Raw genomic sequence first — 115,343 nt, 5'->3', positions numbered from 1 at the left:
CGATATCGTGTACATCACCTTTTACCGTCGCTAACAAGATCTTACCGTTTGTTTGTCCCACCTGCTTTTCTGCATTGATGTAGGGCTCCAGATGCGCTACTGCTTGCTTCATCACTCGGGCAGATTTTACGACCTGAGGAAGGAACATTTTACCTTCACCAAACAAGTCTCCGACGACGTTCATCCCATCCATTAGTGGGCCTTCAATCACCTCTAATGGCTTTGAAGCATTGACACGAGCCTCTTCGGTATCATCAACGATAAACTCGGTTATTCCTTTCACTAACGCGTGTTCTAAACGCTTTTCAACAGGCCAAGTTCTCCACTCAAGTGCAGAGGCATCCTCCTCTTTACCTACCCCTTTGCCTGCGTATTCCGCCGCGATATCTAACAACCTCTCAGTGGCATCATCGCGACGGTTAAGAACGACATCTTCCACAGCCTCACGCAGCGTTTCAGGCACGTTATCGTAGATTTCTAACTGACCCGCATTCACGATCCCCATATCCATACCATTTTTAAAACAGTGATAGAGGAACACCGCGTGAATCGCTTCACGCACATAGTTATTCCCTCGAAAAGAGAACGAGACGTTAGAAACCCCACCCGAGATCATCGCGTGTGGTAAATCACGTTTGATATCGCCAACGGCTTCAATGAAATCCACCGCGTAGTTATTATGCTCCTCGATACCCGTAGCAATGGCAAAAATGTTCGGGTCAAAGATGATGTCTTCTGGTGGAAAGCCCACTTCATCAACGAGAATTCGGTAAGCGTTGGTACAAATTTCCACTTTGCGCTCACGTGTATCTGCTTGCCCTATCTCATCAAACGCCATCACAATCACAGCCGCACCATAACGGCGAATCAACTTAGCTTGTTCAACGAATTTCTCTTTGCCTTCTTTGAGAGAGATCGAGTTAACAATGCCTTTGCCTTGGATGCACTTAAGACCGGCTTCAATAACCTCCCACTTGGAAGAGTCGACCATGATTGGTACTTTTGAGATTTCAGGTTCTGACGCACAAAGGTTTAAAAATCGAACCATACAAGCTTGTGCATCCAACATGCCTTCATCCATGTTGATATCGATAATTTGAGCGCCATTTTCAACTTGTTGACGAGCCACATCGAGCGCTTCATCGTACAGTTCTTCTTTAATCAAGCGCTTAAAACGCGCAGAGCCAGTTACATTCGTACGCTCACCGACATTGATGAATAAAGAGTCTTTATCAATGGCGAGCGGCTCTAAGCCAGACAAGCGACAAGCAACGGGAAGGTCAGGCAATTGACGAGGGGCGACATTTTCAACCGCGAGTGCCATTTGGCGAATGTGCTCTGGAGTTGTGCCACAACACCCACCAATCAAGTTTAAAAAGCCACTTTGAGCCCACTCTTGAACATGCTTAGCCATATCTTCTGGCGATAAATCGTATTCGCCGAATGCATTCGGAAGCCCGGCATTTGGGTGAGCGGAAACAAAAGATTCTGATATACGCGAAAGCTCTTCAACATAAGGACGAAGCTCATCTGGGCCCAGCGCACAGTTCAAACCAAACGAAATCGGTTTAACATGACGTAATGAGTTGTAAAACGCTTCTGTAGTTTGACCTGATAATGTTCTACCGGAAGCATCAGTAATAGTCCCCGAGATCATCACAGGTAACTCAATACCCATCTCTTCAAACACACTTTCAACAGCAAATGAACAAGCCTTAGCGTTAAGAGTATCGAAGATGGTCTCGATAAGAATAAGGTCAGAACCACCTTTAATCAGCGCTCGAGTCGATTCAGAGTAAGCCTCAACTAACTCGTCGAAAGAAACATTTCGATATCCAGGGTCGTTTACATCAGGAGAGATAGAACAAGTGCGGTTCGTCGGCCCTAAAACCCCTGCGACATAACGCGGTTTATCGGGTGTTTTTGCGGTCCATTCGTCTGCAACTTCACGTGCAAGCTTGGCAGCAGCAAAGTTAATTTCTTCACTTAGGCTTTCCATCTCGTAGTCAGCCATCGCAATGGTTGTTGCGTTAAACGTGTTGGTTTCGAGAATATCTGCACCCGCTTCTAAATATGCAGCGTGAATTTCCTTGATAAGTTGAGGCTGACTTAGAACCAACAGGTCGTTGTTACCTTTTAGATCACAATGCCAATCCGCAAAGCGCGTTCCTCGATAGTCTTGCTCTTCAAGTTTGTATCCCTGAATCATGGTTCCCATACCACCATCAATCAAAAGAATACGTTGCTTCAATTGAGCTTCAATCTGTTGTCTTACGTTACTTCCCACAGTACAGCCTCATTCCTTTAGTTATCTTTCCATCCTATCACACAAACTTCAGGAGTCTAGACGTCTAAACGTGGAATTAATGATTGTTTTATCTCCTTCTTAACTTACAAAATAATCGCGAAAAAATGTTTGCTATTTAAGCAGCATCAGTCGAGAATCCCATTCATAAAATGTTACAAATAGAGAGCTCTATGTCGGTCTATCATACTTTATGTTTTCTATCCGCAGCTGCGATGCTAATTGCTTTTGTAAACAGCAAGATAGGAAAGATGCAAACCACCATTGCGATTACCGCAGGTTCAATGGTGCTTTCACTTCTAATCTTAATTGCGGGCCAAAACAACTGGTTCCACCTCACCGAAATTGCGACAGAAACGGTCACAAGGATCAACTTTGAAGATTTCTTGCTCAAGGGCATTCTTGGCTTCTTACTATTTGCAGGTGGATTAGGCATCAAACTCCCGAACCTTAAAGATCAAAAATGGGAAATTACCGTTTTGGCTCTCGGAGCCACCCTATTTTCCACTTTCTTTATCGGGTTTGCGCTCTACGGATTCTGTCAGTTAATTGGCATCCAATTTGATTTGGTCTACTGCTTACTATTTGGTGCTCTAATATCGCCAACTGACCCAATCGCTGTATTGGCTATAGTTAAAAAGCTCGATGCTCCCAAACGTATCTCCACCCAGATTGAAGGAGAGTCGCTCTTCAATGACGGCTTCGGTTTGGTTATCTTTGTCACTCTATTTACGATTGCATTTGGTACTGAGGCACCAACTGTAGGTAGTGTCACCTTACTCTTCATCCAAGAAGCTATCGGTGGTATCACTTATGGTTTCGTACTCGGTTTGCTATTCCACTACTTAATCAGTGCCACCGATGATCACTCAATGGAGTTATTACTTACCATTGGTGTCCCAACGGCAGGTTACGCATTTGCTGAATACATCCATGTATCAGGACCATTAGCGATGGTTGTATCTGGTATTATGATTGGCAACTGGACACGTTTTATTGGCTTTTCGAAAGAGAGTGAAGACCACCTTGACCACTTTTGGGAGCTCGTCGATGAGTTCTTGAATGGCGTGTTATTCCTACTGATTGGTATGTCGATGCTGCTATTTGAATTCCACAAAGAAGACTGGATCATGATGGCTATATCAGTCCCTCTTGTACTAGCAGCTCGCTATCTAAGCGTATTTCTCTCGTACATTGGCTTTAAACGTTACAGAAAATATAATCCATGGTCAGTGCGTATTTTGACGTGGGGCGGTTTACGCGGAGGCCTGGCACTAGCGATGGCACTTTCTATTCCATCAGGTATTTGGGTGATTCAAGATAAGTTAATCGATGTAAAAGAGATTATTCTTGTAATGACCTACTCCGTCGTTGTTTTCTCTATCCTCATTCAAGGCTCAACAATCACCCCAATGATTGAAAAAGCAAAAGATGAAGAGAAGAAAATGGAAGAGAACAACCAAGCAATACCACTCCGGAGCATACGGAGCCAGTGGACTCTTAAAGACACGTAACTTAATAGATGAAAAAGCAGCTATCTAGCTGCTTTTTTCATATCTAATCTTCGGACTCCCCTTCAAGAACAAAACGCTTGTTACTCTTTGATATACAGTTAAATATCCGAATAATCGTCACGCTACGGTTTCATACATACTAACTATTGCCGATAGATAGTATCCATAGAGGGAGTCTTTTAGTTTAAGCATTTTCATCATCACTTCCTTTGGCAATACAGGCTCCCTGTAAACACCACAGCTAAACTTCCACAACACTTAACAATGGGCGACTTTTTATTTATATAGAGAAAGAAGCATTGAGGATGATTGCGAATCACTATCCAAACGGACTAGACCCCCACCAAACTAAGGTCTGAGCTGGCACTCAGATTGCTCAAAAAAGCCTTAACAGAAGTTTAGAGTCCTCATACTTGATCTCAGCGACACTGAACTTATATTCAAAGTTGTTCTGTTTTCGAGATAGAAACAAAGCGACACCTCGAACAACTAGGTTCATAGCTAGATATTTCTAATATGTTATAGAGGAATCTTTGGTAAGCATGTGCTGGTACTCAAAGCTAGAGCTCGAGACTGGCACCACCTCACTCATGACAGGGCTTAGAAAGCATAGCGAGAGAAGAGCCTGCCTCTCGATGCAAGGTTTCAATATGGAAATGCGGTTAAGGGAAGTCGGGTAACCAAAACGAAAAAAGCCCCAGTCTTTCGACTGGGGCTTAATATAAGTGGCGGAGTGGACGGGACTCGAACCCGCGACCCCCGGCGTGACAGGCCGGTATTCTAACCAACTGAACTACCACTCCGCAGTGGTATCACTCGCTTGTAATCAGCAAGTGTCCATAATTTAAAGCCTGGCGATGTCCTACTCTCACATGGGGAAGCCCCACACTACCATCGGCGCTATTTCGTTTCACTTCTGAGTTCGGCATGGAAATCAGGTGGGTCCAAAACGCTATGGTCGCCAAGCAAATTCTTTAATCTGGAAAGCTGTTTCTTAATTCTCGTTACTACACATTCAATGTTCTTTCATTGAGTCCATCAAAACCCCTTGGGTGTTGTATGGTTAAGCCTCACGGGCAATTAGTACAGGTTAGCTCAACGCCTCACAACGCTTACACACCCTGCCTATCAACGTCGTAGTCTACGACAACCCTTTAGGATACTTAAAGTATCAGGGAGAACTCATCTCAAGGCTCGCTTCCCGCTTAGATGCTTTCAGCGGTTATCGATCCCGAACTTAGCTACCGGGCAATGCGTCTGGCGACACAACCCGAACACCAGAGGTTCGTCCACTCCGGTCCTCTCGTACTAGGAGCAGCCCCTTTCAATTCTCCAACGCCCACGGCAGATAGGGACCGAACTGTCTCACGACGTTCTAAACCCAGCTCGCGTACCACTTTAAATGGCGAACAGCCATACCCTTGGGACCGACTTCAGCCCCAGGATGTGATGAGCCGACATCGAGGTGCCAAACACCGCCGTCGATATGAACTCTTGGGCGGTATCAGCCTGTTATCCCCGGAGTACCTTTTATCCGTTGAGCGATGGCCCTTCCATTCAGAACCACCGGATCACTATGACCTGCTTTCGCACCTGCTCGAATTGTCATTCTCGCAGTCAAGCGGGCTTATGCCATTGCACTAACCTCACGATGTCCAACCGTGATTAGCCCACCTTCGTGCTCCTCCGTTACGCTTTGGGAGGAGACCGCCCCAGTCAAACTACCCACCAGGCACTGTCCGCAACCCCGATAAGGGGTCGACGTTAGAACATCAACACTACAAGGGTGGTATTTCAAGGACGGCTCCACGCAATCTAGCGACTGCGCTTCAAAGCCTCCCACCTATCCTACACATGTAGGGTCAATGTTCAGTGCCAAGCTGTAGTAAAGGTTCACGGGGTCTTTCCGTCTAGCCGCGGGTACACTGCATCTTCACAGCGATTTCAATTTCACTGAGTCTCGGGTGGAGACAGCGTGGCCATCATTACGCCATTCGTGCAGGTCGGAACTTACCCGACAAGGAATTTCGCTACCTTAGGACCGTTATAGTTACGGCCGCCGTTTACCGGGGCTTCGATCAAGAGCTTCGACCGAAGTCTAACCCCATCAATTAACCTTCCGGCACCGGGCAGGCGTCACACCGTATACGTCATCTTGCGATTTTGCACAGTGCTGTGTTTTTAATAAACAGTTGCAGCCACCTGGTATCTGCGACTCTCAATAGCTCCATCCGCGAGGGACTTCACCGTCGAGAGCGTACCTTCTCCCGAAGTTACGGTACCATTTTGCCTAGTTCCTTCACCCGAGTTCTCTCAAGCGCCTTGGTATTCTCTACCCGACCACCTGTGTCGGTTTGGGGTACGATTCCTTACAATCTGAAGCTTAGAGGCTTTTCCTGGAAGCATGGCATCAATGACTTCACATCCGTAGATGCTCGACGTCGTGTCTCAGCCTTAAAGAGAGCCGGATTTACCTAACTCTCAAGCCTACGCACTTGAACCTGGACAACCGTCGCCAGGCCCACCTAGCCTTCTCCGTCCCCCCATCGCAATTGTAAGAAGTACGGGAATATTAACCCGTTTCCCATCGACTACGCCTTTCGGCCTCGCCTTAGGGGTCGACTTACCCTGCCCCGATTAACGTTGGACAGGAACCCTTGGTCTTCCGGCGAGGAGGTTTTTCACCCCCTTTATCGTTACTCATGTCAGCATTCGCACTTCTGATACGTCCAGCATGCGTTACCACACACCTTCAACCGCTTACAGAACGCTCCCCTACCCAATGCACTAAAGTGCATTGCCGCAGCTTCGGTTTACTACTTAGCCCCGTTACATCTTCCGCGCAGGCCGACTCGACCAGTGAGCTATTACGCTTTCTTTAAATGATGGCTGCTTCTAAGCCAACATCCTGGCTGTCTGAGCCTTCCCACATCGTTTCCCACTTAGTAGTAATTTGGGACCTTAGCTGGCGGTCTGGGTTGTTTCCCTCTCCACGACGGACGTTAGCACCCGCCGTGTGTCTCCCGGATAGTACTTACTGGTATTCGGAGTTTGCAAAGGGTTGGTAAGTCGGGATGACCCCCTAGCCTTAACAGTGCTCTACCCCCAGTAGTATTCGTCCGAGGCGCTACCTAAATAGCTTTCGGGGAGAACCAGCTATCTCCAGGTTTGATTGGCCTTTCACCCCTAGCCACAAGTCATCCGCTAATTTTTCAACATTAGTCGGTTCGGTCCTCCAGTTGATGTTACTCAACCTTCAACCTGCCCATGGCTAGATCACCTGGTTTCGGGTCTATATCCAGAGACTGAACGCCCAGTTAAGACTCGGTTTCCCTACGGCTCCCCTAGATGGTTAACCTTGCCACTGAATATAAGTCGCTGACCCATTATACAAAAGGTACGCAGTCACAGGACAAGCCTGCTCCTACTGCTTGTACGTACACGGTTTCAGGTTCTATTTCACTCCCCTCACAGGGGTTCTTTTCGCCTTTCCCTCACGGTACTGGTTCACTATCGGTCAGTCAGTAGTATTTAGCCTTGGAGGATGGTCCCCCCATATTCAGACAGGATATCACGTGTCCCGCCCTACTCGATTTCACTGAATATGCGTCGTCAGTTACGGGGCTATCACCCTGTATCGCCAAGCTTTCCAGCTTGTTCACCTAACGCCTATAAAGCTTAAGGGCTAGTCCAATTTCGCTCGCCGCTACTTTCGGAATCTCGGTTGATTTCTTTTCCTCGGGGTACTTAGATGTTTCAGTTCCCCCGGTTCGCCTCGTTATGCTATGTATTCACATAACGATACTTACTTATGTAAGTGGGTTTCCCCATTCGGAAATCCCAGACTCAAGTGGCTTTTACTGCCTAATCTGGGCTTATCGCAAGTTAATACGTCCTTCATCGCCTCTGACTGCCAAGGCATCCACCGTGTACGCTTAGTCACTTAACCATACAACCCGAAGGAGTTTCGAGTTGATGTTCAAATCACCAAAGTTGTCTCTCATTATTTGAATGAGCGAGAGACATATCGATTTTGCCGGACTCAAATTCCAAGAACACTTGAATGTGTTATTAGTTGTATTCATAAATGAATACTTTGAGAACTTTACAAACAACAATAAATTGTTGTTTTGTCAGCTTTCCAAATTGTTAAAGAGCTAATTACTTCAAAGAAGTAACCATTTTTAAAAGCACTCATTGAATGCCCTTAAAGATGGTATCCCGTAGGGGAGTCGAACCCCTGTTACCGCCGTGAAAGGGCGGTGTCCTAGGCCTCTAGACGAACGGGACACAGAAGTATGTGGTGGAGCTAATCGGGATCGAACCGATGACCTCTTCGCTGCCAGCGAAGCGCTCTCCCAGCTGAGCTATAGCCCCACATAAATTGCTTCAGCATTTTACGCAGAACCAATTTTGCTCTGAAATCTAAACCGTATCAATCTGTGTGAACACTCATCGCAATAATCATCGTATAAGGAGGTGATCCAGCGCCAGGTTCCCCTAGCGCTACCTTGTTACGACTTCACCCCAGTCATGAACCACAAAGTGGTAAGCGTCCCCCCGAAGGTTAAACTACCTACTTCTTTTGCAGCCCACTCCCATGGTGTGACGGGCGGTGTGTACAAGGCCCGGGAACGTATTCACCGTGGCATTCTGATCCACGATTACTAGCGATTCCGACTTCATGGAGTCGAGTTGCAGACTCCAATCCGGACTACGACGCACTTTTTGGGATTCGCTCACTCTCGCAAGTTGGCCGCCCTCTGTATGCGCCATTGTAGCACGTGTGTAGCCCTACTCGTAAGGGCCATGATGACTTGACGTCGTCCCCACCTTCCTCCGGTTTATCACCGGCAGTCTCCCTGGAGTTCCCGACATTACTCGCTGGCAAACAAGGATAAGGGTTGCGCTCGTTGCGGGACTTAACCCAACATTTCACAACACGAGCTGACGACAGCCATGCAGCACCTGTCTCAGAGTTCCCGAAGGCACCAATCCATCTCTGGAAAGTTCTCTGGATGTCAAGAGTAGGTAAGGTTCTTCGCGTTGCATCGAATTAAACCACATGCTCCACCGCTTGTGCGGGCCCCCGTCAATTCATTTGAGTTTTAATCTTGCGACCGTACTCCCCAGGCGGTCTACTTAACGCGTTAGCTCCGAAAGCCACGGCTCAAGGCCACAACCTCCAAGTAGACATCGTTTACGGCGTGGACTACCAGGGTATCTAATCCTGTTTGCTCCCCACGCTTTCGCATCTGAGTGTCAGTATCTGTCCAGGGGGCCGCCTTCGCCACCGGTATTCCTTCAGATCTCTACGCATTTCACCGCTACACCTGAAATTCTACCCCCCTCTACAGTACTCTAGTCTGCCAGTTTCAAATGCTATTCCGAGGTTGAGCCCCGGGCTTTCACATCTGACTTAACAAACCACCTGCATGCGCTTTACGCCCAGTAATTCCGATTAACGCTCGCACCCTCCGTATTACCGCGGCTGCTGGCACGGAGTTAGCCGGTGCTTCTTCTGCAGCTAACGTCAAATGAATACGCTATTAACGCATCCACCTTCCTCACTGCTGAAAGTACTTTACAACCCGAAGGCCTTCTTCATACACGCGGCATGGCTGCATCAGGCTTGCGCCCATTGTGCAATATTCCCCACTGCTGCCTCCCGTAGGAGTCTGGACCGTGTCTCAGTTCCAGTGTGGCTGATCATCCTCTCAGACCAGCTAGGGATCGTCGCCTTGGTGAGCCCTTACCTCACCAACTAGCTAATCCCACCTAGGCATATCCTGACGCGAGAGGCCCGAAGGTCCCCCTCTTTGGCCCGTAGGCATCATGCGGTATTAGCCATCGTTTCCAATGGTTATCCCCCACATCAGGGCAATTTCCTAGGCATTACTCACCCGTCCGCCGCTCGACGCCGTTATCGTTCCCCGAAGGTTCAGATAACTCGTTTCCGCTCGACTTGCATGTGTTAGGCCTGCCGCCAGCGTTCAATCTGAGCCATGATCAAACTCTTCAATTTAAGATTTTGTTCGGCTCAATGAATACTGAACATTCCTTTGCTAATAAATAGCTAAAGTAATGTTTGAATTGACTGTGCTGAGTCCGAAGACTCAATGGTCACTTCGTATCATTGAAACCTAAATTGTTTCCGAGGAAACTATTTGGATTATCATCAACGAGTGCCCACACAGATTGATAGGTCTATATTGTTAAAGAGCTTGGCTTTCAGTGCCTTAGCACGTAAGCGAGGTGCGTATAATACGCTTTCCACTTTGAAAGTCAACATAAAACTCTAAAAAGATTAGAACCTTATGGTGACTTGCTTAAATCTTAAGCAAGTGCAAAATAAAGCCTGGCGATGTCCTACTCTCACATGGGGAAGCCCCACACTACCATCGGCGCTATTTCGTTTCACTTCTGAGTTCGGCATGGAAATCAGGTGGGTCCAAAACGCTATGGTCGCCAAGCAAATTCTTTAATCTGGAAAGCTGTTTCTTAATTCTCGTTACTACACATTCAATGTTCTTTCATTGAGTCCATCAAAACCCCTTGGGTGTTGTATGGTTAAGCCTCACGGGCAATTAGTACAGGTTAGCTCAACGCCTCACAACGCTTACACACCCTGCCTATCAACGTCGTAGTCTACGACAACCCTTTAGGATACTTAAAGTATCAGGGAGAACTCATCTCAAGGCTCGCTTCCCGCTTAGATGCTTTCAGCGGTTATCGATCCCGAACTTAGCTACCGGGCAATGCGTCTGGCGACACAACCCGAACACCAGAGGTTCGTCCACTCCGGTCCTCTCGTACTAGGAGCAGCCCCTTTCAATTCTCCAACGCCCACGGCAGATAGGGACCGAACTGTCTCACGACGTTCTAAACCCAGCTCGCGTACCACTTTAAATGGCGAACAGCCATACCCTTGGGACCGACTTCAGCCCCAGGATGTGATGAGCCGACATCGAGGTGCCAAACACCGCCGTCGATATGAACTCTTGGGCGGTATCAGCCTGTTATCCCCGGAGTACCTTTTATCCGTTGAGCGATGGCCCTTCCATTCAGAACCACCGGATCACTATGACCTGCTTTCGCACCTGCTCGAATTGTCATTCTCGCAGTCAAGCGGGCTTATGCCATTGCACTAACCTCACGATGTCCAACCGTGATTAGCCCACCTTCGTGCTCCTCCGTTACGCTTTGGGAGGAGACCGCCCCAGTCAAACTACCCACCAGGCACTGTCCGCAACCCCGATAAGGGGTCGACGTTAGAACATCAACACTACAAGGGTGGTATTTCAAGGACGGCTCCACGCAATCTAGCGACTGCGCTTCAAAGCCTCCCACCTATCCTACACATGTAGGGTCAATGTTCAGTGCCAAGCTGTAGTAAAGGTTCACGGGGTCTTTCCGTCTAGCCGCGGGTACACTGCATCTTCACAGCGATTTCAATTTCACTGAGTCTCGGGTGGAGACAGCGTGGCCATCATTACGCCATTCGTGCAGGTCGGAACTTACCCGACAAGGAATTTCGCTACCTTAGGACCGTTATAGTTACGGCCGCCGTTTACCGGGGCTTCGATCAAGAGCTTCGACCGAAGTCTAACCCCATCAATTAACCTTCCGGCACCGGGCAGGCGTCACACCGTATACGTCATCTTGCGATTTTGCACAGTGCTGTGTTTTTAATAAACAGTTGCAGCCACCTGGTATCTGCGACTCTCAATAGCTCCATCCGCGAGGGACTTCACCGTCGAGAGCGTACCTTCTCCCGAAGTTACGGTACCATTTTGCCTAGTTCCTTCACCCGAGTTCTCTCAAGCGCCTTGGTATTCTCTACCCGACCACCTGTGTCGGTTTGGGGTACGATTCCTTACAATCTGAAGCTTAGAGGCTTTTCCTGGAAGCATGGCATCAATGACTTCACATCCGTAGATGCTCGACGTCGTGTCTCAGCCTTAAAGAGAGCCGGATTTACCTAACTCTCAAGCCTACGCACTTGAACCTGGACAACCGTCGCCAGGCCCACCTAGCCTTCTCCGTCCCCCCATCGCAATTGTAAGAAGTACGGGAATATTAACCCGTTTCCCATCGACTACGCCTTTCGGCCTCGCCTTAGGGGTCGACTTACCCTGCCCCGATTAACGTTGGACAGGAACCCTTGGTCTTCCGGCGAGGAGGTTTTTCACCCCCTTTATCGTTACTCATGTCAGCATTCGCACTTCTGATACGTCCAGCATGCGTTACCACACACCTTCAACCGCTTACAGAACGCTCCCCTACCCAATGCACTAAAGTGCATTGCCGCAGCTTCGGTTTACTACTTAGCCCCGTTACATCTTCCGCGCAGGCCGACTCGACCAGTGAGCTATTACGCTTTCTTTAAATGATGGCTGCTTCTAAGCCAACATCCTGGCTGTCTGAGCCTTCCCACATCGTTTCCCACTTAGTAGTAATTTGGGACCTTAGCTGGCGGTCTGGGTTGTTTCCCTCTCCACGACGGACGTTAGCACCCGCCGTGTGTCTCCCGGATAGTACTTACTGGTATTCGGAGTTTGCAAAGGGTTGGTAAGTCGGGATGACCCCCTAGCCTTAACAGTGCTCTACCCCCAGTAGTATTCGTCCGAGGCGCTACCTAAATAGCTTTCGGGGAGAACCAGCTATCTCCAGGTTTGATTGGCCTTTCACCCCTAGCCACAAGTCATCCGCTAATTTTTCAACATTAGTCGGTTCGGTCCTCCAGTTGATGTTACTCAACCTTCAACCTGCCCATGGCTAGATCACCTGGTTTCGGGTCTATATCCAGAGACTGAACGCCCAGTTAAGACTCGGTTTCCCTACGGCTCCCCTAGATGGTTAACCTTGCCACTGAATATAAGTCGCTGACCCATTATACAAAAGGTACGCAGTCACAGGACAAAGCCTGCTCCTACTGCTTGTACGTACACGGTTTCAGGTTCTATTTCACTCCCCTCACAGGGGTTCTTTTCGCCTTTCCCTCACGGTACTGGTTCACTATCGGTCAGTCAGTAGTATTTAGCCTTGGAGGATGGTCCCCCCATATTCAGACAGGATATCACGTGTCCCGCCCTACTCGATTTCACTGAATATGCGTCGTCAGTTACGGGGCTATCACCCTGTATCGCCAAGCTTTCCAGCTTGTTCACCTAACGCCTATAAAGCTTAAGGGCTAGTCCAATTTCGCTCGCCGCTACTTTCGGAATCTCGGTTGATTTCTTTTCCTCGGGGTACTTAGATGTTTCAGTTCCCCCGGTTCGCCTCGTTATGCTATGTATTCACATAACGATACTTACTTATGTAAGTGGGTTTCCCCATTCGGAAATCCCAGACTCAAGTGGTTTTTACTACCTAATCTGGGCTTATCGCAAGTTAATACGTCCTTCATCGCCTCTGACTGCCAAGGCATCCACCGTGTACGCTTAGTCACTTAACCATACAACCCGAAGGAGTTTCGAGTTGATGTTAAACAACCAAAGTTGTCTCTCATTATTTGAATGAGTGAGAGACATTCGATTTTGCCGGACTCAAATTCCAAGAACACTTGAATGTGTTTTTAGTTGTATTCCATAAGGAATACTTTGAGAACTTTACAAACAACAATAAATTGTTGTTTTGTCAGCTTTCCAAATTGTTAAAGAGCTAATCACTTCTAATGAAGTAACCATTTTTAAAAGCACTCATTGAATGCCCTTAAAGATGGTATCCCGTAGGGGAGTCGAACCCCTGTTACCGCCGTGAAAGGGCGGTGTCCTAGGCCTCTAGACGAACGGGACACTAAGTGAACATCTTGGGGGATGTTCTATCTCTTAAACTTCATAAACCGTATCAATCTGTGTGAACACTCATCGCAATAATCATCGTATAAGGAGGTGATCCAGCGCCAGGTTCCCCTAGCGCTACCTTGTTACGACTTCACCCCAGTCATGAACCACAAAGTGGTAAGCGTCCCCCCGAAGGTTAAACTACCTACTTCTTTTGCAGCCCACTCCCATGGTGTGACGGGCGGTGTGTACAAGGCCCGGGAACGTATTCACCGTGGCATTCTGATCCACGATTACTAGCGATTCCGACTTCATGGAGTCGAGTTGCAGACTCCAATCCGGACTACGACGCACTTTTTGGGATTCGCTCACTCTCGCAAGTTGGCCGCCCTCTGTATGCGCCATTGTAGCACGTGTGTAGCCCTACTCGTAAGGGCCATGATGACTTGACGTCGTCCCCACCTTCCTCCGGTTTATCACCGGCAGTCTCCCTGGAGTTCCCGACATTACTCGCTGGCAAACAAGGATAAGGGTTGCGCTCGTTGCGGGACTTAACCCAACATTTCACAACACGAGCTGACGACAGCCATGCAGCACCTGTCTCAGAGTTCCCGAAGGCACCAATCCATCTCTGGAAAGTTCTCTGGATGTCAAGAGTAGGTAAGGTTCTTCGCGTTGCATCGAATTAAACCACATGCTCCACCGCTTGTGCGGGCCCCCGTCAATTCATTTGAGTTTTAATCTTGCGACCGTACTCCCCAGGCGGTCTACTTAACGCGTTAGCTCCGAAAGCCACGGCTCAAGGCCACAACCTCCAAGTAGACATCGTTTACGGCGTGGACTACCAGGGTATCTAATCCTGTTTGCTCCCCACGCTTTCGCATCTGAGTGTCAGTATCTGTCCAGGGGGCCGCCTTCGCCACCGGTATTCCTTCAGATCTCTACGCATTTCACCGCTACACCTGAAATTCTACCCCCCTCTACAGTACTCTAGTCTGCCAGTTTCAAATGCTATTCCGAGGTTGAGCCCCGGGCTTTCACATCTGACTTAACAAACCACCTGCATGCGCTTTACGCCCAGTAATTCCGATTAACGCTCGCACCCTCCGTATTACCGCGGCTGCTGGCACGGAGTTAGCCGGTGCTTCTTCTGCAGCTAACGTCAAATGAATACGCTATTAACGCATCCACCTTCCTCACTGCTGAAAGTACTTTACAACCCGAAGGCCTTCTTCATACACGCGGCATGGCTGCATCAGGCTTGCGCCCATTGTGCAATATTCCCCACTGCTGCCTCCCGTAGGAGTCTGGACCGTGTCTCAGTTCCAGTGTGGCTGATCATCCTCTCAGACCAGCTAGGGATCGTCGCCTTGGTGAGCCCTTACCTCACCAACTAGCTAATCCCACCTAGGCATATCCTGACGCGAGAGGCCCGAAGGTCCCCCTCTTTGGCCCGTAGGCATCATGCGGTATTAGCCATCGTTTCCAATGGTTATCCCCCACATCAGGGCAATTTCCTAGGCATTACTCACCCGTCCGCCGCTCGACGCCGTTATCGTTCCCCGAAGGTTCAGATAACTCGTTTCCGCTCGACTTGCATGTGTTAGGCCTGCCGCCAGCGTTCAATCTGAGCCATGATCAAACTCTTCAATTTAAGATTTTGTTCGGCTCAATGAATACTGAACATTACATAACGTAATGTTTGAATTGACTGTGCTCTTATTGGTTTTCACTTTAGAAAAGTAAAACAAAACAGCTCAAGGCTGCTTCCCAATTCGAATGGCCACTTCGTTTCATTGAAACCTAATTTGAAACCGAAGTTTCTAATTGGATTATCATCAACGAGTGCCCACACAGATTGATAGGTCTATATTGTTAAAGAGCAACTCTTCTTTGTGATTGACATCACTTCGGAAGAGGCGGCCATTCTAGCGAGATAATTTATTGTGTCAAACACTTTTTCAAATTATTTCGTTTTTCTTTTCAGCCTTGCCGACTTTGCTTAAACCCTTGTGAGCCCTTGCCCTGTCGACGAGGAGGCATTATAGAGATCGCGCTCACATTGGCAAGCGTTATTTTTCAAAAATTGCAAAAATAATGGTTAAGCGATGAGTTTTCGATCAAAGCTTTATTTATTCAACTTTACCCCAAGAACTCGCACAACTTATCCACAGAGTTATTCTATAAAGCGTGTTTTTCAGGTGCTATAAATAAAGAAAGCTGCTTTATTGCAGCTTTCTTTATTTACTCTAAACTCGATTTAAAGGTCATTATGGTTATATGCCGGACCCATCTTGTTCTGAACCATCATCTTCATGTAAACCACACTCTCGTTTTAAACCAAAGAATCGAGTTTCTTCCTCTGACATTCCCGGCTCCCATTTACGAGTGGTATGAGTATCACCAACTGAAAGGTAACCTTCATCCCACAATGGGTGGTATTTAAGGCCGTGTTGTTCTAAGTAGTAATGAACGTCTTTGTTAGTCCAGTCAATTACTGGCAAAAACTTAAACACACCGTTCTGAATTGATAGTATCGGTAAACCTGCTCGTGATTTACTTTGCTCTCGACGTAGTCCAGAGAACCACGTTCCAACATTAAGCTCTTTTAGCGCTCGACGCATTGGCTCCACTTTATTGAGCTTGTTGTATTTTTCAATTCCCTCTACACCCTGCTCCCATAACTTTCCATATCGAGCCTCTTGCCAATTCGCACTTTCTTTCGCTCGATAAACTTTTAAGTTTAGGTTGAGAGCATCTGTCAGCTCATCAATGAATTGATAGGTTTCAGCAAACAGGTATCCTGTATCGGTTAGAATGACGGGGATATCCGCTTTGACTTGAGTCACTAAATGAAGCATAACCGCGGCTTGAATACCAAAACTAGAAGAAACCGCAAACTCGCCCTCTAGATTTTCTAAAGCCCACTTTACTCTATCTTGTGCCGAAAGCTTTTCGAGCTCGACATTAATTTGAGCAAGACGGAGGATTTGCTCCGTCTTTGTTAATGTCAATAACTCTGTAAGCTCAAGCCTGGATGCTACAGAATCAAGCATGAAAGTCCCTCTTTGATACGAGCACTTCTTGGATAATACCAGCACGAATTGTGAAATCGCCGAAGGCTTCGCCTTCTTCACGCTCTTTCGACCATCGAGCCACCAGCAGATCAATCTCTTCTAAGATTTGCTTATCCGTGATGTTCTCTTTGTACATTTTTGGTACTCGAGTACCAGCACGGTTACCACCTAAATGTAGGTTGTAACGACCTGGCGCTTTACCAACTAAACCAATTTCAGCCAACATGGCGCGACCACAACCGTTTGGACATCCAGTTACACGCAAAATGATGTTGTCATTTTCTGGTAGGTTGTGCTTTTCCAAAATCCCCTCCACATCAGTAACAAACTGAGGAAGAAAACGCTCTGCCTCTGCCATTGCTAACGGACACGTTGGAAAGGCAACACACGCCATTGAATTTTTGCGCTGCTCACTGATATTGTCATCCATCAAGCCATGTTCACGAGCGATCTTTTCGATCTTCGCTTTTTCGCTTTTAGGTACCCCCGCAACAATTAAGTTCTGGTTGGCAGTCATACGGAAATCGCCTTTATGGATTTTGGCAATTTCAGCAACACCCGTCTTAAGTGGTTTACCTGGAAAGTCTAATAAGCGACCGTTTTCGATGAAAAGCGCTAAATGATATTTACCATCAATTCCTTCTACCCAACCAATACGGTCACCACGCTCAGTAAACTCGTACGGGCGGCTTGCTTCAAACTGAATGCCTGCTCGCTTTTCGACTTCGGCTTTAAAGACATCAGTACCTACACGGTCAAGTGTGTATTTGGTTTTGGCATTCTTACGGTTTGAGCGATTCCCCCAATCACGCTGAGTGGTAACCACCGCCGCTGCAACATCAAGCGTTTTCTCTAATGGGATGAAACCTAAGTCGTCAGCGCGGCGCGGATAAGTTGACGTATCACCATGTGTCATCGCTAGGCCGCCGCCAACTAAAACGTTAAAGCCTACCAACTTGCCGTTATCCGCAATTGCTACGAAGTTAAGATCATTGGCGTGCACGTCTACGTCATTTTGCGGTGGGATAACCACTGTGGTTTTAAACTTACGTGGTAAGTAGTTCTTGCCTAGAATCGGTTCGTCTTCTTCAGTGCTTTCTACTTTCTCACCGTCCAGCCAAATCTCTGCATAAGCGCGCGTCTTTGGTAATAGATGCTCACTGATCTTCTTCGCCCATTCGTAAGCTTCTTGGTGTAACTCTGACTCCACTGGGTTAGTGGTACACAACACGTTACGGTTTACATCACCCGCGGTTGCAATCGAATCAATGCCAATACTGTTGAGCGTTTGATGCATCAACTTAATATTCGGTTTTAATACCCCATGAAACTGGAACGTTTGGCGAGTCGTCAGACGAATACTTCCATATAAAGAGTGCTCCGTTGCGAACTTGTCGATCGCTAACCATTGCGTTGGCGTGATGATGCCTCCAGGCATACGAGCACGAAGCATCACATTATGTAATGGTTCCAGTTTTTGCTTTGTGCGTTCATTACGGATATCACGATCGTCTTGTTGATACATACCGTGGAAACGAATTAACTGGAAGTTGTCGGCAGTAAAGCCACCAGTAATACGGTCCTGTAAATCTTGCTCAATGGTGCCACGTAATAGGTTGCTTTCTTGCTTCAGGCGCTCGTTATCAGATAGCGGCCCTAGCTCTTCGCCTAATACAATCTGCTTGTTATTTTCAGTAGAAAAAGTCATTAGTACACATCCCTCTGATAACGTTTCGCTTTACGTAGGTCATTAATAAATTGTTCTGCATCGTCACGCGGCATCTTGCCTTCTTGTTCAGCAACGATAACCAGTGCGTCGTGCACATCTTTTGCCATACGCGTTGCATCACCGCAGACATAGATATAAGCGCCTTCTTGGATCCACTGCCACACTTGAGCTGCGTTTTCTAAGATGCGATGTTGTACGTAAACTTTTTCTACTTGGTCACGACTAAAAGCAACATCCAATCGGCTTAGTACTCCTGACTTGAGGTACTTTTGCCATTCAACTTGGTATAAGAAGTCTTGAGTGAAAGTACGATCACCAAAGAACAACCAGTTTTTGCCTTCAGCATCGCGGTTTTCACGTTCCTGAATAAAGCTACGGAATGGTGCGATCCCTGTGCCTGGACCAACCATGATAATTGGAGTGCTATCATCTTCCGGCAGTTTAAAGTTGTTGTTATGCTCAACAAATACTTTAACTTCATCTCCCTCTTCGAGACGCTGTGCTAAGAAGCTCGACGCACCACCATATCGTTTTTCGTCGTTTTGTTCGTACTCAACCAAAGCAACCGTTAGGTGTACTTCTTCATCGACCTCTTCTTGGCTTGATGCAATAGAGTAAAGGCGAGGAGTAAGACGACGAAGCAAACTAATCAACTCATCTGCGGTTAACTTGGTTTTCTTCTCTGCCAATAGATCAACAATTTGAGTATTTGCAGAGTACTCGCGAAGTTTATCTTTATCGTCAACCAGCTTTTGTAGCTTCTTGCTACCGGATAACTCGGCAAACTTTGTAATGAGCTGAGGGTTAGATGTTGTGATTTCATATTTACTCACGAGAGCACTATGGATTGACAAGCTTTCGCCATCAACATCAACGGTTTCAACCCCAGACAAACCGACCTTACCAAGAATGGCATTAGCAAGTTCTGAACTATTTTCAAACCACACACCTAGCGCATCACCAGGCTGATACGTTAACCCCGAACCTTCCAAGTCAATTTCTATATGACGAACATCCTTTCCAGAATCACGACCCGTGATTTTTTGACTGGTCAGTAACGTCGCTGTGTATGGGTTTTGTTTATTGTAAGAAGAGTGCGCAGTCGCCGCCTGACCCACAGGAAGTTGAACCACATCCGCTTCAGTGCCAGAAGAAAGCGTATCTTTTACCTTACCTAACGCATTCTTACGCCATTCAGCTGCTGGTGCTTCATAATCCACATCGCAATCAAGACGATCGATAAATGGGGTCGCACCTAACTTTGATAGGTAAGCGTCGAAGTCTTTACCGGTTTGGCAGAAGAATTCGTAGCTCGAGTCACCCAGAGCAATAACGCCATATTGAAGGTTTGACAGCTTAGGAGCTTTCTTAGATTGCAAAAACTCGTGTAGCTCTATAGCGTTATCTGGTGCTTCGCCTTCGCCGTTCGTCGATGCCACAATAATGACATGCGTTTCTTTGGCTAAGTTTTTACCTTTGTAATCACTTGCATCAAAAAGTTCGACAGCAATTCCTTCTGCTTTTGCTTCCTGTTCTAGAGCTTCAGCAACGCCTTTAGCGTTGCCAGTTTGGGAAGCAAAAATAATACTCAACTTACCTGCAGGCTTCGCTGATACGGCTGCCGTCGCTTGTGCAATTGGCGTTACCGCTGTATTTGGTTGATTTTGAGCTAATCCCCAAAAATACCCACTGACCCAAGCAAGTTGCTGTGAAGACAACTCAGAGACAGTTTGTTGGAGTGAGCTAATTTGTTGGTCATTCAGAGGGCTTGCGATTGGAGGATTTCCTCCTTGCCCATTATTATCTTCAGACACATTCTTGTGAGAATACTCATTCTTTTGAAAAGACATTATCACGACATCCCTATTCATTGCGTGATGATAGAGTACCCACTCTCCTTAATAACAAGAAAGAATAGAAGTGAATGTTTTATAACTTTTTGGAAGTAAGAACGGCTTACTTTTTGCTCATCGATCTTCAATGCGGACTTGTTGAAAGCCTACTGCCATTGCCGATTTTGACGCTGCATCCAAATCTTCATAAAGACATTCTTCACCATGACTGTCCGTCAGAAAAACAAAACCACCGCGCGCATGTCTGAACTCCACAACCCAGCCACCCTCTTGGATTGCAGGTTCAATAATCGCTTCGACAAGCTGGTTTTCACGGAATAGATGTCTTAGTTCGTTTATTGTCATCGCTATCCCTGCTTTAACTTTCACATTGCTCCTAGGTAAGCATGGTCTAAGTCAGCAAAATAGGCAGAAAATTCGATTGAATATAATGAAGTGATATAAAAAAACGCCGCTTATAAAGCGACGTTTTAAAAAATCGAGTATCTAATCTGGCTGCATTTAGAATGCGTATTCTGCACTCACAAAAAAGCCGTTAGCAAAAATAAACTCTTTCCCTAGATCCGACATGAATTTCTCGGACTCCAAATCAATCACGCGGTAACCACCACGAAAAGCCAGTTGAGCTTTTTCGAGCGGTACATGGTATTGAACACCTGCCATGAAATCAGTACTTTTGATACCTTTGTTGTCACCAAAGTTTATCTCACCAATCACATCAAAATTTGTGTCCGGAACTTGAATCTCTGCGTAACCGTACCAAGCCCAAATCAGCTCATCAAACTCTTCTATACGCTTGTTTGAGCCAGCATCAATGTATTTAGTGTCACTTAAATTACTGAATGTAACACCCGCATCAAAATGCAATAAATCATGCTCCAGAATTTGGTAGTACATGGTGAAATCAAGCTTATTGAACCCCATATAATCAGCATCAATGCTCGAGTAACGAAGACGCGCATTAGGAACGTATTTCACATCATGCTCAATCGCCGCGTAAAATGCGCCTGTTGTGCTGCTATCTCGTCTTACTTCATTTACTTTAGTGTCAGCAGCCCAGATCTCTGCGCCGACTTTCGTCGATACAGAATATTCTGCAAAAACAGGAAAAGATACTGCCAACGATAATGCTGTTAAAGCGATGGTCGCTTTATTTGTCATGTAGTGTGTACTCCGAGATAGCTGATGTTCACGTTGAAGACGTGAGAGGAAATATACCATACTCTCACGTCTCTCTATCAACTAAATCATGTCACTCGTTATTTATAGCGGGGCTGGGCAACGTAATTCTTGAAGAACCAAACACCCAATGCAATCACGATTAACCATGGCAATAGTTTGAGTACCGCTCCGACCATTCCCAGTAAAAACATCACAACTAACGCGATACCGGTTGCTGCGAATACGGTCATCATTGTGATACCGGTAACCAATAGGGTCGCCGCAAAGACTAAAATAAAGATTAGCTCCAACATAATCACTTCTCCATTTGTTTTTAATAAACAGAGCAGTTTCCATACCAACTTACCAAGATGACGATAACACAATGATTTTTATTCAAAAATAAAGCCAGAGACATTTCTGCACTCTGGCTTACTTGTTCTTTAGTTGGTAATTTTAGCCAACCACTGGTTAATTTTACACATTCAATTCTTTTGGAATCTTCGCTAACGCGTCTTGCAGCACTTCTAAACCAGAACCCGGCTTGTGCGCATTTTCACTGATATGACGACGCCATTGACGAGCACCTGGCATGCTTTGGAATAAACCTAACATATGACGGGTAATATGACCAAGGTACGCACCTTTCGCTAATTGCGCTTCAATGTATGGGTACATTTCTTCAACAATTTCGCTGCGTTTCTTCACTGGAGCATTAGAGCCAAATAACTCTTGATCTACCGATGCCAGTAGATATGGGCTTTGGTAAGCCTCACGACCAATCATCACACCATCAAGATGCTGAAGATGTGCTTTGGCTTCTTCTAGTGACTTTACACCACCGTTAATAGCAATGGTTAAGTGAGAAAAATCTTGCTTCAATTGGTAAGCTCGTGGGTAATCCAATGGTGGGATCTCACGGTTTTCTTTCGGACTAAGACCACTTAACCAAGCTTTACGCGCGTGGATAGTGAACTGCTCACAGCCCCCCTTTTCTGAGACAATAGAAACAAAATCCGTTAGGAACTCGTAAGAATCTTGATCATCAATACCAATACGAGTCTTGACTGTCACAGGAATATCAACCACGTCCTTCATTGCAGCGACACAATCCGCAACCAACTGTGGTTCTGCCATTAGGCAAGCACCAAAGCGACCGTTTTGTACACGGTCAGACGGGCAACCCACATTGAGGTTAACCTCATCGTAGCCACGCTCTTGAGCCAGTTTAGCGCACTTTGCCAAGTCTCCTGGATTTGAACCACCCAACTGAAGGGCCAACGGATGCTCTTCTTCGTTGTAAGCCAGGAAATCTCCTTTTCCATGAATGATCGCACCTGTCGTCACCATTTCAGTGTACAGCAGGGTTTCTTTGGTCATTAAGCGATGGAAGTAGCGACAATGACGATCGGTCCAGTCGAGCATTGGTGCTACGGAGAGCCTGCAAGAATGAGTCATGATATAAACACCCGTTTTTATGTTGCCAAGGTCGAGCGCAGCAGTACGCTCAAAAAATAAGTCGGGTATTGTATACCCAAGCACCTCTAGGTGCTAGTTTCAGCGAGAATGATTTGGTTGGCTGGCTAGCCAAATGCTTAAGAATATGCAGCAGTAATACGAATTCGTCACTCGTTGATTCATTCTGTGATGACTATTCCGACTTCACACCACCACTGACTTGCTTTAATTCATGATTTTCGTTCTGATAGTGGGTAAAATGAAGCATTTCTAAACGAACTTCGTATAGAAATGATTTATCATAGAGCACGTCCGATAGTTATGGTGAAAGGTTTGAACCCAACAATCATTGAACAAATTGAAAGTATCTGCGCAGAGCGTGGAGTACGATTGACTCCGCAACGCCGACGCGTATTTGAACTCATTTGTTCTAATCGCCGCGCCTCAAGTGCGTATGAGCTATTGGAGCAACTAAAAGAGAGTGAGCCTCAGGCTAAGCCTCCCACTGTTTATCGAGCATTAGATTTTCTCCTAGAGCAAGGCTTCATCCACCGAGTGGAATCGACAAATAGCTTTATTACTTGTTGTTCTTTCAATACTCAGCAGCACTTTTTCCAATTACTAATTTGCGATAAATGTGGTGATGTCGTTGAACTCGAAGATGAGACGCTGATATCCTTGTTAGCCGAAAACGCCGAGAAGCATGGATTCAAACTGACCAACCAAGTTATTGAAACTCATGGTGAATGCCAGGCCTGTTCCTCCGAGACGAAAGAAAAAGTATAGAAGAACGTTATGCGCGCTGAATTTGTAAACCCGTTTTTAGCTTCTTTAATGAACGTGCTAAAAACCATGGCTTCTCTTGAGCTGAAGCCACAAAAACCGCGAATCAAAAAAGATGAGATCGCACGAGGTGACGTTTCTGGTCTGATTGGCATGGTAGGTCCACAAACTCGTGGTTCAATGTCGATTACCTTTGATGAAGCGCTAGCTCTAGAAATCATGCAGAACATGCTTGGTGAGCGTCCAAATGGACTCAATGAAGAGGTCACCGATATGGTGGGTGAGATCACCAACATGGTTACTGGTGGTGCGAAACGCATTCTGGCGGAAAGTGGTTTTGATTTTGATATGGCAACACCGGTAGTGGTTTCTGGCCGAGGCCATACGATTCGCCACAAGTGTGAGGGCTCAATCATCATCATGCCTTTCTCTTCCCAATGGGGAAATGCCTTTATCGAAATTTGCTTCGAATAAAAGAGAAAAAATAGGTTGGCACTGGCCAACCTATTTTGTTTTTGCCTCAGGCAATAAAAAAGGTCAGCATTTGCTGACCTTTTCTTTATCTATTCAAACCAAACATTAAGCTTTGAACGCTTTAAATGCGTTGATTAGACCATTTGTTGAGCTGTCATGCGAGCTGATTTGAGACTCGTCTGCAAGCTCAGGTAGGATTTGGTTAGCCAGTTGTTTACCTAGTTCCACGCCCCATTGGTCAAAGCTGAAGATATTCCAGATAACACCTTGTACGAAAATTTTGTGTTCGTACATTGCGATCAAGTTACCTAGCGTACGAGGCGTGATTTGCTTCACTAGGATAGAGTTTGTTGGACGGTTACCTTCAAACACTTTGAATGGCGCGATCGCGGCCACTTCTTCAGCGTTCTTACCTGCTTTCACCAACTCTTCTTTCACGCTTTCTTCACTCTTACCAAACGCTAGTGCTTCAGTTTGCGCAAAGAAGTTGGACATCAGTTTTTGGTGATGATCGCTAGCTGGGTTGTGGCTGATTGCAGGTGCAATGAAGTCACATGGGATCAGCTTAGTGCCTTGGTGAATCAGTTGGTAGAACGCGTGCTGACCGTTGGTACCTGGTTCACCCCAAATAATAGGGCCCGTTTGGTAAGTCACAGCATTGCCTTCACGGTCAACGTATTTACCGTTTGATTCCATGTTACCTTGTTGGAAGTACGCCGCGAAACGGTGCATGTACTGATCGTAAGGTAAGATAGCTTCTGATTCCGCACCGTGGAAGTTGTTGTACCAAATACCGATCAGAGCAAGGATCACAGGGATGTTGCTTTCTAGGTCCGTTGATACGAAGTGCTTGTCCATCTCGTGAGCACCTTCAAGCAGCTCAACGAAGTTGTCGTAACCTACCGCTAATGCGATTGATAGACCGATTGCAGACCATAGTGAGTAACGGCCACCAACCCAGTCCCAGAATTCGAACATGTTCGCGGTATCAATACCGAACTCAGACACGGCTGTCGCGTTCGTTGAAAGCGCAGCAAAATGCTTAGCCACGTGCGCTTGATCACCCGCAGACTCTAGGAACCAATCACGAGCAGTGTGCGCGTTAGTCATGGTTTCTTGCGTTGTGAACGTCTTAGACGCGATCAAGAATAGCGTCGTTTCTGGGTTAACTTTCTTCAACGTTTCAACGATGTGAGTACCATCAACGTTAGATACGAAGTGAAGGTTTAGATGATTTTTGTATGGTGCTAGAGCTTCCGTCACCATGTAAGGACCAAGGTCAGAACCACCGATACCGATGTTCACGATATCTGTAATTGCTTTACCTGTGTAACCTTTCCACTCACCGCCGATAACGCGTTCAGTGAATGATTTCATTTTTTCTAGAACCGCGTTCACTGCTGGCATTACGTCTTCGCCGTCTACCATTACTGGTGTATTCGCGCGGTTACGTAGTGCAGTGTGAAGAACAGCGCGACCTTCTGTTTGGTTGATCGCTTCGCCACTGAACATCGCTTCAACTGCAGATTTCAGCTCAGTCTCGTTCGCAAGAGCGAACAGGTGCTTCAGAGTTTCCTCATTGATGAGGTTCTTTGAGTAATCGACTAGGATGTCTGAGCCGAAACGTGCAGAGTATTTGTCGAAACGCGCTGCGTCTTGAGCAAATAACTCTTTAAGATCCATATCTTGTGCAGATTCGAAATGCGCAGTTAGCGCTTTCCAAGCTTGTGTTTGCGTTGGATTGATATTTTTCAACATGGTCTTTATCCCGATGTTACAGTAGGTTCCATTCCTTACAGTCTAGCGAAAACTGTGGAATCCCCGATTTAGCAAATAGAATATTAATTAGATGTTTGGGCGAATTGCCACAAAACAAGTCTTTGTAATTTTTTTTCAGGTGCCAATTATGACTGAGAGTATTTACACTCACATTGAGTTAGGTCACGTTCCCTGCCCTGAAAATGAACAATTCATTTACGATGACAAGAATCATATCACTTACTAATGACAGGCTCTAATTGGAATAGGATAGACGCCAATTTATAAATTTCCAAAGGAACACGTATGTGGGCACAAAAAACACTGCAATTAAAAGCGAGAAGCCGCGGTTTTCACCTAATAACTGATGAAATTGAACAACAATTACCACAAATAAACGAGCTTTCAGTAGGTTTATTACACCTATTTATTCAACATACCTCCGCCAGTTTGACCTTAAACGAGAATGCTGATCCAACCGTGCGTATGGATATGGAAGCGCACTTCAATAAGTTTGTGCCAGAGCGTGCTCCTTATTATCAGCATACCTATGAAGGTGATGACGACATGCCAGCACACATTAAAGCATCCCTACTTGGCAGTAGTGTGACGATACCAATCCAAAATGGTCGATTAGCTTTAGGAACATGGCAGGGCATTTACTTGGGTGAGCACCGAGACTTTGGCGGCGGCCGCCGCGTTATTGCTACGATTAACGGTGAGTAGATAAAACAAAGGCTAACCTTAGGTTAGCCTTTCGCTGTTTATTTTGAGTACTCCATCTCGACGCGAGGCGTTAGCTTAGTCACGAGTTCATACGCAATGGTACCAATGTGACCCGCCACTTCTTCTACTGGGAGCTCTTTCCCCCAAAGAATCGCTTCGTCGCTGACTTTATCCGTTGCATCTGGTCCCAAATCGACCGTCAGCATATCCATAGAAACTCGACCTGCGATAGGTACTTTACGACCATTTACCCAAACCGGAGTGCCGTTCGGAGCACTTCTTGGGTAACCGTCGCCATACCCTACTGCGATGACACCGACTTTTGTATCTCGCTTACTGGTCCACATACCGCCGTAGCCAACACTTTCGCCCTTCTTAACTTTACGTACCGCAATAAGATGGGATTTAAGTGTCATCACGGGTTGATACCCCAGATCTTGTGCGGTCTTGTCATCAAATGGCGATACACCATACATGATGATGCCCGGACGAACCCAATCCAAATGGCTTTGAGGCCATGCCAACAACCCCGCAGAGGCCGCAAGTGAACGCTCCCCCTGACAACCAGAGGTCAACGACTTAAACAACTCAATCTGTTGGGGAGTAATATGGCTATCCAGCTCATCTGCACAACCAAAGTGACTCATGTAACGTAACGGCTTGGCTACGTTTGGACACTCTTTCAACCGCGTGACAAACTCATCATATTGCTCAGGGCGAACGCCAAGACGGTGCATCCCACTGTCAATCTTAAGCCACACGACAACCGGAGTTTCAAGGTCGGCTTGCTCCAAAGCGATAAGCTGCTCTTCACAATGCACCACGGTTTGGATGTTGTTCGTCACAAGAACAGGTAAGTCACCTGGAGAGTAAAAACCTTCTAGCAATAGAATCGGCTTTACCACGCCACAAGCGCGCAGTTGCAACGCTTCTTCAATGCGCGCAACACCAAAGGCATCCGCATGGTTGGCATGTTTTGCAACGTGACGTAATCCGTGACCATAACCATTGGCCTTCACTACAGCCATCACTTTACTTTGGGGCGCTTGCGCTTTCACGCGCTGTAAGTTGTGCTGCAACGCAGACAAATCAATGCACGCCTTGGCCGCTTTCATATAGCTCATGGGGTTACTCATCATCAATATCGAATGCAGGACCCGCGTAGTTGTCAAAGCGCGAGTGTTGACCTTGGAAGGTGAGACGTACAGAGCCGATAGGGCCGTTACGTTGCTTACCAATGATGATTTCTGCCGTGCCTTTGTACGGGCTATCTGGGTGATACACCTCGTCACGGTAGATGAACATGATCAAGTCGGCATCCTGCTCGATAGAGCCCGACTCACGCAAGTCCGAGTTTACTGGGCGTTTATCTGAACGTTGCTCTAGGGAACGGTTAAGCTGAGACAGCGCCACGACGGGCACATTCAGCTCTTTTGCCAGCGCTTTCAGAGAGCGCGATATCTCCGCAATTTCCAGCGTACGGTTATCAGAGAGTGCAGGCACGCGCATAAGCTGAAGGTAGTCGACCATGATCATCGACAGACCGCCATGTTCACGTGCGATACGGCGAGCGCGTGAACGCACTTCGGTCGGAGTTAGACCGGAGCTGTCATCAATGTACATGTTTTTCTTCTGCATCAAGATACCCATAGTAGAAGAAATACGCGCCCAGTCTTCGTCATCCAACTGACCCGTACGGATCTTGGTTTGGTCAACGCGAGACAAAGAGGCCAACATACGCATCATCAACTGCTCGGCCGGCATCTCTAGCGAGAAAATAAGCACAGGTTTATCTTGTTGCATGGCCGCATTTTCACACAAGTTCATCGCAAAGGTCGTTTTACCCATCGATGGACGCGCCGCGACAATCACCAAATCAGAACCTTGCAAACCTGCGGTTTTCTTATTGAGGTCAGTGAAACCTGTGTCGACACCCGTTACACCATCTTGCGGTGTTTTATATAACAACTCGATACGTTCTAACGTCTTTTCGAGGATGTTATCAACATTTTGTGGCCCTTCGTTTTCACTGGTTCGTGACTCAGCGATGGCGAAAACTTTACTCTCCGCCATATCAATCAGATCTTCCGAACTTCGACCTTGAGGATCGTAACCCGCATCCGCAATCTCATTCGCGACACCGATCAAACCACGGACGATCGCACGTTCGGCAACAATATCAGCGTACGCATTAATGTTAGCGGCGCTTGGCGTGTTTTTCGCCAAATCTGCAAGGTAAGCAAAACCGCCCACATCTTCTAATTGCTCGTGACGCTCCAGGTATTCCGATAAAGTAATAAGATCGAGAGGCTTGCCCGCTTCAAGAATGGTTTTTACACCTTCAAAAATTAGGCGATGCGGACGACTATAGAAATCACTGCTTACAACACGTTCGGCAACGGTGTCCCAACGTTCATTGTCCAGTAAAAGACCACCAATTACTGATTGCTCGGCTTCTAGTGAGTGAGGTGGCACTTTGATTGCGTCGACCTGACTGTCTGAAGGTTTGCGATTTCTGTTTTCCGCCATGACTTTGCTCGATAACTACTATTGACCCACGATTATAACCTTAACCTAACTGAGATGCTTCCCCGAAGCGACAATTACTTGTTAAGAAATCCACATGCGAACCGCACAAGTAATAGCCTGGTTCTTCCGCCCAGCTCTAATAAAAATTAACCTACCATTGACCCAACAAAATATCTGTATCAGTATCATGCCCCTCCTTTTTAATTACGTTCGAGGTTGATGTGTCCCGATACTGGTTACTTAGCTTTAGCCTACTATGCGCTAGTGCATCGTATGCTGACGAATCAGTACAGCCAGAGCAAAATATTGATGTGCCCGACCCATTAAAAACCGAGGTGGAGTTCGGCTATCAAGCTCACACAGGTAACACGGACTCTCGTTCCCTGAATGCTCGTTTGAGTGCTGAATATACGTCAGGTCGACACCGTTCTAATGGTGAATGGAAGTACTACAACTTGTACAAAGACGGTGAAGAAGACAAACGCTCATCCACCTACGCCCTACAGAGTGACTACAAGTTAGGTCCTAAAACGTATTTGTATGGCAGCTTTAAAGGGGTGGATTCTCGTTACAGTGCCTATTTTAAAGACTACACCTTATCAGGTGGTTTGGGTTACCAGTTTTCCTACACTGAAAACTTCATTTTAGAGGTAGAAGTCGGTCCTGGTTTTCGTTATCAAGAACCAAATTTAGATGAGATAGATGATGACGACATTGTCTTTCCCGATATCGTTCGAGAAGGCATTTTTCGAGGGAATATCAATACGACTTGGCACGCACTAGATAACCTGAGTTTCGCGGCTGATATTACGTTGGTAACAGGTAAAAGTAATACACGGGCCGATAGTGAGCTCAGCGTGACCAATGATATTACTGAAGATATTGCACTGAAACTGGCACACTCTCGTCAGTATCACGATAAAGTGCCTGAAGGCTTAAGCAAAGCGGATAGCGTATTTTCCGTTAATTTACTCTTCGCTTTTTAACCTGTTTTTTCTCCCAGTTTTAGAAATAAAAAAAGCACCTCCGAAGAGGTGCTTTTTAGTATTTCGTCTTGATACTGAATTACTCAGCAGCAACAACTTGTAGGTTCACAGTTGCGAAAACTTCAGAGTGAAGTTGAACGCTGATCTCGAACTCACCAGTTGTACGTAGAGCACCTTCAGGAAGGCGAACTTCGCTCTTAGCAACTTCAACGCCTGCAGCTGTGATAGCGTCAGCGATGTCACGAGTACCGATAGAACCGAATAGTTTGCCTTCGTCACCAGCTTTAGAAGCGATAACTACAGCTTCTAGAGCGTTAACTTTCTCTGCGCGAGCTTCTGCAGCAGCTAGTTGCTCAGCAACTTTAGCTTCTAGTTCAGCACGACGAGCTTCAAACATTTCAACGTTAGCTTTAGTTGCCATAACTGCTTTACCTTGTGGGATAAGGAAGTTACGAGCGTAGCCAGATTTAACGTTTGCAGTATCGCCAAGACCACCTAGGTTACCAATTTTATCAAGTAGAATAACTTGCATTGCTTAATCCTCTTTCTTAATAAAATGAACCGATTACTGATGCTTGTCAGTGTACGGTAGTAGAGCTAGGTAGCGTGAACGCTTGATAGCACGTGCTAGTTGACGCTGGTACTTAGCGCTTGTACCAGTGATACGGCTAGGTACGATTTTACCAGCTTCAGTGATGTAGTTTTTAAGAGTTGCTACGTCTTTGTAATCAATCTCTTGTACGCCTTCTGCAGTGAAACGGCAGAATTTACGACGACGGAAGAAACGAGCCATGGGCTATCTCCTGATCTTAAATTTGAGTAATGTTGTCGGCGTGTAACACTAATTTTCCCACGCCATTTCGGCCGGTTTGATAAGTGACAAAACCACTTACCTTAATGTTACTGCCTTGAACTAAATTCTGAGTTAGTGCTTGTGACCCAAGCCCGCTGACGACTACCGGCATACGACAATAAACTTGTCGAGGTAAGTCAGCTTCGATAATAGTAGAGCGATGCTCCAGCCAAAACCGACAGTGTTCAATGCCACCAGGGCTTTTACTACGAATGGGCGGTTTGGCTATGGTGCCGCTCAGCTCCATTCGATTGGCCATAAGAAAACTTACTCAGCAGCTTCTGACTTAGCTTCAGGCTTAGCTTCAGAACGCTCTTCACGACGTGGAGCACGCTCTTCTTTTTGCTTAAGCATGATAGATTGCTCAGTGATCGCTGCTTTAGTACGCATGATCATGTTACGCAGAACTGCATCGTTGAAACGGAAAGCAGTTTCTAGCTCATCAATTACAGCTTGGTCAGCTTCAACGTTCATAAGAACGTAGTGAGCTTTGTGAAGCTTGTTGATTGGGTAAGCCAGTTGACGACGGCCCCAGTCTTCTAGACGGTGGATTTTACCGCCAGCTTCAGTGATTGAACCAGTGTAACGCTCGATCATGCCAGCAACTTGCTCGCTTTGATCTGGGTGCACCATGAATACGATTTCGTAATGACGCATTGGTTGCTCCTTACGGATTATTCAGCTTCCACAAATGGCTCAGTCGTCCAGAGGAAGCAAGGAACTAAAGATAATTGACTGAGTTTAAGGAGCACGAATAGTACAGAAAGGGCGCAAAATAGGCAAGTGATTATTTGCTCAACGCAGGGGATATTTTATTTCATCCAACGCTAGAAATAACAAAGGCTGCCAATAAAGTGACAGCCTTTAAAATCAGGGCATTATCGCGCGTATATCAGGACTTATTTTACTTCAGCCAGTTCCGTGCGCATTTGGTCGATCACTTGTTTGTAATCTGGCTGACCGAAAATCGCCGAGCCTGCAACAAACATGTCTGCGCCCGCTTCTGCGATTTCACGAATGTTGTCAACCTTCACACCGCCATCAATTTCTAAACGGATATCGCGACCAGACTCATCGATCATCTTACGAACGGCACGCAGTTTATCTAGTGTGTGAGGAATGAATGATTGACCACCAAAGCCAGGATTAACCGACATCAGTAGAATCATGTCGACTTTGTCCATGATGAACTCAAGGCTCGCAAGTGGCGTTGCTGGGTTTAGTACCACACCAGCCTGACAGCCGTGCTCTTTAATTAACTGCAGTGTACGGTCTACATGATCGGAAGCTTCCACATGGAATGTAATCATCGACGCACCCGCTTTTGCGAAATCAGGAATAATGCGGTCAACCGGTTTCACCATTAGGTGAACATCGATTGGCGCTGTGATGCCGTAATCGCGTAGTGCTTTACATACAGGTGCACCAAAAGTCAGGTTTGGTACATAGTGGTTATCCATAACGTCGAAATGCACCACATCCGCACCCGCTGCGAGTACTTTCTCGACATCTTCACCGAGACGAGCAAAATCTGCCGATAAAATGGATGGAGCAATAAGAAAATCTTTCATACCTGACCTCAGTAGTAATGAGCAAACAATCTGCGCGCAATTCTACCGAAGCCAGTGGGGAGATCCACTATTTAGATTTAATAGTGTGAGAACTAAGAGCTTGGTTTGTCCATCTCAGGGGCATGAAAAAGCGCAAGCAGCTCATCGACTTTATTACGACCACTGCCATTGCGGCTAATGGTGCGCTTCACTTTTACTACATTGAGATCTGCACCGTGATACAACCGACGCGTCAGCGTAGTGTCGTGGTTGGAAATCAGAACCGGAATACCACGCTCAGTCGCGGTTCTTTCAGCAATGTCGGCTAATGCAGCCTGATCATCCAACGTGAAACCATTACCTGCGTATGAGGTGAAATTTGCCGTGTTTGAAAGCGGTGCATAAGGAGGGTCGCAATACACCACACTCCCCTTACGTGCTCGACGAAAAGTTTCTGGATAACCTTCACAAACGAACGTGGCTTTCTTGGCTTTTTCGGCAAAAAACTCCAATTCCGCCTCTGGGAAGTAAGGCTTTTTATATGAACCGAACGGAACGTTAAAACCGCCTTTTTTGTTGTAACGGCATAGACCATTAAAACCAAAGCGGTTCATGTACAAAAACGCTAAAGAGCGGTACATCACGTCATCGGTTTTATTAAACTCAGCGCGAATGTGTAAGTAGGCTTCTTTACGGTTATTCTCGGCAACAAACCAACGCTTCGCTTCAGAGATGTACTCTTCAGGGCGTTCTTTCAGTAGGTTGTACAGATTGATCAGATCTGGATTGATATCTGCCAGTAGGTAATGGTCATAGTCGGTATTCAGAAAAACTGAGCCCGCGCCAACAAAAGGTTCAACTAGCTTTCGAGCCGGCGGTAAATGACGTTGGATGTCTTCAACCAGTCCGTATTTTCCTCCTGCCCATTTAAGAAAGGCTCGTTGCTTTTTCATCTACTGCTCTATCTATCGACCAAAAATTAAGGCTGCGGAATGTAACATATTTTTCAGCGAAGCTCAGGTTTATTTCACGCGATCAATTTCGCGATGAACCTGACGGAGTGATTTTGCCCAAGGACTCACCGACTTAACCGAATCAGGCAAGCTTGCAACGGCATCGCGAGCCATTTGAATTGTCGGATAATCTTGGTATGTGATGATATACCACTCGGTGTCATTGCGAACGGTAGGATAAATTCGTACTTGATTATTCAGCTGATGCTCATCGAGGAAGGCTTGTACATCCTCCATTGACGTCATAGCAGCAAGCTGCAGTGTATAGGCTCTTGGTGATAGTGCTTTTAATTCTTCGCGAGCAAATGAAAACTTAACCACAGGCTGCTTCGCACCGTCTTCTCCTGACTGAGCAGAAGTTTGCGTCATACCTTGATTTGGTTTTACGACTTTAATCAAAGGAGAGTCAGTTTCATCAGCAGTTTCTGCTTTATCAGTACCTACGATATCATCAATCGCTTTTGTGTCTGCTGAATCAGCTTTACCTTCAAGCAATGCATCGACCACATTCGACTCAATCACCACTCTCTGTTGATTGTCATCACTGCCAACGCTCGCCACTTCTTCCGTTACTGCTGGCGGTAATGAATCAGAATCATCAATCGCGCCAGAGCCATCAAGACCACTGCTAGTGTCATCAGTCACAGATTGTAGTGAAGACTGCGCAGCACTGATTCCTGAACCTTCAAAAGTTGGAATAGCCGTTTGCTCTAAACTACCAGCAATTTGCTGCGCTTTATCATCAGGGCTTGGTTGATTATACATCCACCAATAGCCACCAGCAGCAAGCAACAGTAATGCTAATACCACTAACGCAATATTCAGCGGTGAACCGACAATCGAGCGGATAATGATCCTTTTTTCCACTTTCATCTCTCCTAACGCCATGATGTCACCCGGTACTGGGTCAACTTTTTTAAATGCATCTCGAACCCGCTTCTCCGCCTCATCATCAACATAGCGCGCAACAAGTGATTCAAAGAAACGACGGGCTTCCACTTCGGACAACATATCAATATCAAGCTCAACAGGCTTTATCTCTTGTCCGTAACTGAGACGTGACAGCAATCCTTCTAAGCGCCCAGACTGCGTAAATAATAAGACATTGATGGTCCAATTCGGCTTATGATGCGCCTCTAAAACCAGCATCCAAAGCTCAGAAACGAGCGTCTCACTTAATAAATGCGCATCATCAACCACAATCGCGATATCACAAGGCTCATCACCCAATAGTCTTTCGAGGCTATCAAGTAAAGGCTCTTGCTGATTAAACAATGCGTCCGAAACCAGTTGACTCAAAATAAGGATGCGGCGCTGCACATCATCTTGATTAGAATGACAAAGTAACAAACATTGATTCTTGTTACTGGCACCCACTTCAAGGTATCGCTGCGCTAACCAAGATTTTCCATAACCATCATGACCATTAATCGCAATGAAGTTGGAACCAAAATTAGTCAGCAATCCTAACCTATCAAGCAACTCGATTTGAGAATCTAATTCCAGAACGTGAGCAACACTCATCTAATAACCTTAATACACTACAAGAATGACGCCCAAAGGCGCCATTACAAGGTTAAATATCGCGACCGAAGTCTATCGCCTGTTTGAGTACGTCTTGTGTCGTATCAGCAATGACCTCGGCACTACCAATGCCTGTAGGTAGAACTAATCTTAATTGACCAGAGAGGACTTTTTTATCTCGCATCATATGTTTGAGGAAGTCATCGAAGCTCATACTTTCTGGAGTATGAACAGGCAGTTTGGCACGACGTAAAATCGCAACAATACGCTCAAATTGCTCTGCTGAGATAAGACCGCGCAGATGCGAAGTTTTGGCCGCCATAACCGTGCCAGCAGAAACCGCTTCACCATGCAGCCAATTGCCGTAGCCAAGCTCAGCTTCAATCGCATGACCAAAGGTGTGACCTAAGTTGAGCAGAGCGCGGATGCCCGATTCTTTCTCATCCTGAGCCACCACTTCCGCTTTTATTTCACAGCAACGTGCAATGGCATAAGTTAGCGCTTCTTCATCCAACGCGTACAAGCGTTCAAGGTTTTCTTCCAACCATACAAAAAAGTCTGCATCGTAAATGATGCCGTACTTAATGACTTCTGCAATACCTGCTGCGAATTCACGCTCAGGCAACGTCGATAAACAGTTGGTATCGATGATCACGGCTTTAGGTTGGTAAAACGCACCTATCATGTTCTTACCCAACGGATGGTTAACCGCGGTTTTTCCACCCACCGAAGAGTCCACTTGAGATAGTAATGTCGTTGGTATTTGAATAAAGTCGACCCCACGCTGGTAACAGGCAGAAGCAAAACCCACAAGGTCGCCAATAACGCCACCACCTAACGCGATGATCACAACATCACGAGCGTAATTCCCCTCGAGGAGGAAGTTCATCACTTGGTTAAACACATCCAAGTTTTTGTACTGTTCGCCGTCAGGCAATTCTAACAAGGATGTACTACAACCGAGCTGCTCGAGTTGCTTTAAAATTTTGTCTGCATACAAAGGCGCCACTGTGACATTACTGATCACAACAACTTTTTGTTTTGCATTTTTGTTTGAGAGAACTTGAGAGAGGTACGCCGGGTCCTCAAATAACCCGGCGCCAATAGAGATTGGGTAGCTACGCTCAGCTAGGTTGACCGTAATCCGTTCCATCGGTTTGCTCCAATTAAAAAAAAGATAAAAACTTATCTCTCTTCTAGCATTTTTACGATCTGGTTGGCTACCACTTTTGCACTCTGATCGTCAGTGCGAACAGTGTAATCCGCTACTTCTTCATACAGAGGATTACGTTCTTCAGCTAATTGCTCCAATACTTCGCGAGGGTTGTCCGTTTGAAGTAGAGGACGCTTCTTGTCACGGTTTGTGCGCGCAAGTTGCTTTTCAATCGTCGTTTCTAAGTAAACAACAACACCACGTGCCGAAAGACGATTACGGTTTTCTTTGCTCTTAACAGAGCCACCGCCAGTCGCAAGCACGATGCCTTGCTCTTGTGTTAGGTCTTCAAGTACCGCTTCTTCACGCTTGCGGAAGCCTTCTTCACCTTCTACATCAAAAACCCAAGAGATGTCTGCACCAGTGCGTTCTTCGATCACTGTATCGGAGTCAACAAACTCCATATGCAGTTGCTGTGCTAGATGTCTACCAATTGTACTTTTGCCGGCGCCCATTGGGCCAACAAGGAAAATATTACGTTTCTCAGCCATGTTTAGCAGTAATTTACAACATTGATTCAATAAGATCGCCACAAGAAAACACAGCTAAATCGCTGTTCTACAAGGCTTGTGGCACCAGTTCCTCACAGATAATTCGTGATAAGACCCGAAATTATCCAAGCATGGTGCCACTATTGCAACTTTATTTTTGATTTAATCAGTTTTTCACGAGGTAGAACTACTGAATCACCACCTTAGGGGTGACGAAAATTAACAGCTCACTTTTGCCAACATTTTCATAACTTCGACGGAAAAGCGCACCTAATAGTGGCAGATCGCCTAACAAAGGCACTTTGTCCACCGAGTTAGTAATGCTGTGCTGGAAAATACCACCAAGAACGACGGTTTCACCGTTATTTACTAACACTTGCGTCCCGATACGTTGAGTATCAATCGCAACGGCTTCACCAGTACCTGTTTTCACGACTTGTCCAGGTCTATCTTGCGTAACGCTTAAGTCCAACACAAGGCGGTTATCCGGTGTAATTTGTGGCGTCACCTTCAAACTCAATACTGCTTTTTTGAACGTTACCGTCGTAGCACCACTTGATGAGGACTCTAGATAAGGTATCTCGGTACCTTGCTCAATATAGGCAGGCTTCTTATTGGTAGTGATCAAACGTGGGCTTGAGATAATCTCAGCTTTGGACTCTTGTTGCAGCGCAGAAAGCTCGAGGTCTAACAAGGTGTCTGAGCCTAATTTTGCAACCTGAAAAGCAATGCTGGTCGCGTTTGGACTGGTTGCAGCTAAGTTTACGTTTAGAAAGTCATCGATACCTACTCCATCACCGTCACCACCGTCTTCTCCTTCACCACCACCGTTATATAAACCGATCGTGGCAAGATTGTTTTCGATAGAGCCACCAACCGTGTTATTGCCATTAATAGAGGTAAAGCCCCAGCGAATTCCCAACTCGTCCATGTTGCCTTCATTGATGGTCACAATACGCGCTTCAATTTGAACCTGCTTCACCGGGATATCCAAAGATTCAATAATTTCTCGAATCACTTCAATGTTTTCAGGTAGCTCACGAATCAATAACGAGTTAGTCCGCTCATCAATGGTCATACTGCCTCGCTCAGACAACATACTGATGTTCCCTTCTCCGTTGATCATCTCTGCAATATCTGATGCTTTAGCGAAGTTTACCTTGATGATTTCAGACGAAAGCTCTCCCATCGTTTGTTCTAGCTGCTGCTTTTCGAGTTGCTGTTTTTCGCGCAGATCAAGCTCATCTGTTGGAGCAACCAGAATCACGTTGCCATCAACACGCTTATCTAACCCCTTAACTTGCAAAATAATATCCAACACTTGCTGCCACGGAACACCATCAAGACGAAGTGTGAGGTTACCTTCTACGGAGTCTGAGACAACCAAGTTGAACTGGTTGTAGTCAGCAATCAGCTGTAACACGTTACGTACAGGAATATCTTGGAAGTTAATTGAAATGAGCTTGCCTTCTTTTTCTAGAATGCTTTTATCCGGGGCTTTCTCATTGGGTTTGATCTTAGCCACTTTGATTTCCAAGAATCGCCCCGTTAAACGGTAATCATGCGTATATTCTTCATTAATGTGCGCAACCAAGCGCGTAGTTGAGGTATCGCGAAACACCTCTACGCTTTCAACCACAGTCGAGAAATCTTTTACGTCTAGGAGATACAGTTGCTCGTCTTTTACCGAAGTATTAAGCAAATCGATACTTAACCCTTCCTGTACGCGTTTGACATCAACAATCGCGGCAGGTGACGCCAGTTCAACGACAATAACGGCGTCTTTATCTTTATTAGTGCGAAAATCGATACTCTTTAAGGCATTAGACGATACTTCTTCTGCTGCCACTAAAGGGGCTAAAAATACAAACAACCATAAGGAGAAGAGCCCAGTTAGTATCCTTGGTGTACGTGTTAATCCTTGTCTCATTTTCATTACTCAATATCAAAAATAAATGGGGCTATCTCAAAGCCAACTTAACTTTACGCTTCTGCCAACACCCTAAGCCGTCGGGCAACGTTTCATTAATTAACAAATAGGAATGGCTGACGTGGGTCACTTTGCCATTGTTGCGTCCGAGGTATTGCCCCGGCTTCACTTTATAAACGGTGCCGTTGGGTGCCTGAACGAGACCAGAAACCGTATTACCCATGCCCATAACTCCTTTCAAACGTAATTGGCTTAATGGGAATTTTTCTAATTTGCCAGTGCGCCTTCTTGAAGGCGGTTGCCAGCAATCTTTTCTTGCAACGGGCTGAGTGGCGATCGTGGCTTCTTTTGGTAACTCAAAGGGCGCACGCTGTACTTCAGGTGCGTACGTGACGGCAACATACTTATCTGCAGGCTTAAGTTTCTCGACATCTCGACGCGCCTGACTCTCAACCCCTCGAATAAAATCCGTTAATGACTCATCATTCGCCTGACATCCAAGTAGCAGAGACCCCATCAGCACCAACAACAAATGCTTACTTGTCATTGTTCGTCTCCTCTGGCTTAAACTGATAGGTATTGGCTCGTACCCTAAAGTGCAGAGTTTCACTTTCTTGGCTGACACGCTGCCAAGTCACATCTTTGAACGTGATGATTCGAGGTAGCGTTGCTATCGCCTGAGAAAAATGTCCAATGTCATGAAAATCACCCGTTAACTCAATGTTTAAAGGAAGACGATAGAGGAAATGCTCTGATTGCTTCTCACCCCAGTCGATACGGGTAAAGGTCAACTTATTGTCGATACCGAGTTCATTCACCGAAGCGAGCATCGTAGCCAACTCTTTTTGCGCGGGCAGTTGTTGTAGTAATAACTCGTAACGCGTGGTGAGTTCATCCAATTGAGATTGAAGCTGAGGCAATGCAGCTACTTTGTTCGCTTTGATCTTCAGTGCTACCTTGAGCGTCTGCTCCTGCTGGACCAAGTTATTCAATTGCTCTTCTTTTGGCTTAAGGTAAAACCAATAGCCAAAACCTTGAATTAGGAAAATCAGCAGCGCGATAACCACAAGCTGAGGCAACAATGGCCACTCTGCCATTTCATCTATTTCGAGATCCTGCCAATCAACCATGCTGGGCCTCCGCTTTCTTCTCCGGCACTTTGAACATGAAAGACACTTTGAACGTTTGGAACTCTTTTCCAAAACGCGCTTTTCCGTGAACGATGGAGTGCATTTCTACATCATTCAACTTGGCCGAACGCTCCATGTTGTCCAGCATCGTGGCAAGTTTTGGAGTGCTATCAGAGATCCCCGAGATCTCAATTTCCAGATCATTCATTTTGATCTTGTCGACATATACACCTTCAGGAATGACGGCTGGCATCAAGTTCATAAACTCGGTCGTTTTGTTTCTACCGTTTTGTAACCCTTCAACCACTTTTAAACGTTCGAGGATTTTGCTGTGCTCTTGCTCGGCGATTTTCATTGCTTCAATACGCTGGTCGAGCTCAGCAATGTAGTGAGTAAGGTAATCAAGCCGCTCCTGCTGCTGATCTTGTTGGTACTCAAAAAACTTTCCAATACCCCATTGAATACCAATGGCGACCAACATGCCTAACGCGACCAAGCTAATGAAACGACGTCGGTGCTCTTCTCTTTGGTTCTCTCGCCAAGGAAGTAAATTAATGCGATAAAGCACGCGCACCTCCTAGCCAATGAATGCCACGAATCGCGAGTCCTGCGGCTGTAGAGAAATGCTGCCAATCCGCGGCACGACGTTTACGTTTGGACACCTTCATCTCAAATAGCCCTAGCGGGTTTAGCAATTCACACTCTAGTGACAGTTGCTGAGATAACTCTTCCGCGAGCATTGGTGTCGAAGCTCCTTCCCCTGATAACCAGATACCTTTGATATTTTGCGAGCCATTAATTGAGGTGTAGAGCTGCATCTGACGTTTCACCCGTTCCACGATTTGGCGATTAAACAGCTCTGTTTTCTCCTGAGCATCATCGGACATCAAATCATTTTGAACAGGGCTGTTTGCTCCGCGTGTGCCGCAAGCAAACTCTTTGTGAAACAGCTCACCTTGTTCGGTAAACATGGTAAAGGAGCTCGATGAGGTGCCAATATCGAGTAAGCAGTACTTATTTTTGTCAGGAAAGCGATCGGCGGTGAGCTTCCAGATATGACCAAGACTTTGTGAATGCACGTCCACTAAAACGGGTTTTAGTCCGGATTTTTGTAATGCATCCACGCGACTATCGACCACATCTTTTCTTGTCGCAAACACTTGATAGTTATCAGTCCCACGCAACCCATCTTCGGCACGAAGACGGACGAAGTCTAAACTCAGCTCTTCGACAGGGAATGGCGATTGATGAGAAAATGCCTGAATCACAGCAAACTCAACTTCGCTATCTTCAAGGTTTTGTTCTATTTGCAATTTTTTACTGATCACCGAATTATCAGGCACTGAAATTGCGACCTTTTTAGCACCAAAAGGCAGTTCTTTTTTAATCAGCTTTAGGGTCTTTACAATTTCTTGATGATTTATAGTGTTATTTTCAGCGACAATACCTTCCTTTAGTAATATTTCTTTGTAACCCAACAGAGCGTAATTGTTGCCTGTGGGTTTAAGTACTACGGCTTTGAGGCTGTTATGGCCTATATCGATGCCGGTAACGATTAGCTTATCCATCTCTTACTCTCGCTCCGAAATTTCTTCGTGCAAAGGTTGTTATTAGCACCCAAATAAGAGTTAATATCTCTATGTGCTAAATTTTTGACCTAAGAGTACAAGGGTTTGCCGTTACACAGCCTCAACCAATCAGGGATTCTCCGGTGAAGTTCATAAAGCGTTTATTATTTTTAACATTGATTTGCATAATTCTTGGAGTCACCACAATATTTGGCTTCTATCAGTACGTGAAGCCTGAATTGCCAGATGTTGCAACTCTAAAAGACGTTGAATTACAAACACCTATGCAGGTGTTTAGTCAAGACGGGAAGCTGATCGCACAGTTCGGTGAAAAGCGTCGTATTCCTGTTACTTATGATGAAATTCCTCAAGACTTAATTCATGCGCTAATCGCCACCGAAGATAGCCGTTTTTACGAACACCCAGGTATCGATCCTATCGGCATCACTCGTGCAGCCGTTGTAGTTGCGATCTCAGGTTCAGCCAAGCAGGGCGCAAGTACCATTACGCAACAGCTAGCGCGTAACTTCTTCTTATCTAATGAGAAGAAGATCATGCGTAAGATTAAAGAGATTTTCATTGCTATCCACATTGAGCAGCTTCTGAGTAAGCAAGAAATCATGGAACTTTATGTCAATAAAATCTTCCTTGGTTACCGCTCATATGGTTTTGGTGCGGCCGCTCAAGTTTACTTTGGTAAGAGCCTTGATGAATTGACGTTAAGCGAACTTGCGACACTCGCAGGGATGCCAAAAGCGCCATCAACGATGAACCCAATTTACTCTCTTGAGCGTGCGACAAAACGCCGTAACGTCGTGTTAATGCGAATGCTTGATGAAAAATACATCACGCAAGAACAGTATGACGAAGCACGCAACGAACCTATCGTGGCGCGTTACCACAGTGCTGAAATTGAACTTTCCGCTCCTTATGTGGCGGAACTAGCTCGTGCATGGGCCGTGAAAGAGTACGGTGAAGAAGAAGCCTATACCTCTGGCTTGAATATCTACATGACGGTGGACTCTAAACTGCAAGATGCCGCGAATACATCCGTGGTAAATAATCTGCTGTCATACGATGAACGTCACGGCTACCGCGGTGCGGAGAAAGTGCTTTGGAAAGAAGGTGAAACCGCTTGGAACAGCGAGCAAATAGAAAAGCACCTTAAGAAGCAGCCAACTTATGGTGACCTTTACCCTGCCGTCGTGACAAAAGTCGATGATAAAACTGCGCAAGTTTGGGTTAAAAACCATGAAGAGCAGACCATTCCTTGGACTGGAATGCATTGGGCACGTAAATACATCACCGAAAACCGCCAAGGTTCAACACCAAAATCAGCGCATGATGTGCTAGCGACGGGTCAACAAGTTTGGGTTCGCGAAGTGAGCGAAACCAATGAAGATGACAACACGACACAAAGCTGGAAACTGAGCCAAGTGCCAACAGCGAACACCGCGTTTGTCGCGATGAACCCGGAAAATGGTGCGATATTGTCGTTAGTAGGTGGCTTTAACTTTGTTCATAGTAAGTTTAACCGTGCCACTATGTCAGTGCGTCAGGTTGGCTCAAGTATCAAACCATTTATCTACTCAGCCGCAATTGACAAGGGACTTACCTTGGCCACTCTGATCAACGATGCGCCGATTAACAAATGGGACGCAGGTTCTGGTTCGGCTTGGCGACCTAAAAACTCACCACCAACCTATGGCGGTCCAACTCGCCTTCGCCTCGGCTTAGCTCAGTCAAAGAACGTGATGGCAGTGCGTACGCTGCGTGAAGTAGGCCTTGATGAAACTCGTCAGTACCTTACTCGTTTTGGTTTTGATATTAACCAAGTACCACGTTCAGAGACCATCGCGCTCGGTGCTGGTAGCTTAACACCAATGAAAGTGGCACAAGGCTACTCTGTATTTGCGAACGGAGGTTATTACGTCGAACCGTTCTACGTAGAACGCGTGGAAGATGCATTCGGTGAAGTGCTGTTTAAAGCGAATCCAAAGAGCGTTTGTCATAAGGATTGCCCACAAATGAGCGCTCAGCCAGACAATCGCTATGCCGATGAGTTTGGCGAACAAGACGTCGCGATTGATGGTTTGGCAACAGACAACGCACTGGAAAATGATGAACCTCAATATGCTCCACAAGTTATCTCTGAGCAAAACGCATTCTTGATGCGTGAGATGATGTACAGCAACATTTGGGGTGGTGGTAACTGGCGTGAAGGTACGGGGTGGAACGGTACTGGCTGGCGTGCACAAAAACTAGGGCGTCGTGATATCGGTGGTAAAACGGGTACAACGAATGACTCCAAAGATGCTTGGTACAACGGCTATGGTCCTGGTGTTGTTGCCATTGCTTGGGTTGGTTTTGATGATCACTCACGCGCCCTTGGTCGCACAACGGTTAATAGCAACCTAGGCAAAGGCCAAATTTCTGGTGCAGAATCGGGTGCGAAAACCGCAGAACCCGCTTGGATTGACTTTATGCGCGTTGCACTAGAAGAAACACCTGAGCAAGGTAAAAATATTCCAGATAACATCATTCGTGTTCGTATTGATCGCAACACTGGCATGCTAACGCACAAAGTAGACAGCACATCAATGTTCGAATACTTTGAAAAAGGCACTGAGCCTACCGAATACGCTGGAGACCGTTTGGAAGACAGTATTTATTCTTCCGGCTCTGGCGCAGAAGAGCTGTTCTAAATCACTAAAGCAAAAGGGAGAGCATTCGCTCTCCCTTTTTTATGTCGGCTTTTACGCCGCGGCGTTCAATGAAGGATAGGAAGCCAATACTTCTTTAATCTTCGCCGCCAAAGCTTCAAACCTTGCACGCAGTGGTGAGCCTGGGCGATATACAAGCACTATATTGCGCGAAGGCGTAGGGTTAACGGCTGGTACATAGCACACGCCATCTTTTTGCTTCTCATTAGGGATAGAAAGCTGAGGCAATAACGTAATCCCTGCACCAGCAGCGACCATATTCCGCAGTGTCTCCAAACTGGTTGCCTTAAAGCGTTCGTCGTCTTTCGCTCCGGCAGCAAAACAGAAACCTAACGCTTGATCACGCAGACAGTGACCGTCTCCTAGCGCTAAAACGGTTTTACCATTCAACTCCAACATATCAACATGGTCGAGAGAGGCCCACTCATGATCACATGGCACCGCAACGCTTAACGGCTCGTTATACACTTCGATTTCTTTAAAAGGTGCCGTTTCATCAACCGAAGCCAAGACCAAGCAGTCCAATTTACCTTCTTCTAATTGACGCACCAACTGATGTGTTTGAGCTTCGTGCAGGAACAGCTCCAGTTCAGGAAATGCTTCTTTTATCTGCGGCAGAATTTTGGGTAGTAGATACGGACCTACCGTCGGGATGAAACCGATATGCATAGGCCCAGTCATTGCTCCGCTCTGACCACTCGCCATATCTTTAAAAGTTTTCACTTCACTTAAGATACGCTTAGCTTGCTCCACCAACTGCAACCCTGAATCGGTAAACAAAACACGACGGCTGCTTCGCTCTAAAAGCGTGGTACCGAGTTCATCCTCTAGCTTACGAATTTGTCCACTCAATGTTGGTTGGCTAACAAAACATGCTTCTGCCGCTTTGCGAAAGTGCTTATGTTCCGCAAGTGCAACTAAGTACTCAAAATCTCGAATATTCATAACTCACAATTCGCTTCTTTTAACAATAGCTAATACCTATCAAAACCATAACACCAAACGATTAGAGCTATCAAAGGATTTTTACAATAATGGGCTCAACAGAACGAAACAGAGCAAAGAAAAACGCTAAGCTCTATACGCATAATTTAAAATAGTTAAAGGAAATCATTATGTTTGTATCTAAAGAAGGTCAACAAGTCCCTCAAGTTACTTTTCCAGTTCGTCAAGGTGACTCTTGGATGAATGTAACGACTGATGAGCTATTTAAAGGTAAGACCGTTATCGTATTTAGCTTACCGGGTGCATTTACTCCAACCTGTTCATCAAGCCATCTACCTCGTTACAACGAATTGTTCCCTGTATTTAAAGAGCACGGAGTGGATGAGATTATTTGTGTCTCAGTCAATGATACGTTCGTGATGAATGCATGGAAACAAGACCAAGAAGCAGAAAACATCACCTTCATTCCTGACGGTAATGGTGAGTTCACCGATGGCATGGGCATGTTAGTGGATAAAAACGACATCGGCTTTGGTAAACGCTCATGGCGTTACAGCATGCTAGTAAAAGATGGCGTAGTGGAAAAAATGTTCATTGAGCCAAACGAACCAGGCGACCCATTCAAGGTGTCAGACGCAGATACGATGCTGAACTACATAGCGCCTGACTACAAAACGCAAGAATCCATCACAGTGTTCACTAAACCAGGCTGCCCTTTCTGTATGAAAGCGAAACAAAACCTGATTGACCACGGTCTTCAATATGAAGAAGTGATTCTGGGTAAAGACGCAACGACAGTTAGTCTACGAGCTATATCTGGTCGCACGACTGTTCCACAAGTCTTTATCGGTGGCAAGCACATCGGCGGTAGCGAAGAGCTAGAAGCGTATCTAGGCTAAGCTGTCCATAGCCTACACCCTCGGTCTCCGGTGCCTTTGGCTCGGAGGCCAACCCTAACTCACTTCTTCTACTAGTCTAGATAAGTAGTCGTCTACCGATAAGGTGACTCCTTATACAGATTCAACGACCCAATTCACTCTCCAAGCTCAATGTAGCTAGCTTGGCTTAAAAACAAAAAGCGAGAGTTCACGATGAAACAAGTTAATGTCGACGTAGCGATTATTGGTGGTGGTACTGCTGGTCTTGGCGCTTATCGAGCAGCAAAAGCTCATACTAATAGCGTAGTAATGATTGAAGACGGCCCTTACGGAACAACCTGTGCTCGCGTCGGTTGCATGCCCTCTAAGCTGTTGATTGCGGCCGCAGAAAGTGCCCACCAAATCGAAAAAGCGCCTGGATTTGGGATCCATCCGCAAGGTGAAATACGCATTAACGGACAAGAAGTCATGGATCGTGTAAAACGCGAACGTGATCGTTTTGTTGGCTTTGTGCTTGAAAGCGTCGATGATATTCCCGCAGAAGACAAGTTATCAGGTTACGCGAAGTTTGCCGATGATCATACACTTATCATAGATGACCATACTCAGGTCACCGCAAAACGGATTGTGATCGCGACGGGCTCTCGTCCTGCCTATCCAGCAGCTTGGAATGAGTTGGGTGACCGTCTCGTAATTAATGATGATGTCTTTGATTGGGATGATTTGCCTGAGTCCGTTGCGGTATTTGGCCCCGGAGTGATCGGACTTGAACTCGGTCAAGCATTGCACCGCCTAGGGGTGAAAGTGAAGCTCTTTGGTCTTGGTGGTCAAGTTGGTCCACTGACAGATCCAGAGGTGATGTCTTACGCAGATAAAACTTTTAAAGAAGAGTTCTATCTTGATGCCGATGTAAAAGTAGAAAGCATGAAGCGCATACCATCATCGAATGCAGCAGGCGCTGACAAAGTTGAGATCCAATTCATTAACCACGACGGTGAATTAGAAACCTTTATTGTTGATTACGTTTTAGCAGCCACTGGACGACGTCCAAACGTAGATAAGCTGGCGATCGAGAACACCAATATTGCCCTCGATGAACGCGGTGTACCAACCGCAGATCACTACACATTGCAAACCTCCGTTGAGAGTATTTTTATTGCGGGTGATGCAAGTAACCAAGTTCCATTGCTGCACGAGGCCGCTGACCAAGGTCGCATTGCTGGTGATAATGCTGGTCGTTTCCCGAATATTCGTGCAGGTCTGCGTCGTTCGCCAATTTCAGCTGTATTCTCCGAGCCGCAAATAGCTATGGTCGGTGAAACTTTCAAACAACTGGAAACTCGCTTAGGAAGCTGTGGTTGTTTTGTTACTGGTGAAGTCTCGTTTGAGAATCAAGGACGTTCGCGTGTCATGCTACGAAACAAAGGGATGTTACATGTCTATGGCGAGCAAGGAACTGGACGCTTTTTAGGTGCAGAGATGATGGGGCCGAACGCAGAACACCTCGCGCATCTTTTGGCTTGGGCACACCAAAATAGAATGACGGTTTCTGAGATGCTAGATATGCCCTTCTATCATCCAGTGATCGAAGAGGGTGTCCGCACCGCTCTACGTGATTTGAATGCAAAACTACACTTAGGGCCAGAAATGGTGAAACATTGCCTTGACTGTGGGCCTGGTTGCTAACGCTTTCATGCTCAATCGAGCCAGTCTTTACATACCAAACAAAACAGAAAGCCTCGTGATTAACGAGGCTTTCTGTTGACTACTTTGAGGCGATTACATAAGTACTACACTGCCATCATTGCGTAACGACTTACCATGATGATCGCGACTACACCGATCGTAAAAAAGCCACCAGCGATACTCAGCGCAAATTTCAATTCTGTCGACATGATTATTTTTCCTATTAAAGACTGACAGCGCACCATACATCAATCACGTGCCACATAAGCTCTACAAAGCTAACTTTCCATTTTTGGTTGTGTTCCTGCGCTCTAAGCTGCGACAAAAAACGCTTTCTCTCTTTGTGTTGGGTATATAATCTGAAGCAACACTGATGCCTTGGAAAACACTATGACTTGTCGCCGTTGCGAGGAACATTGGTTTTGGAAAAAGCTTGGGCGTTGCCAACGATGCTTGGATCAGTTAACGGTGCTTTCGGTACTGTGCTGGATTGTGTGGTGGTTTGCGTTCAAAGATGATCCACAAAGCATCGAGTCGATCGCTTTGATCTTTGCTGGTTTCGCTTTCAATATTTTATTGTTTTTGCACTTATGGATGCGTTTTGTCATCTTGCCGTGGCAACGTCGGCGAGGACGAAAAGAGACGGATAAAAAAGAGTAAAGTGGCAGATAGAAAAAAGCCCCAAAACCAATATCAGTTCTGGGGCCCTCTTAGATTCTTCTAAGAAAAAGCAGTGGTACTTTAATAGACCGAGCTTCCTCTCAAAGGTTCCAAATTTTTTCGATTTTTTTAGCAAATACTGATGTAAGTGAATCAGAAAATAACTATGTCATTGAATGCTAATAAAATCACTCCGAAATTTCAGCTCATGCCACATGCGATTTTTGGATCACTTGCTCCATTAAATTGATCTCTAGCGCCACTTCATCACACGCGTGCTGACGTGGACACTGATCGCAATCTTTCAAGACTTTTTCTGGCAACAGCGACTTCGATGTTGGTAAGAAGCTCTGCTTCATAAAGAACTCTGGCGTTCGAGTGAGGACAAAGACCTTCTTGATCGCCATTTGACGTGCTTTCTCAACCAAGTGATTTACGATTGCACTACCCTGCCCTTGACCTTGCCAGCCTGCTTCGATACCAAGAGAGCGGATTTCAGCCAACCCTGAGTCATACACATATAGAGAAGCGCAACCTGTCACTTCACCATGATGCTCAGCCACCGCGAAGGAGCCAATATCTCTCACGAGCTCATTACGAGAGCGGGGTAGATTCTCACCGAGGTTCGCCCAATAAGCCACCATGCCCTCTAGTGTTTCAATGTCCGTCAAACGTGCAGGACGCACTTTCACTGCCGAGCTGTCACGCTGGCTCAGACGTTTATCCGCTTGCTCTACCGCATAAGCGACTTGGTGAGGCGAAACGCCACCCAGCGCACAACGTTTTTCCAAACAAGACTCTATCGTCAGAATGTCATACACATCATCTTCAATCACCTCAGAGAAGGCTTTTAGCTCTTGCAGAGACAATTCTTCCAGCGCACAGCCTTTGTCAATTGCCCCTACCACCGCTACGCCCACAATATGGTGCGCCTCACGGAATGGGATGCCTTTCGCCACTAAGTAATCAGCTAACTCAGTCGCATTCGCATACCCTTGCTTCGCAGCTTCAAGCGTACGCTCACCATTCACTTTAATGCCATCAAAACACAGCGCTGCCATTTCCATGCAATCATTCCATGTGTCTAACGCATCAAACAACCCTTCTTTATCTTCTTGCATGTCTTTGTTGTACGCCAATGGTAAGGCTTTCACTGTCATCATCATGCTCGATAATGCGCCATAGACACGCCCTGTCTTACCACGGATCAACTCAAGTGCATCCGGATTTTTCTTCTGTGGCATCAATGACGAACCAGACGTCACCGTATCCGCTAACTCAATAAAGTTAGACTCCCCTGAGTTGTAGAAGATCATATCTTCTGCAAGACGAGAAAGGTGTAACATAGAAATCGAGGCCACCGACATCAGTTCCATCACATGATCACGATCCGAAACCGAATCGAGTGAATTACGCGTAGCGCGGTGGAAACCAAGGTTATGAGCTAATTGTTCACGATCAATCGGATAAGCCGTGCCAGCTAAAGCACCCGAGCCAAGTGGACAAGTGTCGAGGCGCTGTAAGGCATCATTCAGACGAGAGTAGTCACGCTCGAACATTTCAACATAAGCCAAACACCAGTGAGCAAAGGTGACAGGTTGAGCGCGCTGAAGATGAGTATAGCCAGGCAATACAGTGCCTTGGTGCTGCTTAGCAACATGAACCATTTGTGCTTGCAGACGATCTAAAGCAATCAACAGTTGCTGGCCTTGCTGACGACACCAAAGTTTTAGGTCTGTCGCTACTTGGTCATTACGAGAACGCCCAGTGTGGAGTTTTTTACCTAAATCTCCCACTTTACTAATCAGCTGCTGTTCAACCCACGAGTGGATATCTTCTGCATCTGAGCGAAGAATTTGATGAGGATCTTCCATCACTTCTAACTTCAGCTCGTTTAAAGCAAGTTCCAGCTTTTGCTGTTCTTCTGCCGATAGAACATCTACAGAAAGCAGAGCTTTAGACCATGCGATTGAACCTACGATGTCTTGCTCAGCCAATCGGTAGTCAAAACGCAACGAATCGTTAAACTCTTTAAATCTAGTGTCTGCCGCTTGGGTAAATCTTCCGCCCCATAATGCCATTGCGTTTCTCCTGATGACTATTGCTTACTCTAACGTTCTCGAATGAGTAGTAACCAATTTGATGGTCATTTGCTCACTTTTTCTTATGGGTCAACGTTACGGCAATTTCGACAAAAAATAAAGTATAAATTCAATATTTTTACATATATATTCAAGCAGAGTGCATTTGCATCTTTGTACTCATAGACGTAAGCCAACAAAAAAGACCTGCTATCCAATAGCAGGTCTTTACTCAATCCGAGATGTGGAGAGATTATTTCTTCTGGCTGTTCAACGCACGGATACGGCTTGATAGCGAGTAAAGACGGATGAAACCACCCGCATGACTTTGGTCGTAAACCTCATCTTCACCAAAAGTCGCGAACTCTTCTGAGTACAAGCTGTTGTCAGAACGTTTTTGCGTTACCGTGGCTTGGCCTTTGTAGAGCTTAACAACCACTTCGCCATTCACGTCTTGCGCTAACTCTTCAGAAGCGGCAAGGATCGACTTACATAGCGGCGTAAACCAACGGCCATCGTATACAAGGTGAGACGCTTTTAGACCTAGCTCCTCACGGAATTCGAATGATGATTTGTCTAGCACGAGCTGTTCAACGGCACGCAGAGCTTCCATCATGATGGTGCCTCCCGGTGTTTCGTAGCAGCCACGAGATTTCATTCCTACTAGACGGTTTTCAACGATATCGATACGACCAACACCGTGCTTCGCACCTTTTTCGTTTAGGTAAACCAGTGCGTTGTATGGTGTCATCGCTTCGCCATCAACTTCGACCACCTCACCTTTTTCTACTTTCAGCGTGACGTATTCCGCTTCGTTTGGTGCTTGCTCTGGGTCTACAGTCCATACCCAGCAATCTTCGTTTGGTGCGTTCCACGTATCTTCTAGGACGCCACCTTCAGTGGAAATGTGCCATGCATTTGCATCACGTGAGTAGATCTTAGTAAGAGACGCTGAACAAGGAATGTTACGCTCAGCTAGGTAATCTAAACATTCTTCACGGCTCACTAGGTCCCATTCACGCCAAGGTGCAATCACTTGTAGATCTGGTGCTAGTGCTGCGAATGCGCCTTCGAAACGAACTTGGTCATTACCTTTACCTGTACAGCCGTGACACAATGCGTCCGCGCCCACTTTACGTGCGACTTCAACCTGTGCTTTAGCAATAATTGGACGCGCCATTGATGTACCCAGCAGGTACTTACCTTCGTAGTACGCGCCGGTTTTTAGCGTTGGGTAAATGTAATCCGCCACCATCTCTTCTTTCAGATCAGCGATGTAACACTCAGAAGCACCTGAGGCTTTTGCTTTCTCTTCAATACCTTCTAGCTCTTCTGCGCCTTGACCAACATCGGCAACGAAAGCAACGACTTCACAATCGTAGTTCTCTTTTAGCCACGGGATAATTACTGAGGTATCTAGACCGCCTGAGTATGCGACTACCACTTTATTTACGTTCACTTTGCTCATCTTTCTTCTCCAAACTTAACTGGCGCTGCGCTCGGCGGTCAGTGCCAACTACTACTTCCTAATATTGAATTCTTTTGCTGATGCTTATTGAGGCAAAAATTGCGTTCCAATACTTTCACCAGCGAATAGCTGTACTAATTTTTCTGGGTAACGCCAGGTCGCGACTTCGATAGGGCGACCAAGATCATTGGCCGCCTCCAAAGCAGCTTTAACTTTGACGATCATGCCGTCTGTGATCACATGTCCATCGATCAACATGTTCGCTTGTTGTTCCGACAGGGTTTTGATCAAATGGCCTTTACCATCTAATACACCACTCACGTCTGATAGCAGGACCAACTCCGCATCTAATGCGCCCGCAACCGCGACTGCGGCTTGGTCAGCATTCACATTCATCATCTGGCCATCTGTGGTTAAGCCAATTGAACTGATGATCGGCAGTGCGCCTGTGTTTAATACCGCTTGTAATAGCGTTGAATCACCCGGTGATGCTTTACCTACCGCGCCCAACTCAGGGTCAAGTTCTTCAACAAGACACAAACCACCATCCGCAAGGCTAAGACCTACTGCATTGAGTCCATCTGCGATGGCTTGACCTTGAAGTAGCTTATTCGCTGTGCCTGCAAGCGCGCCTGCAATCACCGGAATTTGATCGTAAGGCGTTACGCGTAAACCATTTTTCTTTACGGTTTCAAGCTGAAGCTTTGCCATCAACTCATCAACTAGGTAGCCACCGCCATGAACGATGGCGATTTGTCGCTGTGCCGATTTTTGGTAAGCCGCAATGGCACCAAACAGTTGGCTTAAGGTTTGAGTGCAAGATAGAGCAGCACCGCCTAGCTTAATGACTAAAGGAGCTTGATTGGTTTGCGTCATCGCATTTCCCTCTTTCAACGACTACAGCAACGCTGTCAGTTCTGGGTAACCATAATGAATATTGAGACATTGCATCGCTTGACTTGATGCACCTTTGAGTAGGTTGTCGATGGCTGAAATCACAATGATATGTTCGCCTTGTACCTTCCAGCCGATATCGCAGAAAGGGGTATTTTCGACATCCTGAATACGTGGAATACCATCGCCTTTTAAACGCACGGCTGGCTTTCCTAGATAAGCTTGTTCAAATGCTTGAGCGACTTGTTGCTCTGTAACGCCTGATGCTAGCTTCATGGTGATCGTGGCAAGAATGCCGCGTTTAAAGTTGCCTAGGTGCGGAGTAAAAATCACATCGCAACCTAAGTGCTGAGCAATTTCTGGTTGGTGACGATGAGTAAATACACCATAAGGTTGCAAGCTCACTTCACAGAAACTGTTCACCATAGAAGCTTTACGCCCAGCTCCGGACACACCGCTGGTCGCGTTAATGACAGGCCATTGATTGGTATCCACTAATGCATTTTCGAGTAGAGGTTTGATGGCTAACTGCGAAGCAGTCGGGTAGCAACCTGCTACAGCAACTAAGGGAGCAGTTTTAATTGATTCCTGGTTCCACTCTGCTAAGCCGTATGCAGCTTTATCTAGCCAGTTATTATGTTGATGCTCGAAGCCATAAAAAGTGTTGTAAAAACCTTCACTTTGGACGCGGAATGCCCCCGATAAATCGAATACCTGACAGCCTGCCTCCAAGAAAGTTGGGGCTAGATCGTGGCTCACCTCATGAGCCGTTGCTAAAAACACCACATCCGATTCTTGAGCGATTTGCAGTGGATCCGTTAGTGGCGAGACCGGCATATCAATGATGCCTGCTAACTTACCGTGCAGCTGCGCAATATTCTTTCCTGCATCAACACTGTTGGCGGAAACATATAAACCTGATAGCGTGAGTTGTGGGTGTTTATTAACCATTAACGCTAACTCTGCGCCGGTGTAACCGCTGGCTCCAATAATCGTGGTTTTTAGCATTGTGTGACATCCATATACTTAAAGGCTCAAATGACTATTCATATTTAATTTTTGCTTTATTTTGATTTTTTATTCATTAAATATGATTTAATATGTGTTTTACATTTTTGTGGTCTGTCTGTCAACAGGAGATTTGAAGAATCCATGCAATTACCAACTTTTCTAGAGGTCTATGAAGGACTCATCAGCACCTCTTCTATCAGCTCCACGGATCCGAGCTGGGATCAGGGCAATGCAAAAGTCATCGAAAAACTCGCATCTTGGTTTAAAGATCTGGGTTTTAGCGTTGAAGTGATCGAAGTCGAGCCAGGCAAGCACAATATGATCGCACGTATGGGAGAGGGTGAAGGCGGCCTTTTACTTGCTGGCCATAGTGATACCGTGCCATTCGATCAAGGGCGATGGAATTTTGATCCACATAAGCTGACTGAAAAAGACAACCGCTTTTACGGTTTAGGCACGGCAGACATGAAGGGCTTTTTTGCCTTTATTTACGAAGCCGTCAAAAAAGTCGACTGGAGTAAGCAAACCAAGCCGCTATACGTATTAGCCACTTGTGACGAAGAAACCACCATGTTGGGTGCACGACATTTCACCGTAAACGCCCCTTTTAAGCCGGATTACTGCATTATTGGTGAGCCCACCAGCCTCGTTCCTATTCGCGGCCACAAAGGTCATGTGGCGAATGCAATTCGGGTCACGGGTAAGTCAGGCCATTCATCCGATCCTGCCTTAGGCGTTAACGCGATTGAGATCATGCATGAAGTGATGTTTGCCATGATGCAACTGCGCGATAAATTGGTGAAAGAATACCACCATCCGGGTTTTGCCATTCCAAGCCCTACCCTAAACCTTGGACACATTCACGGTGGTGACAGCGCTAACCGTATTTGTGGTTGCTGTGAGCTGCACTATGATGTTCGCCCACTACCAGGGATCAGCCTGGATGGCCTAGAAAATATGCTGCGCGGAGCATTAAAAGAAGTCGAAGCAAAGTGGCCTGGACGCTTGGAGATAATTCCCTTACATGAACCAATTCCGGGTTACGAATGCCAACATGACCACCCATTTATCGGTGGTGTTGAAGAGATCTGCCAAACCAGTTCAGAAACCGTGAACTACTGTACTGAGGCGCCCTTCTTACAACAGCTCTGTCCAACCTTAGTTCTCGGCCCCGGTTCAATTGACCAAGCGCACCAACCGGATGAGTTTCTCTCATTTGATTTTATCGATCCCACAATTGATGTGCTTTCAAAGGCAATGGTCAAGTATTGCTGTTAATACACGAATAAACTCAAAAGTCAGTGCAGCTCGATTGAGCTGCATCTTTTTATCTTCACAATTTAGCGCTAGCCTTAACACTTCTTTAACTTGTTATTTTGTAATTAATTTTCACTTCTTATTCTACAGCTGCCGTAAATTTGCTCTAAATCAGGAGACAGCGGAATAATTGCAAACTTAGTCTGCTTTATTTGACTATAACTGGTGCTTTTCGCTAGATTGGAGTCTTAACAAGGACAATGGATGTAGTTTTTTTACGAGGCAGGACGACAATGAACGAGAAATACGCCGCACTCAAAAGTAATGTGCGCATGTTAGGCCACTTATTGGGTAACACCATTCGCGATGCCCATGGCGAAGAAATCTTCGAGAAAGTGGAAACCATTCGTAAATTATCCAAATCAGCTCAAGCAGGAAATCAAGCAGACAGGGACAGCTTGATCGAAGAAATCAAACATTTACCTGATGAGCAACTAACGCCCGTTACCCGTGCGTTTAACCAATTTCTAAATCTCACCAATATTGCTGAGCAATACCACACGATTTCACGCCACTGTGAAGAACACATTTGTGAACCAGACGCGATTAACTCGCTGTTTTCTAAACTGGTACAAAACGATGTGAGCAAACTGGACACTGCGCAAGCGGTTCGTGATCTGAATATTGAATTGGTCTTGACGGCTCACCCAACGGAAATCACGCGTCGCACGATGATCAACAAGTTGGTCAAGATCAACGAGTGCTTATCAAAGTTGGAACTGAGTGATCTTTCTTCTAAAGAGCGCAAGAAAACCGAGCGTCGTTTAGAGCAACTGATCGCGCAAAGCTGGCATTCAGACGTAATTCGACAACAGCGCCCTACTCCGCTGGATGAAGCAAAATGGGGTTTTGCAGTCGTTGAAAACTCACTATGGGAAGCGGTGCCAGACTTCTTACGTGAAATGAATGATCGTCTGAAGTCTTACCTAGGTGAAGGTTTACCAATTGATGCGCGCCCTGTGCACTTCTCTTCTTGGATGGGGGGTGACCGCGACGGTAACCCGTTCGTCACTCATAGCGTGACGCGTGAAGTATTGCTTCTGTCTCGTTGGAAAGCCGCAGATCTTTATCTCAATGACATCAACGAGTTGATCAGTGAACTGTCTATGACGGTTTCAAACGATCAAGTTCGTGAACTTGCTGGCGAAGATCAGCACGAACCATATCGTGCAATCCTGAAACAACTTCGCTCACTATTGAACGAAACCAAAGATATTCTCGATGCTAAAATCCATGGTCAAAAACTGGCCGTTAAAGCTCCGTTGCAAAAAGTCGAGCAACTTTGGGAACCTCTGTATGCCTGTTACCAGTCGCTAAATGAATGTGGCATGGGTGTGATCGCAAATGGCTCTCTACTGGATACATTGCGCCGCGTAAAAGCATTTGGTATTCATCTTGTTCGCCTTGATATCCGCCAAGAGAGCACGCGTCATTCAGACGTATTGTCTGAATTAACCCGCTACTTAGGCATTGGTGATTACGAGCAATGGAGCGAGCAAGATAAGATTGCTTTCCTAACCAACGAACTCGCATCTAAACGTCCTCTTCTGCCTCGTGATTGGGAACCATCAGAACCTGTCAAAGAGGTTTTGGACACCTGTAAGATTATTGCAGCACAACCGCGTGAAGCATTCGGTGCCTACGTTATTTCTATGGCACGCACTGCATCGGATGTGTTAGCAGTCCACCTACTTCTGCAAGAAGCTGGCTGCCCATATCGTATGGATGTTTGCCCGTTATTCGAGACGCTAGACGACTTGAACAATGCAGAATCGGTCATCAAACAGCTGATGGGTATCGACCTATACCGTGGCTTTATCCAAAACCACCAAATGGTCATGATTGGTTACTCTGACTCAGCGAAAGATGCGGGTGTCATGTCTGCAGGCTGGGCTCAGTACCATGCGATGGAATCGTTAGTTAAAGTGGCGGAAGAAGAAGGTGTTGAACTGACTCTATTCCACGGTCGTGGCGGTACAGTAGGCCGCGGCGGCGCGCCAGCACACGCAGCACTTCTGTCTCAACCACCAAAAAGCTTGAAAGGTGGTTTGCGCGTAACAGAACAGGGCGAGATGATCCGCTTTAAACTGGGCCTTCCAGATGTCGCCGTAAACAGTTTTAACCTTTACGCGAGCGCGATTCTAGAAGCCAACCTATTGCCACCGCCAGAGCCAAAACAAGAATGGCGCGACTTAATGGAAGTGCTATCAGAAGTTAGCTGCGAGTCTTATCGCAACGTAGTTCGTGGCGAGCCTGATTTTGTGCCTTACTTCCGTCAAGCGACACCAGAGCTCGAGCTCGGTAAGTTGCCACTTGGCTCTCGTCCTGCAAAACGTAACCCTAAGGGCGGAGTAGAAAGCTTACGTGCAATCCCGTGGATCTTCTCGTGGAGCCAAAATCGTTTGGTGCTTCCAGCATGGTTAGGTGCGGGTGAAGCGATTCAATACTCGATCGATAAAGGCCACCAAGCGCTGCTCGAAGAGATGTGTCGTGAATGGCCGTTCTTCTCGACTCGCCTTGGCATGTTAGAAATGGTGTACTCGAAGTGTAATATCGATATTTCTCGCTATTACGATGAGCGATTGGTGGATGAATCACTCCGTCCACTCGGTGAAAAGCTTCGCGCTCAGCTTCAAGAAGATATCAAAGCAGTACTGAATGTAGAGAACAACGAAAACTTGATGCAGCATGACCCTTGGGGACTCGAATCGATTCGCTTGCGCAACATCTACGTTGAGCCATTGAACATGCTACAAGCCGAGTTGCTATACCGTACACGCCAAACCGAAGAAGCATCTGCAAACCTAGAAGAAGCGCTAATGGTGACAATTGCTGGTATTGCAGCTGGCATGCGCAACACAGGCTAATCGCTTCATTTGTAATAAAAAAGCTGAGCAAGTGCTCAGCTTTTTTTTGGCGCTGGATAATTGCGCAACCAAAAGGCAGTTTAATAAACTATAAAAAACCCAAAAATTACCACACAAAAAGAATAAAAAACCACAAGTTAACACTATTAATTATTATGTTAGTTTTTTAGGGTAATTTTGTCCTACTATTCCACTTCATGCTTATTATTTATATACTACTTGCCTGCTGAGAGCTCATAAATCCAATCATACCTGCTCCAGCCATGATGGGACTCCCCATCTCTCTAGGTGATAAACGGCTTTAAGGTGACAGGACCAACATTGTTGGTGCTACTTATACATTAAAAAACTCAAGTGCCAGAAAGAGCACAGCTGAAAGTATAAGTAGCTTGTTTACAAGTTTATTGACCATTTGGATTGAAGACATGTCATTACCACACGTAATCTTAACTGTTCTTAGCACTCGCGACGCAACCGGTTACGATATCACTAAAGAATTCTCTGCTAGCATCGGTTACTTCTGGAAAGCAAGCCACCAACAAGTGTACCGTGAACTCAATAAAATGGCCGAGAAAGAGCTGGTTACTTGCGTATTAGAACCCCAAGAAGGCAAACCAGACCGTAAGGTTTACTCCATCACAGATGCTGGTCGCAGCGCTTTAGGAGAATGGTTTGATCAACCAACTGCACACCCGACTGTTCGTGATGAATTTTCAGCGAAATTGATGGCATGTGCCGTTCAACCATCAACACCTTTCCGTGATCAACTCGCCGAACTGGTTGAAGAGTCTCGCAAACTGGTTTCTCACTACAAAGAAATTGAAGCGGCTTACTACGCAACGCCGTCAACTTTAGACAAACAAGCTCGCCTAGAGCGTTTAACGCTTCGTCGTAACCTACTGTTACGTGAAACGTGGATCACTTGGGCTGAAGAAGTCCTAACAGAACTTGAAGTGATTGGTTAATTTCCTTTTACTTTGAGACAACGAAAAAGGCTTGCCACTCGGCAAGCCTTTTGTCTTTTTGAAACCCGGTCGATTTATGCACCTACTGCAGCGCGAGGACGAACGCCTAGCGTATGACATAAAGCGTAAGTCATCTCTGCACGGTTTAGGGTGTAGAAGTGGAAATCCTTAACGCCTTCACGACTAAGTACGCGCACCATATCAATAGCTTGGCTTGCTCCTACAAGCTGACGAGTCACCGGATCATCATCCAAGCCTTCGAACTGTTTACTCATCCAGCCTGGTACTTTCACATTGTTCTGCGCAGCAAAGCGAGAGGCTTGCTTAAAGTTCGACACTGGCAAAATACCAGGGACAATTTCCACATCAATTCCTGCCGCCACACAGCGATCGCGGAAACGAAGGTAAGACTCGACGTCAAAAAAGAACTGAGTAATTGCACGGTTTGCGCCAGCATCAACCTTACGTTTTAGGTTCAATAAGTCAGACTGCGCACTTTTAGCTTCAGGGTGAACCTCAGGAAATGCGGCAACTGAGATATCAAAATCGTGACGTGATTTCAGCAACTCAACCAAATCCGAGGCATACATGTCAGGCGCACCGCCACCAGGAGGAATATCACCACGCAGAGCAACGATATTTTCAATGCCATTATTCCAGTAATCATCGGCAATATTAATCAACTCTTCGCGAGTCGCATCAATACAAGTGAGGTGAGGAGCAGCAACCAATCCGGTTGTTGCTTTGATTTCTTTAATGATGGAGTGCGTTCTGTCACGCTCGCCAGAGTTCGCGCCGTAAGTCACAGAAACAAATTTAGGTTGGAGCGTTTTAAGACGGTGCACTGAATTCCAGAGTGTCTCTTCCATCTTCGCGCTGCTTGGTGGAAAAAACTCAAATGATACATTGATGTTGTCTGACAACTCAGCAATATTCTGGTTCAAGGCGTCAATATGGCCTGCGTGCGTGTATCCCATCTTACTCTCCCTGTGGCACTCCGCCACGAAAACAAATTCCTTAAATCGACGTTTAGACGTCTATATGTCTACAGAATGTATTGAATACGATTTAATGTCAACCTTGTAATTATGAATTTTTCTCAAGTTAATAATGAGGATAGTTCAAGTTATTACTTGAACGTTATTTCACCACTTATCACAAGCCGATACTTCAGTATGGCACTGAAGGAAAAATAAAAAACCCTGGTCGGGTTCCAGGGTTTTAGGTATCTCGCAACTTTAGAATAAACCGGCTAATCGGTTGAGGTCGGATTGAATCGCGCCGGCTGTCACTTCTCTTCCTGCGCCAGGCCCTCGAATAACGAGTGGGTTATCTTTGTACCACTTACTTTCAATGGCAAAAATGTTGTCGCACGGCAGAAGGTTGGCGAGCGCATGTTCACGAGATAACGCTTCTACTCCCACCGTCGCTTTACCATTTTTTTCTAAACGCGCAACGTAGCGAAGCACTTGATCGTTTCTCTGTGCTTTTGTCAGGCGCTCTTGCAGTATTTCACTCAACAGCCCTCCGTTATCGAAGAAGTCATCGATACTAAGTTCTCTTAATTCTTCTGGTACTAGAGATTCAACCTTAACGCTGCCCGGCTCAATATCGAGACCAGACTCTCGAGCTAAGATAACCAGCTTACGCATCACATCTGAACCATCTAAATCAGAACGAGGATCAGGTTCTGTTAAACCTTGCTGCCAAGCGAGGTCGACTAAATCATTAAATGGTACTGAGCCGTCAAATTGTTGGAATAACCATGATAACGTCCCAGAGAAAATACCCGATAGAGCAACGATCTCATCCCCACTTTCACGTAGATCTCGCACGGTATGGTTTATTGGTAACCCCGCACCAACCGTCGCGTTGTACAGCCAATAACGACCAATTTTAGCGAATGCATCTTGAACCTGATGGTAATACTGGCTATCAGCCGAACCCGCCACTTTGTTAGCGGAAATCAAATGAATGCCCTGCTGCGCAATTTCTACATAGCGCTGAGCTAAGTCTTTGCTCGCTGTCACATCAAGCACTACGGCTTCATCGTAATTTTTTAGCGCTCCTAAGTGAGTCAACCAAGACCCATCGTTTGCTAGGCCTTCATCATCAAATCGTTCAGCAACACTTGCTGCATCAATACCTTGCTCATCGAACCAGTAGGTTTGACTATCCACGACCGCTACAAGGTCAAAGCTCATTCCATGACGTTTTTCGAGTTCACCTTTTTGAGTTGCAAATAAATTTAACCAGCTAGAACCAATGTTGCCCTTGCCACATAAAGCCACCGCCACGCGCTTTTGCGCTTGGAACAACTGGCTATGAATCGTTTGAACCAACACTTCGGTATCAGTACGACGCAAAACGGCGACTAAACTCAGCCCCGACTCAGTTTCAGAAATAAATTCAACCGGAGAGTGTTTTAATTTCTGATAAAAACCAAAACAATGGTTGGCGTTTTTCGTAACGCCAGCGCCTACCGCCGCTAAGAGAGAGTAGCCTTCTTTGAGCTTAATCTCCGCTTCAACCGCAAGCTCTTGTAAGTGTTTCAGTGCGCCACCGGCAATTTCTGCGGTATACGCCAAGCGCAACGTGTGTTGATCGGGCTGTGCCTCAAATGCCAATGGCTCCAATTGCGCTCGCTGCAACGCTTGTAATACATCATTCTGTGTTTTTTCGAAGTCGTGCCCATGCATGAAAGACAGCTGCACCAATAAAACATCATCCAGCGAGGTAATAATTTTAGCGCCACGGCCAGACGCTAAGACACGCTCAATACGAGTAGAGCCCGATTCCGGCAGATAGCTACACTTGAGGTTGAGATCCATAGTACTTTGCGCCACAGGCTGAAGTGTACGACTGTGTAGGACTGGGGCGGCTAAACGGGCGAGTTCGCTGGCTTCATCCAATCGAAGTAACGGTAACAGACACGCGTCTGCCACCAAACGCGGATCGGCACTATAGACACCGGCAACGTCACTCCAAATGGTGACTGTGCTCACTTCAGCCAGAGCACCAATGACAGTTGCAGAATAGTCAGAGCCATTACGACCAAGTAAAATGGTTTCGCCCGCCTCGTTCTGAGCCATAAAGCCAGTAATTACCACACGTTTATGATTGTGTTGCGCGAGAACTTCTTTTATCAAAGGATATGAACGAGCGCGATCAACTTCAGGTTGAGTCCCGGCTTCCGCACGTAAAAACGCTCGTGCATCTTGTGCAACAGCGGGGATAGAACGTTGAGATAATAACGCGGCCAATAGGCGAGCAGACCAAACTTCTCCGTGTCCTAGTACCGCGGCTTTTTGCGCGCCAGTGAGTGGTGCTGTCAGCTCAGATAAGGTACTGAACTCATCATGCAGTAACGCTAATAGTTCTTCTTGTACTTCATTTTCCAACAAGTTTTCTATTAGCTCCGTTTGGAACTGCCTTAGGCTTTGAAGTGCTTCATGCGCGATTCGGCCATCTTTGTCTAGCCCTTCCTGGAACTCAATCAAGCGGTTAGTGGTTTTTCCTGCCGCCGAGACGACCACAAGATCATTTTCCGTCGAATACTCCTTAAGAATATCCACAACGCGTAAATAGCATTCTGGGTTTGCTAAGCTACTGCCACCAAACTTATGCAGCTGACGTTGTAAAGTCATTATTATCGTCTCCTATTGTTGGGCAGCTTTAGCGAATGCTTGCTCTAAATCTGTGATGAGATCTTGTGCATCTTCCAAGCCGACAGACAAACGCAATAGTTGATGCGACACCCCCGCTTCTGCAAGTGCTTCCTCTCCCATAGCGCGATGCGTCATGGATGCCGGATGACAAATCAAGCTTTCAACTCCACCTAATGACTCAGCCAATGAAAACAGTTGGAGCTCTTTAACGAACACTTTTAACTGCTCAAACGAACCGGCAAACTCAAAGCTCAGCATAGAGCCAAAACCAGTTTGCTGCTTTTTAGCAATGTCATGACCCGGGTGCTCCGGCAGGCTTGGATGATAAATGGTTTTAACTAACGCTTGCTTCTGGAGATAAGCCAGTACCTGCTGTGAACTCTCTTCATGCACTCGCATGCGAGCACCAAGTGTACGAATACCTCGCAGTGTCATGTAACTATCGAAAGGTGTGCCCGTTGCGCCAATACAATTGCCCCACCATGCAAGCTCTTCTGCATGCGCTTCTGTTTTGGTGATGATCACGCCACCAATCACGTCTGAATGACCGTTGATATACTTCGTTGTGGAGTGAATGACGAAATCTGCGCCCAAGTCCAAAGGCTTTTGGTACACGGGTGTCAAAAAGGTATTGTCCACCGCGACCAATGCCCCAACTCGCTTCGCTTTTTCACAAGTCTCAGAAATATCCACCACGCGAACCAGAGGGTTTGATGGGGTTTCTAACAAGATGAGTTTTGGTTTTTGTGCTAATGCTGCATCCAAAGCTTGCTCGTCTGATTGATCGACAAACTGAACCTTAAAATCACCTTTGTTGGCTCGGGTATTAAAAAGACGATAGGTGCCGCCATAACAATCGTGAGGAGCAATAATGAGATCATCAGGGCCAAGAAAAGCGGACACCCATAAATTTAATGCCGACGTACCGCAATTCGTGACAACCGCTCCTTTTCCAGACTCGAGTTCAGATAACGCACTTTCCAACAGTCCGCGGTTTGGATTTCCAGATCGCGTGTAATCATACTTAGGTACTTCACCAAAAGCAGGAAAACCATAGTTAGTGGAAAGATAAATAGGTGGAACGACAGCGTGATATTGGCTGTCTGATTCAATACCAGTGCGTACTGCAATGGTCGCAGGTTTGCGAGAGCTCATGGGTGTATCCTTTCACGGGTAATGACTTCTAAATAGGAATGCGCTATATCTAATGAGTAAAATAAAGTGATCAACACGCTTCCTTTGCTGTTCTGTTCACTTTACTCGTCAAAAAATGAGACGTCAACACTTCTAGACGTCTATATGTCTTTGCTTATGGCGGTAAATGCAGCTAAAATCAGCACCTAAATTATTTTTAACCGATTACATAAATGAAGGTGTGCAATGGCTGACTGGAATGGCGAATACATTAGCCCATATGCAGAGCACGGCAAAAAAAGCGAACAAGTAAAAAAAATTACCGTCTCTATCCCGCTAAAAGTTTTAAAAGTGCTAACTGATGAGCGTACTCGCCGTCAGATCAATAACTTACGCCATGCAACCAATAGTGAATTACTATGCGAAGCATTTTTGCACGCGTACACAGGTCAGCCACTTCCAACAGATGAAGACCTTCGTAAAGACCGTCCAGATGATATTCCAACAGAAGTAAAAGCACTGATGACGGAAATGGGCATCGAATTTGAGTCGTTTGACGAAGAGTAAAAAGCGAGACTGGAGGCTTCAGATAGCAATTCTTATCTCGAGCCAAAAGAATGATATAAAAAATGGGACGCGATTGCGTCCCATTTTCTGTACATCACATCTAATAGATATATTACTCTGCCATGTAGTTTTCAGGCATCTCGATACGAGCAACACCTGAATCAACTGCCGCCTGAGCCACAGCTTTTGCAACACGTGGCAGTAAACGTGAGTCCATTGGTTTTGGAATGATGTAGTCTGCACCAAACTCAAGCTTATCGACGCCTGCGGCCTTCAATACAGTTTCAGGTACAGGCTCTTTTGCTAGCTCACGAATCGCCTCAACGGCTGCAAGTTTCATTTCATCATTGATTTCACTTGCGCGCACATCAAGAGCACCACGGAAGATGAATGGGAAACACAATACGTTGTTTACTTGGTTCGGGTAATCACTACGGCCAGTCCCCATGATCAAATCATCACGAACAGCGTGGGCAAGTTCCGGCTTAATTTCAGGATCTGGATTCGAACATGCAAATACGATTGGCTTATCTGCCATCAGCTTCAACGCTTCCGCTGGCAATAGGTTTGGACCAGATACACCTAGGAACAGATCCGCGCCTTCAATCACGTCTTCTAATGTGCGTTTGTCCGTGTTGTTTGCGAATAGCTGCTTGTATTCATTAAGATCATCACGACGAGTGTGGATCACACCTTTACGATCCAGCATGTAAATTTTTTCGCGCATTGCACCACATTTAATCAGCAGCTCCATACACGCAACGGCTGCAGCGCCAGCGCCAAGACAAACGATCGTTGAGTCTTCAAGCTTCTTACCTTGAAGTTCGATCGCGTTCAGCATGCCTGCCGCCGTTACAATCGCAGTACCGTGCTGATCATCGTGGAATACTGGTACATCACAACGCTCAATTAAACGCTTTTCAATCTCAAAGCAATCTGGTGCTTTAATATCTTCAAGGTTGATACCACCAAAGGTGTCTGCAATGCTTGCAACAGTATCAACAAATTCATCGATCGTGCGATGCTTAACTTCAATATCAATCGAGTCAAGACCTGCAAAACGTTTAAACAGTAACGCTTTACCTTCCATTACTGGCTTAGATGCAAGTGGACCTAGGTTACCTAGACCTAAAATAGCGGTACCGTTAGAAATAACAGCAACCATGTTGCCTTTCGCTGTGTACTTGTACACGTTATCAGGGTTTTGTGCGATTTCACGCACTGGTTCTGCAACACCTGGGCTGTAAGCAAGGGCAAGATCACCCGCCGTTTCCGCAGGCTTTGTTAATTCGACAGCAATCTTCCCTGGAGTTGGATAAGCATGGTAATCCAATGCTTTTTGGCGATGTTCTTCTTCTGGAGTGGCTGCTTGGCGATTGTCTTCAGACATGGACGTTTCTCTTTTTTATTTTTAGGTAAGGGGGCATAAATTCTATCGGATAGAAATCAAACTTCATAGGCAAGATTGCGAGCAATATCCTTAAAAAGCCGATAATAAAAGAGATTAGACCAGATAGCGGGGATAAGCACCTGATTTTCGAGTCAGGTGCTCTTTTCTTCTTACAATTGAAGTACGCAAAATCCTGGACGTTATTACTCTTCGTCTACGTATTGCGCTTGGAGGTAGTTCTCAATGCCAGACATTTCAATCAAGCCAAGTTGCGTCTCTAGCCAATCAACATGCTCTTCTTCATCTTCAAGAATATCTTGAAACAGATCGCGAGACACATAGTCTCGAATGTCTTCAGCATAGGCAATCGCATCTTTTAAATCTGGAATAGCGGCCATTTCAAGCTTTAAGTCACACTCGAGCATTTCTTTAGTGTCTTCACCTATCATCAACTTGCCTAAATCTTGTAGATTCGGTAAGCCCTCCAGAAACAAAATACGCTCAATCAGATGATCGGCATGTTTCATCTCATCGATAGATTCGTGATATTCCTTATCTGCTAGGTGCTTTAACCCCCAGTCCTTATACATTCGAGCATGAAGAAAATACTGATTAATAGCGATGAGCTCATTTCCGAGCACTTTATTGAGATGTTGGATGATGATTGGATCGCCTTTCATGACAAAAACCTCTTCTTTAGCTTCATTTAAATGTAGAAGCAAATGAGAAGGTGTCAAAACGCTAGGCAAATAATTACTTAATTACTGCATGCTCACAGTAATTAGCTAGCTTGTTTGAATACCGTGTAACTGGTTTCCGCTAAAATATCCTTGGCCTGCCTGATGCACTTACCACATTGGCTACCCAATGCTGTGCATTTTTTGATTCCTTTAATATCCGTTACGCCTTCATCTATCGCCAACTTCCTAATTTTCTTGTCGGAGACCCCATGGCAAAGACAAACGTACATACTCAAAAACCTATTAAATTAACCTGTGGCAACCAATATAAACAAGAATAGTTCTTGTTACCAGTCGCATTGATGGGTCTGTTCAGAATATTTTGTTATATAGATTTGGTGACAGTAGGCCAAGATCAGAGAGTTAGGTGTTACGACCAAAGGTGTTGAAAAATAGAGCCGGTAATATTCTGTTTTTAAATTAAAAAATTAACGTATTTCCTACGAACACTTATAACCAAATATAATTTAGATATAAAAAAGGGAAGCCTAAGCTTCCCTTTCTCGATGCGCTTTCTTCATAAAGAAGAAGAGTGCAAGATTTCGTTTAATTCGTTATGAATTAGTCGAAGATCTTAGCAACAACACCAGCACCTACTGTACGGCCACCTTCACGGATCGCGAAACGTAGACCTTCGTCCATTGCGATTGGTGCGATTAGCTCAACAGTCATCTGTACGTTGTCACCTGGCATTACCATTTCTACGCCTTCTGGTAGCTGGATGTCACCAGTTACGTCAGTTGTACGGAAGTAGAACTGTGGACGGTAGCCTTTGAAGAATGGAGTGTGACGACCACCTTCATCTTTAGACAGTACGTATACTTCTGATTCGAACTTAGTGTGTGGAGTGATTGAACCAGGCTTCGCTAGTACTTGACCACGTTCAACTTCGTCACGCTTAGTACCACGTAGAAGTGCACCAACGTTCTCACCTGCACGGCCTTCGTCTAGAAGCTTACGGAACATCTCAACACCAGTACATGTAGTTGTAGTAGTGTCTTTGATACCTACGATAGCAACTTCGTCACCTACAGTTAGGATACCACGCTCGATACGGCCAGTTACTACTGTACCACGACCTTGGATTGAGAATACGTCTTCGATAGGCATTAGGAATGGCTGATCTACCGCACGCTCTGGCTCAGGGATGTAAGTATCTAGAGCTTCCGCTAGTTCAACGATTTTCGCTTCCCACTGCTCTTCGCCGTTTAGTGCGCCTAGTGCAGAACCTTGGATAACTGGTAGGTCATCACCTGGGAAATCGTATTCAGATAGAAGTTCACGAACTTCCATTTCTACTAGTTCTAGTAGCTCTTCATCGTCAACCATGTCACATTTGTTCATGAATACGATGATGTATGGGATACCAACCTGACGGCCTAGTAGGATGTGCTCACGAGTTTGTGGCATTGGGCCATCTGTCGCAGCAACAACTAGGATACCACCGTCCATCTGTGCAGCACCAGTGATCATGTTTTTAACGTAGTCCGCGTGTCCTGGACAGTCAACGTGTGCGTAGTGACGAGTTGGAGTGTCGTACTCAACGTGAGAAGTTGCGATTGTGATACCGCGCTCACGCTCTTCTGGAGCGTTATCGATAGATGCGAAGTCTTTAGCTACACCGCCGTAAACTTTAGCAAGAGTAGTACAGATAGCTGCAGTTAGAGTTGTTTTACCGTGGTCAACGTGGCCGATAGTACCAACGTTAACGTGCGGTTTCGTACGTTCAAATTTTTCTTTAGACACGATCGTGTTCCTTCCTAGTTATGATTCGTCGTGATCATTATTGATCGACGACGCGCCAGAAATTGTTATTTTATGCGCCAACGCCCGTTAGCGCAATATTTGGACGCCCTGATCTCGCAAAAAGTCGTAAACTTTTTGTAGTTCAATCGTCAATTAGTAACCACGCTCTGCAATAATTTTATCTGCGAAGTTTTTCGGCACTTCAGCGTACTCGTGAAACTCCATAGAGTAAGACGCACGGCCTTGAGTTGCAGAACGTAGATCAGTTGCGTAACCGAACATTTCAGATAGTGGTACTTGAGCACGGATGATCTTAAGACCAGCCACACCTTCGTCCATGCCTTCAATGATACCGCGACGACGGTTTAGGTCACCAACAACGTCACCCATCCAGTCTTCCGGAGTGGTTACTTCGACATTCATCATTGGTTCTAGAATCACAGGTTGTGCTTCTAGTGCACCTTTCTTGAATGCCATCGAGCCAGCGATCTTAAACGCCATCTCGCTTGAGTCTACATCGTGGTAAGAACCATCAAATAGTGTAGCTTTAATATCTAGTACAGGGTAACCCGCTAGAACACCACTATTCATTTGTTCCTCGATACCTTTCGATACCGAACTGATGTATTCCTTAGGAATCACACCACCCACGATTTCGTCTACGAATACGAAACCTTCGCCAGGTTCAGAAGGCTCAAGTTTGACCCACACATGACCGTATTGACCACGACCACCTGATTGACGAACAAACTTACCTTCAACTTCCGCTTTACCACGAATGGTTTCACGGTAAGCAACCTGAGGTTTACCAACGTTACAATCAACGCTGAATTCACGCTTCATACGATCAACGATAATGTCTAGGTGAAGTTCACCCATACCTGAGATCAGAGTCTGACCTGATTCGTCGTCCGTTTCCACGCGGAATGATGGATCTTCCGCAGCCAGTTTACCTAGCGCGATAGCCATTTTCTCTTGGTCTGCCTTAGAACGAGGTTCTACAGCAATCTGAATAACTGGTTCAGGGAACTCCATGCGCTCTAGAATCACTTTGTGGTTCTGATCACACAGTGTGTCACCTGTTGTTACGTCTTTCAGACCGATAGCAGCAGCGATATCACCAGCGCGAACTTCTTTTACTTCTTCACGCTTATTCGCATGCATCTGAACGATACGACCAAAACGCTCTTTCTTCTCTTTTACAGAGTTGTAAACAGCGTCGCCGGAGTTTACTACACCAGAGTAAACACGCATGAACGTTAGCGTACCCACGAATGGGTCAGTCGCGATCTTAAATGCTAGCGCAGAGAATGGTTCGTTGTCGTCAGCGTGACGCTCAACTTCATTTTCTCTTTCGTCAACACCTTTAATTGCAGGTACGTCAACTGGCGATGGCAAGAACTCGATCACTGCATCTAGTACCGCTTGAACACCTTTGTTCTTAAACGCACTACCACAAGTGGCCAATACGATTTCGTTGTTTAGTGTACGAGTACGTAGAGCTTGTTTGAGCTCAGCTTCAGTCAATTCACCTTCTTCAAGGTACTTGTCCATCAGCTCTTCGCTAGCTTCAGCAGCGGATTCAACCATGTGGTTGCGCCACTCTTCAGCAAGTTCGATCATGTCAGCTGGGATGTCTTCGTAAGTAAACGAAGTGCCTTGATCGGCTTCATTCCAGTTGATCATCTTCATCTTGATAAGGTCGATGACACCTCTGAACTCATCTTCCGCACCAACGTTCAGTTGGATTGGAACAGGGTTCGCACCAAGACGATTTTTAATTTGGTCCACAACGCGTAGGAAGTCTGCGCCCGCACGGTCCATCTTGTTTACAAATACCAAACGTGGAACGTGGTATTTGTCTGCTTGACGCCATACAGTTTCAGACTGAGGTTCAACACCAGATGAGCCACAGAACACAACCACAGCACCATCAAGTACACGAAGAGAACGCTCTACTTCGATAGTAAAGTCAACGTGTCCAGGGGTATCAATGATGTTTACGCGATGCTCAGGGAACTGTGCTTCCATACCACGCCAGAATGTAGTAGTCGCAGCGGATGTGATAGTGATACCACGTTCCTGCTCCTGCTCCATCCAGTCCATGGTTGCTGCACCATCGTGAACTTCGCCGATTTTGTGAGAAAGGCCAGTGTAGAACAGAATACGCTCAGTTGTGGTTGTTTTTCCTGCATCTACGTGAGCACAGATACCGATATTACGGTAGCGCTCAATAGGAGTTTTACGAGCCACGATTGTATCCTCTTACTAAGGTGTACCTTAGAGTATAGAAAAGTGCTGCGAGAGAACCTCGCAGCACAGAAGGTATTACCAGCGGTAATGAGCGAACGCTTTGTTTGCGTCAGCCATGCGGTGAACGTCTTCACGTTTCTTAACCGCAGTACCTTTGTTCTCAGACGCGTCTAGCATTTCAGCTGCTAGGCGTTGAGCCATAGATTTTTCACCACGCTTGCGCGCAGCTTCAACCAACCAACGCATAGCAAGTGCGTTACGGCGAACCGGACGTACTTCTACAGGTACTTGGTAAGTTGAACCACCAACACGGCGAGATTTAACCTCTACCGCTGGGCGTACGTTTTCAAGAGCTTCTTCAAAAATAGCTAAGTGGTCTTTACCAGACTTTTCAGCCATAGCATCTAGTGCAGTGTAAACGATTTTCTCTGCAGTAGATTTTTTACCGTCAACCATTAGGATGTTAACGAATTTTGCCAGCAATTCAGATTTGAATTTTGGATCTGGAAGGATCTTACGCTGACCAATGACGCGACGACGTGGCATGGATTTATCTCCGTTGTCTTCTTCAGGTTTTATCCAAAACTTTTCAGTTTTTTCAAAAAATTAAAAATAATTTAGTGTTTGGCCTTACTTAACGGAATCCATTAAGACTTAGGACGCTTCACACCGTACTTAGAACGACCTTGTTTACGGTCGTTAACGCCAGCACAGTCAAGTGCACCGCGAACAGTGTGGTAACGTACACCCGGAAGGTCTTTTACACGACCGCCACGGATTAGTACAACACTGTGCTCTTGAAGGTTGTGACCTTCACCGCCGATGTACGATGTAACTTCGAAGCCGTTTGTCAGACGTACACGACAAACTTTACGAAGTGCTGAGTTAGGTTTTTTAGGTGTAGTAGTGTAAACACGAGTACATACACCACGTTTTTGTGGGCACGCTTCTAGTGCAGGCACGTTGCTTTTAACAACTTGCTTTGCACGAGGCTTACGTACCAACTGGTTAATAGTTGCCATTAACTAGCTCCTGATTTACTTGAAAGTAAGCTTTGTGAAAAATCTATCCCCAACTACCATTGCAGTTAGGGACGCAAAATTCTATGCAGCAGTGAGAGGTGTGTCAAGAAATATACGGATCTTTTTTGTTCAATTAGGACAATTCATCCGTAAAGCTTTAGCGACAGTAAATCACGTTCAATCCCAAGTAAGCGATTTATCCTGTTTAACTGTGAGCTCAACGAAGCCTGAGTAATTCACGATCGTCAGTGATGGACTGATACGATTCGCAATACCGCGAGCGTGAATATCGCTCTCTAGCACAAATACACTGCGGTTTTTTAGGTGGGAAAACGCTTTATGCTGCGAGTTAGCAGCGTACACGGCATCTTCTATAAGTAAGATGTCATCCTGTACATTACATAAGGGCATGGCGTCTTCTAGGGCGGAGACCGTTTTTATAATATGTAGCATAACTTCCTCAGAACGACAGTAGCTTGCCAGCGTGTTGCAACTTATCTTTGAGCTGCTCTGAGCTTAACGCTTGAGCTTCAATGACTAAATCCGCTTGAGCCAAACCTCGCTGAGCTAATGACTCTGAGCACACAAAGACTTGTTCGATATCGTATAAATCGAAAAGCTTCAGCATCGGCGCATAATCTTTGCTCAAGATCTTACTCGGTTCTTGTCCTAGTAGAAGCTGGTAAACCCCATCTCCCATGAAAATGACGCTGATATCTTCACAGTAAGCCGACGCGGCTAACAGTGCATCCACACCTTCACGACCAGCCGCACTGCCATGCGGTGCGCTACGAAATAGATAAGTTAGCTGACTCAAAACTGTACCACTCTGTCTTGGGTTAACATCGCTTCGGCTAAGCTACCTAAGCCGGCTTGCTCAAAACCTTCCGCTAGATTGCTCTGGACCAAACCATGTTGATTCGCTTCTTCTTCACTTACGATCCCGCGACGCAAAGCCGCAGCAACACAAGTTTCTAGACGAACACCATGCTCTTTTGCCAAAGATTGCCATGCCTTATTGAGATCAAATTCGTCGTTGGCAGGCACACTCAAAGCATTACCATTGGTCACGCCCTCTTGATAAAAGAAAACGCTCACTAACTGATGGCCTTGCTCAATCACCGCCTTGGCGAACTGATAAGCACTGCGTGCTGACTGGCTACCGTAAACAGGACCGTTCACCACCAACGTGTAAGTCAGCTTACTCACTTTTCATCGTCCTCGGTTTTACGTTGACGAATGTATAAGTAGACGGTGTGTTTTGAAATGTTAAGACGATCTGCAACGCGGTTGATGGCATCTTTAATATCGAAGATGCCTTTGTCGTACAATTCCATCACGATTTGGCGATTCTTGGTGTTGTTCGATACGGATTTATCCGCATTGATCTCTTCGATGGTGCGTTCAACAGTTTGGTCCACCAGCTCTTCTACGTCACTAGCAAAGTTAACCGAGGAAGCCGCTTCTTTTGCTTCTTGCGTTGGCATGAAAGATTGAAGGACTTGCGAGAAAGGCGCATCCAAGTTGACGTTGATACACAACAAACCAATCACGCGATTTTCACCATTACGAATGGCAACAGTGATCGACTTCATCAACACGCCACCTTTTGCACGGGTAAAGTACGAACGTGAGAAGTTGCGCTCCGAGCCTTCGATGTCTTTTAGCATTTTAAGCGCTAAATCAGTGATCGGTGAGCCGACTTGGCGACCCGTGTTTTCACCGTTAGCGATTTTAATTGCAGAGGTATTTAAGTCTTCTAGCGAGTGAAGAACGATTTCACAAAAGGGACCTATCAGGCTGGCGATACCATCAACGACCGCCTCATAAGATCTTAAAATGATTTTGTCGTGCTCGGTAAACGGCATCACGTTAACGGATTCCATTTCGAGCAACATCTCCGCGTTTATTGTTTCTGTAGTTGTCATAAGCCTTCGAGCGAAAAATCAACAAATTGGTGTAAGTTTATCAGAAAATTTGAAAATCAACCTAGCAAACTCACCAACTAGTGACCTAGAACAAAAAAGGCCCGTTAAACGGACCTTTTTCAATAACTTATCGCGGCTTATTGTTATTGCTCTGCGTTGTCGTTCTCGACTTTTAGCAGCTCAACTTCAAATACTAGCGTTGAGTTAGCAGGAATGCTTGGTGTGTCTTGATCACCGTATGCTAGCTCTGGCGGGATAACGAATTTGAATTTAGAACCCACAGGCATTAGCTGAACACCTTCTGTCCAACCTGGGATTACACGGTTAAGTGGGAATGTTGCAGGTTCACCACGATCGTAAGAGCTATCAAATTGCGTACCATCGATTAGCGTACCTTTGTAGTGTACTTGAACCGTATCAGTGTCTTTTGGCTTCTCGCCTTCAGCTGGAGTAATAACTTGGTATAGAAGACCTGTATCTGTCTTCACTACGCCTTCTTGCTTCTCGAACTCAGCACGGAAATCATCGCCAGCTTTTTTTGCTTCAGCTGCTTTCTCAGCTGCTTGTGCTTGCATCTTTTCAGCAACACGCTTATCTAGAGATTCTAGTGCTGCACGTGTTTCTTCTTCATTCAATTCAGCATTGCCTTTGAAGACGTCTTCGATACCTTTTAGTACCAAGTCTTTGTTAAGATTAATGCCGATTTCGCTTGGCTTGTCGATGCTTGTGCTTAGGTAGTTAGCAAATGAAACACCGATTGCGTATGCCGCTTTATCGTCGTCGGTTTTAAAGTGAACCGCTTTACCGGTTTCTGCTTGAACTTGTTCTGCTTGAGGTGCGGCTTCTGTTTTAGTTTCTTCTTTCTGACAACCTACCGCTAGCATAACTGTTGCAGCAAGTAGCGACACTTTTAAAACTGATTTCATTAAATTCTCCCAATAATGGCTTTGCCATTGGTTGTTGTGCACAAATCTTCTATGAGACTAGTGAAGACAATCGTTATACCAATATACTAGCTATATGTCTTAAGACACAAACCGGATTATTAGATGTGATGCAAAGAATTTCTCATTTATTCCTATATTTAATTGTCATCACCACGTTAAATGGTTGCTTTTTCGCCGAGCGTGAAGTGCAGCGTTGGCCGATAGAGCCTCAGGGTGCGACGAGCTTCGCACTTAGCAGAGATGGACGATTTGCTCTGCTCTATTCTCAGCAACACCATTTGATGTTGTGGGACCTAGAGCAAAATGAACAACTAGCCAACCTGGGTGAGCTCGATGCCGATGCCAACGTGGTATCCCATATTCGTATCTCAGACAATGGTCGCTATGCAGTCACAGCGAGCCAAATGAACTTCGCAGTTTGGGACTTAGGCTGGACGCAATCCAAAGGCCTTTGGTCTATTTCTGATGCGCTCATTCGCGACGTTGATATCACCAGTAACGGTGAACAAGTTCTGCTCGGGTTATCCAACGGTAAAGCAATTTACGTCAACTTAGTCACCGGACGTCGCTTGGAGTTCCTTGCGCATCGTGAAAAAGTCAATTCCGTCGCCATTTCTCCTAATGGCCGCTTCGCACTGACTGGTGGTAATGACTACAAAGCGTATTTGTGGGACACCGAAACCGGACAAGTGCTGCGGACCTTCGAACATGAACAACGGGTTGTTCGTGTTGCCCTGCAACGAGATGGCAAGTTAGCAATGACATCCGATGGCGGAAACCAAGCGGTAATTTGGGATTTAAAAACTGGACAAGAGGTCACACAGTTGAGCAGTTGGTCGCGCCAATTGATCTTCTCTACTGCGCGATTTTCTGATGACGGAACTCAGTTAGTGACAGGAACGCCTTCTGGCCGCGTTTCAATATGGGATACTCAAACCGGAAAACGGATTGGCGGATTTGAAGTTGAGCCAAAAAAAGACACTCGCCCTCCCCGTGCGCTCGTGTATGATGCAGCCTTTGATTCAAAACAACGCGTAATTACTGCTACTTCAGCAGGTATTGCCCAAGCTTGGCAGTTAGAGAACGGATCATGACAGAAAAAATCATTCAGCAATTGGAAGCACGCATTAATGACTTAGAATGTCAGCTTGCGTTCCAAGAACAGACTATTGAAGATCTGAACGGCGCCTTATCGCAGCAGCAACTGCAAATTACCAAGATGATCGATCAGATGAAATATGTGGTAGGTAAAGTAAAAAATATGGACTCGTCGAATTTAGCCGATCCGTCAGAAGAAACCCCACCACCGCATTATTAAAATGCAGGCTCAAATAGCATAAAGCCCAGAACGTGTTCTGGGCTTTGTTGTATTGATTACTTAAGAGGCACTCAAGAGGAAGCTATTCGTCAGCGTCGATTTTGACGCTCAACTCGCCTTGAGTGTTGATGCCAGCTCGGTACATACCAGAGCTGTTCATCGCAAAGTGCAGCTCACCTTGCGCGTCAATTGCGATTAAACCGCCTTCGCCGCCCATCTCTTTCAGTTCCCCCTGAATAATATGCTCACAAGCAGTATGAATATCTTCTTGTAAGTAACGCATCCGTGCGGCGACGTCTTCTGCGACACGTTTACGGATAAAAAACTCACCGACACCCGTAGTTGAAACCGCGACAACGCCATTTTCGGCCACCGTGCCGCAGCCTATCAAAGCCGAATCCCCAACTCGGTTGTATTTCTTATTCGTCACGCCACCCGTGCTGGTTGCAGCGGCTAAGTTACCTTGTTGATCCAACGCTACGGCTCCGACGGTGCCATGTTTACGATCATCTGGATAGCGAGATTCCGATAGTGCAAACAACCCCTTCTCTCGCATCGAAAGCAGTTGCTCATAACGGCGATCAGTAAAGAAGTAATCCTGTTCGGTATACTCATGGCCTTGTTCAAAAGCAAACTTCTCTGCGCCCTCACCCACCAACAACACGTGATTGCTGTTTCGCATTACGTCACGAGCGAGCTCAATTGGATTCTTGATATGACGAACACCAGCGACCGCGCCTGCGGCTTGGTTTCGACCATCCATGACAGAGGCATCCATTTCTACCATTTCGTTGTTGGTCAGCACCGAGCCTTTACCCGCATTAAAGTTAGGCGAGTCTTCCAATACTTTTACTGCAGCCACAACCGCATCCAAAGCGTCGCCGCCTTTCTCTAGAATTTGATAGCCAGCTTTTACCGACGCTTCCAAATCAGCCAAGATCGATTGCTGAAGTTCATTGCTCATCTGTTCACGTAAAATGGTGCCTGCGCCACCATGAATCGCAATCGAGAAAGGTTTTGTCATCGCTTTTTCCATGAGTTGTTCTTTTCTTCTATGCACTACACCTTAGATAAACAAAAAGCGCAAGTTGAAACCTCAACTTGCGCTTTTCAAAGCTTTACTAGATAAGATTATCTAGTGAAGGAGCTTGTGATTAGTGAGAACCACAGCTGCCGCCGCCACAGCAGCCTTCATCATCGTGATCATGGTCATGACCACAGCCACCAGCTTGATGGATATGACCGTGTTCGATCTCTTCTGCTGTTGCTTCACGTGTAGACATAACTTCTACTTCGAAAGTTAGTGTTTGACCAGCTAGCATATGGTTACCGTCAACAACCACTTCGTTGCCGTCAACTTCTGTTACTTCTACAGGGATTGGACCTTGGTCAGTGTCAGCCAGGAAGCGCATGCCCACTTCGATTTGGTCAACGCCTTGGAATACGTCCGCAGGAACGCGTTGTACTAGCGCATCGTTGTGCTCGCCGTAAGCTTCTTCAGGAGCTACCGTTACTGAGAACTTGTCGCCAGCCACTTTACCTTCAAGCTCTTTTTCAAGACCAGTGATTAGGTTGTTGTGACCGTGAAGGTAATCTAGAGGCGCTTCTGCTGTTGATTGATCAACAACCACACCGTCTTCCAACATTACTTTGTATGCAAGGCTTGCAACAACGTTCTTTTCAATTTTCATACTAACTCCAGGGAGATTAATTGACTTAACCTGAATGGGGTTAAGTACTGAGATATCTGGGTGTATTATGGGGATCAATTATCGAAGTTCAATTATTCCGGCTTAAAAATTCCGATCATTTCCTGATCTGAGTGTTTATTTTTCTCTACAGATTGCGGTTTACGCTGCTCAGTAAACTCACACTCGACACACTCAACTAACTCGATATTATTTTCAATCCACCAGCGCAGGGTATCTTGCTGGCTGCAATTTGGGCAGCTAGCGCCGGCAATAAAACGTTTCTTGATTTTCACGCTATTTCCTTAGCTTGAGTCTTGGCTCAAGTACTACTTCCAATGATTAGGTGACTGATGGTCGCTCTCCATCTCACGACCAAAAATTTCTTCTAGCTCTTTGCGTGCCTCTTTCGCTCTCTGAGCCAATTTCTTATCTTCATTGTGCTGAGGCAATAAGTCCTTAAGCATAGCATTATCTAACTTACGAAAATGTGCTTCTGCCCGCTTTGCTTGATAAGGGTGCATACCAAGTTCTACGAGCGCTTGGCGACCGAGATCCAATGCCCCTAAAAATGTTTCACGAGAGTAATTCTCGACACCGTGGCTCATTAACTGATACGCCTCGACACGGCTTCTTGCTCGGGCTAGCAACTTAAGTTTCGGGAAGTGCACGCGGCAGATATCAACGATGGCCATCACCTCATCAGGTGAATCGGTACAAATGACCAATGCTTCTGCTTTATCTGCGCCAGCAGCCCGCAAAAGATCAATTTGGGTAGCATCGCCATAAAACACTTTGTAACCATACTTGCGCAGTAGGTGGATTTGGCTGGCATCACTTTCTAATACCGTCACTTTGATTTTATTGGCATACATTAAACGTCCGACGATCTGACCGAAACGTCCAAAGCCTGCAATGATCACGCGAGGTCGGCGATCCACTACTTTCGTGGTCATGCCCTCTTCTTCTTGATTCAGGGTATGAGCAAACCATTTTTTTTGTCCCATCAGCAAAAGTGGTGTCGTCACCATGGATAAACTGACCACCACCAACAAAAACGCCACTTGCTCTTTGGATAAAATGCCCTCTTGGCTCGCTGCGGTAAATATGACAAAGGCAAACTCACCACCTTGGCTTAAAATCGCGGCCATACGGCTTCTCGCTTTGGCTCCGACACGGGCAGCTCTCGCCAATGCATACAAAACCAAGCCCTTAACCACGACCAAAGCCACCACCGCGCCCAGAATCTCTAAAGGGTGTAATGCCAATAACCCCAAATTTACCGCCATGCCAACCGCGATGAAGAACAACCCCAACAACAAACCTTTAAACGGCTCGATAGCGATTTCCAATTCATGTCGATATTCACTCTCAGCCAGCAGAACGCCGGCTAAGAAAGTCCCTAGAGCCATAGAAAGCCCGAGCTTTTGCATCACGACAGAAATCCCAAGCACGACCAATAGTGCGGCGACGGTAAAGAGCTCACGAACGCCGCTCATCACAACAAAACGAAACAGTGGACGCAATAAAAAATGGCCACCAATCAACAGTGCCACCACACTGCCTAATACCGTGAAGACATCCAACCAACTACCGCCACTCTGCCCGCCAGCAAGCAAGGGCAACATTGCCAACATTGGGATCACGGCAATATCTTGAAAGAGCAATACCGCAAAACCAGACTGACCCGTTTCGGTGCCATTGAGCCCTTGCTCTTCAATCACTTTAAGAGCAATTGCCGTCGAGGACAGCGCCAATCCCATCCCAATCACCAAACTCACTTGCATGCTTACGCCGAACATACTGACGACACTGCCCAGCACGGCGGTCGTAACCACCACCTGCGCGCCGCCTAAGCCTAGAATCGGTCCTCGCATTTGCCACAGTTTTTTAGGATTTAGTTCAAGGCCGATCAAGAACAGTAACAACACGACCCCAAGTTCAGCAAAGTGCAAAATAGCATCAACATCACTGATTAAGCCAAGACCCCAAGGGCCAATCAACACACCGGCAAGTAAATAACCTAAAACCGAGCCAAGTCCGAGACGCTGAGCAATCGGCACCGCGATAACCGCAGCCGAGAGAAAGACCACGCTACTTTGAAGAAACTCACTGGTTATCGCCATACTGACCTCCTTGGTCTGTTGCTTCCCAGTTTTCAAGTGGGTTGTTCAACCACCGACGATACAGTTCGGCGTGCTCATACCGCTCAATATCCGAGACATTACGCGACCAATACAACACCAAAGGTTCAATCCAGTGCATTTGACACAAGGCAGCCGTCAGTTCAAACGGTTGTAAGATTTGCTCTAATGGATATTTGTTGTACCCCTTCGCGCTAAAGGCCTCTTCTTTCCCCCCCGTTGTAATCACACTGCGCCAGTATTTTCCCTCTAGTGCCGAACCTCCACCAAAAGCAAAACCTTTGCCCAGCACTCGGTCCAACCACTCTTTTAACAGGGCTGGGCATGAATACATATAAAGCGGGTGATGAAACACGATCACATCATGCATGAGCAACAACTCATGTTCGTAATTCACATCAATAAAGAAGTCAGGGTAAACACCGTAAAGATCGTGCACAGTGACGTGATCAAGCGACTGAGCTTTTTTAATCATCACTTGATTAGCAATCGAGTTATGTGGCTCTGGATGAGCATAAATGACCAGAACTCTTGGGAGAATAGACGGTGCAACAGCCAAATGGTCGTCCTTGTGGTTATTTTTATCCGTTATCAAATTGTTATACTTTTTTGTACAGCATAATGCAATTAAAGCGAATCAATCGACTTTTCCGGCCAATACCCCTACTATTCACCGCTAGATATATACCCAAGTGGCTTTAAAAACGATTGAAACCACTTCGCTATGTAACCAAGCAACGCGCACTGCGCAAAGTGAATGAAAACTTTATGATTACCTTTTCTGATATTCAGTTACTGCGTGGCGGTAAACCTCTTTTAGATCAAGCTTCAGCGACTATCCATCCTGGCGATAAAGTCGGCCTTGTGGGTAAAAACGGCTGCGGTAAATCAACGCTATTTGCATTGCTGAAAGATGAACTGTCGATTGATGCAGGCTCATTTAGCCAACCTCAACATTGGGAACTGGCCTGGGTCGCACAGGAAACGCCTGCGCTAGAGCGCACTGCACTGGAATACGTCATTGATGGTGATCGCGAGTACCGAGCGCTCGAAAAGCAGTTGGCTGAAGCGGAAGCACAAGACAACGGCACCTTGGTTGCCGAGATCCACGGTAAAATTGAAACCATCGGCGGTTATAGCATTCGCGCTCGCGCGGCAGAATTGCTCGACGGTTTAGGTTTCAGTCAAGAGCAAATGAGTTGGAGTTTGACTCAATTCTCTGGTGGTTGGCGTATGCGCCTTAACTTAGCTCAAGCGCTATTGTGCCGTTCTGACTTATTGCTACTCGATGAGCCAACCAACCACTTGGACTTAGACGCGGTGATGTGGCTTGAACGTTGGCTACAAAACTACCCAGGCACACTGATCCTGATCTCGCACGACCGTGACTTCCTTGACCCAATTGTTGGCCGTATTATCCACATCGAAAACCAACAATTGAACGAATACACGGGTAACTATTCGTCGTTCGAAAACCAACGAGCGCAAAAAATGGTGCTGCAGCAAGCGATGTTCGAGAAGCAACAGAAACAGATGTCGCACATGCAAAGCTACATCGACCGTTTCCGTTATAAAGCCTCTAAAGCACGCCAGGCTCAAAGCCGTATTAAAGCTTTGGAGCGCATGGAGAAAGTGTTACCCGCTCAATTCGATAACCCATTTAGCTTCCAATTCCGTGAGCCTGCGGCGCTGCCAAACCCAATCATGATGATGGATGAAGTATCGGCAGGCTACGGTGACAACCTGATCTTAGAGAAGATCCGCTTGAACTTGGTTCCTGGCAGTCGCATTGGTCTACTCGGCCGTAATGGCGCAGGTAAATCGACCTTGATCAAATTGCTCTCTGGCGAGCTTAACGCGCAAGGTGGCGATCTGACTTACTCACAAGGCGTAAAAATAGGTTACTTTGCTCAGCATCAATTAGAAACGCTGCACCCAGAGGAAACGCCGCTGCAACACATGATGCAGATCGCGCCGGATCAAACCGAACAACAGCTACGTGATTACCTAGGCAGCTTTGGCTTCCAAGGCGACAAAGCACTGGAGAAAGTCGCGCCGTTTTCGGGTGGTGAAAAAGCCCGTTTAGTGCTGGCCTTAATTGTGTGGCAAAAGCCAAACCTGTTGCTACTTGATGAACCAACCAACCACTTGGATTTGGACATGCGTCAGGCATTGACGATGGCACTGCAAACGTTCGAAGGTGCAATGGTGATTGTTTCGCACGATCGCTACTTACTGCGTGCTACAACCGATGACTTGTACTTGGTGCATGATCGTCAAGTTGCGCCGTTCGATGGTGACTTAAACGACTACTACAAATGGTTAACTGAGCAACAAAGAGCGGAACGCAAAGAAGCACAAGCTGCACAGCCAGCCAAAGATAGCGCCAACAGCGCGGCAGCGAAAAAAGAGCAGAAACGTCGCGATGCAGAATTTCGTAAGCAGACGGCGCCAATTCGCAAAACGCTGACACAATTAGAAAATAAAATGGATAAGTTAGGTGCTGCACTGGCCGAAGCTGAAGAACAATTGGCAGATAACTCACTGTATGAAGCCGAAAATAAAGCTAAACTTAACCAAGTGCTGGCTCTTCAAGCTTCTAGTAAGGCAGAGCTCGAAGAAATTGAAATGGAATGGATGTCTGCTCAGGAAGAACTGGAGCAGATGGAGCTAGAGTTTAATCAATGAGTAATCAACACGCTGAATACACACTCACCCTAGAACACCTTTGGCAGTTCAGTCTGCAATTTTATGGTGTGCGAGAAGTGAAAGAAGCGTGTTTATCATTACAGAACAATTATCACGGCAACGTGAACCTACTCCTGCTGCTCAGATGGCTCGATGAGCAGCAACTCATTTTCCAAGAAAAAGACTGGCCTCTGGTACAAAGCTGTCTGGGCCGAAGCGAAACCTTACTGCACTCTTTTCGCGACTTACGTCGCCATCTTAAGTCTCAAGTCAATGACGCTTTATATCGTGAAACCTTGCAGTTTGAGCTGCAACTAGAAAAGCAGCAACAAGCGGATTTGGTGAACTGCATTAACTCGCTCACGCTGGTCAAAAATGATGGCGCCCCACTCACGCTGAGATACTGTCGTCAACTTGGTGGTGAGCATTTGCAACAGGCCTTTGCTATTCCGGTGCCAAACATTCACCCACCAAAACGCCCATAAATCTGTAGAATACCTATAATCTTTATAAAGGATTATATTAATAAGTTCTTCAACTGACACCGAAGAACCGCATAAGAGCAGTTAGGTATGACACAATTTTTCGCAGCCGCCGGGATCAAAAACCCGCATCTTCAAACGCTTTTACCGCGTTTTATTCGCAAAAAAGCGTTGTTTACGCCGATTTGGCAAACCCTCGATACATCCGATGGAGACTTTCTCGATCTCGCATGGAGCGAGGACCCAACCCAAGAACCTGCGCAAAAAAAGCCGATTTTTGTTTTATTTCATGGACTAGAAGGCTGCTTCTATAGCCCTTACGCCAATGGCCTAATGAATGCATTTGCTCAATCCGGATGGCTGTCGGTGATGATGCATTTCCGCGGTTGTAGCGGTAAGCCAAACAAGAAAGCTCGCGCCTATCATTCTGGTGAAGTGACTGACGCCCGCCACTTCTTAGAGCACCTTGAGCAACGCTTTCCTGATAACCCCAAAGTTGCGGTTGGTATTTCTCTTGGCGGTAACATGTTGGCGAATTATTTAGCCCAATACAAAGACCACCCCATTTTGAACGCGGCGACCATTATCTCAGCGCCTTTAGACCTAGCAGCGTGTGCGAACCGTATTGAACAAGGCTTTTCGAAAGTGTATCGCCGTTACCTGCTCTCTTCGCTCAAACGCAACGCATTGCAAAAACATCACTTGTTGCATGGCGAGCTCGCTTTGTCCTACAACTCAATAAAACGTGTCACACGATTGTATGAATTCGATGATTTGATCACGGCACCACTGCACGGTTTTAAAGACGCACAAGATTATTACGATCAATGTTCTGGCTTAAGTAAATTACAACAGATCACGCTACCGACACTGATCATTCACGCCAAAGACGATCCATTCATGACCGACGATGTGATCCCGAAATTTGTTCTGCCAGATAATATTGATTACCGTCTCTTTGAGCACGGTGGGCATGTTGGTTTCCTTACAGGTTCAGCGCTCAAGCCGAAATTTTGGTTGGAAGAAGCGCTGCCAGCGTATTACGAAAGTATTGCTGCAGATTACCTTTCTGCTGTATCCAAGCAGCGAAAGCAGTAAACTAGCCGCTCATCATAAAAGTTCGAGGTATTTATGATCATTCCATGGCAAGACATTGCGCCAGAAACATTGGAAAACTTAATTCGTGAATTCGTCTTACGTGAAGGCACGGATTACGGAACCGTCGAGATTTCTTTGCAAGACAAAGTGGATCAAGTAAAAACTCAATTAGAAAAAGGCGAAGCGGTTATCGTGTTCTCTGAACTGCACGAAACCGTCGATATTCAGGTAAAAACAAAATTTTAGACCCTTCACATTTTACCGTACCCCACTCAATGACAAGGCATTGTTACGTGCTATAGTGGGTTATCGACCGTGCAGTAGCAGCCTACTGCACATTACAGGTAAGTAATTTTCGACAAGGTTTGTCATGTCAGCTAAACACCCAATTATTGCGGTTACTGGTTCATCCGGTGCCGGCACGACCACTACATCTGAAGCCTTCCGTAAGATGTTCAATATGATGAACGTTAAACCCGCATGGGTTGAAGGCGACAGCTTCCATCGCTTTACTCGCCCTGAAATGGATATAGAAATCCGTAAAGCGCGCGAGCAAGGTCGACACATTAGCTACTTTGGCCCTCAAGCTAATGACTTTCCAGGATTGGAAGAGTTTTTCCGTAAATATGGTCACGATGGCGCAGGCAGCGTACGTCGCTACCTACACACCTTTGACGAGGCCGTACCTTATAATCAAATGCCTGGAACCTTCACACCGTGGCAGGACTTACCGGAGAACAGTGACGTTCTCTTCTATGAAGGCTTGCACGGCGGTGTTGTGGATGGCGATGTTAATGTTGCGCAGCATGTGGATTTCTTGATTGGTATGGTACCAATCGTAAACTTAGAGTGGATCCAAAAGTTTGTGCGTGATACTCGTGACCGCGGTCATTCACGAGAAGCAGTAATGGATTCTATCGTGCGCTCGATGGACGATTATCTTAACTACATCACTCCGCAATTTTCTCGCACTCATATTAACTTTCAGCGCGTCCCAACGGTCGATACCTCCAACCCCCTTAATGCGAAGGGTATCCCAAGCCTGGATGAGAGCTTTGTCGTAATTCGCTTGCGTGGGATAAAGAAAGTCGACTTCCCATATCTCCTGGCTATGATTGATGGCTCATTCATGTCACGCCACAACACGATTGTCGTGCCAGGCGGTAAGATGAGCTTTGCAATGGAGCTCATAGTTCGGCCTATCCTACAACAGCTCATCGAAACAGGGAAAATTGGCTAAAAACCTGCCTGCGAAGATGTTTACTTTTCATACCGTGATCATGTGCACAGTTTTGCTTACAAAATCTCAATCATGGCACGATTAAAATCAAGAAATCGTTTTCGAAAAAGGATACTATTTCTTACCGAAACACAAGAGAGCTTGCAGCATATAAAAAGTGCTCTTATTCTAGTAGGCCTAATTCAGGCTTAGCTAAAATATGGATAGCGCAAGCGTACCCTGCAGAGGAAGTGAGATATTATGGTTCTAGGTAAACCTCAAACCGACCCAACATTAGAGTGGTTTCTTTCACACTGTCATATTCATAAGTACCCTTCAAAGAGCACGCTAATTCACGCGGGCGAAAAGGCAGAAACTTTGTACTATATCGTTAAAGGTTCTGTTGCGGTTCTTATCAAAGACGAAGAAGGTAAGGAGATGATCCTTTCTTACCTAAACCAAGGAGACTTTATTGGTGAACTTGGTCTATTCGAGGAAGACCAAGAGCGCACAGCTTGGGTTCGTGCTAAATCTCCTTGTGAAGTTGCTGAAATTTCTTTCAAGAAATTCCGTCAGCTTATCCAAGTAAACCCAGACATCCTAATGCGCCTTTCTGCGCAGATGGCTCGTCGTCTTCAAGTAACTAGCCAAAAAGTGGGTGACCTGGCGTTCCTAGACGTAACTGGTCGTATCGCTCAGACGCTTCTGAACCTTGCAAAACAACCAGACGCAATGACTCACCCAGACGGCATGCAAATCAAGATCACTCGTCAAGAAATCGGTCAAATCGTTGGCTGTTCTCGTGAGACAGTAGGTCGTATCTTGAAAATGTTAGAAGAGCAGAACTTAATCTCTGCGCACGGTAAAACTATCGTGGTTTACGGTACTCGTTAATCTCAAACCAGAGTGACGCGAACAAAATTATAAAAGCCACCAATGGCGACATTGGTGGCTTTTTATTTGTCTTGTAACCACATTAAGCTCAGAGCAACAAAAGACTAATGAGCAAGTTGGTTAGCCGAAAGGTTAACCCTAAAAGTTAGCCATTCGTACTTTCAAAGATTTTGTCCGCTGAAGCCGCCACAAAACCTGGGTACAGCTCACCGTTTTCCATCGGGTAGCGCTTAGCAAACTCGTAAAAGCCACCAGGGATAATTTCAGTGCCTTCGCTAAAGCGAACCGCCACTTTATCCGCCATGGTCGATGATTGTTCTAGCAGCACCTCAGGAGTGCCCTTCACTTCCCCGCCGTTTTCATTAATGGTAAATCCGGCCGTACGTAAGTGATCGTTTACTTGCTTCACTTCTTCGTATTCATTGAGCTGGTTAACGCTCACCGTGAAGTGGTTTGCGCCGTAACCATGCGCAGCCAACCAAGATGCATACTCACTTTCTTTAGCCAACGTTTGGTAGTCAGCAAAGCTTAAATCCCACAAGCGTCCACCATGTAAGAATGCGCTATCGTTCAGCTTGCCTGCATCGACTTGTGCCACCAGCTTTTTCACAATCTCTTGCAGCTCAGGTGAACACTCCTCAACTTTTAGCTCACTAATAAAGACTTTAGGTTGCTTCGGATCAGGGTGCTCATAGTGTTTAGCAACCAGCTTTTTACTTTCGAAAACGTAGTCACCACATGCCTGATAGCCAATGGCTACAAATGGTTTAGCTAAGGTTTCGATACCAAGAGGCGCAATATTGAAGGTACGTAAAGCTATATGATCATTAATCAGAGGCTCATCTTCTTGAAGCAGCTGATGTACTTTCGCAGCAGAGGGGCAAAGACGTTGAATGTAATCTTGCCATAGCGATTCAAATAACACATCGGGCGTCATAACGACTCCTTGTTACGAGATGTAGAGTTAAAAGGTAAGCGGAAGTTGACTGCTCGTTCACAACGAAAAGTTGTCCAGAATAATGAACGAGCAGCCATCAACCTGTGACGGTAAATGCCAGTCAGTCAACACGCTTTTCCGAGTCTTTGCTCACTTTCCGTGTTCTGCCAACGATCACTACAACCCATACCTAAATGATTCGCCGGCAAAGTGAGCCGCAATACATGGTTGCGACTCTGTTATTAAAACTTATAGCGCCACACCTGGGCTTAATGTTGCAGGCAAGATAGTCTCTTGACCTTCCATTGATGCCATCGGGTACGCACAGTAGTCTGCTGCGTAATAAGCGCTTGGACGTAGGTTACCTGACGCACCAGGACCACCAAATGGCGCATCACCACTTGCACCTGTGAGCTGGCGGTTACGGTTCACGATCCCAGCACGAATATGGTCAACGAAGTATTCCCATTCTTGGTCGTCAGTTGAAACTAAACCAGCAGAGAGACCAAAGCGCGTGTCATTCGCCAGTTCTACGGCTTTTTCTAGCCCTTCATAACGCACCACTTGCAGAAGTGGACCGAAGTACTCTTCATCTGGTAGCTCAGCAATGTTCGTTACATCAATAATGCCGGGAGAAACAAACGCCGCCTCTCCTGCTTTAGCTTCAATCAAGCTTTCACCACCAAGTGATTGTAGGTTCGCTTGTGCATCGAGAATGAACTTGGCTGCGGCAACGGAAATTTGCGGCCCCATAAATGGCGCAGGCTCTGCAAATGGTTGGTCTACGCGAATATTCTTCGTCGCTTCAACCAGTTTCGTGATGAGCGCATCACCTTTCTCACCCAATGGCACGTACAAACGACGAGCACACGTACAACGTTGACCAGCACTGATAAACGCTGACTGGATGATGGTGTACACCGTGGCATCCAAATCACCGTATTTATCAGAGATCACCATCGGGTTATTACCACCCATTTCTAGTGCTAACATCTTGCCAGGTTGACCCGCAAATTGACGGTGCAATACATGCCCTGTGTTCGCGCTGCCCGTGAACAGTACGCCATCAATGCCTTTCGCATCAGCAAGCGCAATACCGGTTTCTTTCGCACCTTGGACAAGGTTGATCACGCCTTTCGGCAGACCTGCTTCTTCCCAAAGTTTCATAGCTAGCTCGCCAGTCCAAGGTGTTTGCTCGGATGGCTTGAACACAACAGTGTTACCCGCTAGTAACGCAGGCACAATGTGACCATTTGGTAAGTGACCAGGGAAGTTATATGGCCCAAATACCGCCATCACGCCCAGTGGGCGATGACGTAACACAATTTGGTTGCCCGCCGCTTCACGGCTCGCTTCACCGGTGCGGTCATGGTAAGCACGAATAGAGATGGCAATTTTACCTGCCATTGCCGCTGCTTCAGTGCGCGTTTCCCAAATTGGCTTACCAGTTTCTTTGGCAATGACTTCGGCGATTTTTTCGCTGTTCTCTTTTACTTTCTCAGCAAAAGCCAACACGATCGCTTCACGCTCTGCAAATGGGCGTTTTTTCCAGTCAATAAACGCTTCACGCGCTGCAGATACCGCTTGATTCACCTGCTCTGCCGTTGCACCGTTGCCTTGCCAGATCACTTCTTGGTTGTAAGGCGACAGAGACGTAAATGCTTCACCCTGACCTTGTACCCATTCACCTGCAATCCAATGTGTCATTGTTTCTATCCTTAAATTCTGTCGTCTGTTACTGCGGAAGAAGGCGAACAAAATCCCCTTCCTCAACCAAAAGTGCATCCGCAACGTCTGGTGCGATCATGACGCTTTGTGTTTCAGGGTCATACGCCGCTTTGGTGACTGCTGCGCGGAAGTTTTCGAACGATGAGTTGCACATCAAGAAGTCTTGCGTACTGCTATGTTGTGCAATTTTCACTTGCGCACGGAACGAGTGACGTACCGATTCAATATTGCGTAAGTCACATTCAACGGTTGGACCCGCATCGAAAATATCCACGTAGCCACGGTTAGTGAAGCCTTCACGCTCAAGCAGCTTTAATGCTGGGCGAGTATTGTCATGTACTTGACCAATCACGGCTTGCGCTTCTGGACTCAACAGGTTGATGTAAATAGGCAGCTTCGGCATTAAGTCAGCAATAAAGCCTTTCTTGCCGATACCTGTGAGGTAATCCGCAAGCGTGAAATCGATGGAGAAGAAATGCTCTTGTAACCATTGCCAGAACGGCGAGTTGCCTGCGTCGTCTGAAACACCACGCATCTCCGCAAAGATCGTTTCAGAGAAACGCTCTGGGTGCTCAGCCATCATGAGGAAACGACACTTCGACATTAGACGACCATTCAGACCTTGGCGGAATTTCTCACGCAAGAACAAGGTACAAATTTCGCTGTTACCCGTGTAGTTATTACCAAAAGTAAGCAGTTTGACGACATTATTGACGCCAAGCTTTGGTGACGAGTGCACCACTTTACTAATGTGATACGAGTAAAATGGGACATCCCAGCCGATAGATGCTTCGATTCCGGTGGTACCCGCAACCTCACCCGTTTCAGAGTCAAAGCCGACCATCAGGTAGCCTTCATCACCTGGTTCTGCCACATCTGGCTTACCAAAGCTGTACTCTGAGTGTTTGATTCGATTGGTTAACAGTTCTTCGTTAACCGGTAGAGATGTAAATCCGTGACCAGACTCCACCGCACAAGTGTGCAGCGCGTCATAATCCGACATCGCGATAGGGCGAACTACTAGCATCAATACTCCCTCCAGATGCAAGAAGATCCTAACTATATTGTAGGAACAATTCCCCCATCAGAGATCCTTGACGGGGGGCTGCGTTGACGTTGAAACTGATATCGCGCTTAAACTAAAGTCGCGATCGCTTTATCCAGTTTCGCCAAGCCTTCTTCAATTTCTTGTTGTGTGATAACGAGTGATGGTGTGAAACGTACGACATTGGCACCCGCAACCAATACCATTAGACCCTGTTTGCCCGCAGCGACGAGAACATCACGTGCGCGGCCTTGCCATTCTTCATTTAGTGCAGCGCCAAGCAATAGGCCTTGACCGCGCACTTCTGAGAAGATGTTGTACTTAGCATTGATCTTCTCTAGACCTTCGCGGAACATCGCTTCGCGTTCTAGCACACCAGCCAACACTTCAGGCTTAGTAACTTCTTTCACAACTGCTTCTGCTACAGCACACGCGAGTGGGTTACCGCCGTATGTTGAACCGTGTGTACCGACTTTCATGTGCTCTGCTAATTTTGCAGTAGTCAGCATTGCACCGATTGGGAAACCGCCACCAAGTGATTTCGCGGTGCTTAGAATATCAGGTGTAATACCTAAACCTTGGTAAGCGTAGAAGTTACCTGTACGACCATTACCGGTTTGCACTTCATCGAAGATCAGTAGCGCGTTGTGTTTGTCACACAGCTCACGTACTGCTTGAGCAAACTCAGGCGTTGGTGGCACGATACCGCCTTCACCTTGTAGCGGCTCCATCATCACCGCACATGTGCGATCAGACATGTGTGCCTGTAGTGCTTCGATATCATTGTAAGGTAAGTGGGTAACGTCACCAGGCTTAGGACCAAAACCGTCAGAGTAAGCCGCTTGACCACCAACCGTTACGGTGAAGAACGTACGACCGTGGAAGCCTTGTTTGAATGCGATGATTTCTGATTTCTCAGCACCATGTACGTCAGCAGCGTAACGACGTGCCAGCTTAAGTGCCGCTTCGTTCGCTTCTGCGCCAGAGTTAGCAAAGAATACGCGCTCAGCAAAGCTCACTTCTGTTAGCTTTTTCGCCAGACGAAGTGCTGGTTCGTTCGTCATCACGTTACTTAAGTGCCAAAGCTTATTAGCTTGCTCTGTTAATGCATTTACCATTACTGGATGACAATGGCCAAGACAGCTCACTGCAATACCACCAGCAAAGTCGATATATTCATTACCTTCCTGATCCCAAACACGTGAACCTTCACCTTTAACAGGGATCATTTCCATCGGGTTATAGCAAGGTACCATTACCTCATCGAATAAACCGCGCTCTACTTTAATTTCCGTTGTCATTGCACATTCCTTCTTGATACCGCATGCGTAGCAGATAAGCGAATTTAACCGGCGCTCTTTGCCAGCAAATAATGTTTTGCATTTAAGCTATTGCGGCATTGTATTTACATTTAATTAACCATTTCAATAGTGATTTATTCTTTTCGTTCTCGAAAGCAACTTCCATTAATCACTGCTTATGACTATTTATGCATCAAGAAAGTAAAATAGAGAAGCGATTTTTTATAAATGTTATGTAATACAGGGGATAGAAGGTTTAAAAAGACATGAATAGACAAAGAGGCCAGAATGAACCGCATAGTTTTGCAATCCACTCACCTCGGCAAAAAGATGAATGATTTGTTAAGAAAAGTGATCGCGATCAGATCGCTTTACGTGCTAAAAAGTTCGCGAGCAACTCGTGACCTTGCTCTGTTTTGATCGATTCTGGGTGAAACTGCACTGCGTCAATTGGCAGAGTTTTATGTTGGTAACCCATGATTTCGTCCATACTTCCATCCGGCAGCTCAGTCCATGCGGTCAGTTCAAACACATCGGGTAACGTACCGTTTTTCACCACGAGAGAGTGATAACGGGTTACGGTGAGTGGGTTATTCAGGTTTTTAAACACACTGCGACCATTGTGACGAATAGGTGACGTTTTCCCATGCATTACTTGTCGAGCGCGCACGACTTCCCCACCAAACACTTGCGCTATCGCTTGATGACCAAGGCAAACACCCAATATTGGAAGCTTACCAGCGAAGTATTCTATAGCTTGTAGAGAGATACCTGCCTCGTTTGGCGTACACGGTCCAGGTGAGATCACCAAGTGAGTTGGGTTCAACGCTTCAATCCCTTGAATGTCGATTTCATCGTTACGCACGACTTTTACACTAGCGCCAAGCTCGCAAAAGTATTGGTAGAGGTTGTAAGTGAAAGAATCGTAGTTATCGATGATCAACAACATAGAGTGTCAGCTGCTCCAATCCGTTTAGGCAAGACTTAAGAGATGATTGTCTGGTTTGCGACAATTAAGGGCGGTATTTTGCAACACCAAACTAGAAAGGCAAGTCTTTGTGCAATAAAAAGGCCAGCATCGGCTGGCCTTTGGTCTTTACAGCTGTATTTTAGGAGATAAAGGCTTAGTTGCGGCGACGTACTAAGCCAAGTCCAAGCATCGCGAGTAGCGCGCCAAAACCAAACGAACCACCATCTGAGTCCTTCGAACCTTCTGCACCCGTTTCAGTTTGCGTCATTGAGACATCACGAACAGAGCTAAACTTAACGACGTTGCCTGTCGAGTCTGTCACTTTCTCTTCTAACTGGTAATTACCTTGTTCTGGCGCTTGTTCAAACTCAATATTCACGCTGCGTGCGTCAATGTCAGTTTGAGTCAAGGTTTGGCTAGCCGAGTAAACTTTTGCATCACTGCTTGTCGCGGCCGCTTGCGTAGATGCTGTTAAGTTCACTGTCACAATATCGCCCGCAACCGCAGTTGGTGGTAGACGTACATCAATAGCTAAGTTTTCACCCGCTTTCGGTAAATCGATATCATCATCTGGCAAATCAATAGCAATAATCACTGGATCATGATCAGACGCTGAGAACGCATCTTTGTACTTCGGCATGTCACCCGTGTATTTGCTGCTGTATTCAAACAAGTTACTTTCTAGTGAGTTGATGTGCCAATCTTCAATCGCCACCACTTTTTGCGCTAAACTGCTGCTTGCCAATGCATGGTCCAAGTTCCCCAACTCACCTGAATAGGTGTATGAGAACGTATCAGCGCCATGCAGCAAGGTGTTTAAATTGTGCAGACCGTAGCCTTTTTCAATCTTGGTTTTCTCTACTTGAAGCTCACCGCCACCAATGGTTGTGTAAGCGGCAGTGTAGATATCACGGCCGTATTTCTCTTGTGAGTAATCAGTGAGGGTCAGTAACGGATCTTCTTTGCCGTAAGCGTTCAAATCGCCCATAACGAGCACATCGCCATCAATATCTTTCAGCGCTTCACCAACGACTTTCGCAGCAGAAACACGGAAGTTGTTGCAGTTACCTTGCAGATCCGCGGGTTCTGAGTCTTCTACACCAGCAATCCACTCTTCAATACATTCAGAACCTTTCGATTTAAAGTGGTTCACGACCACTGAAAGATCTTCGCCAGTCTCTTTCACTGTAAAGGTCTGTAATAAGCTATGGCGTTGATATTTGTCGTATGCAGGGTTACTTTCAGTGCCCTCTTTACGAGTAATGGTGTTCTCTGCAATATGTTGCTCTGGCGTCACAATGACTTTTGCTGCTTCTTTTGGTGTTACTGCGTTAGCACGATATAAGATCGCCACCATGATCGCATCACTGCCAAAGTATTCCTCTTGGTATTTATCTTGCTCTTCGATTTCGACATACGTGTAATGATCTTCCACGTCATCAATCTCAGCGTTTAAAGCATCAACCAAGTTTTGGATAGCACTACCATCACCAAAGCCGTTGTTTTCCACTTCCATCAAGCCAATGATGTCCGCGTCCATCTTATTCATCGCTGAAACGATTTTCGCTTGCTGGATCAAGAACTCATCAAGGTTTGTTGCGCCACGATTTTGCCCGGTTGGGTTGTCGTGCCCGCTGTCAGCAACCGAAGTGAAGTAGTTAAGAACGTTGAAGCTCGCTACTCGTAAATCAGAATCGGCTATGGCTGGCGCCGCTTTACGCGCAACGTCAAAGTCATCACCTGACGTGACAAAGTTGCTGCTATCGACTTCATTGGTCGCAATTAGGCGGTACTCGTTGTAGCTGTAATTCACCACACCTTGCAGGCCTTCGACACGAGAGCCTAGGCGAATGTGCTGCTCTGAAGAGCCATTTTGGTCAAGATCTTGTGCAAACGTTGGGAAATATGGGATTTGACCATTTGGCGCTTTGCTATCCGATTCCAAGTAAATACGGTTGGCCGCATTCTCTTTGGCAAGGGCAACCGCAGCGTCACTCTCTGCTGCATGCAATTGAGTCGGCTTAAACAACGGTGCTTCATGAGACAACATCATGTTGTTGCGTCGAGAGTCATAATCGTAAGAAAAGTTACGAGTAACGAAAAGTTCGCTAGCCGAGCTGAGCTCAACTTGCATACCTTCATGACGCTCTAGTGCATCACGTAGTGTTTCCCCTTCCTTAATCGTTAACGGAGTAACCAAAGAGGCGTTGGATGTGCCTGTTTTTATATAACTGTTTGCATCAGAAGAAAGCTGAGTGTTGCTGTAATACTCTTGTACTTTCCCTTTCACACAAACAACATCACCGGCTTTCAGCTCTGTATCGGCAACATCGGTGTGAATAAACAAACCTTCAGATGTCTTGTCGTTGCCATCATTCTCAAGTGCTTGCAGGTAGAAGCCTTTAGTTAAGCCTGTTGTTACCGCACTGACCACACCAGTTACGAAGTGATCTTCGGTCGTGATGTAAGGGTAACCATCAATAAATGGAGAAGAAGCACCTTCACCTTGAATCTCTTGGATGGTGGTAAAGGCTGGTTCTTGTCCACCTACTTCACAAGCAAATGGCGCAGGTGGCTCAGTTGTATTTAATTCCCCTAAACCATCAATATTATCTTTAGGTAAGGCTGTCCACTGAGTGGATTGGTAGGTAGTTGAAGGTGTAAGCGCATCACTGTTACGAACTAACGTGGTGTCTTTAGCGAAATCCACGTCCCCCATCACACCTAATATATCGTGCACTTCCCCATCTTTAAGAAGTGCCAACGGATCGTCGCCGTTAAAGTTCGCTACATTTTTATCAGTGTAATCCGCAACCGCCTTTATTGCTTCGCTCGCATCGCCATGAGCAAGCACATACACTTGCTTCGCTTGTAACGTTACGTCACTAAGATCAAGAGTGCTGCCCCACGAGCCGCCACCATTCGAAGATTTTGCTAATTCATAGCCTGTGAGTGTCACCGCAGTATCACCTGTATTGGCGATCTCGACCGCTTTATTATAAGCGCCGCCTTCCACATACTGGGAAATAATAATCTCTGCGTTCGCGTTTGCGCTAAGTGCACTGGCGATGGTTAGTGCGAGTATTGAGGGTTTGATTAACGTGTCCATTGTCATACCTGATATTTATGTAAATGCAAACTTAGCTCTGATCAGAGCCTACCATTTGCGTCTACTATCAGGTTTATTTATGAAATAAATAAGAATGAGCAATTAAAGCCGTGAAATGAATCACATGTGAATGTAAGAAAATATGCCAGAACATCCCATTCAAACATTTTTTGTAATAAATACATAACGCTATTGATAAACAAATCAAAATTTAGATTAATTACTCAGTTTATTTTTTCACTTCATGTTAAGGAGTAGAAAATACATCGCTCGTGAAGTGGCTTATTAACCAAGCTCACTTTGTTATAAATGAAAATATAATTAATCACTAATTTAGAAAGCTTTGATTTTCATTTTTATAGCCATGTCTAAACTTAAGTCACCTATTATTCGCTCGGCTTTTTCTTACGCATGACCCTCATACTTCAAAATTTTCATCATTTGCTCAATAACTTCTCCTTATTCACTAGCCAAATTCATACACAAAAGATATAACACCTGCGCGAGACATTAAGATCTCATTAGCTGTAAACCCAGGAACGATAAATGAAAAAAATTCAACGCAGTGCGCTAGCTCTCTTCTTACTTGGCTTGATAACGGGATGTCAATTGACCGCCAGTGAGCCACTTCAACCTACCGCGAATCAAAACATCATCGAATCAGCCAAAAATGAGCTGGATGGAATTGAAGAGTTAGAGGTCAGTGACGAGGGTGTTATTACTTTTACCCAGCGTCTAAGAACACCAGGAACCTACTGGATCCCAGCAAGAATTAAAGAACTTAGCTACGATATATCATGCGTGCAGCTCAGTTACTTCATTGATAGAGGCATGGTGGTGAAGTCCACCTTTTTAGGTGCTCGAGGACGTGTTGAATATTACGATATGGAACGTTGCATGAAAGACACGCCATTCCAGTAAAAAGTATAAAAAAAGCTCCACCAACGTGGAGCTTTTTGTAATCTATTCTTAGCGACTATGGGCGAGCGACAAAGCCTACCGCTTTGTATGCTTTCTTCAGCGTTTCAGCAGCGCGAGCCGATGCTTTTTCTGCACCTTGCTGCATTACCTCATCCATGTAAGCACGATCAGCGCGAATACGATGGTATTCTGCTTGAATTGGCTCCAGCATTGCTACAACCGCCTCGCCAACATCTTTCTTAAATGGGCCATACATTTCTACGCCTTTGTACTTGGCTTCGATATCTTCAAAGCTCATTCCTGTCGCCGCAGAGTAAAGTCCCATTAGGTTCGCGATACCCGCTTTGTTCTCGATATCATGGCGAATGCTTGGTGGGGTTTCGGTGTCTGTTTGCGCCTTGTTGATCTTCTTGATGATCGACTTTGGCTCTTCAAGCAGAGTAATCACGTTCTTACGGTTATCATCTGACTTCGACATTTTCTTCGTCGCGTCTTGAAGACTCATCACACGTGCATTGACTGTTGGAATGTACGGCTCAGGAACGGTAAAAATCGGACTCTCTGGTGAGTAGATGTTGTTAAAACGCGTTGCGATATCACGTGCTAACTCAAGATGCTGTTTCTGGTCGCTACCAACTGGCACTTGGTGTGCGCCGTAAAGCAAAATATCTGCTGCCATCAACACAGGGTAATCAAACAGCCCCACGTTTACGTCATTTGCGTAACGTGCCGATTTGTCTTTAAACTGAGTCATACGGCTCAGCTCACCCATTTGCGTGTAACAGTTAAGAAGCCAACCAAGTTGAGCATGCTCTGGTACGTGTGACTGAACAAATAGCGTGCTCTTCTTCGGATCAACACCAACTGCCAGACAAATTGCCAGTGCGTCTAATGTCGCTTCATGCAGTGCTTTAGGATCCTGACGAACCGTAATCGCATGAAGGTCTACTACACAGTATTGGCAATCATAATCGTCTTGCATCTGCTGCCATTGACGTAGAGCACCCAAGTAGTTACCGATACTTAGTTCACCTGACGGTTGAACACCACTCAATACAATGGGTTTGCTCATTAGAATGATTCCTTTGACTTCTTAATCTAATTAAAATGAAAAACCGTGCGGCTTTTAGCGCACGGTTTACTCAGTGTACTCATTAACAAGTATTTTGGAAGATCTTTTGTTGCCGTTATGCAGAAACAGCGACGACTTCCAGTAATTCCGCGAGGCGGTTCGCCACTACGTCAGGGTTCGAAGCTGAAATGGGCTCGCCATGGTTATAACCGTAAGTTAAACCAAATGAAGCACAACCCGCATTTTTCGCCGCCAAGATATCGTTTTTCGAATCACCAACCATCAGCATCTCTGCTGGTTTTACCTGGTGCTTTTCCATTAGCCAGTTCAGCGCCACCGGGTTTGGTTTTTTCTCTGGAAACGCGTCACCACCTAATACGTCTACGAAGTACTTGGCGATGTCATGCTGCTCTAGAATTTCTGGTACGAATTTCGAGGGCTTGTTCGTCACAATCGCCATCGTAAAACCAGCTTGGTGTAGCTCTTCAAGCGTCTCTTTTACTGTTGGGTAAAGGTGACTTAGCTTATGGCCGCTTTGCTTGTAGTATTCATCAAACAGCTCACGCGCTTTAGCACGCAGCTCATCACTCAAATCACTGCTGATGGTCATGCTTTGGCTTAATGCACGTCCAATCAATATATCTGCACCATTACCAACGTAATCACGCACCTGCTCTTCTGATACAGAAGGATAGCCTAACGCCTGAACTGCTTGATCGGCCGCTACGGCAAGATCTGGCACGCTATCAAGCAGTGTTCCATCCAGATCAAAAGCAATCAATTTAATATCTTGTTGGGTCATAAATTCCCTAGCTAAAATAACACAGGATGGTTCCCCATCCTGTGTGCTTAATCTTGATGTCACTCAGTGTCACACTCAGCGACGCTTAGTGTGCTCGCCTTATTTTTGGGTAGCCAAACGCTGACGAACCGCTTCAAACAAACAGATACCAGAAGCCACTGATACGTTCAAGCTTGATACACTGCCCGCCATAGGGATCTTAATTAAATCATCGCAGGTTTCGCGAGTAAGACGACGCATACCATCACCTTCAGCACCCATCACGATAGCAAGAGGACCAGTAAGCTTAGCTTGATAAATGTCGTGCGTAGCTTCACCAGCCGTACCCACAAACCAAATACCTTTTTCCTGTAGCGTACGCATTGTACGTGCAAGGTTGGTTACACGAATCAAAGGCACAACCTCTGCAGCGCCACATGCTACTTTACTTACCGTGGCATTCATTGGTGCAGAACGATCTTTCGGTACGATGATCGCCGCAGCGCCTGCCGCATCTGCGTTACGCAAACACGCACCAAGGTTGTGCGGGTCCGTCACACCATCCAGCACTAACAGTAGCGGTGATTCATGCTGCGCTAAGATGTCATCAATGTCGTTCTCGTTCAGCTGTTTTGCTGGTTTTACGCGAGCAATGATGCCTTGGTGATTTGCACCACGCGCTTTGTCATCCAGTGTTTTACGCGTCATTTGTTGAATAGAGACACCACAAACCTGAAGATCATTTAGGATTGGCATTAGGCGATCATCTTGACGACCTTTTAAAACGTATGCCTCGATAAAACGCTCTGGTTCGCGCTCCAATACCGCTTTCACTGCGTGAATGCCGTAGATAAATTCGTTACTCATTGTTTAACCTGTTGTTCGGGTCGTATTGCCTGCGCCAGCTGAGTTTGAACTGAGCTGGCGCTTCAGCCTACTACGCTTCTTTTTTAGTGCGCTTGGTTTTCTTCGGCTTACTGTGTGGCTTTTTTTTACGTGCTTTTTTCACTTTAGGCTTCTTTTTGCCTTCGGCGTCATCACGTTTGGGGCCATTGCGCTTACTCACTGCGCCCGTTTCTTCTGGGCGTTTAGTTGGCTCTATCGCAGGAACTGCACGAGCCGCGCCACCTTCTTTCGATGAAGAGCGAGTCGCAGCGCGTTTTTTATCTTTCGCTTTGCGTTTTGCTTCCGCTGCGCGTTTCTTCGCAGTCTTACCTTCGCCGCGTAGCTTACGACTTGTTTCGACCAATTCAAAGTCAATTTGCTTATCATCGAGGTTAACAGCCAGTACTTTTACTTTTACTGCATCGCCTAAGCGGTAGATGTTACCGAAACTTTCACCAATAAGTCGTTGACCAATCGGGTCAAATTGATAGTAGTCGTTCGCAAGGGTAGAAATATGTACCAAACCATCGATGTGCAAATCCGTTAAACGTACAAAGAAGCCAAAGCTAGTGACATTAGCAATAACACCGTCTAGTTCGTCACCGACGTGGTCTTGCATATATTCACACTTCAGCCAATCCGCAACATCACGTGTTGCATCATCAGCACGGCGCTCTGTCATCGAACATTGTTCGCCGTAAAAATCCATGTCGTCAAACGAGTAATGATAGCCACCTGTTGGTGTCCAGCGATCTTGATTACTACCTTCTTCTTTAGCAATCAGATACTTGATTGCACGGTGAAGTAACAAGTCAGGGTAACGACGAATTGGCGACGTAAAGTGCGCATAGCGTTTCAATGCCAACCCAAAGTGCCCCGCGTTATCTGCGTTGTATACCGCTTGCTTCATTGAGCGTAGCAGCATAGTCTGAATCAACTCTTGATCTTGACGCCCGGAGATTTGACGTGCGAGATCGGCATAGTCCGTTGGTGAAGGCTCTAAACCACCTTTTAGCTCAAGACCAAGTTCACTTAAGAAGTCACGGAAACCTTGCAGGCGTAATTCACCTGGAGATTCGTGGATACGATAGAGCGCGGGCTCTTTCGCTTTTTCTACCAGCGATGCCGAAGCAATGTTGGCTAAAATCATACATTCTTCGATGATCTTATGCGCGTCATTACGAATTACTGGCTCAATGCTTTCGATTTTACGTTCCGCATTGAAAATAAATTTGGTTTCAACGGTTTCAAATTCGATTGCACCGCGTTGATCTCGTGCTTCTTTCAGCACTTTGTACATCTTGTGCAGCTCTTCTAGATGAGAAACAAGCGGCTGGTAGCGCTCACGTAGTTCTTCATCCCCTTCTAGAATCGCGCTCACTTTGCTATATGTGAGACGAGCGTGCGAGTTCATCACGGCTTCGTAGTGCTTGTAGCCCGATAGTTTACCCGTCTCTGAGATGGTCATTTCGCACACCATACACAAGCGATCAACTTGTGGGTTAAGTGAACACAAACCATTTGATAGCACTTCCGGTAGCATTGGCACTACTTGCGATGGGAAGTACACCGAGTTACCACGGTTGATGGCTTCTTTATCCAGCGCAGAGTCAGGGCGAACGTAGTAACTGACGTCAGCAATCGCTACCCATAAACGCCAACCACCTTCTTTGTTCTTCTCACAGTAAACAGCATCATCAAAGTCTCGTGCGTCTTCGCCGTCAATGGTCACAAGTGGTAACTCACGTAGATCCACACGACCAACTTTGGCTTCTTCTGGTACTTCTTCGCCTAAGTTTTCGATTTGTTTATCGACGGCCTCTGGCCACTCGTGAGGGATTTGGTGTGTACGAATCGCAATTTGCGTTTCCATACCTGGTGCCATATTTTCACCAAGTACTTCAACCACTTTACCCATCATGCCACGTGAGCGTGAGCCACGATCAGTAATTTCAATCACGACCACGTTACCCATGCGTGCACCCGCTTTGTGCTCATTTGGGATCAGAATATCTTGGCTGATACGCGAGTCATCAGGGACAACATAGGAATAACCATATTCGAGGAAGAAACGACCGACGATTTGATCATTACGCTCCTCTAACACTCGAACCAAGCGCCCTTCACGACGACCGCGCTTGCTGTTGTCTGTAGGTTGCACTAAAACAAAGTCACCGTGGATGATGTTCTTCATTTGATGGTGCGGTAACAGAATATCATCATCCTTGCCGACGCTGCCTTCTGGACGCACCCAACCGTGGCCATCACGATGACCAATCACGTAACCTTTCACCATTTCAAGTTTTTCAGGCAATGCGTAGCACTGACGGCGGGTAAACACCAGTTGACCATCTCGCTCCATCGCACGTAGCCGACGACGCAACCCTTCGTATTGCTCTTCGCCCTCAAGCTTTAGTGCCTCATACAAGTCGTTGCGATTCATTGGAACGCCCGCTTGCTCTAGAAACTCGATGATAAACTCTCGGCTTGGAATTGGATTTTCGTAATTTTTGGATTCACGATCTGCAAAAGGATCGTTTGGAATATTGTCTGACATAGGCACGCCTATCTAGCAAGGAAGGTATATGGCTAGTATATCTGAGTCTCTCGATAAGCTACAGAATTGCTTTGAAAAAAGAATGATCGAGATCGACTCTAGACGTGCAAATGAGTTAAGGACGAGCCAGTAAGATCAACAACTCAGAATTGTCGCTCAGCAAGGATTCGATCGTGCAATCATCCAGCTCCGCCAAAAAGGCACTTTTTGCTTTTGCCAATTTATCTTTGAGGCGACAGGCAGGGGTAATATGGCAAAAATCTACGCCGCAATTGACCAAATCTAACGGCTCTAAATCTCGCACGACACCACCTACTGTGATTTCAGAAGCAGGTTTCATCAGCCGAATACCACCGTTTTTTCCACGCACGGTGTGGACATAGCCTAGTTGCCCTAAACGGTTGATAACTTTAACCATATGGTTACGTGACACACCAAATAAATCCGTCACTTCAGTGATATTAGTTAACTCATCTTCCGGCAACGAAGCCAAGAAAATTAAGGTTCTCAACGCATAATCAGTAAAGCTCGTTAACTGCATATTCTCTCCCAAAGTGCGACTCAATAACTCGCTGGTGACACTAAAACGCCAAACTTGAGCTATCGATAAAAGTGTAAATCTTTTCTTGATCGAAAGATACATTTGAGATACAACTTTAAACATGCATTATAAATACAACTTAAAGTAGGAAGCCCATATGCTCAGCAATCAAACCATCGAGATCGTCAAAGCGACCGCACCACTTATCGCCGAAACGGGACCAAAACTGACCGCACACTTTTATGAACGTATGTTTACTCATAACCCTGAGTTGAAAGATATTTTTAATATGAGTAACCAGCGTAACGGCGATCAGCGTGAAGCGCTATTCAACGCCATCTGCGCCTATGCTGCCAATATTGAAAATTTGCCAGCCCTACTTGGCGCAGTAGAAAAAATTGCGCATAAACACACGAGCTTTTTGATCACAGAAGATCAGTACCAAATCGTTGGTAAACACTTACTTGCGACGATTGATGAGTTGTTTAATCCAGGTCAGGAAGTGTTGGATGCTTGGGCTGAGGCTTACGGCGTACTTGCGAATGTATTTATTCAGCGCGAAGAACAAATTTACCAACAAAATGAAGCTTTGGAAGGCGGTTGGCGCGGTCTACGCGAATTTGAGTTAGTCGATAAACAAATAGAGAGCGAACACATTTGCAGCTTTGTGTTTAAGCCAACCGATGGCCAAAAAGTAGCACCGTATAAACCGGGACAATATCTTGGCATCTATATCAACAGTGACCAGTTAGAAAACCAAGAAATTCGCCAATATAGCCTATCTTCTGCGGTCCAAGAGAACACCTACCGTATCTCAGTAAAACGTGAAGAAGGCGGAAAAGTATCGAACTTCCTGCACGATAGCCTGAACATTAGCGAAAAAGTGCAGCTTGCCGCCCCTGCCGGTGATTTCTTTATGGATGCCGAACCACAAACACCCGTTGTTCTAATTTCTGCAGGTGTAGGACTTACGCCAACGCTGTCCATGCTAGAAAGTCTCTCAGCACATCAAGCACCTGTAACTTGGGTTCATGCAACAGAAAATGGTCAACAGCATGCTTTCAAGCAACACGTGAACCAACTAGTCGCGGCGAAAGAAAACATGAACGCGCTCGTTTGGTATAACCACCCAACGGCAGAAGACAAGCTAGGTGAAGACTTCCACTTCAAGGGTTTTGTCAATCTGTATGAAATTGAAGCCGCATTAAAGCAAGATAACGTGCAGGTGTACTTCTGTGGCCCTGTCGGGTTCATGCAGCACGTAGCGAAACAACTATTAGAACTTGGCGTACCACAAGAGCAATTCCATTACGAATGCTTCGGTCCACACAAAGTCGTTTAATCGCTCAAGATTACTCTTCGGGAAAACAACAAAGCCCACATTATGTGAGCTTTGTTGTATGAAGTTGTTTGCCTTGATAGGACGTTACCAAAAGGTGTCTCGCCTTTTAGCTCGAGCAATAACGTTTTGTGGCATGCGCTGCTCGAGGCCATTTCTCAATACAGTGATGCGCTTATGCTGCCGCTTATCTGCTGTGACAGAGTTATATAGCCAACGATACGCATCTTCGTAATCAAGTGGGCTGCCGTAATCACGCAGGAGTAATTCGGCTAAATGAATACGCGCATTTAGGTTTCCCATTGAGGCGGCTTCTCGCAAGTAAGGAATCGCTCGCTCTTTATCTTGCTGCACTAAAGTGCCACGCGAATAGTATCGACCAATCTGCTCTAGCGCGGCTGGTAATCCTTGATGTGCTGCATTTTCTATGTAGTAAAGACCCAGTTCGACATCTTGCTCAACACACACACCCCAAGCCAACATATCTCCGTATAGAAATTCATAAGCGGGTAAGTTAATTCGAGTCGCACGAGCAACGATATCCTCCACCAGCTGGCAGTTATCAGCGCGCACACGTTGTAAGTGCTTATTTTGCTCAATAAGCTTTATCAGCTCTGCTTCGGTGTAGATAGGAACTGGCGCCCCCACATCAGCAACATTGGCTTTCGCTGTGGTAGCTACCAAGGTCAATAACAGTGAAGCAGCCACTGTTCGTAACTTCATAAACGTACTCTTTAAGGTATCTAAGAAACCAAAGATCGATGAAGGATCTCCTCTGCTTGATAACCTTATCGGCAAAAACCAGCTAAGCTTTAGACAATTTTTGCCTCTGACTTAGACTCAGCGGCGAAAATTTGCCATATGAGAATCACTGCCGTTTTTGTTCAGATACAAAAAAGCCGACCAGAAGGTCGGCTTTTGCAATCTTTAACGACTATCAATTAAGCTTCGAATGGATGAACCTTGATGATAGTTTCGTTGCGGTCAGGACCTGTTGAAATGATATCTACAGGCACACCTGTTAACTCTTCAATACGCTTGATGTAGTTAAGAGCCGCTTGTGGTAGATCTTCTAGCGCTTTAGCACCGAATGTGTTCTCAGACCAACCAGGCATTGTTTCGTAGATTGGCGTTGCTTTTTCGAATGCTTCAGCAGCCATCGGAGAAACTTCTAGCACAGAGCCATCTTCCATCTTGTAACCAGTACAGATTTTTAGCTCTTCTAGACCATCTAGTACGTCTAGTTTAGTTAGACAGAAACCAGATACAGAGTTGATTTGGATTGCACGACGCATAGCAACAGCATCGAACCAACCTGTACGGCGTAGACGACCAGTTGTCGCACCGAACTCGTGGCCAACTTCACCTAAGTGCTTACCAATTGGATCTTGCTTATCTAGACCATCGTATAGTTCTGTCGGGAATGGACCTGCACCAACGCGAGTACAGTACGCTTTCGCGATACCCAAGATGTAACCGATGTGACGAGGACCAAAACCTGAACCTGCAGCAACACCACCAGCAGTCGTGTTAGAAGACGTTACGTATGGGTAAGTACCGTGGTCGATATCAAGTAGCGTACCTTGTGCACCTTCGAACATGATCTTATCGCCGCGCTTACGTGCTGCGTCTAGTTCGTCAGTTACGTCGATAACCATTGAAGTAAGTAGCTCTGCGTAGCCTTTTGCTTCTTCAAGCACAGCTTCGTAGCTTACTGGTTCCGCTTTGTAGAAGTTAACGAGTTGGAAGTTATGGAACTCCATGACTTCTTTTAGCTTCTCAGCGAACGATTCCATATCGAATAGGTCGCCAACGCGTAGACCGCGACGAGCAACTTTATCTTCGTATGCTGGACCGATACCACGACCTGTTGTACCGATAGCTTTTTTACCGCGAGCGATTTCGCGAGCTTGGTCCATTGCAACGTGGTAAGGAAGAATTAGCGGACATGCTTCAGAAATGAAAAGACGCTCGCGTACTGGAATACCGCGCTCTTCAAGAGGTTTCATTTCTTTAAGTAGAGCTTCAGGTGATAGTACAACACCGTTACCGATAACACATTTTACGTTATCGCGAAGGATACCTGATGGAATTAAGTGAAGAACGGTTTTTTCACCGTCAATTACGAGAGTATGACCTGCGTTGTGACCGCCTTGGTAGCGTACCACGTATTTTGCATCTTCAGTTAAAAGGTCTACGATTTTACCTTTACCTTCGTCACCCCATTGGGTGCCTAGAACGACTACGTTATTTCCCATCTTTCCAAGTCTGATTGCTAGTTAAAAATGGATTCTAGCACCGAATCACGCTTCTTGCAGTCATTTTTTGTTCACAGAGTTGCTACCAGAATGTCATCTTGCTGCTTTGCTCATTTTGAAATCAGCATATCACTGATAGTATTTAGTTTTCTTTATTCGACTGGAAAGCGGTATGTCTGAATCCATATGGTTGGCGATTGGGCTCGTCTTGATCGTGGAAGGCATTGGACCACTCATTGCTCCAAACGGTTGGCGGAATATGGTGGCTCAATTAAGTGAACAGCCCAACAATCAGCTACGACGCATCGGTGGCTGCCTAGTAGTTGCTGGAGCCGTAATCGCCATAATGATGAGCTAGCACTTAGCATCAGATACAAAAAAGGCTCCCTAAGGAGCCTTGTGTTTCATTTGACGCTGAGATTATTTCTCCATGCCGCCCTTCGACTGGTTCATGTATTGGAAGAACTCACTCTTCGGATCAAGTACCAGGATATCGCTCTTAGAGCTGAAGGACTTCTCATACGCACGTAGCGAACGTAGGAAGCTAAAGAATTCAGGGTCTTTGTTGTATGCTTCAGCATAAATCTTCGCAGCTTCAGCATCCGCCTCACCTCGTGTTACACGAGCAGTCTTATCAGCTTCAGCTAGAATGGTTGCCACTTCTAGCTCAGCTTGAGCACGAATAACTTCCGCTTTCTCACGACCTTGAGAACGGTGCTTACGAGCTACAGACTCACGCTCTGCACGCATACGGCGGTAGATAGACTCACTGATTTCATCAGGCAGGTTGATTTTCTTCATGCGGAAATCAACAACACGAACACCTAAGTCTTTCATCGCGCTTTCACGCGTGTCTTTCAATACTTCAGACATAATTAGGTCACGTTCACCATCAATCTCAAGCGCTTCACGTGCCGCTTCAGTTGCGACAACATCTGCACTTGCATCTTCTGGTAGTACATCATCGTTACGTGGACCAGATACAATCTGTTTGATTTCACGAGCACCGATTTCAGAACGAAGCACATCTGTTACTTTACGCTCAAGTAGTGCCTCCGCCGTTAGCGAATTACCACCGCCTGTTGCTAGGTAGTAACGACCAAAGTCTTCAATACGCCACTTCACGTAGGTATCAATAATAACGTCTTTTTTCTCAGACGTTACGAAACGGTCTGCACGGCCATCCATCGTTTGGATACGTGCATCAAGTTGTTTCACACGGTCAAACAGAGGCATCTTGAAATGCAAACCAGGTTCGTAAATTCGAGTGATGTCGTTGTTGTCTTTAAGAACACGACCAAATCGAACCACGATACCGCGCTCACCTTCAGGAATCACAAACAAAGACATCAACATTAATGCCAGTGCGATTACCAATACAGGGATCATTAACTTACGCATTCTTAGTATCTCCCTTGACGTGAACCTGTTGAACGAGACTGCGTGTTCGAAGTGTCTTCTTGTGTACGCTCAGACTCCAGTTGAATTTGATCGTAGGTTGAAGATGACTTCGATTTACGTTTTGTGTCTGCCTGACCTTCTTGGCCCGCCAACTTATCGATTGGAAGGTACAGAAGATTGCCGCTTGATTCAGAGTCAATCAACACTTTCGAAGTGCTTGAGTACACCTCTTCCATTGCGTCAATGTACAGACGGTCACGCGTTACACCTGGTGCCGCTTGGTATTCTGGTAGTAGTTTTTCGAACTGTGCTACCTGACCAAGAGCCTCGTTAGTGACACGCTCATTGTAACCTTGTGCTTCTTTCTTCAAACGTTCAGCACGACCCGTTGCCTTCGGCAAGATTTCGTTCTTGTATGCTTCAGCTTCACGGATGAAACGCTCTTCATCCTCACGAGCTGCGATTGCATCATCAAACGCATCTTTCACTTGCTCTGGTGGACGCGCAGACTGGAAGTTTACGTCAACAAGTACCAGACCCATATCATAGCTATCAATGATTTGGTTCAGTGTTTCTTGCGTAGTTTGACGAATTTGCTGACGACCACTGGTTAGAATGCTATCCATCAATGAGTCACCAATTACTGCACGTAGTGCAGAATCCGTTGCTTGACGCAAGCTATCGTCTGCATTGGTTACACGGTACAAGTATTTGTACGGGTCAGTCACTCGGTACTGAACATCCATCGCGACTGTTACGACGTTTTCATCTTTAGTCAGCATTAGACCAGATGCACGTAGTGAACGAATCGCTTGTACGTTTACCGCTTCGTATTCATCAATAAAACGAGGGCGCCAGTTAAGGCCTGGGTCTACGATACGATCGTATTTACCTAAACGCAGCACAACACCACGCTCTGCTTCACCGATGGTGTAAAAACCAGCGAAGAACCAAACTGCAACAGCAATAAGAGCAATCACGCCAAAGCCAATTGCACTACCACCACCGCCGCCGATTGGAGAACCACCGCCGTCTTTTTTACCAAACTTGCCACCCAGTTTTTGACTCAGTTTATTGAACACTTCATCTAAATCTGGCGGACCTTGATCTCGGCCACCAGGACGCTGGCCACCACGATTATTATTACCCCAAGGGTCATTATCGCGGCCATTGTTGCCGTTGTTATTTCCAGGCTCATTCCACGCCATTAGAAAGCTCCATCATTTGATATGACGTTATACTGTAGCAGTCCTTTAAGTGACTATAAAGCCAGTCAAAACTGCCCCTTCTCTTTTTTCAAGTCTAGACCAATCTACTTGCTGCATTCGAATATCGATCAACAAGTTACCATCCTGGTCATATTCCTCACGTTGAATACACTTCATTTGGAAGAAGGTACTACGGAATCGTCCTTGATACTGTGGAGGAATTCGCAACTGATGCTCGACCATTTGTGACGCCAGACGTTCCGTCAGTGCCTCAAACAGGACATCAATGCCCAACCCATCCATTGCTGAAACCCAAACTGCGCGAGGTACGCCTTCCTCGTCTCGTTCTATATGTGGTTTCTGCGAATCTAGATTGTCGATTTTGTTCATGACAACCAGAGTCGGCACTTCATGTGCGTCGATCTCTTCTAGTACTTCATGAACAGCTTGAATATTCTCACGAAAACGCTCATCACTGGCATCAACAACATGTAACAAAATGTCAGCTTCTTGCGTTTCCTGCAAGGTTGCCTTGAAGGCCGCAACCAAGTCGTGAGGCAAGTGTCGAATAAAACCAACCGTGTCTGCCAAAATGGCAGGCCCAACATCTGCTAACTCTATCTTACGTAAAGTCGGGTCCAAAGTAGCAAATAGTTGATCAGCGGCATACACGCCAGCTTCTGTAATACGGTTGAAGAGTGTCGACTTACCCGCGTTGGTGTAACCCACAAGTGAAACCGTTGGGATTTCAGCTCGATTTCGGGCGCGGCGCCCTTGTTCACGCTGCTTCGCTACTTTGTCTAAGCGTCGCAGGATGGCTTTGATTCTGTCACGCAATAAGCGACGGTCGGTTTCCAGCTGGGTTTCACCCGGGCCACGTAAACCGATACCCCCTTTCTGCCTTTCAAGGTGCGTCCAACCACGAATCAAACGAGTAGAGATATGACGAAGTTGAGCCAGCTCTACCTGTAGCTTACCTTCGTGTGTTCGAGCTCGTTGAGCAAAGATATCGAGAATAAGACCAGTGCGGTCGAGAACTCGACATTGGCACAGTGCTTCGAGGTTACGTTCTTGGGCAGGAGAGAGGGCGTGATTAAAAATCACAATTTCGGCACCTGTCGACTGTACCGCAGTAGCAATCTCTTGGGCCTTACCCTCTCCGACATAGTATTTCGGGTGTGGGGATTGACGACTACCAGTTACCACTTGTAGCGCCTCTACCCCAGCAGAAGAAACCAGCATTTCGAACTCAGCCAGATCTTCCCATTCACCTTCTTGCGTGAAGTTGATATGAACAAGTACGGCTCGCTCACCGGATTCATAACGGTCAAACAAGCAATCAACTCCTTATTTTAAAAATACTCGATGAAGAATTAATCTTCTGATTTCTCTTGTGGACGCTCACCTTGTGGACGTTCACCGCTGTGATGGCTCACTGGACGAGCCGGCACAACTGTTGAGATCGCGTGCTTGTACACCATTTGGTTAACAGTATTCTTCAGCAGGATCACAAATTGATCGAATGATTCGATCTGACCTTGTAGTTTAATACCATTCACAAGGTAGATAGATACCGGGATACGCTCACGACGTAGCGCGTTTAGAAATGGGTCTTGTAGAGATTGCCCCTTAGCCATTTTATTTTCCTTATTTAATTTGTAGTTGTAATTATTTAGCTAGTGGTGCAATGCAAAAGATACTGCTTTTGCATCTGAGCTAAACGAATCAAAAATGCACTCTAAGTAATTAGCAGCATAGTATAAAAACCGCCAACAACAGATCCTTTGAGAGTGCGTTCACGCAAAAACGATCACATTATACACAGCTATGTCAATCAGATGCTATTGCTTCCGACATCGTTTCTAATGCCTGTTCAATGTTCTCGCTATCCAACCAAGTTAAGTCATCCCAGCTGCGTAACCAGGTGATTTGACGCTTGGCCAATTGACGAGTCGCGCATACGCCACGAAATACTGCTTCGTCACGTGTACACTCCCCATCTAAATACTCCCACATCTGTCGGTAACCGACGCATCGTATGGAAGGAAGATCGGGGTGAAGATCTTTTCGCGAATGTAGCGCTTTCATTTCTTCTTCAAAGCCCGCTTCCATCATCTTTTCGAAACGAAGTTCAATTCGACGGTGAAGTTCTGCCCTATCCTTGGGAGCTATTGCAAACTGCTTGACTCGGTATGGCAGGCTTTCACCTTTCGTTTGAGTCAATTCAGTCAAAGTTTTACCTGAAATACGAAAAACTTCCAATGCCCGAGATAAACGTTGGGGATCATTGGGATGGATTCTCGCTGCTGACACAGGATCAACCTCTTTGAGTTCATCGTGCAACACTGACCAACCTTTAGTCAATGCTTCTTGTTCAATTTGCTGACGAATTTCAGGATTTGCAGCAGGAAGTGGGGATAAACCTTCAAGTAGCGCCTTATAATACAGCATTGTCCCACCCACTAAGAGTGGAATTTTTCCTTCTGCAACAATATCATCCATCGCTTTCAATGCATCACGACGAAAGTCGGCTACAGAGTAAGATTCGCTCGGATCCAAAATATCAATCAAGCGATGAGGCGCTAAACTTAACTCTTTTTCATCCGGTTTCGCCGTACCGATATCCATCCCTTTATAGATCAAAGCAGAATCAACACTGATGATCTCAACCGGGAACTTTTGACGAAGACGAATCGCCAACTCAGTTTTGCCTGATGCAGTTGGCCCCATTAAAAATAGCGCCAAAGGTAGTTTATCTGTCATGGTTTTAATTTGGCTATCGTGGCAGAGAAATCAACAGCGGATACAAATTTTGTATCTTCTAATGGCAATTGACCATCTCTTAGCTGTTCAAGTTCCGCAATAATTTGAATTGCTTCAGAAAAAGTATAGTGACTCTTCACTGTCGTGACCTGCAATGCGAGCCAATCTATCAACTCAGACAGCATCTGAGCTGTTGCTATACCTTCCTTCACACAAGATTGCGCGTAAGATAACAGATCTGGTACTAGATTTTGTAAGTTTTGTTGACGTAGCGGCGCGGGAACGCCCATCACCATTAAGGCTTGCTCATTTCTCGCTTTCAATTGAATGCCAAGTAACGCCAAATCTTGTTGATAATCTTGAGCCAGCTTCACTAACTCGGCCTCTAACTTAATAGATAGAGGAACGAGTAGAGGCTGTGCTTTAAGCGCGCCATCGCTTGGAGTGAGCTGCCCTTTTACACGATAAAATTCCGCTCTAGGTAACGAGACTAACGCCGCCCCACTGTCACTGCTCATCAAAACAAATTGCTCATCGACCATCACTAGCGCTTTGCCTAATGCATTAATCGATGGAAGTGATGCATTCGAAGTTGCCTTTTGGGGCTCTATCGGCGTTACGGGTTGAGACTCAAACTCTGGCGTTTTCAACAGCTCGTGATAAGCGCGTACTTCTTGTTTAGTTGGGGCTGGTTCTACGTGGCGCTCTTTACTGTGACTTGGCTTTGGTGCGGGTTTGGATTCCACCCAATCAGTACGCTTGAACGAGTCCGCAACGCGAGCTTCTCGCACGGAAGTATCCCTAGGACTGCGATCGCGAGGTTTAACTTCATAATCACTGCGTCCAGGATAAGCCGGTGTACTCTCTATCGCTTGATAAACACGCTCTGGAACTGGTGAAGGTGTCGGCCTTTGCATTTTTTCAGGCGCAGGCGAATGCTCAACCTCTTCGGACTCATTCGGTTCCACACGATGAAATGCCGATTCATTAACCTGTGGTTTATCAATCACGGCGCTTTGCGCAAGTGCATCCGCCAAAGCTTGATAGATGAAATCATGCACTAAACGAGCTTGGTGAAAGCGCACTTCATGCTTAGCGGGGTGGACATTCACATCCACTTGGTGTGGGTCTAACTCAATAAAGAGCACATAGGCAGCGAACTGATCTGGCTTTAAGCTCATTTCATAGCTTTGACGAATCGCGTGATTGATTAATTTGTCACGCATCATTCGGCCATTCACATAGCAATACTGTAAATCGCTTTGCTGCCTTGCTCCCTCTGGAGTGGTAATCCAACCATGTAGCTTTAACCCTTGATGCTTAAGCTCGATTCTGAGCATATGCCGCACAAACGCATTACCGCAGACAGCTGCAATACGTTTTTCGGTTTGAAGCTGATTTTTCGCCGCGCGATATTGACGGATGATCTTGCCGTTATGACGCACATTGATGGTGACATCAAAGCGACTTAACGCAATGCGTTTCAATAACTCATCAATATGAGCAAATTCGGTTTTCTCCGTACGAAGAAATTTGCGACGCGCTGGAGTATTAAAAAATAAATCCAACACCTCAACAGTCGTACCAATCGGGTGCGCTGCAGGCTTAAGCTTCACCTGCATATCACGCCCTTCGGAGTAGGCACTCCAGGCTTCTTCTTGTGCCGCAGGACGCGATGTGAGCGTCAAACGCGAGACTGAGCTAATACTGGCTAACGCTTCACCGCGAAAACCTAGACTCATGATGGCTTCAAGATCATCCAAGGTATGTATCTTAGATGTAGCATGACGACTGAGCGCCAAGCCGAGTTCATCTTTCGCGATACCTTTGCCGTTATCACGAACACGAATCAGCTTTGCGCCTCCTTTCTCGATATCAATATCGATTCGAGTTGCGCCAGAATCAAGACTATTTTCAACCAGTTCTTTAATTACAGAGGCGGGTCTTTCGACCACTTCCCCTGCTGCAATTTGGTTTGCAAGTCTAGCTGGCAAAATTTTAATCGTCATAATGAGTTAAAAGCTCACCTACTTGTTTGGAATGATAAGAACTTGCCCAACCGCCAGCTGATCAGAGCGTAAGTTGTTCGCTTTACGAATATTCGAAACGCTGACGCCGTATTTGGACGCTATTTTACCAAGGTATTCACCTCGAGAAACTTTGTGCTTACGGATCGGCTTATCTTTGACAGCAACGGTTATCTTCAACTTTTGTCCTACCCACAAGGTATCTGACTTCAAGTTGTTCTCACGGCGGATATCTGAAACCTTCACTTTATAGTGACTCGCAATCTTACCTAAGAACTCACCTGACTTAACCTTATGAATGATGGTTTCTGTCTCAACAGTAATCGGTTTACTTGGTACTTTAATCGTGCCAGCAGAAGGGATTTTGAGCTTCTGACCAATTGCTAATCCAGTCGACTTCAAGTTGTTTGCCGACATCAGCGCTTTAGAGCTAAGCCCATATTTATTCGCAATCACCGATAACGACTCGCCACGTTTTACGGTATGCACTATTGGCTTCGCTGAAGGCGAGAATACCGTACCCTCTGGTGGATTATCTTTTAAGTACTTAACGACCGCCTTAGTGATCGCCTGAGCTAACTTATCTTGGTGCGCTCGTTGAAACAGCAACCGCTCTTCTGTTGGGTTAGAAATAAAGCCCGTTTCCACTAATACAGACGGAATCTGCGGAGAGCGTAAAACAGCAAGGCTAGTATTAATCGGTTTGGTGTTATGCAGGTGCGCAACACGTCCCATCTCACCAAGGATTTCTGTTGCCAGCTTATACCCTTCTTTTTGTGAATGACTAAACTGCAAGTCCAACAAAGTTTGGTTCACGTTACGATCTTTGGTCTTAGTGAAGAACGCATTACCCGAACCACCTAATATTTCAGATTGTTTCTCATGGTTCTCAACCCAGCGAGCAATTTCAGTATTTGCACGACGGGTATTCAGCACGAAAACCGAACCTCCGCGAGGCTTCGGTGAGGTAAACGCATCAGCGTGAATGGAAATCAGTAAGTGCGCATCATTTTCACGGGCAATGGCTACACGACGGTTTAGATTCACAAAGTAATCTCCGGTACGTGTCATACGCGTTTTAATCCCAGGCGTAGCATCGAGCTGAGCAGCAATTTTTCTTGAGATACTCAATACCGCGTCTTTCTCGTACTTACGGCGTGAAGGGCCAATAGAGCCAGGATCTTCACCACCGTGACCAGGGTCGATAACGATCAAGACTTCTTGAGCTCGTTGAACTGAACTCATGTCTTTGCTGGTCGCCGCTGGCTTGCTCGGTTTAGAAGCTGAAGTCGATGCTTTCTTACCGTGCGGCAGGTCAATCACCAAACGGTGACCATATTGCCCGCCAGGTGTTGGGCTTAATTTAAACAATTCCGCTTGAACGCTCTTTTTCAGTTCAAACACCAAACGGTAGGTGCCCTTCTCTGGCGGAGAGCTTTTTCGAACTAGCTTTAAAACCGGGCTGTCCGTAACAGTAACAGGCAGTTTGGCCTGCATGGTCGTGCTTTTTAAATCCACGACAAGACGATCCGGTCCGGATAAAGAGAAATAGGAATAGTCAGCTTCCGAGCCTAAATCGATGACAACACGCGTTTCATCAGGAGAAGGCCAAACTCGAAAACTCTTAACGACGTTAGCAAATGCTAAATTGGGGATGAGAAGGAGAAAAGTGGCGACAAACGTCGCCACTACTCTAAAATTTGAAAAACTCAACATAGCTCCAATCGACTGAGTAACTGCACACCATAATCATTATTAGCTGTTAGTTCGGCTACACGCTGCTCACCTTGGTAGCGAATGTTCACATCAAGATCCGGTTGTGGCAACAAACCATGCCCTTTTTCAGGCCATTCAACCAAGCAAATTGCATCATCTGTGAAGTAATCTCGAATCCCCATGAACTCAAGCTCTTCAGGATCCGCAAGACGATAAAGATCGAAATGGTACACTTGCCACTGATCCAACTGATACGGTTCGACTAGAGTATAAGTTGGGCTTTTCACGTTACCTTGATGGCCAAGAGCACGGACAAAACCACGACTAAAGGTTGTTTTACCTGCACCCAAATCACCATGCAGATAAATTGTGGTTTGTTGCGAACAAAGGTGAGCCAGAGCGGTACCTAGTGCAACCGTTTCGTGCTCATCTTTTAAATTGAATTGTTTCGTGCTCATTGATGCTTCTCTAACTAATGATCGTTGACTATATAAAAATCAAAAGAACAGGAATAGTAAACCGTGTTGGTTTTGAGAGACAAGCTTTCAAATGTCATATGTGCGAAAAAAGTATTCAAGGAACGGTATCTTAATCACCTTAGTATCGACCTAGATTTAGAATATATGCAAATGACTTCAATAAGCAGTATTCACAGCATCAAAAACGTCCCTAACTGGGTAGCACCAAAGCCAGAGATCCGTTAAGATCCGCCCCCCTTTTATTCCGGTGGTTAGCATGAACTACGAACAACTCGCACAACAAATCAAAATTTGGGGAAAAGAGCTCGGCTTCCAAAAAGTTGGGATCTGCGACGTTGATCTGAGTGAGCATGAAGCCGCCCTGCAAAAATGGCTCGATGCAGGCTATCACGGCTCAATGAACTGGATGGCTCGTCACGGTATGATGCGAGCTAGACCCAATGAGCTACTCCCGGGAACCGTTCGTGTGATCAG

The 115,343-nt window shown here is 46.0% G+C and carries 96 protein-coding genes, 4 tRNA genes and 6 rRNA genes (2 of these 106 running past the window's edge); 25 read left to right on the top strand and 81 right to left on the bottom strand.

What is annotated here, in order from left to right; all coding sequences use genetic code 11:
• On the bottom strand, positions 1-2,287 hold the 5' portion of the coding sequence (gene metH, locus FR741_RS01945) for a methionine synthase (RefSeq protein ID WP_167426195.1). The gene continues 1,394 nt to the left of window position 1, outside the view; the window shows 2,287 of its 3,681 coding nt (coding positions 1-2,287); it begins with the start codon at positions 2,285-2,287; its stop codon lies off the left edge, out of view.
• Positions 2,288-2,478: 191 nt separating this feature from the next.
• Here metH and FR741_RS01940 point away from each other — a divergent pair, with 191 nt between their 5' ends.
• Entirely contained in the window at positions 2,479-3,819 is a 1,341-nt protein-coding gene (locus tag FR741_RS01940; protein ID WP_167426194.1) for a cation:proton antiporter, read from the top strand.
• A 726-nt stretch (positions 3,820-4,545) separates the two neighbouring features.
• Here FR741_RS01940 and FR741_RS01935 read toward each other — a convergent pair.
• The 17 genes from FR741_RS01935 to dusA form a co-directional block, all read right to left on the bottom strand.
• Positions 4,546-4,622 (bottom strand) — tRNA-Asp (locus FR741_RS01935).
• A gap of 46 nt (positions 4,623-4,668) precedes the next feature.
• Positions 4,669-4,785: ribosomal RNA gene (rrf, locus tag FR741_RS01930) — 5S ribosomal RNA — on the bottom strand.
• Positions 4,786-4,878: 93 nt separating this feature from the next.
• A 23S ribosomal RNA gene (locus tag FR741_RS01925) occupies positions 4,879-7,768 on the bottom strand.
• A gap of 265 nt (positions 7,769-8,033) precedes the next feature.
• Positions 8,034-8,109, bottom strand: a tRNA-Glu gene (locus FR741_RS01920).
• A gap of 11 nt (positions 8,110-8,120) precedes the next feature.
• Positions 8,121-8,196 (bottom strand) — tRNA-Ala (locus FR741_RS01915).
• 95 nt (positions 8,197-8,291) lie between these two features.
• Positions 8,292-9,844 (bottom strand): 16S ribosomal RNA (locus FR741_RS01910).
• A gap of 331 nt (positions 9,845-10,175) precedes the next feature.
• Positions 10,176-10,292: ribosomal RNA gene (rrf, locus tag FR741_RS01905) — 5S ribosomal RNA — on the bottom strand.
• A gap of 93 nt (positions 10,293-10,385) precedes the next feature.
• Positions 10,386-13,276 (bottom strand): 23S ribosomal RNA (locus FR741_RS01900).
• A gap of 264 nt (positions 13,277-13,540) precedes the next feature.
• Positions 13,541-13,616, bottom strand: a tRNA-Glu gene (locus tag FR741_RS01895).
• Positions 13,617-13,705: 89 nt separating this feature from the next.
• A 16S ribosomal RNA gene (locus tag FR741_RS01890) occupies positions 13,706-15,258 on the bottom strand.
• Together the 16S, 23S and 5S rRNA genes with 4 tRNA genes alongside form the textbook arrangement of a ribosomal RNA operon.
• 622 nt (positions 15,259-15,880) lie before the next feature.
• Positions 15,881-16,660, bottom strand: coding sequence for a phosphoadenylyl-sulfate reductase (locus tag FR741_RS01885; RefSeq protein WP_006743230.1), 780 nt, complete (start codon positions 16,658-16,660; stop codon positions 15,881-15,883).
• On the bottom strand, positions 16,653-18,389 hold the full coding sequence (cysI, locus tag FR741_RS01880) for an assimilatory sulfite reductase (NADPH) hemoprotein subunit (protein WP_167426193.1): 1,737 nt from the start codon (positions 18,387-18,389) through the stop codon (positions 16,653-16,655). The genes FR741_RS01885 and cysI overlap by 8 nt, the downstream gene beginning before the upstream one ends.
• Complete coding sequence (locus FR741_RS01875) at positions 18,389-20,260, bottom strand: assimilatory sulfite reductase (NADPH) flavoprotein subunit (protein WP_174856085.1); 1,872 nt, start codon at positions 20,258-20,260, stop codon at positions 18,389-18,391. Before FR741_RS01875 ends, cysI begins: the two co-directional genes overlap by 1 nt.
• A gap of 117 nt (positions 20,261-20,377) precedes the next feature.
• Positions 20,378-20,608: a hypothetical protein gene (locus FR741_RS01870; protein ID WP_005455817.1), complete on the bottom strand. Its 231-nt coding sequence runs from the start codon at positions 20,606-20,608 to the stop codon at positions 20,378-20,380.
• Between the two features lie 156 nt (positions 20,609-20,764).
• The gene (locus FR741_RS01865; protein WP_005398096.1) at positions 20,765-21,424 is read right to left on the bottom strand and encodes a TIGR04219 family outer membrane beta-barrel protein; all 660 of its coding nucleotides are present in this window, start codon (positions 21,422-21,424) and stop codon (positions 20,765-20,767) included.
• A 98-nt stretch (positions 21,425-21,522) separates the two neighbouring features.
• A complete protein-coding gene (gene pspG, locus FR741_RS01860; RefSeq protein ID WP_005398086.1) occupies positions 21,523-21,738 on the bottom strand; it encodes an envelope stress response protein PspG in 216 nt (71 codons plus the stop codon).
• A gap of 163 nt (positions 21,739-21,901) precedes the next feature.
• Positions 21,902-22,882, bottom strand: a complete 981-nt coding sequence (gene dusA / locus FR741_RS01855) for a tRNA dihydrouridine(20/20a) synthase DusA (RefSeq protein ID WP_150918228.1) — start codon at positions 22,880-22,882, stop codon at positions 21,902-21,904.
• A 321-nt stretch (positions 22,883-23,203) separates the two neighbouring features.
• Between dusA and zur the strand changes: the two genes are divergently transcribed.
• A complete protein-coding gene (gene zur / locus FR741_RS01850; RefSeq protein ID WP_005381268.1) occupies positions 23,204-23,668 on the top strand; it encodes a zinc uptake transcriptional repressor Zur in 465 nt (154 codons plus the stop codon).
• 9 nt (positions 23,669-23,677) lie between these two features.
• Entirely contained in the window at positions 23,678-24,139 is a 462-nt protein-coding gene (locus FR741_RS01845) for a chemotaxis protein CheX (RefSeq protein ID WP_005381269.1), read from the top strand.
• 105 nt (positions 24,140-24,244) lie between these two features.
• Here FR741_RS01845 and pgi read toward each other — a convergent pair whose 3' ends face one another.
• The gene (gene pgi, locus FR741_RS01840; RefSeq protein WP_167426192.1) at positions 24,245-25,897 is read right to left on the bottom strand and encodes a glucose-6-phosphate isomerase; all 1,653 of its coding nucleotides are present in this window, start codon (positions 25,895-25,897) and stop codon (positions 24,245-24,247) included.
• 306 nt (positions 25,898-26,203) lie between these two features.
• Between pgi and FR741_RS01835 the strand changes: the two genes are divergently transcribed.
• Positions 26,204-26,623 carry a secondary thiamine-phosphate synthase enzyme YjbQ gene (locus FR741_RS01835; protein ID WP_046874640.1) on the top strand — a complete coding sequence of 140 codons (420 nt, stop codon included), beginning with the start codon at positions 26,204-26,206 and terminating at the stop codon, positions 26,621-26,623.
• Positions 26,624-26,661: 38 nt separating this feature from the next.
• Here the strand turns inward: FR741_RS01835 and alr are convergent, their stop codons facing one another.
• Entirely contained in the window at positions 26,662-27,738 is a 1,077-nt protein-coding gene (gene alr, locus FR741_RS01830; protein WP_198912757.1) for an alanine racemase, read from the bottom strand.
• A gap of 13 nt (positions 27,739-27,751) precedes the next feature.
• Complete coding sequence (locus FR741_RS01825; protein WP_167426190.1) at positions 27,752-29,152, bottom strand: replicative DNA helicase; 1,401 nt, start codon at positions 29,150-29,152, stop codon at positions 27,752-27,754.
• A 221-nt stretch (positions 29,153-29,373) separates the two neighbouring features.
• Here FR741_RS01825 and FR741_RS01820 point away from each other — a divergent pair, with 221 nt between their 5' ends.
• Complete coding sequence (locus tag FR741_RS01820; RefSeq protein ID WP_006743223.1) at positions 29,374-30,138, top strand: DUF481 domain-containing protein; 765 nt, start codon at positions 29,374-29,376, stop codon at positions 30,136-30,138.
• Positions 30,139-30,217: 79 nt separating this feature from the next.
• On the opposite strand, the gene rplI is transcribed toward FR741_RS01820, so the two are convergent.
• The 14 genes from rplI to pilM all read right to left on the bottom strand — a co-directional run bounded on the left by rplI (position 30,218) and on the right by pilM (position 41,410).
• Positions 30,218-30,670: a 50S ribosomal protein L9 gene (gene rplI, locus FR741_RS01815; protein WP_005381278.1), complete on the bottom strand. Its 453-nt coding sequence runs from the start codon at positions 30,668-30,670 to the stop codon at positions 30,218-30,220.
• Positions 30,671-30,703: 33 nt separating this feature from the next.
• A complete protein-coding gene (rpsR, locus tag FR741_RS01810; RefSeq protein ID WP_000090472.1) occupies positions 30,704-30,931 on the bottom strand; it encodes a 30S ribosomal protein S18 in 228 nt (75 codons plus the stop codon).
• A gap of 16 nt (positions 30,932-30,947) precedes the next feature.
• Positions 30,948-31,250 (bottom strand): primosomal replication protein N, encoded by a 303-nt coding sequence (gene priB, locus FR741_RS01805; protein WP_005381298.1) that lies wholly within the window; start codon positions 31,248-31,250, stop codon positions 30,948-30,950.
• 8 nt (positions 31,251-31,258) lie between these two features.
• On the bottom strand, positions 31,259-31,648 hold the full coding sequence (gene rpsF, locus FR741_RS01800) for a 30S ribosomal protein S6 (RefSeq protein ID WP_005381299.1): 390 nt from the start codon (positions 31,646-31,648) through the stop codon (positions 31,259-31,261).
• A gap of 242 nt (positions 31,649-31,890) precedes the next feature.
• Complete coding sequence (gene rpe, locus FR741_RS01795; RefSeq protein WP_005395709.1) at positions 31,891-32,562, bottom strand: ribulose-phosphate 3-epimerase; 672 nt, start codon at positions 32,560-32,562, stop codon at positions 31,891-31,893.
• Between the two features lie 92 nt (positions 32,563-32,654).
• Complete coding sequence (locus tag FR741_RS01790; protein WP_047009939.1) at positions 32,655-33,494, bottom strand: Dam family site-specific DNA-(adenine-N6)-methyltransferase; 840 nt, start codon at positions 33,492-33,494, stop codon at positions 32,655-32,657.
• Between the two features lie 69 nt (positions 33,495-33,563).
• Complete coding sequence (locus tag FR741_RS01785; RefSeq protein WP_167426189.1) at positions 33,564-35,078, bottom strand: SPOR domain-containing protein; 1,515 nt, start codon at positions 35,076-35,078, stop codon at positions 33,564-33,566.
• A gap of 52 nt (positions 35,079-35,130) precedes the next feature.
• Complete coding sequence (gene aroB / locus FR741_RS01780; RefSeq protein WP_167426188.1) at positions 35,131-36,231, bottom strand: 3-dehydroquinate synthase; 1,101 nt, start codon at positions 36,229-36,231, stop codon at positions 35,131-35,133.
• Positions 36,232-36,263: 32 nt separating this feature from the next.
• The gene (gene aroK, locus FR741_RS01775) at positions 36,264-36,782 is read right to left on the bottom strand and encodes a shikimate kinase AroK (protein WP_005381319.1); all 519 of its coding nucleotides are present in this window, start codon (positions 36,780-36,782) and stop codon (positions 36,264-36,266) included.
• Positions 36,783-36,969: 187 nt separating this feature from the next.
• A complete protein-coding gene (locus FR741_RS01770; protein WP_006742777.1) occupies positions 36,970-38,718 on the bottom strand; it encodes a type IV pilus secretin PilQ in 1,749 nt (582 codons plus the stop codon).
• A 25-nt stretch (positions 38,719-38,743) separates the two neighbouring features.
• Positions 38,744-39,259: a pilus assembly protein PilP gene (locus FR741_RS01765; RefSeq protein WP_005395715.1), complete on the bottom strand. Its 516-nt coding sequence runs from the start codon at positions 39,257-39,259 to the stop codon at positions 38,744-38,746.
• Entirely contained in the window at positions 39,249-39,842 is a 594-nt protein-coding gene (locus tag FR741_RS01760) for a type IV pilus inner membrane component PilO (RefSeq protein ID WP_012841351.1), read from the bottom strand. Before FR741_RS01760 ends, FR741_RS01765 begins: the two co-directional genes overlap by 11 nt.
• A complete protein-coding gene (locus FR741_RS01755; RefSeq protein WP_005395717.1) occupies positions 39,835-40,410 on the bottom strand; it encodes a PilN domain-containing protein in 576 nt (191 codons plus the stop codon). Before FR741_RS01755 ends, FR741_RS01760 begins: the two co-directional genes overlap by 8 nt.
• Complete coding sequence (pilM, locus tag FR741_RS01750) at positions 40,394-41,410, bottom strand: type IV pilus biogenesis protein PilM (RefSeq protein WP_046874633.1); 1,017 nt, start codon at positions 41,408-41,410, stop codon at positions 40,394-40,396. The genes FR741_RS01755 and pilM overlap by 17 nt, the downstream gene beginning before the upstream one ends.
• 143 nt (positions 41,411-41,553) lie before the next feature.
• On the opposite strand from pilM, the gene FR741_RS01745 reads away from it, so the two are divergent.
• Entirely contained in the window at positions 41,554-44,115 is a 2,562-nt protein-coding gene (locus FR741_RS01745; RefSeq protein WP_104974736.1) for a penicillin-binding protein 1A, read from the top strand.
• Positions 44,116-44,166: 51 nt separating this feature from the next.
• Here the strand turns inward: FR741_RS01745 and oxyR are convergent, their stop codons facing one another.
• Positions 44,167-45,078 (bottom strand): DNA-binding transcriptional regulator OxyR, encoded by a 912-nt coding sequence (gene oxyR / locus FR741_RS01740; RefSeq protein WP_005395720.1) that lies wholly within the window; start codon positions 45,076-45,078, stop codon positions 44,167-44,169.
• A 170-nt stretch (positions 45,079-45,248) separates the two neighbouring features.
• On the opposite strand from oxyR, the gene FR741_RS01735 reads away from it, so the two are divergent.
• The 3 genes from FR741_RS01735 (at position 45,249) to FR741_RS01725 (ending at position 48,302) form a co-directional block, all read left to right on the top strand.
• Complete coding sequence (locus tag FR741_RS01735; protein WP_005395721.1) at positions 45,249-45,977, top strand: redoxin family protein; 729 nt, start codon at positions 45,249-45,251, stop codon at positions 45,975-45,977.
• Between the two features lie 192 nt (positions 45,978-46,169).
• Entirely contained in the window at positions 46,170-47,642 is a 1,473-nt protein-coding gene (locus FR741_RS01730) for a dihydrolipoyl dehydrogenase (RefSeq protein ID WP_167426187.1), read from the top strand.
• A gap of 390 nt (positions 47,643-48,032) precedes the next feature.
• Complete coding sequence (locus FR741_RS01725; RefSeq protein WP_012841349.1) at positions 48,033-48,302, top strand: DUF3624 domain-containing protein; 270 nt, start codon at positions 48,033-48,035, stop codon at positions 48,300-48,302.
• Positions 48,303-48,508: 206 nt separating this feature from the next.
• Here the strand turns inward: FR741_RS01725 and argH are convergent, their stop codons facing one another.
• From argH to argC, 4 genes are all read right to left on the bottom strand, one after another.
• A complete protein-coding gene (argH, locus tag FR741_RS01720; protein WP_104971008.1) occupies positions 48,509-50,383 on the bottom strand; it encodes an argininosuccinate lyase in 1,875 nt (624 codons plus the stop codon).
• Between the two features lie 253 nt (positions 50,384-50,636).
• Positions 50,637-51,851 (bottom strand): argininosuccinate synthase, encoded by a 1,215-nt coding sequence (locus FR741_RS01715; RefSeq protein WP_065645889.1) that lies wholly within the window; start codon positions 51,849-51,851, stop codon positions 50,637-50,639.
• Between the two features lie 84 nt (positions 51,852-51,935).
• A complete protein-coding gene (gene argB, locus FR741_RS01710; protein ID WP_048626700.1) occupies positions 51,936-52,727 on the bottom strand; it encodes an acetylglutamate kinase in 792 nt (263 codons plus the stop codon).
• Positions 52,728-52,748: 21 nt separating this feature from the next.
• Positions 52,749-53,753: an N-acetyl-gamma-glutamyl-phosphate reductase gene (argC, locus tag FR741_RS01705; RefSeq protein ID WP_006742772.1), complete on the bottom strand. Its 1,005-nt coding sequence runs from the start codon at positions 53,751-53,753 to the stop codon at positions 52,749-52,751.
• 144 nt (positions 53,754-53,897) lie between these two features.
• Here argC and argE point away from each other — a divergent pair, with 144 nt between their 5' ends.
• The 3 genes from argE to FR741_RS01690 all read left to right on the top strand — a co-directional run bounded on the left by argE (position 53,898) and on the right by FR741_RS01690 (position 58,905).
• Entirely contained in the window at positions 53,898-55,034 is a 1,137-nt protein-coding gene (gene argE / locus FR741_RS01700) for an acetylornithine deacetylase (protein ID WP_012841347.1), read from the top strand.
• A gap of 272 nt (positions 55,035-55,306) precedes the next feature.
• Positions 55,307-57,940, top strand: a complete 2,634-nt coding sequence (gene ppc / locus FR741_RS01695; protein WP_109170362.1) for a phosphoenolpyruvate carboxylase — start codon at positions 55,307-55,309, stop codon at positions 57,938-57,940.
• A 425-nt stretch (positions 57,941-58,365) separates the two neighbouring features.
• Positions 58,366-58,905: a PadR family transcriptional regulator gene (locus tag FR741_RS01690; RefSeq protein WP_005395734.1), complete on the top strand. Its 540-nt coding sequence runs from the start codon at positions 58,366-58,368 to the stop codon at positions 58,903-58,905.
• 74 nt (positions 58,906-58,979) lie between these two features.
• On the opposite strand, the gene metF is transcribed toward FR741_RS01690, so the two are convergent.
• From metF to FR741_RS01675, 3 genes are all read right to left on the bottom strand, one after another.
• Entirely contained in the window at positions 58,980-59,882 is a 903-nt protein-coding gene (gene metF, locus FR741_RS01685) for a methylenetetrahydrofolate reductase (RefSeq protein ID WP_046874624.1), read from the bottom strand.
• A gap of 261 nt (positions 59,883-60,143) precedes the next feature.
• Positions 60,144-62,552, bottom strand: a complete 2,409-nt coding sequence (locus FR741_RS01680) for a bifunctional aspartate kinase/homoserine dehydrogenase II (RefSeq protein WP_167426186.1) — start codon at positions 62,550-62,552, stop codon at positions 60,144-60,146.
• A 12-nt stretch (positions 62,553-62,564) separates the two neighbouring features.
• Entirely contained in the window at positions 62,565-63,728 is a 1,164-nt protein-coding gene (locus FR741_RS01675) for an O-succinylhomoserine (thiol)-lyase (protein ID WP_053807714.1), read from the bottom strand.
• Positions 63,729-63,953: 225 nt separating this feature from the next.
• On the opposite strand from FR741_RS01675, the gene metJ reads away from it, so the two are divergent.
• Entirely contained in the window at positions 63,954-64,274 is a 321-nt protein-coding gene (metJ, locus tag FR741_RS01670; protein ID WP_005381353.1) for a met regulon transcriptional regulator MetJ, read from the top strand.
• A 112-nt stretch (positions 64,275-64,386) separates the two neighbouring features.
• On the opposite strand, the gene FR741_RS01665 is transcribed toward metJ, so the two are convergent.
• The 12 genes from FR741_RS01665 to fkpA form a co-directional block, all read right to left on the bottom strand.
• Positions 64,387-65,664, bottom strand: a complete 1,278-nt coding sequence (locus FR741_RS01665; RefSeq protein WP_006742766.1) for a malic enzyme-like NAD(P)-binding protein — start codon at positions 65,662-65,664, stop codon at positions 64,387-64,389.
• Positions 65,665-65,867: 203 nt separating this feature from the next.
• The gene (bfr, locus tag FR741_RS01660) at positions 65,868-66,344 is read right to left on the bottom strand and encodes a bacterioferritin (protein ID WP_005395745.1); all 477 of its coding nucleotides are present in this window, start codon (positions 66,342-66,344) and stop codon (positions 65,868-65,870) included.
• A gap of 101 nt (positions 66,345-66,445) precedes the next feature.
• Positions 66,446-66,634 (bottom strand): (2Fe-2S)-binding protein, encoded by a 189-nt coding sequence (locus tag FR741_RS01655; protein ID WP_031780493.1) that lies wholly within the window; start codon positions 66,632-66,634, stop codon positions 66,446-66,448.
• 331 nt (positions 66,635-66,965) lie between these two features.
• Positions 66,966-68,150, bottom strand: coding sequence for an elongation factor Tu (gene tuf / locus FR741_RS01650; protein WP_012841343.1), 1,185 nt, complete (start codon positions 68,148-68,150; stop codon positions 66,966-66,968).
• 153 nt (positions 68,151-68,303) lie between these two features.
• Complete coding sequence (gene fusA / locus FR741_RS01645; protein WP_005397643.1) at positions 68,304-70,403, bottom strand: elongation factor G; 2,100 nt, start codon at positions 70,401-70,403, stop codon at positions 68,304-68,306.
• A 75-nt stretch (positions 70,404-70,478) separates the two neighbouring features.
• On the bottom strand, positions 70,479-70,949 hold the full coding sequence (rpsG, locus tag FR741_RS01640) for a 30S ribosomal protein S7 (RefSeq protein WP_005382796.1): 471 nt from the start codon (positions 70,947-70,949) through the stop codon (positions 70,479-70,481).
• A gap of 101 nt (positions 70,950-71,050) precedes the next feature.
• The gene (gene rpsL / locus FR741_RS01635) at positions 71,051-71,425 is read right to left on the bottom strand and encodes a 30S ribosomal protein S12 (RefSeq protein ID WP_004399892.1); all 375 of its coding nucleotides are present in this window, start codon (positions 71,423-71,425) and stop codon (positions 71,051-71,053) included.
• 177 nt (positions 71,426-71,602) lie between these two features.
• The gene (gene tusB / locus FR741_RS01630) at positions 71,603-71,878 is read right to left on the bottom strand and encodes a sulfurtransferase complex subunit TusB (RefSeq protein WP_047010412.1); all 276 of its coding nucleotides are present in this window, start codon (positions 71,876-71,878) and stop codon (positions 71,603-71,605) included.
• 7 nt (positions 71,879-71,885) lie between these two features.
• Positions 71,886-72,242, bottom strand: a complete 357-nt coding sequence (tusC, locus tag FR741_RS01625; protein WP_005397648.1) for a sulfurtransferase complex subunit TusC — start codon at positions 72,240-72,242, stop codon at positions 71,886-71,888.
• Positions 72,239-72,634, bottom strand: coding sequence for a sulfurtransferase complex subunit TusD (gene tusD / locus FR741_RS01620; protein ID WP_085344620.1), 396 nt, complete (start codon positions 72,632-72,634; stop codon positions 72,239-72,241). Before tusD ends, tusC begins: the two co-directional genes overlap by 4 nt.
• Positions 72,631-73,353 (bottom strand): helix-turn-helix transcriptional regulator, encoded by a 723-nt coding sequence (locus FR741_RS01615; protein WP_031780643.1) that lies wholly within the window; start codon positions 73,351-73,353, stop codon positions 72,631-72,633. The genes tusD and FR741_RS01615 overlap by 4 nt, the downstream gene beginning before the upstream one ends.
• A 143-nt stretch (positions 73,354-73,496) precedes the next feature.
• Positions 73,497-74,279: an FKBP-type peptidyl-prolyl cis-trans isomerase gene (fkpA, locus tag FR741_RS01610; RefSeq protein ID WP_005397659.1), complete on the bottom strand. Its 783-nt coding sequence runs from the start codon at positions 74,277-74,279 to the stop codon at positions 73,497-73,499.
• A 128-nt stretch (positions 74,280-74,407) separates the two neighbouring features.
• On the opposite strand from fkpA, the gene FR741_RS01605 reads away from it, so the two are divergent.
• Together FR741_RS01605 and FR741_RS01600 are read left to right on the top strand one after the other, a co-directional pair.
• The gene (locus FR741_RS01605) at positions 74,408-75,394 is read left to right on the top strand and encodes a WD40 repeat domain-containing protein (RefSeq protein WP_167427053.1); all 987 of its coding nucleotides are present in this window, start codon (positions 74,408-74,410) and stop codon (positions 75,392-75,394) included.
• The gene (locus tag FR741_RS01600; protein ID WP_167426185.1) at positions 75,391-75,618 is read left to right on the top strand and encodes a SlyX family protein; all 228 of its coding nucleotides are present in this window, start codon (positions 75,391-75,393) and stop codon (positions 75,616-75,618) included. Before FR741_RS01605 ends, FR741_RS01600 begins: the two co-directional genes overlap by 4 nt.
• A gap of 82 nt (positions 75,619-75,700) precedes the next feature.
• Here FR741_RS01600 and FR741_RS01595 read toward each other — a convergent pair whose 3' ends face one another.
• The 5 genes from FR741_RS01595 to kefG form a co-directional block, all read right to left on the bottom strand.
• Positions 75,701-76,642, bottom strand: coding sequence for an isoaspartyl peptidase/L-asparaginase family protein (locus FR741_RS01595; protein WP_167426184.1), 942 nt, complete (start codon positions 76,640-76,642; stop codon positions 75,701-75,703).
• 130 nt (positions 76,643-76,772) lie between these two features.
• Entirely contained in the window at positions 76,773-77,309 is a 537-nt protein-coding gene (gene slyD / locus FR741_RS01590) for a peptidylprolyl isomerase (protein WP_047010415.1), read from the bottom strand.
• A 92-nt stretch (positions 77,310-77,401) separates the two neighbouring features.
• A complete protein-coding gene (locus FR741_RS01585) occupies positions 77,402-77,602 on the bottom strand; it encodes a YheV family putative zinc ribbon protein (protein ID WP_005381449.1) in 201 nt (66 codons plus the stop codon).
• Between the two features lie 33 nt (positions 77,603-77,635).
• Positions 77,636-79,432 carry a glutathione-regulated potassium-efflux system protein KefB gene (kefB, locus tag FR741_RS01580; protein WP_046874533.1) on the bottom strand — a complete coding sequence of 599 codons (1,797 nt, stop codon included), beginning with the start codon at positions 79,430-79,432 and terminating at the stop codon, positions 77,636-77,638.
• Positions 79,416-80,009 carry a glutathione-regulated potassium-efflux system ancillary protein KefG gene (kefG, locus tag FR741_RS01575; RefSeq protein WP_145474426.1) on the bottom strand — a complete coding sequence of 198 codons (594 nt, stop codon included), beginning with the start codon at positions 80,007-80,009 and terminating at the stop codon, positions 79,416-79,418. The genes kefB and kefG overlap by 17 nt, the downstream gene beginning before the upstream one ends.
• A 209-nt stretch (positions 80,010-80,218) precedes the next feature.
• On the opposite strand from kefG, the gene FR741_RS01570 reads away from it, so the two are divergent.
• The 6 genes from FR741_RS01570 (at position 80,219) to crp (ending at position 85,831) form a co-directional block, all read left to right on the top strand.
• Complete coding sequence (locus FR741_RS01570; RefSeq protein WP_031780646.1) at positions 80,219-82,138, top strand: ABC transporter ATP-binding protein; 1,920 nt, start codon at positions 80,219-80,221, stop codon at positions 82,136-82,138.
• On the top strand, positions 82,135-82,623 hold the full coding sequence (locus tag FR741_RS01565; RefSeq protein WP_005397673.1) for a TIGR02444 family protein: 489 nt from the start codon (positions 82,135-82,137) through the stop codon (positions 82,621-82,623). Before FR741_RS01570 ends, FR741_RS01565 begins: the two co-directional genes overlap by 4 nt.
• Before the next feature lie 87 nt (positions 82,624-82,710).
• The gene (locus FR741_RS01560; RefSeq protein ID WP_046874535.1) at positions 82,711-83,718 is read left to right on the top strand and encodes a hydrolase; all 1,008 of its coding nucleotides are present in this window, start codon (positions 82,711-82,713) and stop codon (positions 83,716-83,718) included.
• Positions 83,719-83,751: 33 nt separating this feature from the next.
• Positions 83,752-83,964, top strand: coding sequence for a YheU family protein (locus tag FR741_RS01555; protein WP_048626696.1), 213 nt, complete (start codon positions 83,752-83,754; stop codon positions 83,962-83,964).
• Between the two features lie 124 nt (positions 83,965-84,088).
• Positions 84,089-84,958: a phosphoribulokinase gene (locus tag FR741_RS01550; protein WP_005397679.1), complete on the top strand. Its 870-nt coding sequence runs from the start codon at positions 84,089-84,091 to the stop codon at positions 84,956-84,958.
• A 240-nt stretch (positions 84,959-85,198) separates the two neighbouring features.
• Complete coding sequence (gene crp / locus FR741_RS01545) at positions 85,199-85,831, top strand: cAMP-activated global transcriptional regulator CRP (RefSeq protein ID WP_005381432.1); 633 nt, start codon at positions 85,199-85,201, stop codon at positions 85,829-85,831.
• A gap of 145 nt (positions 85,832-85,976) precedes the next feature.
• On the opposite strand, the gene FR741_RS01540 is transcribed toward crp, so the two are convergent.
• From FR741_RS01540 to FR741_RS01515, 6 genes are all read right to left on the bottom strand, one after another.
• Positions 85,977-86,768: a DUF1338 domain-containing protein gene (locus tag FR741_RS01540; protein ID WP_005397681.1), complete on the bottom strand. Its 792-nt coding sequence runs from the start codon at positions 86,766-86,768 to the stop codon at positions 85,977-85,979.
• A 249-nt stretch (positions 86,769-87,017) separates the two neighbouring features.
• Positions 87,018-88,475: a succinylglutamate-semialdehyde dehydrogenase gene (gene astD / locus FR741_RS01535; RefSeq protein ID WP_005397684.1), complete on the bottom strand. Its 1,458-nt coding sequence runs from the start codon at positions 88,473-88,475 to the stop codon at positions 87,018-87,020.
• A 28-nt stretch (positions 88,476-88,503) separates the two neighbouring features.
• Entirely contained in the window at positions 88,504-89,523 is a 1,020-nt protein-coding gene (astA, locus tag FR741_RS01530; RefSeq protein ID WP_124009053.1) for an arginine N-succinyltransferase, read from the bottom strand.
• Between the two features lie 107 nt (positions 89,524-89,630).
• Entirely contained in the window at positions 89,631-90,842 is a 1,212-nt protein-coding gene (locus tag FR741_RS01525) for an aspartate aminotransferase family protein (protein ID WP_167426183.1), read from the bottom strand.
• Between the two features lie 361 nt (positions 90,843-91,203).
• A complete protein-coding gene (locus FR741_RS01520; protein ID WP_005397690.1) occupies positions 91,204-91,791 on the bottom strand; it encodes an aminodeoxychorismate/anthranilate synthase component II in 588 nt (195 codons plus the stop codon).
• Positions 91,792-91,966: 175 nt separating this feature from the next.
• Complete coding sequence (locus tag FR741_RS01515; protein ID WP_167426182.1) at positions 91,967-94,921, bottom strand: ExeM/NucH family extracellular endonuclease; 2,955 nt, start codon at positions 94,919-94,921, stop codon at positions 91,967-91,969.
• Between the two features lie 546 nt (positions 94,922-95,467).
• Here FR741_RS01515 and FR741_RS01510 point away from each other — a divergent pair.
• Positions 95,468-95,842 (top strand): hypothetical protein, encoded by a 375-nt coding sequence (locus FR741_RS01510; protein ID WP_167426181.1) that lies wholly within the window; start codon positions 95,468-95,470, stop codon positions 95,840-95,842.
• Positions 95,843-95,897: 55 nt separating this feature from the next.
• Here the strand turns inward: FR741_RS01510 and trpS are convergent, their stop codons facing one another.
• The 5 genes from trpS to nsrR form a co-directional block, all read right to left on the bottom strand.
• Entirely contained in the window at positions 95,898-96,914 is a 1,017-nt protein-coding gene (gene trpS / locus FR741_RS01505) for a tryptophan--tRNA ligase (RefSeq protein WP_005395367.1), read from the bottom strand.
• A gap of 115 nt (positions 96,915-97,029) precedes the next feature.
• The gene (locus FR741_RS01500; RefSeq protein WP_005395368.1) at positions 97,030-97,716 is read right to left on the bottom strand and encodes a phosphoglycolate phosphatase; all 687 of its coding nucleotides are present in this window, start codon (positions 97,714-97,716) and stop codon (positions 97,030-97,032) included.
• Between the two features lie 99 nt (positions 97,717-97,815).
• Positions 97,816-98,562, bottom strand: a complete 747-nt coding sequence (gene rlmB, locus FR741_RS01495) for a 23S rRNA (guanosine(2251)-2'-O)-methyltransferase RlmB (protein WP_167426180.1) — start codon at positions 98,560-98,562, stop codon at positions 97,816-97,818.
• Between the two features lie 70 nt (positions 98,563-98,632).
• Entirely contained in the window at positions 98,633-101,137 is a 2,505-nt protein-coding gene (gene rnr, locus FR741_RS01490) for a ribonuclease R (RefSeq protein ID WP_167426179.1), read from the bottom strand.
• A 115-nt stretch (positions 101,138-101,252) separates the two neighbouring features.
• Entirely contained in the window at positions 101,253-101,678 is a 426-nt protein-coding gene (gene nsrR / locus FR741_RS01485) for a nitric oxide-sensing transcriptional repressor NsrR (protein ID WP_005387939.1), read from the bottom strand.
• A 157-nt stretch (positions 101,679-101,835) separates the two neighbouring features.
• Between nsrR and hmpA the strand changes: the two genes are divergently transcribed.
• Positions 101,836-103,020 carry an NO-inducible flavohemoprotein gene (gene hmpA, locus FR741_RS01480; protein ID WP_167426178.1) on the top strand — a complete coding sequence of 395 codons (1,185 nt, stop codon included), beginning with the start codon at positions 101,836-101,838 and terminating at the stop codon, positions 103,018-103,020.
• 84 nt (positions 103,021-103,104) lie between these two features.
• Here hmpA and motX read toward each other — a convergent pair whose 3' ends face one another.
• On the bottom strand, positions 103,105-103,740 hold the full coding sequence (motX, locus tag FR741_RS01475) for a flagellar protein MotX (RefSeq protein ID WP_005387944.1): 636 nt from the start codon (positions 103,738-103,740) through the stop codon (positions 103,105-103,107).
• Between the two features lie 218 nt (positions 103,741-103,958).
• The gene (locus tag FR741_RS01470; RefSeq protein ID WP_005395372.1) at positions 103,959-105,275 is read right to left on the bottom strand and encodes an adenylosuccinate synthase; all 1,317 of its coding nucleotides are present in this window, start codon (positions 105,273-105,275) and stop codon (positions 103,959-103,961) included.
• Between the two features lie 172 nt (positions 105,276-105,447).
• Here FR741_RS01470 and FR741_RS01465 point away from each other — a divergent pair, with 172 nt between their 5' ends.
• On the top strand, positions 105,448-105,633 hold the full coding sequence (locus FR741_RS01465) for a DUF2065 domain-containing protein (protein ID WP_005381383.1): 186 nt from the start codon (positions 105,448-105,450) through the stop codon (positions 105,631-105,633).
• 62 nt (positions 105,634-105,695) lie between these two features.
• Here the strand turns inward: FR741_RS01465 and hflC are convergent, their stop codons facing one another.
• The 8 genes from hflC to tsaE all read right to left on the bottom strand — a co-directional run bounded on the left by hflC (position 105,696) and on the right by tsaE (position 114,848).
• Positions 105,696-106,676 (bottom strand): protease modulator HflC, encoded by a 981-nt coding sequence (gene hflC, locus FR741_RS01460; RefSeq protein ID WP_005395373.1) that lies wholly within the window; start codon positions 106,674-106,676, stop codon positions 105,696-105,698.
• 2 nt (positions 106,677-106,678) lie between these two features.
• A complete protein-coding gene (gene hflK, locus FR741_RS01455) occupies positions 106,679-107,884 on the bottom strand; it encodes an FtsH protease activity modulator HflK (protein WP_167426177.1) in 1,206 nt (401 codons plus the stop codon).
• A 45-nt stretch (positions 107,885-107,929) separates the two neighbouring features.
• Positions 107,930-109,219 carry a ribosome rescue GTPase HflX gene (gene hflX, locus FR741_RS01450; protein WP_167426176.1) on the bottom strand — a complete coding sequence of 430 codons (1,290 nt, stop codon included), beginning with the start codon at positions 109,217-109,219 and terminating at the stop codon, positions 107,930-107,932.
• A gap of 38 nt (positions 109,220-109,257) precedes the next feature.
• Positions 109,258-109,521 carry an RNA chaperone Hfq gene (gene hfq, locus FR741_RS01445; RefSeq protein ID WP_005381379.1) on the bottom strand — a complete coding sequence of 88 codons (264 nt, stop codon included), beginning with the start codon at positions 109,519-109,521 and terminating at the stop codon, positions 109,258-109,260.
• 193 nt (positions 109,522-109,714) lie between these two features.
• The gene (gene miaA / locus FR741_RS01440; RefSeq protein ID WP_005395375.1) at positions 109,715-110,647 is read right to left on the bottom strand and encodes a tRNA (adenosine(37)-N6)-dimethylallyltransferase MiaA; all 933 of its coding nucleotides are present in this window, start codon (positions 110,645-110,647) and stop codon (positions 109,715-109,717) included.
• Positions 110,644-112,656: a DNA mismatch repair endonuclease MutL gene (gene mutL, locus FR741_RS01435; protein ID WP_167426175.1), complete on the bottom strand. Its 2,013-nt coding sequence runs from the start codon at positions 112,654-112,656 to the stop codon at positions 110,644-110,646. The genes miaA and mutL overlap by 4 nt, the downstream gene beginning before the upstream one ends.
• Positions 112,657-112,674: 18 nt before the next feature.
• Complete coding sequence (locus tag FR741_RS01430) at positions 112,675-114,390, bottom strand: LysM peptidoglycan-binding domain-containing protein (protein ID WP_167426174.1); 1,716 nt, start codon at positions 114,388-114,390, stop codon at positions 112,675-112,677.
• Positions 114,384-114,848, bottom strand: coding sequence for a tRNA (adenosine(37)-N6)-threonylcarbamoyltransferase complex ATPase subunit type 1 TsaE (tsaE, locus tag FR741_RS01425; protein WP_005395381.1), 465 nt, complete (start codon positions 114,846-114,848; stop codon positions 114,384-114,386). The genes FR741_RS01430 and tsaE overlap by 7 nt, the downstream gene beginning before the upstream one ends.
• Before the next feature lie 277 nt (positions 114,849-115,125).
• On the opposite strand from tsaE, the gene queG reads away from it, so the two are divergent.
• Positions 115,126-115,343, top strand: partial view of a tRNA epoxyqueuosine(34) reductase QueG gene (gene queG, locus FR741_RS01420; RefSeq protein WP_167426173.1) — the start only. Its footprint extends 910 nt past the window's final position; the window shows 218 of its 1,128 coding nt (coding positions 1-218); it begins with the start codon at positions 115,126-115,128; its stop codon lies beyond the right edge, outside the window.

Source organism: Vibrio diabolicus (genome assembly GCF_011801455.1).
Classification (GTDB): Bacteria; Pseudomonadota; Gammaproteobacteria; order Enterobacterales; family Vibrionaceae; genus Vibrio; species Vibrio diabolicus.
Note: the sequence above shows the minus strand (reverse complement) of the source record. Positions and strands in the feature narration are given on the sequence as shown.

Coding starts and splice junctions, on each gene's coding strand:
- FR741_RS01940 (WP_167426194.1), top strand. CDS start 2,479: ATGTCGGTCTATCATACTTTATGTTTTCTATCCGCAGCTGCGATGCTA.
- FR741_RS01885 (WP_006743230.1), bottom strand. CDS start 16,660: ATGCTTGATTCTGTAGCATCCAGGCTTGAGCTTACAGAGTTATTGACA.
- cysI (WP_167426193.1), bottom strand. CDS start 18,389: ATGACTTTTTCTACTGAAAATAACAAGCAGATTGTATTAGGCGAAGAG.
- FR741_RS01875 (WP_174856085.1), bottom strand. CDS start 20,260: ATGTCTTTTCAAAAGAATGAGTATTCTCACAAGAATGTGTCTGAAGAT.
- FR741_RS01870 (WP_005455817.1), bottom strand. CDS start 20,608: ATGACAATAAACGAACTAAGACATCTATTCCGTGAAAACCAGCTTGTC.
- FR741_RS01865 (WP_005398096.1), bottom strand. CDS start 21,424: ATGACAAATAAAGCGACCATCGCTTTAACAGCATTATCGTTGGCAGTA.
- pspG (WP_005398086.1), bottom strand. CDS start 21,738: ATGTTGGAGCTAATCTTTATTTTAGTCTTTGCGGCGACCCTATTGGTT.
- dusA (WP_150918228.1), bottom strand. CDS start 22,882: ATGACTCATTCTTGCAGGCTCTCCGTAGCACCAATGCTCGACTGGACC.
- zur (WP_005381268.1), top strand. CDS start 23,204: ATGGTGAAAGGTTTGAACCCAACAATCATTGAACAAATTGAAAGTATC.
- FR741_RS01845 (WP_005381269.1), top strand. CDS start 23,678: ATGCGCGCTGAATTTGTAAACCCGTTTTTAGCTTCTTTAATGAACGTG.
- pgi (WP_167426192.1), bottom strand. CDS start 25,897: ATGTTGAAAAATATCAATCCAACGCAAACACAAGCTTGGAAAGCGCTA.
- FR741_RS01835 (WP_046874640.1), top strand. CDS start 26,204: ATGTGGGCACAAAAAACACTGCAATTAAAAGCGAGAAGCCGCGGTTTT.
- alr (WP_198912757.1), bottom strand. CDS start 27,738: ATGAAAGCGGCCAAGGCGTGCATTGATTTGTCTGCGTTGCAGCACAAC.
- FR741_RS01825 (WP_167426190.1), bottom strand. CDS start 29,152: ATGGCGGAAAACAGAAATCGCAAACCTTCAGACAGTCAGGTCGACGCA.
- rplI (WP_005381278.1), bottom strand. CDS start 30,670: ATGCAAGTTATTCTACTTGATAAAATTGGTAACCTAGGTGGTCTTGGC.
- rpsR (WP_000090472.1), bottom strand. CDS start 30,931: ATGGCTCGTTTCTTCCGTCGTCGTAAATTCTGCCGTTTCACTGCAGAA.
- priB (WP_005381298.1), bottom strand. CDS start 31,250: ATGGCCAATCGAATGGAGCTGAGCGGCACCATAGCCAAACCGCCCATT.
- rpsF (WP_005381299.1), bottom strand. CDS start 31,648: ATGCGTCATTACGAAATCGTATTCATGGTGCACCCAGATCAAAGCGAG.
- rpe (WP_005395709.1), bottom strand. CDS start 32,562: ATGAAAGATTTTCTTATTGCTCCATCCATTTTATCGGCAGATTTTGCT.
- FR741_RS01790 (WP_047009939.1), bottom strand. CDS start 33,494: ATGAAAAAGCAACGAGCCTTTCTTAAATGGGCAGGAGGAAAATACGGA.
- FR741_RS01785 (WP_167426189.1), bottom strand. CDS start 35,078: ATGAGTGTTGCTCACGTTCTGGAATTAGATTCTCAAATCGAGTTGCTT.
- aroB (WP_167426188.1), bottom strand. CDS start 36,231: ATGGAACGGATTACGGTCAACCTAGCTGAGCGTAGCTACCCAATCTCT.
- aroK (WP_005381319.1), bottom strand. CDS start 36,782: ATGGCTGAGAAACGTAATATTTTCCTTGTTGGCCCAATGGGCGCCGGC.
- FR741_RS01770 (WP_006742777.1), bottom strand. CDS start 38,718: ATGAAAATGAGACAAGGATTAACACGTACACCAAGGATACTAACTGGG.
- FR741_RS01765 (WP_005395715.1), bottom strand. CDS start 39,259: ATGACAAGTAAGCATTTGTTGTTGGTGCTGATGGGGTCTCTGCTACTT.
- FR741_RS01760 (WP_012841351.1), bottom strand. CDS start 39,842: ATGGTTGATTGGCAGGATCTCGAAATAGATGAAATGGCAGAGTGGCCA.
- pilM (WP_046874633.1), bottom strand. CDS start 41,410: ATGGATAAGCTAATCGTTACCGGCATCGATATAGGCCATAACAGCCTC.
- oxyR (WP_005395720.1), bottom strand. CDS start 45,078: ATGAATATTCGAGATTTTGAGTACTTAGTTGCACTTGCGGAACATAAG.
- FR741_RS01735 (WP_005395721.1), top strand. CDS start 45,249: ATGTTTGTATCTAAAGAAGGTCAACAAGTCCCTCAAGTTACTTTTCCA.
- FR741_RS01730 (WP_167426187.1), top strand. CDS start 46,170: ATGAAACAAGTTAATGTCGACGTAGCGATTATTGGTGGTGGTACTGCT.
- FR741_RS01725 (WP_012841349.1), top strand. CDS start 48,033: ATGACTTGTCGCCGTTGCGAGGAACATTGGTTTTGGAAAAAGCTTGGG.
- argH (WP_104971008.1), bottom strand. CDS start 50,383: ATGGCATTATGGGGCGGAAGATTTACCCAAGCGGCAGACACTAGATTT.
- FR741_RS01715 (WP_065645889.1), bottom strand. CDS start 51,851: ATGAGCAAAGTGAACGTAAATAAAGTGGTAGTCGCATACTCAGGCGGT.
- argB (WP_048626700.1), bottom strand. CDS start 52,727: ATGACGCAAACCAATCAAGCTCCTTTAGTCATTAAGCTAGGCGGTGCT.
- argC (WP_006742772.1), bottom strand. CDS start 53,753: ATGCTAAAAACCACGATTATTGGAGCCAGCGGTTACACCGGCGCAGAG.
- argE (WP_012841347.1), top strand. CDS start 53,898: ATGCAATTACCAACTTTTCTAGAGGTCTATGAAGGACTCATCAGCACC.
- ppc (WP_109170362.1), top strand. CDS start 55,307: ATGAACGAGAAATACGCCGCACTCAAAAGTAATGTGCGCATGTTAGGC.
- FR741_RS01690 (WP_005395734.1), top strand. CDS start 58,366: ATGTCATTACCACACGTAATCTTAACTGTTCTTAGCACTCGCGACGCA.
- metF (WP_046874624.1), bottom strand. CDS start 59,882: ATGGGATACACGCACGCAGGCCATATTGACGCCTTGAACCAGAATATT.
- FR741_RS01680 (WP_167426186.1), bottom strand. CDS start 62,552: ATGACTTTACAACGTCAGCTGCATAAGTTTGGTGGCAGTAGCTTAGCA.
- FR741_RS01675 (WP_053807714.1), bottom strand. CDS start 63,728: ATGAGCTCTCGCAAACCTGCGACCATTGCAGTACGCACTGGTATTGAA.
- metJ (WP_005381353.1), top strand. CDS start 63,954: ATGGCTGACTGGAATGGCGAATACATTAGCCCATATGCAGAGCACGGC.
- FR741_RS01665 (WP_006742766.1), bottom strand. CDS start 65,664: ATGTCTGAAGACAATCGCCAAGCAGCCACTCCAGAAGAAGAACATCGC.
- bfr (WP_005395745.1), bottom strand. CDS start 66,344: ATGAAAGGCGATCCAATCATCATCCAACATCTCAATAAAGTGCTCGGA.
- FR741_RS01655 (WP_031780493.1), bottom strand. CDS start 66,634: ATGTACGTTTGTCTTTGCCATGGGGTCTCCGACAAGAAAATTAGGAAG.
- rpsG (WP_005382796.1), bottom strand. CDS start 70,949: ATGCCACGTCGTCGCGTCATTGGTCAGCGTAAGATCCTTCCAGATCCA.
- rpsL (WP_004399892.1), bottom strand. CDS start 71,425: ATGGCAACTATTAACCAGTTGGTACGTAAGCCTCGTGCAAAGCAAGTT.
- tusB (WP_047010412.1), bottom strand. CDS start 71,878: ATGCTACATATTATAAAAACGGTCTCCGCCCTAGAAGACGCCATGCCC.
- FR741_RS01615 (WP_031780643.1), bottom strand. CDS start 73,353: ATGACAACTACAGAAACAATAAACGCGGAGATGTTGCTCGAAATGGAA.
- fkpA (WP_005397659.1), bottom strand. CDS start 74,279: ATGAAATCAGTTTTAAAAGTGTCGCTACTTGCTGCAACAGTTATGCTA.
- FR741_RS01605 (WP_167427053.1), top strand. CDS start 74,408: ATGCAAAGAATTTCTCATTTATTCCTATATTTAATTGTCATCACCACG.
- FR741_RS01600 (WP_167426185.1), top strand. CDS start 75,391: ATGACAGAAAAAATCATTCAGCAATTGGAAGCACGCATTAATGACTTA.
- FR741_RS01595 (WP_167426184.1), bottom strand. CDS start 76,642: ATGACAAAACCTTTCTCGATTGCGATTCATGGTGGCGCAGGCACCATT.
- slyD (WP_047010415.1), bottom strand. CDS start 77,309: ATGAAAATTGAAAAGAACGTTGTTGCAAGCCTTGCATACAAAGTAATG.
- kefB (WP_046874533.1), bottom strand. CDS start 79,432: ATGGCGATAACCAGTGAGTTTCTTCAAAGTAGCGTGGTCTTTCTCTCG.
- FR741_RS01570 (WP_031780646.1), top strand. CDS start 80,219: ATGATTACCTTTTCTGATATTCAGTTACTGCGTGGCGGTAAACCTCTT.
- FR741_RS01565 (WP_005397673.1), top strand. CDS start 82,135: ATGAGTAATCAACACGCTGAATACACACTCACCCTAGAACACCTTTGG.
- FR741_RS01560 (WP_046874535.1), top strand. CDS start 82,711: ATGACACAATTTTTCGCAGCCGCCGGGATCAAAAACCCGCATCTTCAA.
- FR741_RS01555 (WP_048626696.1), top strand. CDS start 83,752: ATGATCATTCCATGGCAAGACATTGCGCCAGAAACATTGGAAAACTTA.
- FR741_RS01550 (WP_005397679.1), top strand. CDS start 84,089: ATGTCAGCTAAACACCCAATTATTGCGGTTACTGGTTCATCCGGTGCC.
- crp (WP_005381432.1), top strand. CDS start 85,199: ATGGTTCTAGGTAAACCTCAAACCGACCCAACATTAGAGTGGTTTCTT.
- FR741_RS01540 (WP_005397681.1), bottom strand. CDS start 86,768: ATGACGCCCGATGTGTTATTTGAATCGCTATGGCAAGATTACATTCAA.
- astD (WP_005397684.1), bottom strand. CDS start 88,475: ATGACACATTGGATTGCAGGTGAATGGGTACAAGGTCAGGGTGAAGCA.
- astA (WP_124009053.1), bottom strand. CDS start 89,523: ATGCTAGTAGTTCGCCCTATCGCGATGTCGGATTATGACGCGCTGCAC.
- FR741_RS01525 (WP_167426183.1), bottom strand. CDS start 90,842: ATGACAACGGAAATTAAAGTAGAGCGCGGTTTATTCGATGAGGTAATG.
- FR741_RS01520 (WP_005397690.1), bottom strand. CDS start 91,791: ATGTTGTTGATCATCGATAACTACGATTCTTTCACTTACAACCTCTAC.
- FR741_RS01515 (WP_167426182.1), bottom strand. CDS start 94,921: ATGGACACGTTAATCAAACCCTCAATACTCGCACTAACCATCGCCAGT.
- FR741_RS01510 (WP_167426181.1), top strand. CDS start 95,468: ATGAAAAAAATTCAACGCAGTGCGCTAGCTCTCTTCTTACTTGGCTTG.
- trpS (WP_005395367.1), bottom strand. CDS start 96,914: ATGAGCAAACCCATTGTATTGAGTGGTGTTCAACCGTCAGGTGAACTA.
- FR741_RS01500 (WP_005395368.1), bottom strand. CDS start 97,716: ATGACCCAACAAGATATTAAATTGATTGCTTTTGATCTGGATGGAACA.
- rlmB (WP_167426180.1), bottom strand. CDS start 98,562: ATGAGTAACGAATTTATCTACGGCATTCACGCAGTGAAAGCGGTATTG.
- rnr (WP_167426179.1), bottom strand. CDS start 101,137: ATGTCAGACAATATTCCAAACGATCCTTTTGCAGATCGTGAATCCAAA.
- nsrR (WP_005387939.1), bottom strand. CDS start 101,678: ATGCAGTTAACGAGCTTTACTGATTATGCGTTGAGAACCTTAATTTTC.
- hmpA (WP_167426178.1), top strand. CDS start 101,836: ATGCTCAGCAATCAAACCATCGAGATCGTCAAAGCGACCGCACCACTT.
- motX (WP_005387944.1), bottom strand. CDS start 103,740: ATGAAGTTACGAACAGTGGCTGCTTCACTGTTATTGACCTTGGTAGCT.
- FR741_RS01470 (WP_005395372.1), bottom strand. CDS start 105,275: ATGGGAAATAACGTAGTCGTTCTAGGCACCCAATGGGGTGACGAAGGT.
- FR741_RS01465 (WP_005381383.1), top strand. CDS start 105,448: ATGTCTGAATCCATATGGTTGGCGATTGGGCTCGTCTTGATCGTGGAA.
- hflC (WP_005395373.1), bottom strand. CDS start 106,676: ATGCGTAAGTTAATGATCCCTGTATTGGTAATCGCACTGGCATTAATG.
- hflK (WP_167426177.1), bottom strand. CDS start 107,884: ATGGCGTGGAATGAGCCTGGAAATAACAACGGCAACAATGGCCGCGAT.
- hfq (WP_005381379.1), bottom strand. CDS start 109,521: ATGGCTAAGGGGCAATCTCTACAAGACCCATTTCTAAACGCGCTACGT.
- miaA (WP_005395375.1), bottom strand. CDS start 110,647: ATGACAGATAAACTACCTTTGGCGCTATTTTTAATGGGGCCAACTGCA.
- mutL (WP_167426175.1), bottom strand. CDS start 112,656: ATGACGATTAAAATTTTGCCAGCTAGACTTGCAAACCAAATTGCAGCA.
- FR741_RS01430 (WP_167426174.1), bottom strand. CDS start 114,390: ATGTTGAGTTTTTCAAATTTTAGAGTAGTGGCGACGTTTGTCGCCACT.
- tsaE (WP_005395381.1), bottom strand. CDS start 114,848: ATGAGCACGAAACAATTCAATTTAAAAGATGAGCACGAAACGGTTGCA.